Source organism: Evansella halocellulosilytica (assembly GCF_002335745.1).
Lineage (GTDB): Bacteria > Bacillota > Bacilli > Bacillales > Salisediminibacteriaceae > Bacillus_CA > Bacillus_CA halocellulosilytica.
The window spans coordinates 5348867-5464209 of record NZ_NIST01000001.1; the positions used below are offsets into that span (position 1 = coordinate 5348867).

A 115343-nucleotide genomic window follows, 5' to 3' on the forward strand; every position below is an offset into this window, starting at 1 on the left:
CGTAATTTCTGAGAGTTTATTTAATTTCATAACTTGATTTATCCAAGACAAACGGTCTTCTAATGATGTTTCAAGGTTTGCCGCAGCAAGATAGACATCAGCGTGTGCCTCTTCTTTACTTAATTTTGCTAGTTCCTTTTTAGCCTTATCTATCTCACCTAAAATGTCATAACATTCTGCTCGCATAATCGCTGCTTGCTTTAATCGTATCGGACTTTTTTCCCCTTCAATAGACCTGGAGATTAATTGAAGACATTGTTGTGCTCCACTTTCGTTATACTGGTTGGCATGCCATAATGCTAATTCCCAAATTGCTAAGCGCTGCAGATAAGGTTCATTATTATTATTTGAAAGTCTCTCTAGTTCATCTAACCCTTTCTTAGTAAAACCAAGGTTATATAAACGTTGTTTAATTTCTGCTACCTCTTGTCTTTGCCACTTTCCAGCAAATAAAAATTTCTTTATAAAACGTTTTTGCCTATTTGTTAATAATCCTTTAATTGATTCTATTTGCTTATCACTCAGTACCTTATAAACAGACCTTTCTATCATTTGGACAGCCTTTTTCACAGCCTTCTTTATCATGGATCACTCAACACCTATTCGTTACTTTTCTTCTTCGTTTTCTTCTTCGTCTTCTTTTTTACTTTCTTCTCTTCCAAATTCCCTCTATACAAGTTAACGGCTTCTTCAGGATTGCCATCAAAACGTATTTCGCCTTTTTCCATTAAAATAGCTCTCGTACATACTTTTTCAACAAAATTCATACTGTGTGAAACAATGATGACCGCTTTTGCTTCTTCAATCATATCTTGAATTTTTTCACTTGCTTTTTGTTTAAATGCCATATCCCCAGTAGAAAGAGCTTCATCGATAATAAAAATATCAGGTTTTAAGGTCGCTGCTATGCTAAAGCCTAACCGTGCTTGCATGCCGCTTGAATAATTTTTTACTGGTCTATCAATATTCTTTTTGAGCTCAGAAAAGTCGACAATATCTTGGTAATCATCATCAATTTGATTTTTCGGTATTCCAAGCAGCATACCATTAAGGTATATATTGTCCCTGCCCGTTAATTGCGGGTTAAAGCCTGTACCGTATCCTAATAGTGAAGAAGTTTCACCATTTAAAATAATTTCACCTTGATCAGGGGTTAATATTTTGGTCATTAATTTACACAACGTACTCTTCCCAGCTCCGTTATGCCCTATTATACCAACAACTTCCCCTTCTTTAATTTCAAAGTTGACATTCTTTAGTGCCCAAAATATATCATTCTTCATTCGATAAGAAACACTTAGGTTATCTGCTTTGACGATCGTTTGATCTTTAATATCGAGTTTTGTTTTTTCAATGTCCAGCCTTTTTTTCCGTTTTCTTTTTTGTGGTGGTACAGACTCTTTATACATATCTACAATCTTCTTAGGTTCACCAACCGCTCTTATAGTTCCTTTATCTAACCATATTAAACGATCACAATTTTTCGAAGCGTAGCGCAGACTATGTGTAACGAGCACGACCATTTTTGCCTTTTCTACTAGTTCTCTCATTTTTTCTGCTGCTCTTTTACCAAACTCAATATCGCCAGTATTCAATGCCTCATCAAGTATAAGGATCTCTGGCTCAAGAAATGCTGCCACGCTGAAGCCTAGACGTGCCTTCATTCCACTAGAATATTTTTTCATCGGCTGGTCAATAAAGGCACCTAAGCCTGAAAACTCATGGATATCATCAATAAATTGGTTAATTTTTTCTTTCTCAATTCCTAACATCATACCATTTAAATAGACATTTTCTCTGCCCGATAATTCTTTGTTAAAGCCCATCCCTAATGAAAAAAGGGCTGATACTTTCCCATCAACATGGATTGAACCTTCATCAGGCTCTAAAATGCCAGAAATAAGTTTACATAGTGTCGTCTTACCTGAACCATTCGAACCAATAATCCCAAGAATTTCTCCTTTATAACCTGTAAAGTCTATACCTTTTAATGGCCAAGTAACCTTACTTTCTTCTTTATTCGACTTTTTCTTAAAAAGATTTATGACATGAGACTTATAATCATCTTTATTTAATCCAGTATTAAAGAAGACACCCAGGTTTTCTGCGCGAATAACAACTTCTTCGGTTTCATCTATATAATTACTTGTGGTCTTATTATTTTTCAATGACATTAAAATACCCTCATTTATAATGCTTTAATAATCTTATGTTCATTTTTACTGTAGTAAAAAATTAAAGCAACAATTGATATGATAGATATTACTCCAATTACTAACAATCCAATAAAATGCGGATTTGATTGAAACATTAATACGGCACGATAAGAATCTAAAATGATTGCAACTGGATTCACAGCTACTACATAACTTGCCCAAACATACTCTTCTGGTATGCGACTACCAACCCAAATAATAGGTGAAGCATAGAAAAATACACGTAAAACATGTGCAAGAATGTTATCTATATCACGAACAAACACACAAATATAAGCGACAAATAAACTGATGGCTAGTAAAAACAATAATTGAACTAAAATAATTAATGGTAAGTACACTACTTGCCATCCAGGTACAACACCTGACACCGCTAAAAATATTGCAATAACGACAAATCCAAAAAAGAAATTAAGCCCTTGAGTAAACGTTATTGATAAAGGGAAAATTGATTTTGGTAAGTAAACTTGATTAATAATGGAAGACTGTTTTACTATTGCACGGGCTGAACTATTAACTGTAGTGTTCATCCATCTCCATGCAACAAGCCCAATCACAAGGTATACAGCATAGTTCTCAACATCATCACCACGCCCAAGAATAATAGCAACAAGGAAATAGTAAACAAGAACATTGAGAAGTGGGTCCAATAGCCACCAAAAATATCCTAAATAACTATTACGATGCTCTGCTTTTAGCCCCGATTTCACAAGATATATTAATAAATCTTTCCTTTTTAACATTTCATTTATATACTCTCGCATAGTTCTCCAACACCGCCATTCTCTTCATAAGCAACTATCTATTTTTCTATAAAGAATCGTAATGTATTCATTTATATAAGCATTGCTTTTTTTCACAAGTATAATAAGTATAATTGCATATTTAATAATGTTATTTTTTCAAACTTAAATAAACATAATTACCAAAATACCAAGCACTTTTAAAAAAACCTAGCTTTTCAATTTTTCGATAGACTTTCCAATTTTGTTTCGCCATTTTTATTTTGTTTCTCGATACTGAATTTTCGACGATTCGGTATTTCGATAAGCACTCTTGCAGCCCATATGCAGGAAATCCTTTCTTACATAAAGAAAGCCACAGTACATAGTCTTGCCTCGATCGAATATTGACCATTTCTACTTCACCGACAACATCGGTATCGATCATGACTGTTAAACAGCCGATGACATTTCGTTTCAATAACTTTTCATAATCAACTTTTTCAGGGATTTGAACAGGATTCCCGATCAGTTTGCCATCATCACTCATTTTGACATATTCCGTAAATGAAAATCCATAATTGTTCTTACTCATAAAAGCAAGTTGTTTTTCTAACTTTTCTGGAAGCCACATGTCATCACTGTCGAGAAATGCCAAATATCTACCTTTCGCATGTTTTATTGCTGTATTTCTTGCAACAGCTGGACCACTGTTTTTTTCCAATTTAAATAATGAAATTCTATTATCTTCCACGATCAATTGTTTAACGATTTCTCTCGTCGCATCGGTCGAACAGTCATCAACAATAATCATTTCCCAATTCATATATGTTTGTGCTTGAACCGATTGAACCGTCTCACGTATATACGCTTCAGAGTTATAAGCAGGAGTGATAATCGATATTAATGGATAACCATGATTGTGAATGTCCTGCATTATTATCACCACCATTTTGGATGAGGTCAAGAAGCAAATTTAACTATAATTTGTTTATATACATCTCTTCATACCAGTCAATTAGCTTCTTTTCCTCGTTTCCCCAGTTTAATTTTTCAAGAACAGCTTTTCTTCCATTCTCGCCCATTCTTTTTGCTTCATTCACATTTGACCTTAAAAAGTCGATTGCTTGTTTTATTTCCTGATCATTTCTTGGGTTAACAGCAATCCCGCATGAATACGTTTTGATAAATTCTTTCCATGCCGGGAAGTCAGAGCAAATAACCGGGAGCCCCGCTGTCATATACTCAAAGAATTTTGTTAGTTCTTTTTTCATATAATGCTCTGTCGGTGGAAACAGCGCGATTCCCGCCAACCATTGATGGCTTACATAGTTTCGATCGATTTCATCTTTAGGGACATATTGATCAATTCCTTCAATATATAATCGATCACTCTGTTCTCCTGCCAAAGCATACATTTCCTCTGCTAACGGCCGCGGACATTTGCCGTATAAATGAACAGAAATATCTTTATCCAATTTCGGAAGCTGAGCATGAATCTCAGCACCACGGTCTTCTGAAACATTTCCCGTATAAATGAGTTTATTTTCAGCTTTCCCTTCATGGATTGTCCGACCTAATACAGCTTCATTTAAGACAGGGTAATTTAAAATACACGTTCCTCTAGAATATTTTTCTTGATAATATTTTTCAGCCAAACAAAGCTCTAATCTTCGTGACAGAGCTTTTTCAATCACGCTATATGTTCCAGCTATCAAACGTCGCAAAGGCTTCGGAATGTATTCCTTTTGCATAATACTAGTCACGTAATCTTCATGAATATCATAGACGACAATGTTCGTTTTCTTCTTCAGCAACCAAGCTACCGGCAATAATTCTGGATCGTGGATATGATAGTAATCTGCTTTTTGCTTACGCGCTTTTTTATATGCTTCTATAGTTGAAAATACCATTCGTTTCAGCTTGTTTTTTTGCTTTTTAATCGATATGACGTTAATGTCATTCTCTTCAATGACCCTCTCAGCATCCGGAGCTAACAATGATACTCGGAACCCTGCATTTTGCAGCGATTTGCATTGTTTATAATAAATTCTCGGATCTAACGGGTGATGGACAGTCGTCATGTGTACGACTGTTTTTTTATGATGCTTCATATGCCAAAACCTCCCTGACTGTTAAGAGGCAACTACTTCTTTTCTACAGTATCTATAAATACTTTTTCGTACTGTTGAACGATTTTTGTCGCATCAAAATTTCTCGCTCTTTCAAACCCTCTATTTTGTCGTTCTTTTCGTTCATTTTCGTTTAAATTCAGCACGTTGAGCATTTTTTGGGCAAGTTCGTTAGCATTCCCGACTTCACAAAGATCTCCAAATTCACCTTTATTCAATACTTCTTCAGGTCCAGATTTACAATTCGTTGATACTACTGGAGTTCTAGTTGCTAATGCTTCCGCGATGACATGACTAAATCCTTCATGTTTGGACGTTAACACAAATAAATCAGCCTGCTTAAAGTAAATATACGGGTTGCTTTTAAAACCAATAAAATGAACACGATCTCGAATCCCTAACTGCTCTGCCTGTTCGGTAAGTTCAGCTTTTAAAGGACCTTCTCCTAATATGACTAAACTGCTGTTCACCTGCTTGTTCACATCATTAAATGCTTTTAACAATGTTTGATGATCCTTTTGTTCAACAAGTCTCCCTGCTGTAATGATCACCTTTTCATCATTGTTAAATAGTCGCTGATCTTGTGGATCAATCGTTCCTTTTGTCATTTTTTGTTCAATACTCTCTAAGTCTACAGGATTATAGATGACTTTAATATCCTTCGGACGGATTTTATATTTTTTTACTAAATTCGCTTTCACACCTTCAGACAATGAAACAATTTGGCTTGACCATTTATAGACGACTCCAAATGCTAACAATTGCATATCCTCTTTAAAGCTGCCGCCTAAATTATCCGCTTCCCTTATCACATTCTTAGCTTTTGAAAATGAAAGAATATTCGCCAAAATCGCGATCGTGTTTACTCGTGGAATCGTACTAAAAACGATATCGATTTGTTCTTGTTTAATAATCGTTGCTAATCGAGAAACAGACCTGCTTAACCGTTTCGTTTCTAATTTAATAAATGTTACATCCGATTTAAGTTCCTTCTCATAAGCCCCATCAAAATTAAGTGTAACTAATACAGGAGAGAATTTATCTCGATCTAAGTTGTTAATAATATTCAGCAAAGTACGAGCTGCACCGCCCGCACCCATTTCGTATATAAAAAATAGCACTTTTAATTTTTTCATCTTATACAGCCTTTCTTAACCTATATGCTCAGTAAAGTTTTAAAAGATTAGCAAGTAAAGCATTCGACTTATTATATCATATGGCCTTAAACATTCATAAACATGATAAAAACTAAAAACATACAAAAATTCCCATTCTTAAAAGGTGGCAATATTTTAAAAGAAGTAAAAAGTCCTTATATGATTTCGTCTAAATTTGTAATATAATTTTACAAGTATGCTATAGGGGCATTTACTCACAGTACTTTGTGCTTATAATTGTCTCAGCTGATTTTGTTTCATTTACTGACTTTTTTCAATTTTATGGAGACAAATATACCTTAAAGGAGTTGATAAATTTTGCTCAATAATTTAATGCCCCGACGTCTATTTTTAACAGTACTTCTTTTTATTGCTTTAATTTTTGGAGGATTTACATTTAGTAAAGCAGAGGCAAATTACGTTTTACAAGATGGAGATACTGGAGTAGAAGTAGTTGATCTAAAGCAAACTCTAACGAAATTAGGATTTGGGAACTTCCCAAGTAGCCCATCTCAAGTATTTGGATCAGTTACAGCGGGTGTCGTTAAGGAATTTCAACAATATTATGGCCTAAATGTGACCGGAAATGTAGATGAAGAAACTTTCTCCGAAATAATAAAGTCTATATATTCACCTTATCAAGCAGGAAACAATGGTGTCCATATTATCATCCTAAAACATTACTTAACTAGTCTAGGTTATGGAAACTTTCCAAACAACCCATCAAATGCTTACGGCTCTGTCACCGCTAAAGTTGTTAAAGATTTCCAAGAAAGTCAAAATCTCATTATCAATGGAATTGCTGATAAAGTAACATTAGAAAGAATTTCTAGCTTGCTAAGTAATGATGACATTCTCTTACCTTTTAATAATGGAGATAACAGCACACCAATTATCCAACTAAAAAAAGACCTTACTAAACTAGGATTTGGGAACTTCCCAAGTAACCCATCTAGTGCCTACGGGAATGTCACAGAAAATGTTGTAGTAGATTTCCAAAGGTATTATGGGCTTACTGATCATGGAGAGACAGATGAAACGACTTTAACTAGTCTTGCTATAAATCTCTCTTCTCCCTATCAATCAGGTAATAGTGGCAATTATATCGTTGAACTTAAAGAAAACTTGACTTTATTAGGATATGGAAATTTTCCACAAAAACCTTCAAGTGTTTATGGTAGTGTTACCACAAATGTGGTTAAAAATTTTCAAGAAAGTCAAAGTCTCGTTATCAATGGAATCGCTGACGAAGTTACGTTAGCTAAAATTGATGAACTACTAACTAATAATGAGCTGACACTTCCATATAAAGATGGAGATTCAGGTCTCCCTATTATTCAACTAAAAAATGACCTTACTAAACTAGGGTTTGGAAATTTCCCTAGTAATCCATCTGATAAATATGGCCCTGTCACTTCTGGCGTTATAGCAGATTTCCAAGAATATTACGGCCTCCATACTGATGGGATTACAGACGAAAGTACTTTAGCTAAGATTGAGGAGATCCTTTCTTCTCCTTATCGTGACGGGCAACGTGGTCCACACATTGTCGAACTTAAAGAAAACTTAACTCTTCTTGGCTTTGGCAACTTCCCTGACAGTCCTTCTCAAGCATATGGATCTGTCACCTCTAGTATTGTAAGAGAATTTCAAAAAAGTGAAAACTTAGTCGTCAACGGAATTGCTGATGAAGTTACTCTAAATCGAATAAATGATTTATTAGCTAAGTATGAATTATCTATTCCATACGAAGATGGCGACCAAGGGCCGCCTATTATTCAATTGAAAAAAGATTTGACTAAACTAGGGTTTGGAAATTTTCCTAGTAATCCATCTGATAAATATGGCCCTGTGACTTCTACTGTTGTAGCAGATTTCCAAGAGTATTACGGCCTTCATGCTGATGGGATCACAGACGAAAGTACTTTAGCTAAGGTTGAGGAGGTTCTTTCTTCTCCTTATCGTGATGGACAACGTGGTTCCCACATCGTCGAACTTAAAGAAAACTTAACTCTTCTTGGCTTTGGCAACTTCCCTGACAATCCATCTAATGCTTATGGTTCTGTTACTGCGGGAGTTGTAAAGGACTTTCAAAGTTATTATAAGCTTACAGTAAATGGGATTGCTGATGAAGTTACCCTATCTAAAATCGAAGAGATTCTTTCTTCTCCTTATCGTGATGGACAACGTGGTTCCCACATCGTTGAACTTAAAGAAAACTTAGCTCTCCTTGGCTTTGGCAACTTCCCTGACAATCCATCTAATGCTTATGGTTCTGTTACTACGGGAGTTGTAAAGGACTTTCAAAGTTATTATAAGCTTACAGTAAATGGGATTGCTGATGAAGTTACCCTATCTAAAATCGAAGAGATTCTTTCTTCTCCTTATCGTGACGGACAACGCGGTTCTCACATCGTCGAACTTAAAGAAAACTTAACTCTTCTTGGTTTTGGCAACTTCCCTGATAATCCGTCTAATGCATATGGTTCTGTAACTGCAGGGGTTGTGAGTGATTTCCAAAGAAATTATGGCTTAGCTGTTAGTGGGATTGCTGAAGAAGTAACCTTATCTCAATTGAATGTCATTTTGTCTCTTGATACACATGGATTTACTACAGCCAATAGCTTAAATGTAAGAAGTGGTCCATCAACTAATTATGATACTGTTGGTTCTTTAAATGCTGGATCTAAAGTAGCGATTATTGAGTCATCCGGTGATTGGCTGAAGATTGTTTTTGGAAATTCTTATGCATATGTACATAGTGACTATGTTAGGAATGACAGTGATAGAAAAACAATTGTCATAGATGCAGGACATGGAGGCAGTGACCCAGGTGCGACAGCTTTTGGATGGAGAGAAAAGGATATTGTATTGGATGTAGCCCTTTTAGTAGAGGAAAAAATGAGAGGAACTGACATCGATATCGTATTAACTCGATCAGGAGATTACTTCCTTGAATTAGAAGAACGAGTTGATGTTGCACATAGTGCTCATGCGGATGCATTTGTAAGTATTCATGCAAATGCTGCAGGACAGGAATCTGTACACGGTACTGAAACGTATTGGAACAGAAACAACCATAGTGCTGATAGTCAAAGGTTAGCTACATCTATCCAAAACCAATTGATTAGTAAATTAAATACTAGAGATCGTGGTGTAAAAGAAGCTAATTTCTATGTTATTAGACATACTGAAATGCCAAGTGTTCTCGTCGAATTAGGCTTCGTAACAAATCGTCAAGAAGCTGAACGAATGCAGACATCTAGTTTTAAAAATGATGCTGCAGACGCGATAAAAGAAGGTATTATAGAGTTTTATAGATAACTAGCTCCTAACAGCTATCGAGAAGAAATTCTCGATAGTTTTTTTACAAAAACAACCGCTCTAATCATTCATGAGCGGTTGTTTAAATTTCATATTATATTCTTATTCAAACACTGGTTCAAGAACAATATCTCTATCTAAAATGATTTCAATTGAATCAGAATCAGCATCAATTTCTTCTCCCCATCCTGCAAACGAAAAACCTTCATTTGGTACTGCTGTTACCATTATAGGCACCCCTTGAAAATACCGTCCAGTCCACTCCTCTGCACTTTCAATCCCTGGTGTATCTTCTGTTATTTCTAGAGAGTTTATGATTACTTTTCCCTTTTCTGTATCAGAGATTACCCTTACATCTGATGTCCCGGTTAATCCAAAGTGCTCTACTACATGTTCACGAACAATATTTGGTCGATTAGTCGCAAATATCCTCATTACTTCTACTTCTTCATTCCATGCTTCTACACTTTCCGGTATTCCCCAACGGTCAATATGTTTTTCTATCTCCGGTTCATATAATGAATGGAATTCATTAACCGTTTGAATGACCCTCTCTTCATGAAACGTCGTATTTAAATGATCTGCCAGTTCAGTCATAAATTTGTTCTTAAAGTGATCATTATCAAGCAGAGCTCTAAATAGAATATTTGGCCACTCTTCATTATGTCTCGGATTCAGTGTCGATGTGACCATTTCAATCGTATTATGGTCATATGATTCATACCCTAATGAGCGGTCTACATCATAGAGAAACCAACGCCATCGGCCGTCTAATGGCTCAGTTAAGTTTGACTCATTATGAATATTTTCATAGCGCCAAAAATCGATGTTATTGTGTGGCCAATCAGAATTAGCATTATAAATTTGTGTCACATAGTATTGAATATAGTTATCAATATCCATTAACGTTTCTACATGATGATAATGCTCTTCTTCTGCCAAATCATGCGAATTAACATAGTCAATCATATTTTCATAATCTTCTTGCCCTTTTTCTAGCCCATCAGAAAGTTGGCCTTCTCTTTCTAAAATCGTAAACTGATCTCGGTCTGCCCCGTAATGGGTTTCAAGGTAATGCTTATCTAATCGATCTCTTACGTTATGAATACCCCAATATTCCCCATTCAAAAAAACAATTGACGGTTGATAACTTTGCCTATCCAAATCGAGATGCCCAACTAAGCTTTGCATGGCTGCATCTCTAAACATCGTCATCCCCCAATCATTCCCAGAATTACGTAAAAGCAATCGATTAAAATCCTCTATCTCTTTATCATCAAAAAATTGATAAGTAAATCTACTCTCCCCGTAATCACTTCTAGAATATAAACGAAGTGATTTTTGGGCAAACCTTCTAGTAAATCCTCCATGAATGCGGACACCAGCACCTTGGGAAAAAGCTAAGTTCCCGTCTGCTTCAAAATATTCTATGTGAATCGGTCTCTCCCACTCACGTCCTCTTTGATAATAGTTTCCGGTATCATCAGCTTCGCTACTAACGCTGTCGTAATTGACTCCGGGAACATAAATCCCTGTATCTTCATCAAAAAGGTGATTTGGATTGGTCGATAGAGAAATAACTGGAAAGGTCGATGAAAATTGAATAAAGTACGAATGAGTCGCCACATCACTAATATATTGCTCATTGTCAACAATCACTGCTCTAACGACTACTCCTTTATCAATCAAACTGGTCGGTTCCTTCCAGCCACGTACACCCGAAATAAAATTTGTTTGAATCGTTGAAAGATTATTCTCTTCATTCGTTTTATTATCAATTTCAATCGATTCTTCATATTCATATGTATGTTCAGCGTTATTTTCCGGATCTGGAACAGAGCCGTCCAACGTATAATAAATCGTGCTATCTTCTATAGGACTTGTAAGTTCAAGATGAAAGCTTTCATCATAAAATCCTCCTTCGTGGGAGAAGATAGGGTTAAAATTTTCTGAGTCTTCGTAAGCTTCTTGACTAATATCATGATCGTCAATTTCATCTATATAATTCATTATTGGTGAATAATTTGTTATTGGATTTCCTTCAAGATACAAGCGCTCCCGCAAATAATCAAGATTTTCTAATGCTTCTATGTTCGTCACCTCATTGTAACGAATGTTTAAATCTCGAAGTTCATTCAATTCACTTAATGCAGAAATATCGTGGATGTGGTTTTCTCTTAAGTTTAAATCTCGTATATTCACTAAATTCGAAAGTACTTCAATGTCGCTTACTTGATTTCCTCGTAAATTAAGGTCAATAAGTTCGGTTAGGTTGGCTAGTAGCGAAATGTCTTCAATATGATTATCACGTAAATCAAGTGAAACTAATGAGGTTAAATGTTCAATACCTTCTAAATTTTCTATATTACGATCACGAATTCTCAATTCTTGTATTTCTACTAACTGATCAGGACGTATTTCCCCTTTTTCATAGTTAAGCTCCTGTCGAATTGCCTCCTCAAGTTGTTCATCAGAAAATATAGGTCCAGATGCTAATGAGTAAGCTGCTATCCAAGCACCGATTAACAATGGACACGAAAGAACTAACATAATAATCTTCGATTTCTTCTTCATATAAAGCCTCCGATAGTAATTTTCACCTAGTTTTTCATTTACACTTTCTTCTAAAATCTATATAATATAGGACGATTATCGTTTACAATATTTACAATAATAACATATTTGTAATATCAAAATAACAATATTTACATATTTCAATGTATTTGCTTCTTATATTTTATGGAGGGATGATATGGCGGGGGAATTTTTTAGTCGGTACGAAATAAAATATTTGATTCCATTTGACACGTACGAAAAGTTGGCTGAGCTCCTGGAGAAGAGAATGGTTTTTGATAAATACGGTAATTCAGAGGGCAAATACAACATCATTAGCTTATATTTCGATTCACCTGACAAGAAAATCTATTACGAGACTCGTAATAAAAATCGTTTTCGGCAAAAACTAAGACTACGAATTTATAATTCAGCAACAGTTCATGATCAAGCCTTTTTTGAAATAAAAAAGAAATACAAAAAGAGAGTAAACAAACGAAGAACGAGTATAAAACTAAGGGATGCTTATGCCTACATATACGATCAAGTTAAGACCGATCAAAAGATTGATGTTTCGAATGAACAAATCTTTCATGAGATTGATTCCTTTCGTTCATTGTACAATCTAAAACCTGAAAACATTGTCAGTTATGATCGCCAAGCTTTTGTCGGTGTTGCGGATGCCGATTTAAGGATTACCTTCGATTATAATTTAAAATGCCGAAATGAAGATTTACGAATTGAAAACGGACCAGAGGGCACCCACTTTGTTGATCCGAACCTTGTCGTTCTTGAAGTAAAGGTGAACCATAGTGTACCTTTGTGGCTTTCAAAATTATTAAGTGAATTAAACTGCCCTAAAAAGAGCGTTTCTAAATTTTGTACGAGTGCAGACTTACTCGAAGATGAATATAACCATACCTAAATCAGCGAAAGTATCTAATATTTTATGAAGGAGCAAATTAATGGATAGTATAGTAGACTTTCTTAGAAATCAAGACTTTACAACACAAATGACATTAATAGATGGATTTATCGCCATTTTCCTAAGCTTTTTTCTAACACTTATCATTACAAAAATATATAAACTAACATACAAAGGGAACAAGTATTCACAATCCTTTGTTCATACGATTATTATTATGGGTGTTGTTGTCTCCTTAATTATGATCGTCATTGGCAACAATATAGCAGTTGCCTTCGGACTTGTAGGAGCATTCTCTATTATCCGTTTTCGTAGTGCGATGAGCGACCCAAAAGATATTGCCTTTATTTTCTTCGGAATGGCAGCGGGTATCGCTTGCGGATTAGGTTTTTATTTACTAGCAATCATTTTCACTCTAACGTTGTCACTACTAATCTATGTTTTATATGTTGTAGATTACGGAAAAAGTGAAGGCGAACCGCGGACTTTAAAGATTACTGTTCCCGAGAACTTACAATATGATGGAGCATTTGACGATATATTTGAAAAATATATGACTTATCAATCATTGACACGAGTGCAAACAACGAACCTCGGAACGATGATCCAGTTAGATTATGAAATTATCATAAAAGAAGGTACGAAAGACCAAGAAATTCTTGATGCAATACGAGCAAGAAACTCTAACTTAAATGTTGCGATTAACTATGCGAGTACTACATATTAAAAGCAATTATGTATGATGAATGAAAGCCGGGATATCCCCCGGCTTTCGGGTTTTTATACGTAGATAACTGATACGTAATTTGGATTCGTTGTAATGTATAGACCACTTAACAGTCTATACATGTCTGTGGAGCTGCCTGGCACATTGACACGCTCTACGACTGTGAACGCTTCTCCTCGTGTCACTTGCCCAGCAATAGCACTGTCATCCCATGACGGTTCAGAGCGAACATTCAATACGTCTACTTCAACCCTTACCATCATTGTTCCTCCATTACTTTTTCTTTGTAATCCTAAATGTTCTGCGACTCCTTCAACAACTGCTCTGCAATAATCTTCACGAAAATTACTTTGACGCATCAAGTTGTTATCCGTAATGTTATCGATAAACGCTTCCTCTAGAAGCAATGCTGACATATTTGTATTACGAAGAACACTAAAGTTCGCTTCTTTCGTTCCGCGGTTCGGAAGGCCGTATCCACTTAATACATTGACAACTTTATTATGCACCGCATTTTGTAAGTTTCTCGTTCCCTGACTTACTCCTCCATTATAAATATAACTTTCAAACCCCCGCGCTTGTCCATTAAAAGCATTTTTATGATCACTGATAAACACAGCTGCCGCTGCATTATTGGCAATATTAGCACGGTCGATTAGCTCAACAAAGACATCGGTACTTCGAGTTAAAATAACCGAAACGTCTTCATATTCATCCATTAACATTTGCCTCATACGTAAAACCCGATCTAAACAAAGGTCTTTTTCAAGTAAACCATGGCCGGTTGCCCCACTGTCATGTCCTCCGTGACCAGCATCTAAACAAATAATTGTACTCATGAACGATCCTCACCTTTCAATTGGTATTTTCCTAATTCGAATAATCCAACTGCAGCTAATCCAGATAAAACACCAGCCCACAGCCTTAACACTAGCTCAAGATCTGTAAATGGGTACGCTACTCCCCCAACAATTCCCCCTATGAAAACTGATAAGAGAGGTAACCGTTTTTTCTTTATATTTAAAGTAATTTTCCATAACTCAACCAACGCCAGTACAACAGGAGTAATTGTCGTTGCCAACACTAATACACTATTCATTCTTAATACCTCCTTTCTTTCATTCAATGCTATAAATCTACTAATCGAAACGGCTTGTATCATAGAAAAGGAAGAATAAAAAGGATGTCTTTTCCGTGTGATAACGTAAAGGAAAAAAATCAAACCAAAAAAGCCGCAGCTAAAGCTGTGGCTTTCCCGAATCTATTCTTTAATCAAATGAAGTAATACACCTATCTATAGGTGTAATGACGACAATCTTAAAACTTTTAATCAACTTCATATGCTTCTTTAACGATCTCTTCAAATTCATCTTCTGTAATTTCCCCGATTTGTACTGCTCTTTGCATATCCTCTTTCGTTGCCCAACTGTTGTTATACGCTAAAGTCCAAAAGTTCATCCTATTCACCACCTAATTTCATTCGTACTAATTCAGTGCCTAAAAACTGGGTATCATTCTCAAGTTTCCGGCGTTTAAGTTTTTCTTGGACTAATTCCTTCCCTAAGTTTGTGACTGAGTATGGAGTTTGTTTAAGTGCTTTCAACTCTTTCTTATTTTGTTCATTTTCTTTTTGCTCTTTTTCTTTTTCTATTCTAGTTAAAATACCAGTGATTTTTGCGGTCATTCTATACTTCCTCCCACTCTATAGAAGGTTCATCATTATCCGAAAGAAGATGATACCTTAACTCTACATACAAAGTTCCATTATCGTCTTTTTCGGCAGATTTTATCGGGTTAAATGGTAATGATGTTTCAATCATTAATTCATCAGTCCTTTCATCCATCACCACACTGTCCCCCGCTTTTAAGATTGAAAAGTCAAAATATTCTTCTAAGTCCTGAAAAAAAACGTGAATAGACTCACCATCAAATTCATACTTAATTTCAGAATTGTTTCTAGGTAATGGTTTGATTGGAATATATCTAACTTTCATGACCTTCTCTCCCTTCTCCATCTTCCTTTTACATATAACCTAACCCCTATTGAAGTAGAAGATTCAACTGTTGAATAATGACGTACGTTTGATGAACTAGTCGTTCCTAATCCTGTAACATCCGCCCATCTAAGTGTCCCAGTTGCTGATACTGCTCTTGATTCTATAAACATATCTTCAAATTCTGCTGGGTAATGAACAGTTACTGTTTCTGACCTGAAAATATTTCCACTACTTACATCCGCTATTACTCCACCAACATAGCAAAAACACTCCATAATACCATCAGAGTACATGATGTAATCACCATTTGAATTTGACCCTTTGTTAAATACAAATACTTCTTCATGCCACTTTCCCCAAGGTGTAGTTTCTCCTGCAATTGTATTAGAGGATCGATGAAGGATCGCATATGTTTCATAATTGTTAGGGTTTGCGTCCCATGCAAATAAAACAGCTTTTTGATAGCCTGTATTTCCTGCACTTGCATCAATAAACCCCGGAGCAAAAGTGGTAACTGTTAGACGTAGGCTTTCGATATCTCTCCCAAAATCACTTGCCTCAAACCCCATATTTTCAAGCCACTCTGCTAATAATGGTGTGCTCACACTACCTGAGACTCTTGTAACCGTTACTCCTCTTCCGATCATCTCTGCGTCCGCATTAGGACCATAATTGGGTACAATATTCACTTGCTCACTATCAACCGCATCAGCTTTCTCTTGTGCTCCTTCGACCGTCTCTACTTCTTTCCATTCAGAAAAAGTGCCGCCTTGCTTCGTTCGAAAATAAGTTCTGTCCCCTCTTCCTGCTTGTTGGAGAGCTTCCGTTTCAGATCGTTGAACATGAACGCCATAAACAGTTGCTGAGTTAGGACCATTCGTATCTCCTGAATAAAACCCTGTCTTATTGACCGTGTTCCAGTCGACATTTTCTACGTCTGATCCAAGCCCGAACGCTTTTCCCCAGTCTAATGCTTCTTTATACTGCGTCTGAATATGGTTTGCCCATTCTGCAGTGATGACTTCACCTGACTCCACAGGTCTCTTTTCAAAAGCCATTCTTTCATTCCCCCTTACCTACGTATTTGCAATTCGAAATTCCCAACTTGTTGATATTGTGACGTTATCATTTTTTGGTTCATCAACTAACACTCGGGCAATTAAACGTCCAGAGCCTTGATCACTTGAACCTCCTGCAAATAATCCAAGCTCTTTCCATTGAAAATTCGCTTCCGATTCAGTAAAAAATGTTTCAAATACAGGATTTACGTTGTTTAAATAACTAATCGTAAATTCCTTTCTAAATCGTTCATTGCCCATAGTTGCAGTCCCGAGACGGTTCGGTTCATCAGAGTCTCCAACAGCAATATAATTGATTGGATTTACAGACTGACCGTTGATCAATTGTGCCAAATAGTATATCCCATCTTGCAACACCCGGTTTTTATATGTTTTTCTGTTCTCGTTATGAATAATCTCGACATTATGAGTAAGTGCTAAAGTCGAATCGTGACTGGTCAAACGCATTCACCCCCGCTCGTTCCGTAATTACCGATAAATCATCTGTGAAAGAGAGCGTTTCGAAAATGTTATTAAACCGTTGTACGATAATATCGTCACGCTCATTTGCTTCTAAATTGCCGATCCTCTTTGACAACTCTTTCATTTTTGAAACGAACTTCTCCGCAGAGCGAGTCATTCGATTAAGATCTAACCGATTAAATAGCATATTATTTTCAAAATATACTTCAGCTTGATTTACTTTGAATATTCCCATTGCGTTATACTTAGGTAGATCGACTTCTACGTACATCCCAGCACGTATGTCAGGATCTAATACGGTTAAACTTCCGCCTAATTTAGGTTTCGAATGTTCAATAAGCTGTTTCTCCGCTTTTTTTCGTCCTTGGGCAGGCGTGTTTATTTTATTATCGTCAATCCGTTCAATGACTTTGCCATACTGACTGATGCTTTCTGCATCTTCCATATAGACGACAATCGGGTACAGATATTTATATTCAAAGCGAATAAGGGATCCACTTTCCGGTTTATTTTCTTCTGAAAACTCTACCGTCTTTTCGCTATAGTTTAATAAAACATCGTATTCATTATGATCATCAACATTTTTCACACCAACAGACAACTGGATATCATCGACGTAAAACTTCAAATGTTCAGGTTTGTAGTACGTATAGTAAATCGTTTTTTCCCCATCTGCTACTTCCGTTTGTGTGATTTCATCACTTATCCCTTCTCCCCCAAACAAATAAAGGGCATTAAATAGCTCATCACTATAACTGAAACTAGGAGAATCAGCAAGTGGCTGCAGCATCCCTTGTCCTACAGGTGTAGGATATATTTCTGACTCCGGAGGGAAAATTTTGAGAATTCGCTCTGCCCCATCATAATCGATAAACCATATCCATCCGAGCTGCTCGACAATATATTCAGTTGCATCAAATAACGTTTCATAATTGAACGAAACATCGATCGTTTCCTCTGAAGGTGCAATATCTAATTGAATCGGCTTTTCGTAAAATTGCTGCCAGATCTGTGTCAATACGTCATCTACTTTACCGTTGTAAGTCCCGACAACTAAATAGTCACTACTCTCTGCAGTATAATCCTCAGCCTTAATGGAAAGCCTCTTTGAAGATCCTTGAGCTGTTAATGAATGATCAACAATTCTTCCGCCAAAATAGTGTGTTTTTTGATGACCAATAATCGTGACTTGAATATCAGACCTCATTTGACATGCGTGAATGACATCATCATTCGGGTCATTTATATCAAATGAACAAGTCGAGACTCGATCATTCGTCGTATCTGAGATTTTCAACTTATGCTGTAATATTCTCAGTCCATTAACCCCTACTGTTGCAAAAGCTTTTTTCTCGGTCTTTTCAATCGTAAAATTTTCTTTGACATACAATTCGCTGCACCGTTTTGCAACTAAGTCTTTTAAAAATTGCTCTTGAAAATAGAAGCGCTCCTTCGCATCTGGACTAGACGTAATAACATGATAGTCTTCTAACGTCACCTTTTCTTTCGGTAGACTCGATAGCTTGATTGTTTTAGCAACGATTTCAGAAAACGCCCCCGCATCCGCGATCATTTTCCCAACATCATTCTGTTGCGAATCAGCTATCGTTACTACATCTTCTATCGTTTTATATACTTCACGTATGACCTCTGTATTTAAGCCGATTTTTTCATCGACTAACTTTTGCAGTGATTGATAATAAACCTCTTCAATACTCGAAAGGTCTTCTAAACTCCGAAACACATCTTGTTGATCAAATTTATGAATATCAAATTTATATGAATCAAACCCATAATTCAGCATGGAGGCACCGTCCTATTGTGCATTGCTAATAACCCACGTCCAAGTTATGTCGAAAGTATCTTCAGGTTCTTTCGTCACAACACCGAACGTAATTCTCGCCCACATACTGCCGCCAGTCGCTGCATTAAATAAACCTGCTTCGCGAATCTCGATTGATTCAGAAACAGGTTCATTAGGTCCAAAAACTGCTGAAAATTCCACTTCATTTAAATTTCTTTGTTTACTAACTGACTGCCGGCTTCCCTCTTGTTCTAGTAAATCAGTATCTGATAATACTGGAGCTGTTCCATCTGTTCCAATGCCGATATGAGACGGGACTGAAACCGCCGGGCTATTTAGCAGCTGTTCAGCTAATCCATCTTTCCCGCCGTTAACAATAAGATTTTCCTCCTCAAACTGCTGTTTTACATTCCCCTCTTTATCTCTTAACGTTGCGTTTATTTTTCCTGCTAATTTTAAACCGTCATGCATACATAAGCCTCCTAAAATTTTAATCTAGCTAATTCATCGACTAAGTAATCGATATCGTTCCGATCATTAAATGTGTTCCCTGAAAGGTTTACATGGATCACCTTTTGTTGAGTCCCTTTAGACGTAATGAATGAGCTTGAAAGATGGCCAAAATCCGGTGAATCGATATCAGGCATTTTTAACATGTGATCCATTTTTGCCCTTATGTCGTTTTCAGATCGGTCAATTGCTTCACCAATCGTTCCTGCAAAATCGATTCGTGTAATTCCGCGCATCGGTCCTTCTTTCGGCTCAGAAAAAGGAAAGAAACCTCGAATCGTTTCGGCAACGTTGCCAATTGCGTCTTTCACCTTTCCGATTGAGCCTGTAATACCAGAAATAATCGAATCGATAATATTTCGTCCAGCTTGTAAAAAGTTACTACCTAAATTAGAAAGAAAAGATAAGGCATCATCAAAAGGCTTCTTAACTGCATTTAGAATTCGGCTTCCTGCATTACTGATGTTCGTCCGCAAATTCGTAAAAATGTTCGTGACACGAGATAATAGATTCGACACCGTGCTCACGACGCTGTTCAACATATTTTGAAAAACACTAGTTATATTTGAACCTAAGTTACGAATTAAGTTTAAACCCGAAGTGACAAAGCTGCGAATAAGAGAGACTACTCTTCCTACCAATGTGAGGTTGATTAAATTCCATACAAATTCGAGCGCACCGCTTAACAGTTGTTTAATGCCTTCCCACATCGCAGACCAGTCACCTGTCAACAGTCCCGAAAAGGTGTTAATCAAACCCATGATCATGTTAAGTGCGCCATTAATAATTCCTTCAATCATCCCCCAAACTGTTTCTATAATGACTTTAATGGCTGGCATCACAAATTCAATGATTGACTGAATAAACGAAAAGGCATTTTGGACAGCTTCCATTATCCGTTCACCATTTTCAGCCCAAAATTGTTGAATCATTTCGAGCTTTTCTACAATAAACGGAACGACTAAATCTAATATATGCTCAATGATTTCCCCAACTGCACTCATAGCTGTAAATACCGTTTCACGAATCGACTCGAAAACTGTAATCGCATTTTCTAATATGGCAGAACCATTTTCCTGCCAAAACTCTTTTATTGCGAGAAGGATCTCCTGAATATAAGGCACTAGGAATTCTAATACTTCAGAAATGACAAGACGAATGTCTTCAAACACTTGACCGATAAACTCACGAATCACCCCTAAATATTCTTGGAATGATTCCCAAATCATTAAAAGTGTCTCTTCATTATTAGAACCCCATTCACTGAGCCATGTTGTTAATGTTTGAATCCAGTCCACAAGGTGACTGACCCCTTCACTAATCGCATCGAATACAACATCAAAAACTTGTTGGACCGTCGGCATATTCTCAATAATCCAATCAGCGAATTCTTGAAAGATTGGCATAACACGACCACCTAACTCAGCAAAAAGGAAGTCAAATGATCGTTTTAACTGATCCATTGTATTCGTAAACATGACACCGGCTTCTACAGCTTCATCGGACATTTCAAGGCCTAGTTCATTAAATGATTGTTTTAATTCATCAATCGAACCGCGGCTATTGTTTAGAAGTGGTAATAACTCTTGACCGCTTTGTCCAAAGAGCTGTTGAGCTAACTCAGCTTTTTCAATACCATGTTCCATATCCTGCAACGAACGTACGGTTTGCTCGAATGCTTCTTCTTGACTCATCGATTCATCAATACTAATGCCTAGTCTCGCAAACGCCTCTGCTCCTGTACCAGTTCCGCTTATCGCTTCTGCCATTCGTTGTGATAAAGTACCCATTCCACCATTCATTGAATCAATACTTACCCCAGATTGAGAAAGAATAAAATCCCATGTTTGAAAAGCAGATTGTGACAGCCCTAATTGTTGACTCATTTTATTTATTCGATTAGCAGATTGACCTGATTGGCTTGAAACTTGAAACAGAGCATTGGTCACATTGGCTGCTCCTGCTACAATCGCTTCGCCCCACTTTGCTGCTGATTGAATACCGTTTCTAAAACTGTCTCCAATCTTTTTTGCTTTTTCTTCTATGTTTGCTAATGATTGCTGAGCATCTTTATCCTCGATTAGTATAGATCCTAGCATACTAATGACTTTCAACGATTCTACCTCCTTTCCGTTCGTTTTTTAAGTGGCGCTTAAAGCGAGTGAATCGATCTTGTACAGATTCATTTGCATGCTCCACTCTCCGATAAGGCTTCTTGATTTGTTCTTTAAAATCGTGAAAACTTTGGAAATTGTCTTTCGTCATATGCGGATATTTCGCTAGCCACAGTTCCCAAGCTTTCCGATCATTTTCTTTTTCCTTTGCTTTTAAAATACACTTCGACAACCTTTTAATTGGTTGTTTTACGATAAAACGAAAATCAAAATGGCTATGCAGCAGAATGAGTGTTTCTTCATATCCCACTACATAGCCTATTTGAAAAGCTCTAATAACTCCGGATCAGAAAAGATCTCTTTCAATGATTTTAAAGTTTTACCGAAGGATTGACTCTTTACTTCTTCGATTTCGATACCTTCTGCAATCGAAACAATTTGAAAAATCTCCTCTTTGATTTTCCCAGCATTTCGAACAATATGTTTCAGACTGTCTAAAACGGGGTCTACTGGATCAACATTCTTTTTCCCTTTATATTTCTCTTTAATTTTCCCTTTCATGCTCTCAAAGCCAACTTTTTCGTAAATGTCAGCAGCTAATGGTAACATTTCAATTGCTTTTTCCGTGTCTAAAATACGTTGTTTATCAGTCATCAGATCCCTCCAAATTTAAGGCTTTTCGTTAAAGAGATTCACAGCAAGCGAATGACGCTTGCCTAGAAACTCTTATCATTTTGCATGTACACGATCACCGTCGTAATTCTTTTTAGATTGCTCTTTATTCTTCGATTTCACTTTGCTCTTTTTCATAGTACACAACATACGTCGGCACACTATTCATTTTGTTCGGATCAAAGTGTGCAGTAAATGTGACTTCTGATGTTAATTCATCCTGCTCTGCAAATGCTGCAGTTAAAGTACCATCGCCAAGCACATTCTCAATGACATATGCCACTAATCGACCGTCTTTTGTTTCGGTAATATACGCCATGTTATCAATGTAATCTTCTTCTGTGAATTCAACGTTTGGTCGATACAATTTATAATTAGGAACATCTGATGCTTCATCAACTTCATTAATTTTCCCCGGCATAATTTTAGCGATATTTTCTAAGTCGAGTTCGAGAGCCGTCGTTTCAATCGTAATGTTCCATTCCATCCGACGCTTCATTCCCTTTGTATTTTCCCCTCGGTCCCCGTCAAAACGAATTGGGTGGTTTGTTGGCTCTACAGTATAGCTACCTCCGCCTCGAGTCGCCCCAAATGGAACGGTGTTGTTATCGTCCCAGTTATTTGGATTAAAATTAAATACAACGACACCTTCTCCTAATTGTACTTTCTCTGCTTTTGGTACTGCTGGTCTTTGAATTGCCATAAATCGTTTCCCTCCATGTTTATGATAAATTTTTTCCATTACAACGTAGTTGGAGCTTAGATTGGACGTTTTTTTACAATAGAGCTGATTGATCCAAGTCCAAACAGACTTTTAAAATAAGTAAAAGTTCACCACCTTGTCCCCGTCTCACTATTAAATGGCAATCGTATGACAAAAACATAAGCACAAGGAACTTGTCTCTTCCTCTGCTAGTAAAGCTTTGTAGAAATTTGTCAACCGGACAACACGTCACGTCCTATGGCATGTCCAACATTAGGACGTCCTGTTCGTTGAGACAACCCGATAGATCAGATCTCCAGCTAAACTCCCACGTCCTGCGGGAACACCGAAGTCACCACATCCGTGTGGAAGCTCGTGATGTAATCGCTCATTGCTGAAACTTTTTCAACAGTTAGCTGTCTATCATATATTTTTCAAATGAAAAAAGGTACCACGCGATTGACGTGATACCTTCAAAACGATTATTCAACTTTTCCGACAAATTCATTTACGAGATCCACAGCATAGCCACTACCGCCATGCTCCTGTGAGTCTTCAATCATCACTGCAATTAGAAGGTCCTTCTCTTCATAATCAAAAGCAACGTACCAGCCTAATTCTTCACCGGATTCATCTTCTAATGAATCTTTCAATTCTGCTGTACCCGTTTTCCCGGCTAGCGCTCGGTTATGACCTGGATTTTCGCGGGATGCTGTACCATTTGAGTCTTCTACTACTGCGATAAGGCTATCGAGCACAATGTTTGCTGTTTCAGGTGAGATCGTGTCTTCCTTCCACATTTCCGGCTCGCTTCCCTCAAACAATTGCGGTTGAATCACGCTTCCATCATGAATAAACATCGTATATAAAGAAGCCAGGTGGAGCGGATTCATTAGGACTTGACCTTGACCGTAGCCTGTGTCTGCTAAAAGTGGCTCAGAAGAAAGACCATCATTAGAAATGGACGAAGCATTCATAGGAAAACCAAACGGAAATGGTTCCCCAAATCCAAATGTTTCTGCCCATGACTCCATCTTTTCTTCCCCTAAAGCTAAAGCTTGCATCGCAAAATAAATGTTATCTGAATACATCATACCTGTTTTTAGATCAATATCACTTACTTGTTCATTCACACGTGTAATCCGATAGTCTCCCCAGCTGCCATCATCTGGCTGCCACTGTTTTCCTTCAATTTCAAACACCTCATCTGGATCTAACGTACCTTCTTCCAATCCTGCAGCTGCTGTAAATGGTTTAAAAGCTGAACCTGGTGAATAAACATTTTGAAATCTTCGTGTTATGAGTGTATTCGGATCATCTATCGATTCTGCACGCGGATCAGTCAACTGTAAATAACGCAAGTTTGAATCATAGGATGGTAAACTGACTAGTGCTAACACTTCACCCGATGTCGGGTCCATCACGACACCTGCCCCGGTATCGTCACCAAACGTATCAACTAATTTCTCTTGGATCGACACATCAATCGTTAAGGTAATATTGTCACCATGAACAGGATCAGATTTCATTAACACATCACGTGTATTCCCTTCTTCATCGGCGACTGAAATGGTCACACCCGGCTCCCCACGCAGATCATTTTCAAGAGCGGCTTCTAACCCACGTTTTCCGATGATCGAATTCATATGATAGCCTTCTCCTTCACGCTCCTCCAGTTCTTCCGCTGTAATTTGGCCGACATAACCGATGAGATGGGCAAGTTCTCCCCCAAAATGGTATTCCCTTCCTTCCTCACGGTTTAAAAGGACCCCAGGAATATTAAGTAAATCATCTACTCTTTCATCCGATAATGATATATGTTGTACTGGTGCAAACCAATCCGGGTTATCTGGATATCGGTTCGCTAAATCACGAACCGTCTCAACATCAATATTCAAAATATCTGCAAAGCGATTTGTCGCATCATCAAAATCTTCCATTCTTTCTGGTACAAAACCAACTTCATACACTTCTCCGTTTGTTGCTAAAGGTGTTCCGTAACGATCAAAGATTTCTCCGCGATTTGACGGTTCTGTCGAAACTTGTATTTGATCATCGTTCGTTTTCAGACCCATAAATAAATGAGAAGGGTGCCAATCGACACTCCAAACTTCAACTTCCTCGTCTTCGATCATGTCTATTTCCTTAGTCAAAAGAACATTGGTCGTATAAGAAATATCTCCGGTAATCGTATTCATTCCAACGTGCACTTGGTAATCAAGCTCTTCTGTCTCTTCGAGATCTATTTCCTCTTCGGCAAAATCACGTGATTCATATGTAATTTCAATTGAATTCACACCTAAATCTTCATGGACTTTTTCAAAACGTTCTGAAAGATTCCATTCGTAGCCATTTAGCTCTTCTTCTGAGCTCGTATTTAATGTGTGAAACATTTCATCGTAGTTCTGCCCTTCCCAAGCAGTAATATAATGATCAAGTGTATCTTCAGGATTTACTGCTTCATCACTAGAACAAGCAGAAACAAAGAAAATGAAAAGAAATAACATGCCTATTTTTTTCACATTGTCAACCTCCTCTTCCCCTTCTTCAACAACTACACCTATTATACCAAAACACTAGAACCTATGTTCCATCTTTTGGATTTAATATAAGAAAAATATATTGGCATTTTTATATGAGGACGATTCCCTTTTTCAAAATTTCTCATATTTCCGACACAAAATTTGACTTTTGTATTATAATGATTCATAGAATAGTACTATGTATTTTTTATGCACCATTGTCGATAATAAAAGTATGACTTTTTTACACAGCTAGTTTAATAAATATAAGACTTTTGCAAGGTGGTTAAAATTCATGGTTTTAAAATTTTTACGCAAGAAAAAATTAATGAATACGACTCACATTAGTTGTCCGAGCTGCGAAGAAGAAACTGACATTGAAATGTGGAATAGTATTGCAAAAGAAGTTTATGGCGTTCAATCTCCAGATGTACGTGAAGCAGCATCAAATAAAGGGAATTCTTTCCCTTACCAATGTCCTAAATGTCATACTGGCTTCTCCGCACATAAACTAACCTTCATTGATAAAGAAGAAAAAGAAGATCTAATCAAGGTTAAGCATCAAGAGGAATTTTAATGACTACATACATAATTAAATGATCGAAAAAGCTAGTACATAACCTACTAAAAACACCTCACATAAAAGAGGTGTTTTTTCGAGTTATTCCTTTAATTTTCACTTTCACCAATGAAAAAGGTAGAAAGATAATCACTCCATAGTTCATGACCTTCTTCAGTCGGCATTTGCGTCTCCGCATCAACATATACGAGCAACTCTTCATCATTAATTCCCGGCCACGCTTCCCAATGATCAATATAAAAATAACCTTGATTCTGTGTATACTGGCGCAATCGCTCAACTTGCAATGGATAATTAGTTGTATTATAAACTGGGTGTGGCGGCTGAATAGCAACAACTGTATCTTCATTTTCATTAAGAACCGTTTCCATAACTGTTTCAATATTTTCAATTGTTGTTTCCTCTTGAGTTCCTGTAACGTTATTATTCCAGCTAAACGATTCGATGATGACAATATCTGGTCTTGATTCAGCCATTGAAACATGTCCGTTCTCAAACATAACATCTACACTTGTATCGATACCAAAAGAATATGTATTTACTTGGAACAAATCATTACCATAAACCTCATTCAAATTATCTTCCAATAATTCTGGCCATGGTGTTAGCCCTACACCAACCCAATCTTCAATTGCCCGAGAACCGAATGCAGCAATTTCTACTTGTTCGTTATCATTTACTTTTTGCGTAATCACTTCGGCAATATCCTCAGGAATCCTGTCGGTTAAACCATCTACATCAATATCAATATTACGATCACTTTCATTTTCATTTTCTCCGTCATCAGATTCTACTGATTCTGCACTCGAATCATCCGTATCCACCACTTGAGTTAACGTTTGAGAATTAGCTTCTGCTGCAATATCGCCTAGTTTATTTTGGTAGTGAATCCTTCCGAATATAACCAATATGATCGAAACAAAAACAATGCTTACAATTAACCATTTAGGCATAAGTGAAACTCCTCTTATGTCAATTTTTCTTTTTTACTTTGGCTTGTTAAAACACATTGTTATTTAACAGACCCTTACTCTTAAATATGTATGCCTTTTTTTCTACCGACTGTTGTCACAAAAATTTACTTTTATGATACTACATCATTTTACATAATCATAGGTTTTTTTCCAAATGTTTCTTCAATTACTCCCACTATTCAGCGCATTTTTTTCTTTAGTTTTACGACCTAAACGATTTCTTATTAATAAAAAAGCGGCAATTCCGAGTGCACCGCCAATTGAATCTAAAACAACATCTTCAACCATTCCAGAACGGTTCGGATGTAACAGTTGCCGGTATTCATCGACAGCTGCATAAACGACGACAAATCCCCAAGCTAACAGTGCTGCATAATACATGTTTTTTCGGATGTACAGATGAAGGAGTCGTAGTGCAAAAATTCCGAGGACAGCAAACACAAAAAGGTGTGCTCCTTTACGTAAAAAAAACTCGACAAAAGCTTCGGGTGTTCGAGTTTCTAAGCTGACAACTGATTCACCGTATCGAAAAGATACCCAAGAAAACCAGTTGTACATCCAATCTAAGTTTACCCCTTTTAAAATCGGCTGAACGTTTTGATCTTCATATGACTGCGAGGACGAGAAATGAATCATCCCTAGCCATACGATGAAAGGTAAATAATAATATAAAGCTATTTTCACTTTTGACATTCATACACCTCAATCAAATCACAAATCAGTATATCTCTTTCTAAGGATGCTAATACTGTTTTTTGAACCCGTAGATGAGGAAGGAGTTCTTTCATGAAAAAATATATATTTCTTGCGTTGGCAATTGGTATTTTTACCGTAGTTTTCATTAACATTTCTCAGCACTTAATTGAAAATCAAGTAAAAACAAATGATCACGAAGAACAACGCTTCCAAGCCCAGCAGTCTAAAGAAGCAATCATTTCATCATATAATCAAGAATTCGCTCAACTAAAAAAAGAAGCTGAACATGAACAGAATCAACTATTTGAAGTGGCTTATCAAGATTATCAAAATAAAACAAAGAGCGGTGAGGCGATTTCGTACGCATACTTTTATCGTACATATTATGTAAAAGCTAAATCAATCGAAGAAGAAATGGATGCACGATTTGATGAAAAATATCATGCCTTTGTTGAACACTTGACCGCTAATGGGTATGATACAGAGGCTGCTGATTCAGCAAAGGAGTCATATGAAAAAGCAAAGAATGATCTCTACAATCAACTGTCTAAAAAATTATATTAACAGCTCCCGGCTACAATGGCTTCGCTTGTAGAATGTATCTTTCAGGAGCATTTCCGACAAAAGAGAACGGATAGCATGTAGAGACCGTTAGTAGCTCTTCATCAATGGAGTAGTCAATAACCGATGTATCATCAGCGTCGACAATAAATGATTCTTCGATTTCATACTGAAAAGTACCATAACTCATTGTCACTTCAAAAATATCGCCAACTTCTAATTCACCTAAGCTACGAAAAACCGTGTCTCGGTGCCCCGAAAGGAGGATCTGTCTGTTTTGTGAAGGATATCCCGTACCTTCAAAATGGCCGACACCACGTGCCAACTCATCTTCATGTGTCCCTTCAATGATTGGCAATTCAGCGTCCAGGGCTGGAATCGTTAATATACCGATGACTTCCCCCTGCTCCGGAGTAAACTCTAAACCATCCTCTTCCCATACGACCTCTTCTACTTCTTCAACAACAAGTTCCTTCGCAGATTGGAGCGCTTGTTCTTGCTGGACGTTTGTCATGTACATTTCGTAACCAGCGTATCCGACTAATATAAACCCAGCCAATACTAATAACGATGCAATCATTTTTTGCATAGAGGAACTCCCCTTCATTCATTGTTCTAAACAACATTATACATAAAAAACAGCTTTTCGCCGACGATCTGAGGTTCTTTTTGGCGGACAACAGATCCCTTATTTGACTAAAAATCAGCTTTTTCGCCGCCTTCGAGGACACCTGTTCCGTTATCTCCTCCAAAACACGAGTCATCAGCGACTTTTTCTTTCAATAAAAGATCGTGTGGCCGCAAAGACCCAATAATCAGCATTTTTGTCACAAATAGCGGATCCTATGGCCGCTCAATATCGCAGGCGATCTAAGGTTCTCTTTGGCGGACAACATATCCCTTATTTGACTAAAAATCAGCTTTCTCGCTGCCTTCGAGGACACCTGTTCCGTTATCTCCTCCAAAACACGAGTCAGCAGCGACTTTTTCTTTCAATAGAGGATCGTGTGGCCGCAAAGACCCAAAAATCAGCGTTTTTGTCACAAATAGCGGATCCTATGGCCGCTCAATATCGCAGGCGATCTAAGGTTCTCTTTCGTGGACAACAGATCCCTTATAAAAAAATCGCAAGGCGCCCGCCTATCGGTGAAGCGACCTCGAGCCGAAAACGGCTGTCTCTTCCTCTTCTAGTATCACTTTGAAGCTAGATCCGTCAACCGGGCAATACGCCACGTCCTGTGGCATGCCTGGCATTAGGACGTCCTGTCCGTCGAGACAACTCGTAAGATAAGATCTTCGGCTAAAACCCCCGCGTCCTGCGGGAACGTCGAAGTCACCCCATCCGTGTGGAAGCTCGTGTAGTAAACGCTCGTGCCTGAAGTCTAGAAAGCAATCAAGAATTAAATTTTATGCTTTCTTATCTTTCAATTCGCCACTTTTAAATCCACTTTCAGCTGTAACTGCTTTAACAAATTGTAATAAGCTCCGAACATTTGCTTGATTTACCGGGCTGAAATAATCAGAATAAAGCGATATTTCAATCGTGTCATAATTCGCTATACCGTCCTCAGATTCCTGCAAAAACATTCCCGTATACCTTGATCCTTTTTTCCTTATCGGGATATGAAGCAACTGAACGAGTTCACCTAGTGAATATTTTTGTGGTATCAAATGTAAGATGACTCTGAGTCTCGTCTCTGTCAGCTCAACTTTGCCAAATTTAATATCTTGGCCATTAAATATTGTAAAAGCCTCTCCTTTTTTCTTGCTTGTATTTGTATAAGAGTACAAATCATTTTCGACAACTTCTTTGATTTTCTGAGCTAACTCTTCCTTTTTCAATCGTATCTCCTCCCGTTTTTTTACATCTCCCTTCATAGATTATAATCCGTAAGAACTAGATAATCAAAATAAAAGTTACTATTTTTTGATAAAATTTGGAATAATAAAAACCCTGAATCATTTCAGGGCTCATGTAAACTCTCAAAATTGTTAATTCATGCCATGCTTTTCCTTCAAATTTCTTATTCCGGCTTTGCATACACCGTATGATAACCAGCTGCAACCTTTACAAAGTGTATCTAAATCGTCAGGCTCGACCATTTTTGCTGTCCATTTTACTAATTTACTCTTCCTATAATGTTTACCTTCCTCTAACTGAAGGTGATCAATGACTTTTCGATCCATTGATTTCACATGCTTATCGGCTCCATCACTAGCAGCACAAAAGCTGTCTCCATTATGAGGGCATGCGCTGCACGCATCATCCAAATCTACGATCGCTCTAATTGGAAAGTCTAATTCTTCATTACGAATATCCTCAACGATCTCGTTCATTCTTTTCACAAAACGAGGACTATATCCCATTCCTTGAAACCCGTGAACACATAATAAATGATGACCACGTAATGACTTCTCCATCGTTAACCACCCCTACCATTATGTTAACGATATTTTATCATAATTCGTTTACACAGAGGCTTGGTTCATTTAAAAAATGATTAAATGTCCCCATTCGTCAGAATACCTAGTTCATCATCGCCTCGGTATGGTTGATGATTTTTTCATCCGACTTGTCGATATAGCCTTCTCCATAAGCTTCTTCTAATAAGATCACACGCCGGTTCCTTTGATTCTCATGGTGAACAAATGTCGGCAAGATATCCGGTGAGTCGAGTTCGATTTTCGTGTCACCGTTCTCGACCACCTTTTTTACATTGACTCTCCCAATCCCGCCAATATCAGTATATTCAAAGTCCTGTCCTGACAAGAAATTACCTAAAGAGTAAAAGACAATTCCTTTTCTCCCTTGTTCACCTTCAATCCATTCAATCGGCTGAAGAACATGAGGGTGATGTCCAAATATAACATCAGCACCGGCTTCTACTAATTCCCGGGCAAGAGTTGTTTGTTGTTGATTCGGAGTTCGCGCATACTCGTCCCCCCAATGAGCATGAACAACGACGACATCGGTTTCATTCTTCAACTCTTGTACATCTTTAATCATCTTGTCTTTCTCTAATAACGCAACAGAATATTCATGGCCAGGCGGAATCGGGATTCCGTTCGTACCGTATGTATAAGATAAAACACCAAAGTCAATTCCATTCACATCAAATATTCTTTGTTCATTTCTGTCATCTTCACTTTCGTATACACCAACATATGGCATATCGATGTCATTCAGGTGCTCTATCGCACTATAAATCCCTTCCAGTCCAGCATCGAGTGAATGATTGTTTGCCATACTCAATAAATTAAAACCTACTGCTTGCAGGTCATCCGCGATCTCTGTCGGACTATTAAATAAAGGATAAGTTGACAGGCCAATCTGTGATCCTCCAGGGATTGACTCTTGATTCGCCATCGCAAAATCAAGCTCAGATATATAGGACTCAACCGGCTCAAGCATCGGGAGAAAATCGTAGCCTTCGTCTGTTTCAGCATCAACATAAACTCTCGAATGCAGCAAGACGTCTCCGACAGCACCTATTTCCGCCTCATATATCATTTTCCGGTTCGGCGTACCGTTTCTTTCTTCACTTGAAAACTCCCGATTGTCTAAATAATCATTTACATTCGTTTCAGAAGCTAATACATAATAAATTCCTTTAAAGGACGACCAATTCAATGAGATGAAAACAAGAAGTGTAATAAAAAACATTCCAACAATGAATTTGAATACACGCTTCGATTTCAAAGTATCCCCCTCCTTTATTCCTAGTTTATCTTACCATTGTCGAAAACTGACTACAATTGTAAATGGAAAATCCATGTAAATACTTTTAACGTTTCCAAGATCACATGAAAGTATGACATTGACAGTAAATGGTTGCATTATCGGACGAGGAGGAGTATAAACTTTTCTACGTAAAAAAAACTGCTGGTTAGCCTATCCCAGCAGGTTTTACTTCTCTTTATTAAAGCTTCAGTTTTTTGCGGAAACTGAGTGAATTATTTAGCCCCAAAAGCTTCTATATGATGTAATATTGGTGTACTTTTTTCACCTTTTTATCAAGTAAGGAATCCTATGTTCGTAAAGAGTGCTTTTTATGACAATAACGAATTCTATGCCTTATAGAGTATCGGTGCCATCATCAACTTGAATATGAAGAACATATCCCGCACGTGTGACCAGCAACCCTCTTTATAGTCGAGTTAATGACCTCTTTGAAGTTCAAGAGCAAATAAATCAGCTAAAATTAACGTAATCGCTCCGATCGCTGTGCCGTGTTCACCAAGCTTTGAGGCAACGATTTGCGTATCCTTTGCTCCATCAGTTAATCCTCTTTGCTTCACTAAATTACGGACAGGGTCTAACAATAAGTTTCCAGCTTTCGATACGCCTCCTCCTATTACAATTAATGAAGGATTCATAAAATGGATTAAGTTTGCAACCCCGATACCGAGGTAGCGTCCATTCTTTTCAAAAGCTTCCAGGGCGAGAGAATCCTTTTTTAAAGCTGCTTCATAAATGATTTCACCATTTATTTTTTCTAATTCTCCTTCTGCTTCATCTAATATCGTTGTTTTTCTCCCTAAGGCAATCTCTTTTAAGACGTACTCAGTTAATGCCGTACCGCCTGCCAACGTTTGAAGGCAACCATAATTTCCGCACGAGCACTTCGGTCCATCAATATCAATGACGATATGTCCGATCTCGCCAGCGATATGATCATCTCCGTGATAAATTTGATTGTTTAAAATAATTCCCGCTCCGATGCCCCTGCCAACATTAATGCTGACAAGGTTTTCAGTATCAAAGCCTTGCCCAAACCATTTTTCACCTAATGCTAACGTTTTTGCATCATTTTCTACCTTTACCGGCAAATGAAACTCTTCTTGCAGTTCAGCTTTGAGAGGAATATTTTTTAAGTTTAATGTCGGTGCATACAAAGAAACCCCTTTTTCCGAATCGACGATTCCGTGCATCCCGATCCCAATGCCAATCATTTTTGAAACCGGTATATTCGATTGCTTCATCATCTCGCTAATATTCTCCTTCAGAATACGAACAAGCTCTGTTTCAGTTAGGCGAGAAGGCAATTTGACATACGCTTTTTCGACAATATCAGCTTTCAGGTCTGTCAAAACGAATCTTATTTTATGGACACCAATATCAATCCCAATTACGTAGTGACTCGTCCAATTAATCGTTAAGAGAATCGGACGTCTACCGCCTTTTGATACACCTGTCTCACTTTCTTTAATCAGATTCGTTTCAAGAAGTTCATTGACAATATTCGTAATGCTTGGCGGGGTAAGTTTCGTTTGTTTTGCTATATCCGCTCTAGAAATCGGCCCTTTAGACCGGATCGTATTTAAAATAAGTGAGCGGTTAAGCGACTTCATAAGCTGAAAGCTACCAGCTGTCTCCGATCTAATCAACTCATTTCCCTACCTTTCATCTTTCACCTTATACACCATGATTGAAGCTCTCCTCTTACAGCGAATGAGCGAAATCCCTAAATGCTTTTCTTCCGGCAGCATCTCTTTTATAAACGCCAGCATGTTTTAAAATTTCTAAAAAAATCAACCCGACTTCTTCTTGAAGAATAGATAGCGTGTTGTCATCATTTAAGGTCGTATATTTCTTTCCTACTTTTAATGCCCATTCAGAATGCTTTGCAATTTTTTCATTTTCTAGTATGACCTTTTCCGGACTTGCACTGCACAATGCGTCAGCGAGTTCTTGTAGCTCCTCTTGTAAACGTCCTGGCAGAACAGCAAGCCCCATCACTTCGATTAACCCGATATTTTCTTTTTTTATATGATGGACGTCTTTATGTGGATGAAAAATCCCGTCAGGATGTTCTTCATTTGTCCGGTTATTTCTAAGAACAAGGTCTAATTCAAACTTTCCATCACGTTTTCTCGCGATCGGGGTAATCGTGTTATGCGGAGTATCGTTAGAAAACGCATGAATCCCCACTGAATCATCAGAATATCCAGTCCAGCGTTGAAAAATATAATAAGCTGCCTCTGTCATTTCTGTCACACTTTCTCCCTGAAGGCGAATAACGGACATCGGCCATTTCACAATTCCTGCTTTTACACTAGGATAACGATCAATCGTAAATGTCGTCTCATAATCTGCCTTTGCCATCGGAAATTCATGCTTTCCACCTTGGAAATGGTCGTGACTTAAAATTGATCCCCCTACAATCGGTAAATCCGCATTAGAGCCAAGAAAATAGTGAGGAAATTTTTTAACAAACTTCAATAGTCTTTCAAACGTATTTTTCGTTATTTTCATCGGTTCATGCTTTTCTTTAAAAACGATCGCATGTTCATTGTAATAAACGTACGGTGAAAATTGCAGATGCCAATTCTCATCTCCTAATTGGAGAGGAATTGTTCGTAAATTTTGCCTTGCAGGATGATTGACTCTTCCTGCAAAGCCGACATTTTCCTTACAAAGTAAACATTTAGGATAGTTCGCCTGTTTCACTTGTTTAGCAGCTGCGATTTCTTTTGGGTCCTTTTCAGGCTTAGATAAATTGATCGTTATTTCTAAGTCGCCGTACTCTGTTTCGGTAAACCAGCTTTCATTTTTCGCAATTCGATCAGTTCGAATATAATGGACAGCTTTACTGAAGTCATAAAAGCTCTTTGTTGCTGCTTCTATCCCTTCCCGCTCCATTTGCTGCTGAAATTGATTGTACACTTCTGACGGTCGACCTGTAAGACACCCCATTAAAGCCGTGTCTAACAAATCTCTCTCAGTAACAGTACTACTGTTTGACAAGCGTCCATTTTGTTCCGCCCAATTTAACAGATCGTTTAAAATTGGAACCGGGCTTTCATATACCTCTTCGTCAACGATTGATTCTTCATAATCATCCAAGTTCAGCACATGTAATAGTTGATTTCTTACGTAATCTTTGTCCATCTCTTTAAATAATTGTTTATTTAAACCATATTGTAAAAGCCGTTCAATTGATTGGTAAACGTTCATGAGATCACTTCCTTATCCATTAAAGTCACGTCCCATTGTTAGACACACTTCACACAGTGCCGATTCATTAATCAAAATCACTTGATCCAGCTGTCTTCATAGCCGTTTGGCTTTCGTTGATGCCATTTCCATGCACTTTCAATGATTTCAGCTAATGATGTAAATTTTGGTTCCCACCCAAGCTCCTGCTTTGCCTTTTCAGATGAAGCAATTAATTGTGCAGGATCGCCGCCACGTCGCGGTGCAACCTCAGCTGTAATTTCTTGATAAGTTACTTTTCTTGCCGTTTCAATCACTTCTTTCACACTAAAGCCGTTGCCGTTACCAAGATTATACACATCACTTTTTCCACCATCCCGTAGATGATCTAATGCTAATAAGTGAGCAGAAATTAAATCAATTACATGAATATAGTCGCGAATACACGTACCATCAGGCGTATCGTAATCATCACCGAAAATCATGATTTTCTCCCTTTGACCTTGTGCTGCTTGCAGGACAATCGGAATTAAATGTGTTTCCGGTTGATGATCCTCGCCTATATGGCCGTTCATATGGGCACCTGCAACATTAAAATAGCGGAGTGATACTGAACGAATTCCGTATGCTTGCTCACTCCATTTAAGCATCTTTTCAATAGCCAGTTTCGTCTCCCCGTAAGGGTTCGTCGGAACAGTCGGGTCTGTCTCCATGATCGGGATATTTGTCGGCTCTCCATATGTTGCTGCTGTAGAAGAAAAAACGATTTGCTTCACATCGTGATTTTTCATCGCTTCTAACAGACACATTGCCCCGTACACATTATTTTCGTAATATTGAAGAGGCTCCGTTACACTTACACCTACAAGTGAATCAGCAGCAAAATGAATCACTGCATCAATCTCGTTTTCTTTAAAAACACGAGCTAATAAATCCTTATTTCGTAAATCACCAATATACAAATCAGCACCTTGTGCGACTGCATCGAGGTGACCTGTTTGCAAATTATCGATCACAACAACTTTTTCACCTTTTTCAATTAAATCAGCGACAGCATGGCTGCCAATATAACCCGCTCCTCCACAAACTAAAACGGCCATGTTCTTTTCTCCCCTTCCAAAATTTAATAAATCCGATATGCCCTCTAATTCATTTCGTGTGCACCTTTACCACTGTGGGCGATATAAAAATCCGCCTCTAACCCTGTTTGATCTTTATATTTCTTGCCAATCCGTGATAAAACTTCTTCTAATTGATCTTGATGAATGAGGTTTACTGTACATCCGCCAAACCCTGCCCCTGTCATCCTTGCTCCAATCACAGACTCTTCCTCCCATGCAGCCGAAACGAGTGCATCGAGCTCTTTACCTGTCACTTCATAATCATCGCGCAATGAGCGATGAGATTCATTCATCATCTTGCCGAAATTGAGTAAATCACCATTCCGTAAAAATGCTGCTGCTTTTACCGTCCGTTCATTTTCAAATACCGCATGTTTCGCACGTTTTCTTACAACATCATTTGTAACCAACGACTCATCGTTTTCAAACGTTTTACCGTCTAGTTCACAAAGCTTTTGGATATGATGGTTTTTCTGCAGCTGAGCGAGTGCCTGTTCACACTCATTCCGCCGTTCATTATATTTGGAATCCGTTAATCCACGCCGTTTATTTGTATTTGCAATAACGAAAACATAATCTCCCAGCATTAACGGGCTGTATTCATATTTAAGCGTATCGCAATCGAGTAAAACGGCATGATCCTTCTTTCCAAGCCCAACTGAAAATTGATCCATAATGCCACAATTGACACCGATAAATTCATTTTCTGCCTGTTGACACATTTTAACGAGCTCCACTTCGTCGACCTGAAAACCGTTAATCTTATTCCAAAGGACAGCAGTCACTACTTCAATAGAAGCTGATGAAGATAGTCCAGCACCGTTTGGTAAGTTGCCATCATACACAGCATCAAAACCTCGCTGTCCAACATACCCATGCTCTTGAAAAACAGATAAGACTCCTTTCGGATAATTCGCCCAATCATGTTCCTTCTCATACTGTAATTCATCGAGGCTAAAGCTAATCATTCCCTTCTCAGGAAAGTTCACCGAAAACAACTTAATTTTATTATCCGTTCTCGGTTTAACGGCGACATATGTTCCGAAACTTAATGTCGCAGGAAGCACATATCCTCCGTTGTAATCAATATGTTCACCAATTAAATTAACTCTTCCTGGAGCAAAGAAGAAACGTACAGCTTCTTCGTCGCGGTGCTCCTCGTAACGAAAAACTTCTTTAAAATGGGATAATAATGTCTCTTTCATCTAACGTCATCCTTTGCGTTAAAAATATGAAACTACTTTATTCAATATTTTAATTAAGTGGTTAAAAAAGATAAAAGTTTACCTGTTATTAATCATTGTAACTCCTTTTTGCTCATTTAGTAAAGGTTACTTTGTTAATTATTTTAATATTGTTTTTTGATCAGTCTGAGATTGTGACGAAACTAATTTAAAAGAGTAGCCCTCACCGTAGGAGAGCCACTTTTTCATTTTTTTCTATTTATGTTATTTGTTCAATAACACACTTTCTTGCACTCTAGAGCACAAGTGCGACATCTAATCGTGCTGCTCTTCGTTTTCATTCGTAATGTCTCTTTGCCACGGGCATGGCTTCAGCTAATCGGGGAAAATCGCAGCGAAGGACTCATTCCAACGAGGTTTGATAAAATATATCACTACATATTATGATATTCCCCTAAATTGAAATATAAGAAAAACCTAAATCATGATGCGATTTAGGCTTTATTTGTTCAATTCATTTTTTCCAATACTATCGACTTCATACTATTCCAGGGCACGTTTTAACGAGCTTTTAATCTTCTCCATACATTGTTCGATCGCACGTATTGTGTAAATAGTAAGATCATGATAGTTTGCTAATGATGTGTCATTTTTTACCGCACTTGTAAACACTTCAACTTGCTGTTTATATTGATCTCCGACTATCGATTCAGTTCGAGATTGACCATCGACCAAATTAACAAAAATCTTCCCTTGACCGCCATCCTCTTTGTCAGGACGGTAAGCGGCTGGTACTGTTATTTTTCCTTTATCTCCAATAATTTCATAAGCATTTTTAGGCGGTTGTTGAATGCTGCAATCAACTTGAGCAAGGATACCACTTTCTAGTTTTAGAGTGACAGCCGAAGTCAAATCGACTCCGCTATTTTCATCTACACTTGCAACACTGTGGATTTCCTGTGGATAACTGCCAAGCACGTTAAATATAGAGTGCAAGCCATAACACCCAACATCAAACAAACTGCCTCCACCTTTCGAAGCGTCAAGCCGGATATTTGTAGAATGAGGATCGAGGTAAAAAGAAAAGCTCGTCTTCATTAACGTAATGTTCCCGATTTCACCTGAAGCAATGATTTCTTTCACCCGGTCATGTTGCGGATGAAATTGATACATAAACGCTTCTAAAAACATGACTCGATTGTCTTCGCAAGCTGTTATCATTTCTTGTGTATCTCGTTCAGTTAATGAAGCTGGTTTTTCACAGAGAACATGCTTCCCATGCTTTGCTGCTTCAATCGTCCATTTTTTATGTAAATGATTCGGGACAGAAATGTAAACAGCGTCGATCTCTTCATCAGTTAACAATTGTTCATAAGAATCATAGACTTTTCGAATGTCACAGCTTAACGATTCGACGAAAGCCCTTCCTTTCCCACTGCTGCTTGCAACAGCTACAACCTCTGTATCCTCTGCACGCTGCATCGCTGGAATTAATGCTTTCGCCGCTATGTTCGACGCACCTAATATTCCCCATCTCATACTCCTCACAACCTTTCATTCGACAAGTGCCTGGCACTTGTCGAATCATCTTTTCATCTATTTTATCCTTTTACGGACCCTGCTAACAAGCCTCGCACAAAATACTTCCCGACTAAAATATAAATTAATAGTGTCGGTAACGCAGCTAGCAAAGCACCAGCCATTTGAACATTCCAATGAACAATTTGGCTCCCTGAAAGGTTTTGTAAGGCGACCATAACTGGCTGCGATCCTGAGCTCGTAATACTGACGGCAAATAAAAATTCGTTCCATATGTTCGTAAACTGCCAAATACAAACGACAACAAATCCAGAAATCGAAAGCGGAAACATAACATAACGATAGATTCCAAGAAACCCTGCCCCATCAATTTTACAAGCTTCTAAAAGCTCATTTGGAATGTTCGCATAAAAATTCCTGAAAATCAGTGTCGTAATCGGAATCCCATATACGACATGGACAAGAATGAGTCCAGGGATTGAATTATACAATCCAATGTTTTGCAAAAATTGAATTAATGGAATTAAGATACTTTGGTAAGGGATAAACATTCCAAACAAAATCGCCGTAAAAATCCAATCAGATCCTTTAAACTTCCATTTCGATAAAACGTAACCGTTCAAGGAACCTAGCAATGCTGACAGCAGTGTTGCAGGAATGACTAAATACAGTGTATTAACAAAGTTAGGATACAACCGCTCAAATGCATATTGGTAAGCCTCAAATGAAATCGTTGACGGCAGCTCCCACATTCTATCCAATGACACTTCATCTAACGGTTTAATACTCGTAATGATCATGACATAAATAGGCATCAAGAAAAATAAAGCCATGACCCCAAGCAACAAATATAACAACAATCGGTTAAATCGGAAACCTTGTTTCATCATGCTTCCCCCTTCCTGTTCACAAGCAAGTACGGCACAATGACAATTGCAACTAATAGCAGCATAATGATTGCAATCGCTGCACCATTGGCAAAGAAGTTGCCTCGGAAGGTCGTTTCAAACATATAAACACCGGGAACATCTGTCACAAAGTTAGCTCCGGAACCAGTCATAGCATAAATTAAATCAAAAATCTTTAATGAAATATGCCCCATAATAATGACAATACTCACTGTGATCGGCATAAGCATCGGAAAAATCACTTTCCGATAAATTTGGAACTCTGTCGCCCCATCTACTCTTGCCGCTTCTTTAATCTCTTCAGAAATCCCTCTTAATCCTGCTAAATACATCGCTAAAGAAAAGCCTGTCATTTGCCAGACCGCAGCAATGACGACAGCAATCAGTGCCAACGGAATACCAAACTCAATATTCCCTAACGGAAAGCTGAGAGCAATTCGGGTATCAATATACCATTGTGGAAGATTTTCGAAACCGAGCCTTTCTAAAAGGAGGTTAACACCTGTACTCGGGTTTAATAACCACTGCCAGACAACACCTGTCACAACGAATGATAAGGCCATTGGAAAAAGAAAAATATTCCTGAACAGTGATTCCCCTTTAATTTTAGAATCAATAAAGATCGCTAAGAAAAAACCTAACCCTAAAACACCGATAATGAAAAATAACGTAAAAAAGAGTGTATTACGCATCCCTGACTGAAATCTGTAATCATTAAATAAAAAAAGATAGTTTTTTAAACCAGCAAATGAAAAATCCGGAGTTAACGTGTTCCAATTTGTTAGAGAAACAAAACCGGTCCAACTAATAAAGCCATATACAAAAATACCGATTGCAATAATCGTCGGCATGATAAATAAAATAGGTAGCAGTTTATCAGATGATAACACCTTTCTTTTCATCGTTGACCCTCCCTTGCATCCAATACATCTGCTTTTTCGCACGAACAGAAGTAAATATTCATTCTTATAAGAAAAGCGCAAGGCGCCCACCTATCGGCGACAAGCGCTGGAGTCCCGACAGGAAGAAGTCCGAACTTATACTTCAAGTGTCGGGGCGAAGCGACCTCGAGCCGAAAACGGCTGTCTCTTCCTCTTCTAGTATCACTTTGAAGCTAGATACGTCGAGACAACTCGTAGCCTACTCGTGTTGTAAACGCTCGTGCCTGAAGTCTAGACATCAATCGAGAGATTGATATTTTAGATATTTTATAAATTTTTATCTTTTAAGAGAGAAGGTGGTAGGCATCCTACCACCTTTTCCGTTATTACATTTCTGTGTATATACGAAACGACAAATTACTCAATATTTTCATCTGCGGCTTGTTGCAACGTTTGAATGAGTTGTTCCGCATTTCTAGAAGATACAAAAACATTTACAGCTTGATCTGCTTGTGACACAAAGCCAGCAGGTGCGGCAGAGTTATGAGCAAGACTTGGTGTAAGTGCACTTTCACCGAACTCTTCAATCGTCTGCTGTCCGTAAGCATTATATTCGTCTGCATCCGCATCAACACGGGCTGGAATCGAACCTTTTAACGGGTTAAATGTGTCTTGTCCTTCAACAGAACCTAGAACGCGTAAAAAGTCCTTTACAACTTCAGGATTATCGACACCACTAGGTAATCCGAAGTTATCAGTAACAACCATAAACGAACCTTCAGAACCAGGAGTTGCTGTCCAGCCAAAGTCTTCATGAGGCTCTAACTCTAAGTCTGTTGCAAAATAGCCAGCTGCCCAGTCCCCCATAATGTTCATAGCAGCATCACCGTTTGCAACTAATTGAGACGCATCTTGCCAGTTACGCGCAGCGTGATCATCATTCACATAGTCTAAAAATCTGTCAAAGTGCTCGACAACTTCTTCAAACTCAGGAGAGTCGAACGCTAAATCTTTCGTCCATAAATCGTTATATCCATCAGGACCTAATACACCAAGCATGATCGTCTCTAATAAATGGAGTGCTGTCCAGCTTTCCCGGTCTCCAAGAGCGAGCGGTGTTACCCCTGCCTCTTGCAATTGGTCAGCTACATTATAGAATTCATCAAATGTTGAAGGAGCGGTTAACCCATGCTCTTCAAAAATTTCAGCATTATAGAATAAAACATTACTTCGGTGAATATTTACGGGTACGGAATAGATTTCACCATCGTTTGTCACCATGTCAAGTAAGTCTTGTGGGAATTTATCAAGCCACTCTTCTTCTTCATATAAATCGGTAATTGGCTCCATTCTTCCTGCAGCTACCCAGCCAGTGTTTAATGCTGCACCACCGTGGATCTGGAACGTTCCCGGAGGATCGTCACCTTGCATCCGACTTGCTAACACTGCTTGAGCATTCGTTCCAGCTCCACCTGCGACTGCAGCATTGACAACTTCGATATCTGGATGCTTCTCCTCAAATAAATCAATTAATGCGAGAAGCCCCGCTTCTTCACCTGCTCCTGTCCACCAGCTGAAGATTTCGAGTTCGCCATCAGCATCACCACTTGCTTCCTCTTCTCCATCATCTGTTTCTTCTTGACCACTTTCATTGTCATCTGTCTCATCTTCGTCCTGATCGCCTGTAGTATTTTCACTACTACATGCAGCGAACAGCAACAAAACTAACGTTAATATCATAAATAAAAAGAACGGTTTTAATTTCACATTACTTCCCCCTTCGAAATGATTGTAATCGCTTACATCTATGATCCTATCAAAACGAAGAAGATGACGAGCGACGTAAATCCTTACATTTTTTACGAAAACCTAGATAAAATTATGATTTGTGAGAAAATTCTCAAACTTATGTGTTAGAACAGGACTTTTTTGTGCTTATGATGGATTATTTTTATCCTTTACTTTTTCTTTTCGAAACTGGGTTGGTGATAACGACTCATACTTTTTAAATACACGGCTAAAATAATTCGGATCCCGGTAACCAACTTCATAACAAATTTCTTTCAAACTTAAACTCGATGTTATGATTAGTTCTTTTGCTTTTTCAACTCTTATTTCTGTCAAATAATCAATAAAATTGATACCTGTTTGTTCTTTAAATAATTTACTAAAATAGGCCGGACTTAAATTGATTTTCTCCGCGACATCTTCTAGCGATAAATCATCCGCATAATGCTGATAAATAAATGACTTCGCACGTTTTAAAATTCCATCATTGTTATCCATGCTCGAATAATCTAATTTTTTCAAAACCATTTTAAAATCGGAAAAAAATCGTTCCTTTACTTGTTCAACTGTTGTCGCATCGTCTAACGTAAAATTAGCTGAATGATAGATTTCAGTACCTCTCGTAATAAATGCAAATAACTCAGTTAAGTAGCGTTTAAGTCGATCGACCCTACTATGGTATGCCATGACGACATCAGTAAAAATATCTTCAAGTATTTTTTCTGCGTGAATCGTGTCACCAATCTGCAATGCTTGTAACAGCCATTTCTCTTTCTCGTAAGGGAGTAACTGATGTTCCGGATTAAGGTGCAAATCGTCATAAAACCGTACAGCCCCTTTATACTCCTTGTCTCGTGAGGCAACGAGTGCTTCATTGTATGATTTTTTTAACTCTTCAAGTGAATGAGAGACACTTCCTGCACCAGCAAAAAACTGAACATCCTTCCATTCACGGACATTTGCTAGCGTTGAAAGCACGTTTTTGACAAGTAACGCAGCATAATTCCGCAAGCTAACTGTCTTTTCCGGTTCTGCTAAAACAAAGGTTGGAATATAGTCATTGATCATCGATCCTACAAGACAGTGACCTTGTTTTTTCATCGAGTTTTTAATGGAACGATAAAGCGTTTGCTTCTCCTCTTCCTGAAAACTTTTCTCTTTTTTTACGGATAAAACGAGAGCCATCCCTGAGTCGAAGTCAATATCCATCAATTGATTCAAATCTTCTAGCGACAAATCTTGTGTCTGATTATGAATTAATGTTGAGACCCATTCCGTTTCTGCAAGGCTGCTCACATGACCTACACGATTTTTTATTTTCAGCTTCTCGATCCGGTCAATCTTTTCTTTCTGTTTTTGGTTAAACACTTCATGGATCGTTTCTTTCAACTCATTGCGATTGTAAGGCTTCAATAAATAATGATTTACGTTTAATTTCATCGCCTTTTGCGCATATTGAAATGAATCAAACGCAGACAAGATAACAAAACTAGCAGCTGGATGGTTTAGTTTTATTTCTTCGATTGTTTCGAGGCCATTTAAGCCAGGCATTTTAATATCCATCGTAATAATATCCGGGTGATAGCGATCCGCTAACTCGATCGCTTCTCTGCCGTTTCTCGCTTCGCCTACCACTTCTATTTCATGAAACATTCTCATTAGCATCGTTCTTAATGATTGACGCTCTAGATCTTCATCATCAACGATTAGCAATTTGTACATACGCTTTTCCTCCATTATTGTTCTGGGCAATTTTTTGGTAATGTTAACGTAACCTTCGTCCCTTCTCCTAATCTGGATTGGATGGTCATGACATCTTTTTTTCCATAAAACAACACTGCACGTTGATACACATTCGACAAACCAATCCCCGTTGTATGTCCATCAGCTTTTGTTTCACCTTCACCAGTTGTTATATCACTTAATTGCTTTAATGTTTCATTGTTCATGCCGACGCCGTTATCTTTTACTTCCACGATGACATTCGAACTCGTGTCTGTGACCGTAATTGTAATCTCACCGCCGTTTTCTAACGGGCCAATTCCATGAATATAAGCATTCTCTACTAAAGGTTGTAAGGTTAACAATGGAATTGGCAGATCAAGATGAATGGAGTCGTTCGTAATATCAAAAATAACGCGATCCCCAAATCTGCTTTGTTGAATCATAATATAATCTTTTACATGGTTCATTTCATCTTCTAATGTGACTGGCTTATCAATGCTCTGTAAGTTATATCGTAAAAGACTCGATATCGATACAATCAAGTCGCTCGATTTTTCCGCTCCTTCGATGTAAGCCATCTTTGATACGGTATTAAGCGTATTAAATAAGAAATGAGGATTCATCTGATTTTGCAGCGACCTTAATTCCATCTCCTTTAATAGCCGTTCTGTTTCAATATTTTTGATCGTCTGTTCCTTCAACTTCGTTTCTAGTGCTGAGCGATGCTTCATTTCAATAATGAGTTGATGAATGTTCTCTTTCATTTGATTAAATGTGCGGGCTAAAACACCGACTTCATCATTTGTTACAGGTGCGTCATGAATTTCGAAGTTCCCTGCTGATAGTTCCTCAGCCTGTCCTACTAAAACTCTGATCGGATCGGTAATCCTCTTATAAAATAAGAAAGCAAATACGAGACTTCCAATTAAAATAAAAATAGCTGACATTAAGGCAATCGACAAGTTGTATTGGCTTTGTAAGAGCATTTCATGATTAAATTCATGATAGTCTTCGAGTTCATTATGTATAAACTTTAACGTTGTCTCGTTAATCCACAATGATAGCTTTTCGACTTCTTCACGGTGTCGGAAGTGCTCATGTCCAGCATTTTCCTCGTACGTATCAATGGCCAGCTCCATTGTATACACTAAATATGCCATCATATGATAATAGTTTTTACTCATCGACACATCATTCTCAGGAGCTATCACATCAGCAAACTCTTCCTGATAAAGGTACATTTCCTTTTTGTCATCCTCGAACTGCTGCAAGTTCTCAGCTGATGGGACTAATAAGTAATTCGTAAAGCTCGCATTTAACTCATTATTTAATTGAGAGATTTCATTCATAATTAAAAACTTCTGTAAGATCTCATCATATTGATTGAGTGACTTTTGACTGCTTTGATAAATAAAAACCGTTATCCCACTCATAAAAATAATAAGAATAAAGAAAAATAACGTTAGTTTTTTGCGAATTTTCACGTTGCCAACACCCTCTTCCGACAAGTGTCGACAAGTGCCAGGCACTTGTCGAATTTTTTGTTGCTTATTTGTTTCGACTTATACCATTCGAAGTCCTTTAACCTTGTTTTAGCAGCATTGTTTGGAAACTTGTAAGCTTGTCTTTCCTTTTACCTATTAAGCTAATCTTACGCTTCTCCTATATTTGAAGTCATATCATTCTAGTATTTCTATAAATTGCCTTATTATAAAAACTATGTTAGTATTCAAAAGTTACTATATTACTAGCTGAGGTGGAGACATGAAAAATTACGTGTTGCTATTATCATTGTTTACTATTCTTATTCTTACAGGTTGTGCGAAACAGGACATGGTCCTTACATTGCATGATGACGACTCTGCAGACTTTACGATGTCTGTCACAATTGAGACGGGGGATCTGCCATTTGGTGAATCAGACCTTCGAGGAGATTTAGCTGAAGCGCGTGATGAAGCGGAAGCAGAAGGCTTTGAAGCAACAATCATTGATGAAGACGACTTGATTGGTCTTGAAGTGAATTATTCGATGGATGACATTTCTGACCTATCCGATGAACTCTTTGATGGAGAAGTCCCTGCGTTTATCATCGAAAAAGTTGATGAGAATGTTCGTGAATTGACGTTCTTTCTTGAAGGTGATGGCGATGAAATGACGGCTTCAATGCTTGATTCACAGCTAACAATCGAATTCCCTTCTGTGCCTGTCGAACATAATGCTCATGACGAAGATGGAAACTCACTAACTTGGTACATCGATTTATCTGAAGATACTGAAGGCTATGCTGAGTACGACATTTCACAGTCTTCTGGGTCTTTGAACTGGCTTTACATCATAGTCGGGGCTGTCATTGTCGTTGTGATTGCTGGCGCTGTAATTGCAAAACGTGGCAAAAAAACGGAATAAGGTGAATGATAAAACCCACAGGCTTTATTCTGGCCATGTGGGTTTTATCTTTTGCTTTCGGGGAGATTGATCGCGCCGCTCTATTTAGAATGATTCTAGTTAGCGGATAAAATTGGATTTTTCGCAAATAAACTGAATGTTTTACAGGATAAACCTGGATTTTTCACGAATAAATTAAAATTTTTACAGGATAAACCGAATGTTTCGCGGATAAGCGGATATTCCCACGATAAAAACCCTATATAATCTAAAGAAAAGACTCTCTACCCAAATATAATTAAGTTAATAGCGGCAACCGCTACGACTACTCCGGCAAGTTTTTTCATATTCTCTTGTGAAATATACGTAAAGCAAAGAATTCCGAGCCTTGAGCCAATTAATACACTAACAATACCTATGAGAAAATAAACGAGGTATTCTGTTGTGAAATCACCACTGATCCCGTGCAGGACAATCGTCGTTAAGTTCGTAAACAAGAAGGTAACTTGTAAATTCGCACTATATGCATACTTATTTTGACTGAAAATAAGCATGAAATAAAAGACAAAAAATGGTCCACCTACTGCAAATATTCCACCGATAAGCCCACCAGAAACCCCGAGCAATATCGGAAGCCAAGTTTGGTTTGTTGTAGCTGATTTCTCAGGGGAGTTGCTCCGGAATAAGTAGATCACTACGCCGATAAGAAACACACCGAGAATATTTTTCAAAACATCCATCTCACCATAAAAATGTAAAATGAAAAACGCTCCAATCCGACCGATGAATGCAGCGCTTAATAACACAATAAGTTGTTTCCACTGAATATGACGGTATAATTGGAGCACGATGCTAATGCACGTAACTAACGCTAAAGACACAACGAGTAGCGTACTCTCTTTAATTGTAAAGAAAAATGGTAGAAAGCTCATGGCAATTAAACCGAAGCCAAAACCACTAACCCCTTGTACGAAACTGCCTATTAGTAAAACGAAAAAAATGATCGCTAGTTCTAAAATCATCTGATCTAAGACCTTTCTATCAAAACCGAAGTTCATTTTTTACAAAAATTAAATGCCCCGTCTATTTGCGAAGCGTCCTCAAGACAACGACGAGCAACTCACATGTACAAATAGAAGTATACAAAAGCATCTGAAAAATTAGCTAAAACTGCAATTCATACACTTTTCTTGGACGACCTGCATGACCTGGTTGTTCCATTCCACGAACTTTCGCAAACCCTAGCCGTTCCATTTCTGTTAGTATGCGTCTTGCATTCCGGTCAGTCCCTTTCAACCATTTTGCGACTTCCTTAACTGTAACGACATTTGTTTTGTAGTGGTATGAAAGAGACTGGATTTTTGAAATGACTGCCGGACTTATGCGAGCATCCTTCAATTTCCCATCCCAGTTCGCTCCCAAATTTCTCGGTTGAAAGCATATCGCTGAATTGACGTCTTGCTGGGTGTACTGATGTACTTCTTTTTCCTCATTAACACTTACTAATATCGCTTCGTTATCCTGGCGGGCATATTGCAAAGCGAGGCGTAAATTCTGTTCAGCTCCGAACGCTGTTATACCGTATCCAATTCCAACTCGTACTTTCAGCTCGCTCTTCGCATGAATTTCAGACAGTTTGTGAAAAATCGATTTATCTTCAAAGTGTGTGTCAACCTCACCACGAGTCGTATAAATGAAAAATAAACCGTCACCAATTTGCACGAATGAACCTTGGAGCTCTTCTGCCTGATCTAAAATAAGGTGCTTTAACCTTAAACCTTGTCGTTTAATTTCATAAGAGTAATACTGACCTTCTTCACTCGATTGGGAGTGGTTCACTTCGATTCCGAGAACAGCAATTTGCGATTGACGATACCAAGTCGATTCGCCTCTTTCTTTCAAGTAACGAAGGACGAGCTTAATCGCAAGCTGTGATGGAATAATCCGGTAACACGGAATTTGTTTTTCCTTTAACTTATGGTATACGGCCTTCAAACAAGTAAGAGCAACTTCCGTTTTTCCCTCTTCATAAAGTTTTTCGTGATAAGCGACTATTTCATCTGCTGCTAAATATTCTTCATAAGAAAATGTATGGAAGGTGAAGTCAGCAAGGGAATGTGCTTTATTAATAAACGCAACTTCAGATTCCTTAATCGTATCTAAACTAATATGTTGATAATGACGTCCTTCCTTCATAGCCATTTCAAGTAAAGTACCGAGTAAACTTGAGCCATATAAAGGGGGATAACTGCTGTTCGCTTCGCCAATCAACCCTTTAGACTTTGCAAAATAATACGGCGCCTGTCCAGAGAAAAACCATTGGTCCACCCTGTGACGATTTTCACGGATGATCAGCTCTGTTTCTTCCGTTTTTTCATAGGCAAAAGGAGTAATATTAAGGCTTGCATATTCTGCAAAACTGTTTGCAACTTCTAAAATGCGTTCAACTGAATCAGCTGGGCCGACAACGCCAATTCTTACTTTCACCGTTCCTTCACCTTCTCTTTTATTAAGTAAATATGAATGTTCACCTTATCTCTAAAGTGACTTTAACTGAACTTCTGCCAATTGTTCGCGAGTTAGCAGGTTTAAGCGTACCTCCCCCTATTTAATCGCGAATTTCCTGTATGTTCGTAACTTCCTCACTTCGATGATGCTTTGCCTCTAAAAGCACTCTGTTACGATCATACTGCCTCATTTTTTATATAAGCCACTAATAGTTTAACACCCATGTGCAAATCTTCAAGTGTTGCCTGTTCCTCAGGGTGATGACTCAAACCATCCTTACATGGAATAAAGATTAATCCGGACGGCCATTTTTCCGCCATATTCATGACGTCATGACCAGCTCCACTGATCATCTTATGACCACGGTAGCCTTCAGACTCACCAATATGGAACAACGTATCCATTAGGTCGTTATCCAATGCTACAGAAGGATTGTTGACAAGCGTTTCGATCTGAATGGAAACGGCAAATTCACTTTCAATTCCCTTACATTTTTCAACAATAAGCCGTGCCATTTCTTCTTTAAGGCTGTCATCTACACTTCGAATGTCGATGCCTATCTCAACGAGACCGGGAATGACATTCATTGCATTAGGCTCAGCATGGATTGTACTAGCTGTTGCAACAATCGCATGATCAGAAATACTAGTCAACTCTTCCCCCTTTTCGGAAATATATGAAATGAGCGGTGCAGTGGCAACTAGTGCATCTTGACGCATCCCCATCGGGGTCGTACCAGTGTGGCCAGTTTTTCCACGAATCGAAACATTCAACCGGATTGGACAAGCGACTGCTGAAACGACGCCAAATTGAGCTTTCGCATGCTCGATCACAGTCCCTTGCTCGATATGAAGCTCAACAAAACTTTTTATCTCTTCTCTTGGGCGTTCTGCATATTGAAGCAAATGCCATGTCAATCCACACTGTTCAACAGCCTCTTTAATTGTCATACCATCTTCATCTTCCACTTCTGCGAGCTGATTTTGCTGAAGGTTTCCAGCCATAGCTTTACTGCCGACAGTAGAGATCCCAAAGCGAGAAGACTCTTCAGATGCAAAACAGATGATTTCAATCGGAAAATGCGGTATGAACTCCTCATCTTTGAGCAATTTAATCGCACCTAGAGCACATAGTACGCCAGCCACACCATCATATCCTCCGCCCTGTTTGACTGTGTCCACATGTGAACCGAATGTGACAGCAGGAAGTGCTTCCCCTTCAGCTTTAGCTTCCCATCGGGCAATCATGTTGCCAGCTTCGTCCCTCCTCACGGTTAACCCTAGATCATCAGCAATTTCCTTAAACACTTCCATTGACTGAAGTTCTTCCTCACTATATCCAAGACGGGTGAACCCTTCTGACTGTTCCATCGTATCGACGAGGTTCAATGCTTTAAGTTGTTTATCTAACCACTGTTCCATGTTCTTGCCCCCTTTATTTTTGCGAAAAATGTAGTAATGTTCTTGCAAATGTTTCAACACCGACAATAAGCACGTCTTCATCATAGTCAAACTTCGGATGATGATGCCCATATGGAAGAGGCGTTCCGAAGAGCATATACGTCGCTTGACCACCATTCTCCTGAACTCGTCTCATCATATACGTCGCGTCCTCTGAACCACCGAGGCTCGCTTCAGGAATAACACGTTTCATGAACGAACTCTTGCTGCTTAGTTCATTTAGGACATCAATCCAAGATCGGTCACATTCTGCGCTAATTCCCTCGCCTACTCTCTCAATTTCAACTTCGACATCATACATCGCTGCGACCGAATTCAAAGTGCGGACAGCTTCTTTCACCATATACTCATTTAATTCCGTCGTTTCACCACGTGTCTCAAGCTCTAGCCTGCCATAATCTGCGATGATGTTTCGACCGCTCCCCGCATCAATTTTCCCTACATTAATACGAGTAGCTCCGCTAGAATGACGAGGAATGCTATGCAAGTGTACTGCTGCTGCAGAGGCAGCTAATAATGCATTTTTCCCTTCTTGCGGTTCGACACCTGCATGAGCCGACTTCCCATGAAAACGGACATTGATTTTTGTCGTTGCTAAAAATCCGGATGTTGTCGCAGCAACATCACCAACTTCAAGTTGGTGAATTCCAATATGTCCAGTTAGGAAATAATCGACATCATCTACCCATCCTTTCTCTACCATCGAAACTGCTCCCCGGCTTCCTTCCTCTGCAGGTTGGAACAAAAGTGTCACTTTGCCTGTCAGTTCTTCCTTTATTTCCGATATCCATTTCGCAAGCCCGATTCCGATCGTCGTATGCCCGTCGTGAGCACAAGCATGCATTTCGTTACGATGAATAGACTTGAATTTTTCATTGGCTGGAACATGGTCTATCTCATCCGCTTCCTTAATTGGCAAAGCATCGATATCGAATCGAAAGGCGACGTGTGGTCCAGCTTTTTCTGTGTCTAACTGTGCAACTAAGCCAGTATGACCCCCAGACATTTTTTCGATCATACTATCTGGAACCCCTAATTGTTTAGCGCGCTCTTCTGCTGCAGAAATAACGTCATCTTCAGGCACTCCCATTCGTTTTTCCGAAACGAGGGCATCCTTTCCGATCAAAAGCGTAAAGCCGAGGTCAGCGAGCTCCTCGGCAATCGTATAGGTCGTATAATATTCCGTCCAGCCAACTTCTGGGCGTTGATGGAGCTTTCTTCTTAATGTCGATAACTGTGGCTTTACTTTTAATAAAAATGTACTGAGATCTCGTTCACTCATGACATCTACTCTCCTTCTTGTAATTGAAACAATGCGTTAATTGCCACTTGAGCCATAAATTCTGTTCCATAAATAAGGGCTTCTTCGTCAATGTCAAACTCTGGATCATGAAGCGGCTTTTGTTTTTCGACACCTGGAAGGGCTGTTCCAAGCCAAAAATATGCTCCTGGATACTGAAGTAAAAATCGGCTGAAGTCCTCTCCACCTAGCGAAGGCGCGACTTCAGGTGCAGAATCGATTCCATACATATGAATAGCCGTCTCTTTAATATGCTTTGCCCATATCGGGTCGTTCACGGTTGCAGGGTAACCATCGTAGTACTCGATCTCTGCCTTCGCATCCATCGATTGTACGACACCGTTTACGATCGAATGGAATCTCTTTTTCACCATTTCTTTCGTCTTCGGTTTGTACGTTCGAATCGTTCCTTCAATCACAGCTTTATCTGCGATCACATTGTAACGGCTTCCACCTTCAATTTTCCCGATCGTTAATACAGCTGAATCAACTGGATCGACATTTCGACTGACAATCGTTTGCAAATTCGTCATAAGTGCATTCGCAACAATGATCGCATCTACTGTTTGATGCGGCATGCTCGCATGACCCCCAGCTCCTTCAATCGTAACCTTAAAACGATCTGACGCTCCCATTATTGGCCCCGGCAAGACCCCCATCTGTCCGACAGGCAAATCTGGCCAAACGTGCTGAGCGAAAATCGCATCAGGTTCATGCTCGTCAAACAGCCCATCTTCCATCATCGGCTGTGCACCACCAACAGGGGTAATTTCCTCGGATGGCTGAAAAACGAGAAGGATTTTGCCCGGAAGCTCATCCTTCATTTCATTGAGGATTTTACCCACACCGAGAAGCATCGCCGTATGTGCATCATGTCCGCACGCATGCATGTTCCCTTTTATTTTAGAAATAAAATCATGCGTATTTTCTTCGGTAATTGGCAAGGCGTCCATATCTGCCCGAAGTGCAACTGTCTTTCCAGGTTTCCTGCCTTCGATCACCCCGAGTACACCTGTTTTCGCATAGCCAGTTTTGAACGGAATTCCGTAACTGTCTAGAGTTTCCTGTACTTTGTTCGACGTTTCAAATTCTTCGCCGCTAAGTTCCGGATGCTCGTGAAAATGTCTTCGTAATTCGACAACTTCACGGAACACCTTTTCTCCTTCGCCTTTTACTGATACGTTCATCTGTTATCACTCCAAGATGTTATTAGAAGATGTTCAAAAAGCCAAAGAAAAATAGCTTTCGTATTTCTTCGTTGACTCGTTTCTCTGTTACTCACGTATAACAACACATACGTTCCGCTACTCAAAACTTCGTCGCCTTGATCTACTTGCCACTATATGTCCTCCTTTTTGAACACGTATGATTCGTAAACAAGTTCATATTACTCACAATGAAAGATTGGTTAGAAAGATTCGTTTATCGATCCTTTCTTTGGTCTAGACAACAACCAAAAGATTAACATCTAATCTTGAAAAACAAAGGAAGCAGCCTAAGAACCACTCCCTTTTATTGTAACTCTATTATGCGATGACTGTTCTCTATTTTTCTAGCAATCCGTTAGTTCAGATACATTTCGACTCCTGGCCCGATTGGAAGACCAATCAATGTCCAAACGACAAAGATGATGATCCAGAAGCCAAGGAAGAAGATTGTATATGGGAGCATGATCGAAAACAGTGTTCCGAAGCCAGCTTTTTTATCATATTCACGCATAAATGCAAGAACGACAAGCATATACGGGTTTAAAGGGGTAATAATATTCGTCGATGAATCGCCGAGACGATATGCAAGCTGTACGATCGCCGGATCATAGTTTAAGAGCATAAACATCGGAATAAAAATCGGTGCCATTAATGCCCATTGCGCAGAGCCACTGAAAATGAATAAATTTAGAACCGCTGTTAATAGAGTGAATCCTACGATTACACCAATTCCTGTTAAATTAGCACTTTGTAAAAATTCAGCACTGTTGACGGCAATCCAAATACCAAGGTTACTCCAATTGAAATAGGCGATAAACTGTGCTGCTGCAAAAATTAGGACGATGTATGCTGACATATCCTTCATTGATTCAGCCATATAATTAGGAATATCTTTCGTTCCTTGAATTTTTCCAACCGTTAGACCGTAAGCAATCGCGATCGTAATAAAGAAAAAGAGAATGATCGGAATAATCCCGTCTAAAAAGGGTGACGGTACGATTCCACCGTCTTCACCTCGTAAAGGTGCTCCTGAAGGCAATACAACGAGAGCTACTAAACCTAAGTAAACAAGTCCAGCAATCATCGCATTTCGGAGTCCACGATTTTCTACGTCTGTCACTTCTTCAAGCTCATTTTCATTACTTCCTTTGTATTTGCCAAGCTTTGGTTCAATAATTTTTTCAGTAACTAATGCCCCAACAATCATTAACATTGCGACAGAGAAAATCATAAAGAACCAGTTATCAACCGGGGTAACAACAATATTTGGATCAATCGTTTGCGCAACCTCTGTCGATATACCGGATAATAGCGCATCGGTTCCAGCAATGAAAATATTTGCCGTAAAACCAGCACCAGCACCGGCAAATCCAGCTGCAAGACCAGCTAATGGGTGTCTTCCAAGCCCGTAAAACACCATCGCTGCAAGCGGCGGAACGATAATGAATGCTGCATCTGACGCTAAGTTACCGATTACCCCAGCAAATAACACTGCATATGTAACCAGTGCAGGAGGGGCGTTAAGAATCGACTTTCTCATAAATGCTTGAATTAATCCGACCTTTTGAGCAAGGCCAATACCTAACATCATGACGAGAACGAGCCCTAGCGGTGCAAATCCAACAAAGTTATCGAGCATCGAATCAATGATATAGCGCAGGCCATCTGCTGAGATTAAACTTTGAATCGCCATTTCCTCTTCCGTACCTGGATGAACAACTGTTACTCCAAACAAGCTAACGATGGAAGATAATACGATTACGAAAAGAGCTAAATAAACGAATAACATAAATGGATGAGGCAATTTGTTCCCTACTTTTTCCACTCCATCCAAAAACCGCATAAACTGCCCTTTCTTTCCAGTTTCATTTGGCTGTAATCCTGGATCAGTCATACAAACACCTTCCTTCTAAAAAATAATTTCGCCAATTAAGGAATATTTCCTTAATTATTCCGTTATTAAATAAACTATCATAATCTGATGAAAATGTCTCTATAAAATGCTTAAAAAAATACAAAAGTACAAATTTTCCAAAAACTAGTATGGGCAATACCTTATGCTGAAGCGAATTTATACTTATACATTGTCTATTCGTACCTGAATCCGTGATGAATTAATTTATTCTTTGTATGAATCCTAAAAATCTTTCTATTTAACTATAATGGATTATTACTCGAAGAAGTGAACAGAAGATTCTACATAAATAAGTCTTCAAACCTTGTTATAATTAGAATAGGAACGATTATTTTATTCAAATTCTTATTCACCAGGAAAGGTGTTATGATGAAATTTATTTTAGAAGCCTCTGATGAAACATTATCCACTTATTCTGGATTAGGTCTAATTGAAAAGTGTTCCATCGAGTGTCACTTTACGACAAAGAATGAATCAAATATCTAAAGTAGATGGTTGGAAAGAGGTCCTCTTAGAAGAGTCGACTCATCTCATTAGGCAAATCGATTGCCCTGACAAGAAAGCCTGAAAGAAGAAGATGCCCCACTGAAGAAAACAGTGTTACTTAGACGAGTGAAAACTGTGATCCATAATTTAATAACTCTACAGTAATATATAAGAGTACCGTTGATATGACAGGAATCTACGAGACTGTCTCTTCCTCTACTAGTATGGCTCTGTCGTATATCCGTCGAGACAAATCGATGTATTTTCGAAGAAGCAATCCTCTTTCCTGCGGGAAAAGCGAGCCTGGCGAGACCCCGCAGAACGAAACGAAGTGGAGTTTGAGGAGGCTTGCGGTTCGCCCGCGGCAAAGAAGACACTGTGAATGCAAAAGAAGTGATGCATGAACAGATGTCGCACTTGTGCCTAGAGGTGAAAGCGAGTAGGTGGATGGCATATCAACACCTGTTATCACGGATTCAGGTAAGTACTTAAATATCCAAATATTAGATATAACAACATACACCTGGCACATTTTATACAGTTTTTTGTATAAAGTACCAGGTGTATTGATCTCTTCTGTAAAGGAATAATGACGTGTTATCCTGCAAATGCCTGTGAATTCACGCAATCTTTGTAGTGAATATCGTAGCTTCCTTCCTGTTCTTTTTTCACTCCATGAAACTCAAAATAACCAAATTCGTCTGCCTCGGTCGTATAAGTCTTTACCTGATTTCCGTACGAATCTTTTAACGTTAAGGTTAACACTTGATCCAACTTGTCATCATACACGAACCCAAGAATGAGGACCGTACTGTTTTCCTGATCGTAAACATACGATTTTATATTCAAATCCAAACTAATTGTTTGCATCTTCTTCTTCCTTTCAATTTAACTGATTCATCTTATAGCTAGGGTTAGACAGCTAAAAGCCATATTATTCACTTTGTTGGAGAAAAGTTCCTGTTTTACTCATTCCTTAATATATGTAGCCTTAACGGACGGACATCGTTACCTTCACAAAAAACAATCTTTTTACTGCAGTTCCGTTATCAGTGCAAAACACGGAAACTAGTCTACTTGATTGCCTAATGACGAAATGTTAGTTAGGTTAATTCCTACCCTGTCACACTTTAGCATGATTAGATGCTTGATTGTCCGCTCGTCCGCCTAACAAGTGCTTCGCCAACAATTTCTATCATATCATAGACCTGAATCCGTGATGAATATTTTATTTTTTGTATGAATCCTAAAACTCTTTCGATTTAGCTTGGTGGAGTAAATACTCGAATCCGTTACTGGCGGACTCTTTCACTCCAAAGCACAAGTGGTGAAAGCGAGTAGATGGATGGCATATCAACACCTGTTATCACGGATTTAGGATAGAAATATTTATGAAAAAATCCTTAAAAATAGCAAATTTAACCAAATGAATATACCCGGCCTCTTTATTGATTGCTACATAAAGAGACCGGGTACGTTCACTTTAAAAATTCGCTGATCGAATGATTCATATGTCGGTTGTTATGAAAAACCATCGTGTAATGATTACAAGCTGACTTTATTGTCTGCAGATCGCATATATATTTTTTTGTTAAGTAAAAGTCTTTTTCCAAAAATAATGGTGGATGTTCTCCGATACTTCCTGTAGCTTCGACTAATAACGTTTTACAATCTATCGTCTCGCAAACTTTTTTTATATCAAAACGGTAAAAGCTTTCAAAGTCTTTTCGAACTAGTTCCACTTCAGATTTATGCTGCCAGCGGTTATTTTTTTTCTCAATTTCATATGAGGCTATGCTCTCCATAACCTCACTCCATTCGACTCCTAATGTTGAATAAATATTCTTTAGTTCAATCGTATAGCTTTCAGGTGATTCATAGCTTTTACTCAGTCTGCTCAATGATGGCAAGACGATGTTCCGTTGGTGATTGGATGCCTCAGCAACACCATCAAGCAGGATAAGCGCTTTTACATCCGAGCGTTCTCCAGCAACGATCGCGGCTATATACGCTCCCATTGAATGTCCGAGTAGTATTGGAGATTCAATATCCATAACTTCGAGTAATGCAAGAAGGTCTTCTGCATGTCTTTCAATGGATGTGTCTTCATCGAGATCACTACTATTTCCTCTCCCCCTTAGATCATAACTAATAAATCGATATTCCGGTGAAAAAGCGTGTTGAAAATAATACATGTTTTTATGATTGCCAGTCAGTCCATGAATACTTACGATTGTTCCTTTTCTGCCGGGACTGTCAGCAATCTGAAACGTTTTGTCATTTACACTTAGTTTATATTCTTCCATCTTTGACCTGAACCTCCCATGGTCATAATACGCGATATAAGGAATAAACCGCTTTTCCTGGTAATCGTTTTCCTGTTGAGATAATGACCGTTTTATTTAGCCAGTCATATTTTTCAGAGGCTGTTTCAAAAACCGGAGAAGATCTAAAATAGTATTCTGATGGATCGACGATCTCGTTTTGATCGAGACGTTTAATAACGGCTTCTGGACCATGGCGAATCCCTTTATATGTCATCAATATCATTTGCTCATCATCCGTTTGCAGCATAATTCGGACATCTTGGATGACGGTTCCATCTTCTCTTTGTGTAATCCAGTCATCCCCTCCAGGTATGACAACGCCTTTTAATTGCGGACCCTCGAATGCACCGCCGGTTACTTGAATGATTCTCCTGTTTCCTACAGGGGTTTTCCCTGCAAAAAAAGGGGGACCTATTTCCACATACAAATCACATAAAAAAGCCAATTCAGGCTGGTGTAAACGTTCAAAACTCATCGCATCTCTCCCCCTAACAGTTTTTTCGTTTATGATGGAGCTTACATCGCGGTGTACGATTTTATTAAGTCAGCCGGTTGAATTGTGTACTTCAAGAAGCTGCATGTATCATAAAAATGTCAATAGATGGTATTATGCATTTCAGTTGCTCTACATGTTCATAAAACAATGTTACATTGCCTCAATACATATACTGATCCCTTGCCCGACACCAATACACATCGTCGCTAGACCTTTAGATGCTTCTCTTCTTTTTATTTCATGCACTAACGTCGTGACGATTCTTGCTCCGCTGCAGCCTAACGGATGACCGATTGCAATTGCTCCCCCGTTGACATTGACAGTTTTTCGATCTAGTTGGAGCTCTTGTATTGAGGCGACAGCTTGTGATGCGAAAGCCTCATTTACCTCTACTAAATCAAGGTCGCTAACTGTCCATCCGGCCCTTTTTAACGCTTTTTCTGTTGCGGGAACTGGGCCGATCCCCATAAATCTCGGGCTAACTCCTGCAACAGCACCTGTAATGATTTTCGCGATCGGTTCCAGACCGAGCTCATCTGCTTTCGTCTCTGACATGATCATTAACGCAGACGCACCATCATTAATTCCAGATGAGTTTCCTGCTGTAACTGTCCCCCCTTTACGGAAAGCCGACTTAAGCTTAGATAACTTCTCAACTGTCACACCAGGCCTCGGGTGCTCATCCTCGACAACATCATTTTCCATATTAACCCAGGTGCCAGGCACCTGGATGATTTCTTCCAGCCAGTGGCCTTTTTCGTGGGCTGCTGCATATTTCCGTTGACTTTCATAAGCAAATTCGTCTTGCTGCTGCCTTGAAATATTGTATTTATTTGCGACATTTTCCGCTGTTTCACCGAGGGATTCAATCGGGAAAACGTCATTCATTTTCGGGTTAATGAACCGCCAGCCGAGGGTTGTATCATACATCTCCATATGCCCCCGAGGATAAGCCTTTTCAGGCTTCCCCATTACCCAAGGTGCCCGACTCATACTTTCAACGCCACCAACGACAAAAACATCTCCCTCGTCTGTTTTAATAGAGCGAGCAGCTTGCAATATTGCCTCCATCCCTGAGCCGCATAGACGATTGACCGTTACCCCTCCAACCGATTCTGGCAAACCTGCTAACAAAAGCCCCATCCTTGCTACATTTCGATTATCCTCACCAGCCTGATTCGCACACCCAAAAATGACATCTTCAATAAGACTAGGATCGATACCCGCTTTTTTCACAGATTCTCGGATAACGAGTGATGCTAAATCATCTGGACGGACGGAAGCCAACACCCCGCCATGTCTTCCTATCGGCGTTCTTACCGCTGATACAATGACCGCATTTGTCATGACTGTCCACCAGCTGCTATTACATGGTCACGCCGATACTTTTCCAACTTCGATTGATCGAGCGTTACACCGAGTCCTGGACCTTCAGGGAGGAAAATCGAACCGTCACCGAACTTTAACGGCTGTTCAACGATGTCATCAGCGAGCCAAATTGGTCCGAATAACTCACAACCTTCTGTTAAGTTCGGGAGCGTACTATACACGTGTAATGCCGCCGCTGTCCCGATTGAACTTTCGAGAGATGTCCCGCCAAAACACGGAACACCGGCTGCTTCCGCCATTGCAGCAATTTTTTTCACACGGCTCATTCCGCCAGACTTGTGAATTTTCAAAGAAATAATGTCTGCTGCATTTTGCTTTAACAGACTATCAACCTCTTGAAGTGTACTTGCGCTTTCATCTGCCATAATCGGAACCATCGCCATCTCTTTCAGTCGTGCAAGCCCTTCAATGTTTGCTTTCGGAAGCGGCTGTTCTAAAAATTCAATCCCCGCTTCATAAAGGCGCTCCATCCATTTTCGTGTCGTCAGTTCATCCCACGATCCATTCGGGTCAATACCGACTGTCGTAAACCCTCTTAACTTTTCTGCTACTTCGATTGCTCGTTCAGCATCCTTTGCTGCAGGTAATTTTCCCGCTTTCATTTTAAAATGAAAATGCACATTTTGTTCGATTTTCTCATGCGCCTCTTTTACATCGGCATCAACTTTTCCGACAGCTAAAGCCCAGCGAGTCGAAATAGATTCAGAATATTTCCCTCCAAACAGTTGATGAACCGGAACGTTTACTAGTTTGCCGATAATATCATACAAAGCCATTTCAACCGTTGCTTTCGCGAACTCATTTCCAAAAACTTGCCGGTCCATGATCGTCAAAAGTCTCTCAACATCATACGGGTTTTCATGTAGTAAAAGAGGGGTAAAATATTGGTCGATGACAATTTTCATCGTCTCTACACTTTCACCACCCCACCAAATACCAGGTGTCGTTCCCTCTCCAACACCGGTTATTCCTTCACTCGTTTCAATTTGTAGAATAAGAAAAGGCTTCGCATCGATTTTCGCAGCAGAAAATTGATGTGAGCGCTTTAAAGGAATATCCACTATATCCGTTAAAATACGAGTCATTTTTACATCCACTGAAGATCTTCTCTCCTCTCCTCCGTATCAGTCCCCTGACACTCGATTCTTCTCATTTGTTATTTCCTTTAAACGGCGCAAATGGGCTAGTTCAGTTGCAGTAGGCGGACTAGTTTCAATGACATGATCGGCAACTTTTAAATCCCACCCGCAGTTCGACTTCACATCCTCAATAGAAATCCCAGGGTAAACTTCTGATAATACGAGCTCTTTCGTCTCAGGGTCCGGACGTAACAAGCCTAAATCTGTGATAACTTTTGTCGGCCCTCTACCCGAAAATCCTAATTCATTTCGTGACCGACCGCCCTTAAAGTAACCGACAGAAGTAATAAACTCGAGTTTTTCAACAAACGCCCGTTTTTTTAGTGACATGACAATAAACACTTCATTTGCAAGTGCTGCAATTTCTGGAGCTCCTCCTGCTCCAGGAAGCCTTACTTTCGGTTCATCATAGCTGCCTATGGCAGTTGTGTTTAAATTTGCGAATTTATCGATTTGTGCTCCACCTAAAAATCCAATGTCGACTCTCCCGCCTTGCAGCCAATAATTAAATATTTCAGGTAACGGAACAATCGTATCCGCTGTTACAGCAAGCTCATCATCTCCAATTGACAATGGTAACGTACGCGGTTTTGCCCCAATCGTTCCCGATTCATAAATCAATGTCGCGTTCGGTGCATGTGTCTGCCTCGCAAGATTTGCAGCTGCACTCGGAAGTCCGATCCCAACAAAACAAGTGATTCGGTCGGTTAATTGTCGTGCCGCAACAATCGTCATCATTTCACTTGGCGTATAGTCATTCATGAGACTACCCCCTTAAGCTTATGAAGGAACTCGGAAAAATCAGCTGAGTCTAGCACGTACTGTTCCATCCACTGTTTATATGTGTCACGGTCTCGACTTATTCCGTCCCACTCTTTATAAAATTCATTGTCTCGATTCGAATAATCAAGAGCATATGACGGATATGTTCCATTTGGCACGACTGATACAGCATGAACGATCGATGCTGGAATAAATACTGAATGTGGCTTCGGAATGAGTTCATCTACGACTTCCTCAACGGTGACGATCACTCGATTTGCCGCAAATGCGGCTTCTTTTTGAATTCCGACGATCCCCCACATTTGAACGTTCCCTTGCCGGTCAGCTTGTTGAGCGTGGATAATCGTAACATCTGGATGAATCGCTTTTACCGCAGTCACTCGTTCACCTGTAAATGGACATTCGATCAATGCTACATTTTCAGTACGGTGCAGAAGATCTGTACCTCTGTATCCTTTTAACACGGCAAAAGGCAAGTTTTGTGCGCCTGCAATATAACGGTTTGCAAGTCCTGCATGAGTATGTTCTTCAATGTCGAGCGCTCTAGGCCAACTTTTTTCTACAGCATCCCGAAAACGATGCAACGATCCAACACCTGGGTTGCCTCCCCATGAAAACACGAGTTTTTTAACAACACCCATTCCAATCATCTGGTCATAAATAATATCTGGCGTTAAACGAATCAGAGTTAAATCTTGCTTTTGCTGACGGATAATCTCTTGTGCTGCCCCATGGGGAATAAGGTGAGTAAATCCTTCTAAGGCGATAGAGTCCCCATCTTGAATAATTGTTCGAACTGCTTCACGTATTGTCATGATTTCACCCATACGTATGACCACCTATCTATGTCAAAAATGAATTTTTAAGTCGCCCTCCTATCGGCGACACTCTTTACCTGCGACGAGTAACGCGCAAAATTTCACCTTTTTAGAAAAGGGAAAGAAGAACCGCATTGGTCGATCATCGCATTCGTTAGCGTTTGACCACACAAGTTCTTCTTTCTGAAACGGATAGTTAAAAACAACTATTTATTTTTAGCCGTTACATGTACTGGACGCATTTCAAACTCAAGAGCTGCTGTCGTGTGGTCATCATGCTTTTGTAAATGACAAATGAGTGTATTACGAACACCATCAGCAACATCTGACTCAAGCCATTTATCTCCTTCGAAGAATACTTGAGTAATGAGCTCATCATGTCCTTCAGCACGGAAAATGAAGTGAAGATGTGCTGGACGGTAAGGATGAGAATCAATGTGATCAAGGAACTCCCCTGTTGGTCCATCTGTTGGAATTTTATATGGTGCAGGAACAATCGTTTTTACCGTAAATCGTCCTTCTGCATCGGTTTTAAATTTTCCGCGTAAATTGTACTCTGGAATTCCTTCAGCAAAGTGTGAGTATTCACCGTCTGCATCCGCTTGCCACATGAATACATCTGTATTCCCTAGCGTCTTCCCTTCAGTCGATTTAACAACGCCTGTGAAATAAAAGACTTCGCCTTTCTCATCCGGCCGCATTGGCAGTTCGTACGGTTCGCTTAATTCAGGTTCGTTTTCAATGTAATACGGTCCTAAAAGTGACGGTTCAGTTCCAGGAAGATCTCCATACATTCCTTTTAATACGTGTGACTCAAAAAACACATCAGAATAAAGCGGGATCTCCCCTGATAATCCTAGTCGATTAAACCAATCACAGAACTGGCGGTACTCTTCATGTGTAATCTTTTCCTCATCAATCAATTCGACCACTTTTTGCGAAAACGCCTCGAAAATTTGTACGACTCTTTCGTTTGCCATGTGTAAGTCCTCCCCTTTATGAATAAATATTTTAAAAATGTTTATCGGTCGTGATCACGTTAATGATTTTTAAAGAAGTTCACATCATCCGGGTTTATCCACGTTGAATTCGTCCACCCGTCTAGGTCATAGTCATCCATACACTGTTGCGCAAAGTCTTCGAAGTACTTTGCCTCGCCGCTCATATTTGCAACGACTAAGTTTTCAATTCGTGTATTTTCGTGGTTTCCTGAATAGTTCCTTTCGTACAATTCGTGTCTGCCGCCATAGTCGGTACCAACTGCATCCCAAAGTAATTTAATGACTTTGATTTTCTCCAATGCCTCAATATCATTTGACCCTCGGTAAAGTTGATCAATATAATGTCTCAGCTCAGGATTTTTAAAGTCACTTGCACTTGAAGGCTGCACAATTAAACTTCCGGCAACGACCGTTTCAATGATCTCTTTTACACGCGACCATCCTTGTGCCATAAATACTCTGTACGAAAGACCATAATTAATATTTGGGAGCACCGTACCATTTGCACCCGGATTCGGATTTAATGCCATCGCATCACTCATCGACCAGAACATGTTACGCCAAGCGACGACCTCTCCAATGTTTGCCTGGACTCCACGGAACTGATCTGTACCATTTGCTTTCAACGCTTTTAATAACAACCCAGTCATAAAGTCTAATTTAACCGCTAACCGAGTGACTCCGTGAAATGTAAAACGGTGAAGAAAGCCGCTCTCTGGGAAAAATCCATTTGCTTTTTCTAAATCTCTATAAATCAACACATTTTCCCAAGGAATTAATGCCTTATCAAAAATGAGGACAGCGTCATTTTCATCAAAACGGCTGCTTAATGGATAATCAAACGGACTGCCCATAACTGCAGCATTCATTTCATAAGAAGGTCTTGAAACCAGTTTCACCCCAGGCGTATCCATTTTGGCTACAAAAACGAGGGCGAATTCTTCTTTTTGAATTGGCATCGGGCCGTAATGGGCGACGAAGTTATAATTCGTTAGTGCAGATCCTGTCGCGACCATTTTTGCTCCGCTAACTAATATTCCTTCATCAGTCTCACCGACGACTTTCACAAAAACATCAGAAACTTCATCAATCGGCTTGTTTCGATCTACAGGTGGATTAATAATCGCATGGTTAAAATACCAGTTACGCTCTTGCGCTTCTTTGTACCATTTTTTTGCATTTTCTTCATAAGGAGCATAATATCCCGGGTTTGCTCCTAAAGTAGCGAGAAATGCTGCTTTATAATCTGGGGAACGCCCCATCTGGCCATATGTCATTTTCGACCATTCTGCAATGGCATCACGCGTTTTCAACAATTCTTCGGGACTCGTATCGTTTTGGAAAAATCGTTGTGTGAATCCTCCATTTCCAGTATCTGTTTCACGTGTCAACGTATCTTTCGTCTCTGGGTCATGCAAGGCATCATAAAGCCTCGCGATTGAACGTGCTGAATTCCGGAATGCCGGGTGTGTCGTAACGTCTTCAACGCGTTCCCCATTCAACCAAATTTCCCGTCCATCCTTTAAACTTGCTAAATACTCCTCACCCGTTAATGGCCTTTTCAACTTCTGCTTTTCCTCTGTAGACATGTTCTTCCCTCCCCTTAAAATCACCAGCCTAAATGTAAGCGCTTTCTATTTACAATGATAGTAACTGGGCTCAATATTTTGAACCGCAAAAATGTAAGGAAATCATCCGAAAGACTAGCAGTTTTTTAAACATCGTGAGCGTCTGAATAAGGCATACGTGACTACTTAATAGGAAATGTTGTGATCGGTCGAGGTGAAAATGGAGGTGGAGATCGAGGTGGGTTTACTTACAATGATCCTAGTTAAGAGATAAATCCTGATTTTCGCGGACAAATCACTATTTTCAATTGACAAACCAAAATCCAATCAAGCCCGACTCAACTACAAAAGGCTTTGCGTCGAATAGCCACGCAAAGCCTTTTAACGAATCAAAATTTGAGTTCTTCATTATTGATGATTTTTAATGTAAAATAGATTTTTGTCGCGAGCTGGCAATTAAAGCGCCCCGCCCCCGTTTTCAGATCAATATCACATAAAGACTCTATTTTATCGATGCGATACCGCAGTCCAGCAATGGAGAGGTGAAGGTCATTTGCCGTTTGCTGCAAATTTCCATTATGATCTAAGTATGATTTTAACGTAATCAGAAAGTTGCCGCCGTTGTCTTGATCGTATTCGACAAGCTTTCCAATCGTTTGCTTGTAGAACATAATTAACTCTTCCTGGTCTCCACTTTTTAGAAATAAAATGATCGGCTCAAGTTCCTCATATTTCGCATATTTACTCGCAATCGGATACGTTAATTGGACAAAATCACAGATCCGAACCGCATCACGGTAGCTTTTTCCTAACATAGAAATACAGTCAATTTTTCGGCCAGACCCTAAGTACACTTTCACATCGTTCAGCTTGTCGCTCACTACTTTCATCATTTCTTCATATAACAAATCCGTCCCGTTCATTTCGTTTGCGAGAAAAATAATATACCCCTCTTTTAAGAAAATATCTGTCTTTGGATATTTAGCTAAAAGTACATTCATCACATCGTTGATAGCACCCTTCGGAGATACTTTCAGCGTCATAACACGAAGCGGCTCGCTTGGATTAAAGTCAAAAATATGGGCCATTCTCCTTAACGAAACTTCATCTAAATCTCTGCTCTTTATCATTTCATCGAAAAAATCTTCTTTCTTTTTCCAAATCGATTCAGTTAACTTGCGTTGATGAAACATCTGAATCGTACAAACCATTAATGCTCGTTTCACAATCATTTCTTCCCGTTGACTCAATGAATGATTACCGATCACGATCAGCCTTCCAAGTTTTAGCTGGTGACCCGTAATGTGAAAAGACTGTACGTGCTTCTCATCTGTCCAAGGACTCTCTTCACTCTTTTTACACCAATGATCATAGACGGCTTTATCTTCTTGATCGTGAAAAAATGAAGCATGCACCTCGCCTAAATGGTCAATAATGACCGTACGTTTTAGTACATTTGCAATCAACTTCGTCGTATCATTAATATCCAGATCTTTTAATAGTAAGTCTGTTAATTGATCTTGAATTTGTTCTGAAGCAAGAATATCCTCATTTAATTGTTTAATTTCTAAATATGCATGGTCGAGAACGGATTGTAACGATTGTGTTTTATAATACGTTAAGTCCTGTAAATATTCACCTGAACAGTCATTAACCGTTTCTGCAACGAAATAACAGTAAGGGTCCCCTTTCCCTTTACAATATTTTTCGTGGACTACCACTTCTTTACCGAATGTTTTTGTCAAAAAACCACTCGCATAACCGACAAGAATCCAGCAAACTGATTCTTCGTTTGTGCCAAAATGAGAAAGGTGCTCAGCAGCTTCAAACGAGTTTCTCCAGTAGCCAGTAAAGTATAGTCGTTCGTCATCACTCTCAAGTATATCCGGCTCTACAGTTACGATCCCTTCTAACGTATGAAGCGATGGGCCAGACAAAAGTAGTTCTTCCTTCGATTCCCACTGATACTTTTCTAACATGATTTCTCCGTCTCTATATCCGCACGCCCAGCCATATCTCAGAAGGAATCCTTTTGCCCGTTCAACGCTTAACGTATTAATCAGATCACGTCTCAAAATCCCAAGAGCTTCTACAGACATCAAAACCATTCTTTTATCATGAAGCATAATTGTCCCTGTCCGAGGGTTTATATCAATTAAGTCATGAAATAACAATTGATGGCCTTTGACTGTCACACTCTCTCCTCCCCCCACCATCTCGTACGCTCTTTTTTTATTTTTATGAGTTTGATCGTCCTGAAAAGGATGACCCCGCCGTCCATTTTACCCCTTTTATATATTCAATAAACGATTTCTTCTCTTCTATTTCCTCGTAAATTTCACAATAAATTTTTTCGCTAACGTTTTTTCATTTTCTAGAGTCGATGTCATTTTTCCCCCGTAAAATATAACGTCTTCAACCTTCTCAACATCAACAGTCACGAACTTAAATTTGACGTATTTGACACCCTTCCTTTTCCAGTAAGATGGTAACAATTCTCAGGTCCAATAACATGCACCATGATATACTCATTTGCCTCAGCATTTTTCACATTTCCCACACGATCACCAATCGTAAATCTGAGTCCCTGTTATCTGTAAGCGCTTTCAACTAAAAAATGCAAGTAACATTATCATTGTTTAATTCAGCATCGAACGTAATGAATGACACAAGCCTTTCCTCTTGTAAAAAATGCATCGTATCATCCGTTAAATGAGCTTTCACTTTCACCATATACCCCCTCCTCCGTTTTCAACAACCTAATCAAATAAAGTCCTAGAAATTAAGTTTAATTTATAGTTCTTTTCACTATTTCAACATCCAATATAAATTGTACCAATTTTCTGTCATTAGATAAACCTTAAATTCATACAGTAAATTCAATATCAACGATCTTTTTTTGCTGGAGGTGTTGAGAGAGTAAGAGAGAATAGTATATACATAAATTTATTGACATTTTTCGAAAAAGTGAAGGAGGCAGTTACATGAAAATTGTTCAAGCTACAACGAAAGATGCCGAGAAAATACTTGAAATTCAAAAACAAGCTTACGTACGAGAAGCGATTACATATAACAATTATGAAATTGCTCCACTCATTGAAACGTTGGATGAAGTTCTCGAAGACTTTCAAACAAAAGTTATTTTCAAAGCGGTTATTGACTGGAACATCGTTGGTTCTGTAAGAGGATTTGTCGAAGATGACGTCTGCTATGTCGAAAGGCTAATGGTCTCTCCCTCATACCAAGGAAGAGGCTTCGGTAAATCGTTAATGAAACAGTTAGAATCATATTTCATTGAAGACTGCATTCGTTTTGATTTATATACAGGATCTAAAAGCATAACGAATCTCCGTTTTTACGAATCAATTGGCTATAAGCCATACAAAACGGAAATGATTCGCGAAAATATTGATTTTGTCTTTATGGAAAAGGAAAATATAAAAAATATCGAGTAATAGTTGAAAAGCCAGAAATCGATCGAATAAGGTTTCTGGCTTTTCTTTAACCGACGTAACATCAATCATTTCCCGAGAAATAATGTTGATTCGACACGTTCATCTTATTAGGACTACGAATTATGAGTGTTAAAATAGATGACGTTCGTTTATTTATCTTTCGTCATTTAACGGTAAACTGATTTTAAAGGTTGTTCCTTCATGAGAGGTTGACAAAAGTTCGATTTTCCCGCAATGGTTTGCAATAATTCTCTGAACAATCGTTAAGCCGAGACCTGTCCCGGCCTCTTTAGAAGTTAAAAATGGTTCAAACAATGATTGCTGAATTTTTTTAGGAACTCCCGGACCTGTATCATGGAAATAAATATCATAATTTTTTTGATTTACTTTCGTATGAACCGATATCGTACCTTCTCCGTCCATCGCTTCTACACTATTTCGAATTAAGTTATGGAACACTTGCTTCATTTGTTTTACATCAATGAAAAGTGGCACACAGTCAAATTGTATATCAAACTCTACCTCTTCACTTCCAATCGCTTGAGTAATTAAAGGAAGAATATCATCAATTAAGTCTTCCAAATACGCTTCCTTTGTCACCGGTGCACTTGGTTTCGTTAATAATAGCATCTCTTCAATGATTGAATTAATCCGATCAAGCTCCTTCATTAGCAATGGCAAGTAGTATTTTTCTTGTTCGCTTTCAGAAAGTGATTGTTTCATTAATTCGAGGAACCCATCAATTACCGCTAAAGGATTACGAATTTCATGGGCTGCACCAGCAGCAAGCTCACCGACTAAAGCTAACTTCTCTGTCTGATGCATTTTCTTCTCAAGCTCCTCTGTTTCGGTAATGTCAACAAAGTAAAAAATTCTTCCAATTACTTCGTTTGTTTGGTCCATCAGCTCCGATTGAGAGACAAGTAAAGATTGCTTCGATTCCTCGGTTTCAAATGAAACCTTTACGTTTTGGACAATGCTTTTAGACGCAACAATATTCCAAAAATCTTCATTTTCACTTTTATCGGGATGTCTAATTTTTTCTTTTACTGAATCCGGTGCATTCCCTAACATTTTTTTCGCTGTATTGTTAAGGGTAAAATCAGATGTTTCTGTCCCAATCGTCATTATGCCAATCGGTAAAGAGTTTAAAATTTGTTCACGGTAAATCTTATCGTTTAAAATTGTGTTAAACGATTCCTTTAGACGTGAGGACATTTTGTTTATAGAAGTCGTTAAAAGCTGCAGTTCTAATTGTTCTGCCTCTGGAATTGACAATCCATACTGTCCATCAGCAATGTCCCCGACTTTTTCCACCATATTTTCTACCGGATGTGTCAATTTATTACTAATACGGTAAGCAAAAATAAACGATAAAATAATCGCTAATGCCGTTAAAAAGATTAATAAAACTAATGATTTTTCTATTATGGAAGAAAATTGATCTGTATGGTCATCTAGCGTATGAAATACTTCTAGTCTTTCATCAGCTAAGCTGCTTTGTAAATCAATGATGTCTGGCAAATACTGGTCAACAATATAATCAGCTGCAGCTTCATGGTCATTCATTTCAATTAAGCCGGCAACATTGTTCGTCACCTTAAAATCTAGTAAATCGATTTCCCTTTGATAATCTTTTAAACTGTCTGGCACTGTTCCGTATTCATTTTTTATCGTATCTTCATGCGAACTTATCCCATATGAATTATAGGTTGTAACAAACTCACAGCAAAAATCATTACTAATTGCTGTTTCCACCATGTATTCTTTTACCTTCAATTCCTCTTCCCAATGAGAGAGCCAAACGAGCTCAGGTATGTTTGTTTCTTTTACTTCAGTGCTAACTTCGTTAATATCATTAATCGACTGTGTGAGAATTAAAGAAAAGCTGCTTAATAACAACGTAATGAATAGGAGAACAAACAATATTTTACTGCGAAAAGACATATTTTTTACGACGTTTTTCATAATTTTTCTCCTTTAAAACGATAGTTCACCACGCTGGTATTTGAGGAACTCAGACTCAAATGCCTCCTTTTCCTCATTTGAAAACATCGGACCAAGCGGAGCAATATCAAAGACACCGTGCCTTTGATCGAGTGTGACGACTCCAGGTGGAATTCCTTCATCACTAAAATAATCATGCATGATTGAAACATACGCATTTGAAATATCATTAAGGACACTCGTTAACACGACATTTTCCCCCATATAAGATTGGTCATCGATAAATCCAATCACATACACATTATGATTTTTAGCATGCTCAATGACATCACGATTAAATGCGTTCCCTCTTGAAAAAATAACATCGACACCTTGTTCAATCATTTCCTCCATTAGCTGAACGGCTCTTTTTCCATCATCACGACTTTCTACAACACCGTAATAAAATTGAGCATCCGGCTGGAAATGGATGATCCCTTGCTGAAAGTCCCGGTTCTCCTCTTCATAATGAATGGCATCTAATAGCCCGATTTTATTACTCTCTGATTTCATCGATGCAGCTAATGCTGCAAAATATTCGATATTGCCTTTATCAAAAGTGTATACTGTTTGATTATCGTGGATAGCTGAACCGTGTAACGTTACAAAATGAACATCTTCATACGTTGGGGAAAGCTTTGCAAACACATCAGAAAACTCACGCCCTTGCCCAATAATAATTGTTGGATCGGCGGACATAGCTTCTAAAATAGCATCCTCCTTTCGTTCATCCGTATCTAATTCACTATATAAAGTCGTTGAAATATTAAACTCTTCTTCGATTTTTAGTTGACCTTTATAAGCCATGCTGCCCCAGCTTTGATCAACAATCTCATCAGAAGTAAGAATAACGACATGCGGTTGGTCCTCTTGAGCATCGATCACCGGTGGACCATGGAGGATTCCATTTGTCCTAAACAAAATCACTAGAATGATAACTGCAGCAATAATAATGGAAGAAAATAGGATAATATGAAATTGATTTGTTTGCTGCATAGATATCTCTCCTTTATCTTAACTACCTTTTATTCTAGCGAAAAAACGAAGAAAGGTCTACAAAACATTAGATAATTCTACTTAATTCGACACGATTCTTCACATTTGAATACCTATTTATCATTCCTTAAAAACTAGACTATTCAAATATAAATAATCCTAAAAAATTTGACTTATTAGTAAAGAGGTTCTCAGCAGGTGAATTATACAAGTCTTTCGTGCAAGTCTAAATGGCAAAAGCGCCTACCTTTATGTTATACGATCGAAGATAAGTTTGGTTTTGTACGAATGAACAAAAGCGCAAGCGCCTTGCACACGAGCGACACTCTTTACCTGCGACGAGTAATCGCAGGAGCAAGCACTGGAGGCCTGGCAAGAAGAAGTCCGATCTTAGACTTCAATTGACAGGGCGAAGTGACCTCGAGCGAGTAGGCGCTGAGCTAGACGTAACAACTATTTCGAGAACTTATCCACAAGATCTAAATCTATAGTTTCCTCACTAGCGTTGCATTAAAATTTTCTTATAATGTCAACCATAAAACGGCTGGTTAAGCCATCCATAATATTCCTTTTTATGGTTATTCTGAATATTCAGTTTATAGTATTTTGGAGGTAAAGAGTCAAAAGGATAAGGGGGGCTTACGAAGGTAGTCCTTATCCACTTTTTACCAAATGTTTTTAGATGATAGGGTCATATGTTAAATCATTCAAATGTTCAATCTCTTCTTGTTCGAATTGTTTCACGGTTTCTTGAAAAACTTTCTCATGATCAAGCTTCTGTCTACCAGCTGTCGTTCGATCTGGTTTTCGAAATAGCTCCTTTATGAATACGGAGAAGCTTCTCCACCAGTACTCACCTATGAATTCAATCATTTCTAGGAGAGTACCTTTAAACGACACGCTTTTCTTCATTAACAAAGTTAAGCAGAAAGTGATTATTGCTATAAAGATTTGGTTGTACACAGCATTTCTGCTCTTCCCATAACACTTTTTCAATACGAGGTGTTGCTTCATCCATTTGAAGAACAATTCAATTTGCCATCTATTTCGATAAAGGTCACTAACTTCCTGTGCAATCATTTTTGCATCATTAATAATGATTTCAATAGGATTCCCTTGGCTATCTTTTGTTTCAATTAACCTGAGTGGGTACTTCATATTTCCTAGTTTGACCACAGCTTCACGATCAATATCAGAAGATGGATCAACGGGAAGCTCTTCAATCACTTTAATGACTGTGTTGTCCTTTATTCGTGTACAAAATCGAATGTTCTTACTACAGTAGTAGTCAAATTTTGAGTAGCTAAAGTAACCTCGGTCAAAGACGTGGAGTGCATCTTTTTCTATCACCATTAAGTTATCCAATTGCGTGAGATCTGCCGGTCTTGCAGAGGTGACAATGATCTCACCTGGAGCGGTTTCTCCATCATAAAAAACCACACGAGAATGAATTTTTACGCCAGCTTTGGTTTCTCGGAAATCTGCCCATCGATATTGGCTGATTGTTAAAGAGAGGGTCGAAGAATCAATGAGATGAATTTTTTTTAATAATTGATCTCCTTTTTTCTTCCCATATTCCTGGTGAATCTGTTGAACGAGATGGTGCATAACAGCCTGGAAGATTTCTGGTGGGAGGTCTGAAAGTTTTCTCGAAAGTTGTGATTTACTAATACTTTTTAACCCTAGTTCTCGTTGCAATCTTTTTTTATGCTTTACCTTGAAACTAATTTTTTTAAGGCTATCTATTTGAAGCAATTGGGCATAGATAAATACCTTTGTGAATGTGAGACAATCGAGCTTTTTCGTATATTTATCTAATTCCATTTGATCCACCATTGCCGAAAAAACTTTTTCATTAATCGGGTGGATGTATTCCTTTAAAACTGTTTTTATGGTATTCTTGTCCATGATTGAGCTCCTTATTATTAGGATTTGGACAGGACTACCTATCTTCGTTGTCCACCTAATTATAAGGAGTTTTTTTGCATCCATAAAGACTTGAAATTGCCATAAATCCCATTTAATTACATGGCGCTAATAACTTGACAAATTGAATTTTATTTTATGCAACGCTAGTGTAGTTTCCTAAACGATAAAAAAATGCCTGCACCTCCAACATAATGAATAGTATCATTCCATTATGTAAGAGAATAGCAGGCACCCGTAAAAAATCATTCATTTATGCATTTCTACTTTTTATTTCGTAAGTGCTTGTCCTTGTTTCTGATACTGTATGATAAGTTCATCTAATTCTTGGCTGCACTTAATGACAAAATCAGACCCGACACCATAAGTTGACACCAATCTTTCTAGTTCCTCCTGTTTTTCTACAATTGCTTTTTCCATAACGTGATCCCCCACTTTTAGGAATTAGTGTCATTATACTACATTTTTTATTCTAAATGTCATTTTTAGTAAAAGAGCTCTAGAATTTGTCAAAAATAGTATAATGGACCACCCTATTATGTGGGATACTGCGATTTTTAGCGGTATTTCACTGAAACGAAACCCTCATTGATAGAACACCATGACAATAAAAACACTCCATTTGTTATTTTTTAGAGCCCCTAAATCGATACAAAGGAGCGTTTTCTAATAAAATATATCCCTATTTATTTCCAAAACAATAACATAAATCAGCCTTTATTTACTAATGGATTTTGAAGTGGAGGTCCCTGAACATCATGGTTGCTCTATTGTAAATAAAGTCATGAAGCAGTTGGATGAAAATCTTCTCTATCAGTGTAACGATGACGGTGGACAGCCCCTTCCTCATACTCATAAAAGGTTATTTTTTTAATGTCTCTTCTCAGATTCCCTTTTTGAAGCTTTTACAATATAATAATGGATACCTTTTGTATGTTGACCTTGAAGCATATCTACTACGACATACCCCTCATTAAACAGTTCAATAAAAGCATCACGCAGTGTATACCTCCACTTCAAAGCTACCTCAATATCGGTTTTCTTTATTTCCTGAATATTTGTAGGTACTGCAATTTTATAATACATTTGTTCAATTTGATGTTTATTTTTCACAGGATAAATTATTGAATTTTTCACCTTACAATCTACTAAATGAATAGCACCTAGATCACTATAATCTTGTCTTTTAAGTGGTGCCGTTGTGAGGTCTAACTCGACTAAAAATCGATCCGTTGGCATACCATGATTTAAATGATCTTCCATATTCTCTCCATAATACGAAGGATAATAATGTTGAACATATCCTCCTAGCTTCGCTATATTTAAATAACCATTTCTCGCTTCTAATGGATCGTAGGTCCAAATAACTTTTTCATAACCGTATTTATAAGCCCACTCTTTCTGGTACAATTTTAAGCTCTTACCTATTCCTTGATTCCGATAAGCGGGATAAACTCCCATCATATGCGAGACGAGGACGTTTCTATTGTTTCTAAACCCCGGAAAACCGTAACAAAAACCAACTAAATTATTCTTATCATATGCACCAATGACATGACCTCCATTATTAACGGAAGCAATTAATTGATGAAGGGAGGTCACGCTATTCCATATTGTTTCCTGAAAAGCCACCACTTCTGAAATCCTCGATACATCGTCTATAAATTGAAAATCAATCTTCTGCTCCATCTTTCTCCGCCTTCCCAATTTATTTGTTAGATAATTACTTACTAGATATTCCTTTGAAGTAACAGACACAGTGAATTAATTGTTTGGCGATTAACAATAAAACAAAAGACAATTAGCATAAAAGACACTTTATAAAGAATATTTCATATATAAAAGAGTCCTAGCTATTAAATCTACTAAATAGCTAAGACAAATAAGTAACTAGGTTCTTTTTTATATAACTCTCTTTGTATAACTATATCTATCTTTCTTTCGGAAATTGGCGATAATGATAAGCGACTCTCTCAACCTCTCCATTCTCATCACGAATGAATCGAACGACTTCCTTTTGGTCATTTACATTAGCTAAGAATAAGTCTTCTCCAACGCCATGTAAATAGAATGAAACCTCTCTTGCTGTGCAATCAAGATTACCATTTTTTACTTGAATCGTTAAATTCATCCCTTCATTTGATGTATATTTTCCTGCGTACTCTGCTAACTTTTCATTAGACATGGAGTACTTTTTGTAATGCAAATGTCCTGGTTCAGCATTTGGAGCTCTATCTTCAATTTGATTGATTGCTGCATTCATGATCGTCGTCGCCGGTACACCCGCTAAATTCGTTAAAATCATTCCTGAAAGGCCTCTTTCCGGAATAATACATAATTGAGAAGCAATTGCTTTCAAGTTGCCTCCATGTTCGACTAATGTGGCACCGTGGAAATCTGGTGTAATCATAAATCCATATCCGTAATACTTCCCAGGTACAACTTCGATATGTGGCGTGATCATTGCTTGAACACTTTCAGAAGAAAGAATCTGTTTTTCTCCAACTTTCCCGTTGTTTTTGAAAATCTCTGCGTATTTCAGCATGTCGTTGACTGTCGATTTTAAATACCCAGCTGGTCTCATTGCAGGAGAGTCCCACCAAACAGGAGCTTCATATATTTCCTTTCCGTCCGCTGATTTTCTTGCTGCATAAAGAGATGTTACATCATGATAATGATCCAACTCCGTGACTAACGAACAAGAATGAGTCATTCCCAATGGATCTAAAATATATTCTTTGACATATGTTTCGAAGCTCATACCAGTTACACGCTCCACAATTGCTCCTAATAAGGCATAACAATCATTAGAATAACTGAATTCCGATCCTGGGTAACCTAACAATTCAAAATCGAGTTCACTAATAAACGCCATTAATTGCTCATACGTATCAATCGGCTCTCGATCAGGATTTTTTATTTTTAATCCCGGATAATCTTTAACAGAAGGATCTTTATCTAAACTTCTTTTATTTGCATACACCAATGACGGAAGAGGAGGAATTCCTGAAGTATGAGTCATAAAGTGATGAATCGTCATCATCTTTGTCAATTTTGAAGGAGTGGAAAATTCAGGTAAATACTTCACTACAGGGTCATGGACATTTATTTTACCATCCTCTTGTAATTGCATGATTGCAACACATGTAAATGACTTTGTGACGGAAGCAATTCCAAAAACTGTATCCATTGTGACAGGTAGCTTATTATCAATGTCCCGATAGCCAAATCCTTTTTCGTAAATAATAGATCCATTTCGAGAAAAGCCAATTGCAACACCTGGAATCTGATGCTTATCAACTAATTCATCCGCGTACTTTTCAAATACACTCATTTCAACTTGATTCTTCATTTAAAGTCCTCCCTTTGGTTAATTTTCATTTCGATAATAGCTGTAGTAAAACTCATTCGTATGATTATATTGCTCTATGCGCGCTTCAACTTTTTCATTATCAATTGACATAACTCCGGTTATTAATGCGTTTAATATAGAGAATATTGTCGGCATCCCTTTTAAACTCGTAGGCTTTGGTGTAATTGCTTTTATTGTTATATCTGCTATCAATCCAATTGGTGAAAGCTCATCGTCGGTAATACATAAAATCTTCGCACCTTTTTCCTTTGCTGCTTTTGAAAATGAAATCGTTTGTTGTGAGTATCTTTGAAATGAAAGAGAAATAATTAAATCCTCGTCATTTATATCAGTTAATAAATAATTCGCATCGTCAATGTCACCTTTAAACAAAACAGTCTTTCCCCTAATAATATTTAAACTGTAGGAGATCCATTGTGCTGGAGCATGGGATGTCCTTAGACCAACTACAATAATTTTGTTCGCATTGACGATTTCGTTCACTGCTTCTTTAAAGCGTTTATCACCAAGTTCTTCAAATGTTTGTCGGATATGATAGACATCCTGATTCATTGTTTGATAAAATACACCATTATCGGACTTTATCCCTTCCGTTAATTCTTTCAGTGGATCATTTTCAGGCATGAGCAATGCTTTACGAATTTCTTCTTGAACCGCTGTATATCCTGAATACCCTAAACTATTGCAACAACGAATGACTGTTGTTTCACTAGTCTCTGTTAAATTGCCAATCTCCTTTGCTGGATACAAAGCAATTAATTTTGGGTTTTCTATAATAAAGTTGGCTATTTTTTGCAATCTTTTCGTTAAATTGTGATAATTGTTTTTAATTTGTAACTTAATTTTATCCATTTATTTCTCCTTAATATGCTTGGTACTTGTGGCTAACTACGGTGTATATTTTCGTCATATAAGTGACATGAAACAACATGACCCGAGCTTATTTCAATTTCCTTTGGTCTTTCCTTTTTACACACTTCCATACAGGCATGGCAGCGAGTATGAAATGCACAACCACTAGGAGGATTTGACGGGTTCGGAACATCTCCAGATAATATAATTCTTTCCTTTTTTACAGATGGATTTGGTGCCGGAACTGCAGACATTAAAGCTTGAGTATAAGGATGGGCTGGATTATTAAATAACTCATCATTTGAAGCGACTTCTACCATTCTCCCTAAATACATCACACCTATTTGATTGCTAATATGTTTAACAACACTTAAATCATGTGCAATAAAGATATATGTGAGACTTAGTTGATCTTGTAAGTCATCGAATAAGTTAAGAATTTGCGCTTGGATAGAAACGTCTAATGCCGAAACCGACTCATCTGCAACAATGATTGATGGATTCACTGCAATTGCTCGTGCAATTCCAATGCGTTGGCGCTGACCGCCACTGAATTCATGTGGATACCGGTCAACAAAACGTCTGTTTAAACCAACTTTTTCTAACAGTTCGCCAACCAATGCCTTCCTTTCCCTCGCGTTTTTTCCAATATGATGTGTCGATAGTGCTTCTTCAAGTATAGAACCAATTGTTAAACGAGGATTTAATGAAGCATAGGGATCTTGAAAGACGATTTGCATATCTTTTCGAATTTTTCTTAATTCTTTATTTGAAAGTGTCGTTACTTCTTTTCCTTTGAATTTCACTGATCCACTAGTTGGTTCAATTAAACGTAATATACTTCTGCCTGTTGTAGATTTTCCACAGCCACTTTCACCTACAATCCCTAGCGTTTCTCCATTTTGTAAAGAAAAGGAAACACCATCTACAGCTTTTATAAAGCCAGTATTTCTTTTTAAAATGCCAGTTTTAATTGGAAAATGTGTTTTTAAATTCTCTACCTCAAGTAAAGGAGTATTCATGACCTTCCTCCTTCCTCTTCATAGAGCCAACATCTAACACTTTGTTTTCCCGTATTAATGAGAGGTGGGTTTTCCTCTATGCATTTTTCTCGTGCATCATTACACCTAGATCGAAATGGACACCCTTTTGTAATTTCTCCTACATTTGGGACATTCCCTTCAATCGGATGTAATCTATTTATTTTTTCATTGATATTTGGAACAGACCTTAATAACCCGATTGTGTAAGGGTGTTTTGGTGAATCAAACAATGTATGAACATCAGCCTCCTCAACGATTTGACCATAATACATGACCATGACTCTCTCAGCCACTTCAGCTACGACTCCCAGATCATGAGTAATTAATAAAATCGTAGTTTTAACGCTCTTTTTCAAACCAATCATCAAATCTAAAATTTGCGCCTGAATGGTTACATCAAGTGCTGTCGTTGGTTCATCTGCAACTAATAGTGAAGGGTTGCAAACCATCGCCATAGCAATCATCACCCTTTGACGCATACCGCCAGAAAGTTGATGGGGGTACTCGTGAATAATTTTATCAGCACGAGGAATCCCTACTTTTTGTAACATTTCAATTGTACGTTTTCTAATTTCTTTCGCCGATGCATTTGAGTGCAGCTCCAAAACCTCACTAATTTGTTTACCAATTTTATGGACGGGGTTTAATGATGTCATTGGCTCTTGAAAAATCATTGAAATGTCTTTCCCTCGAATATTTCTCATTTTTTTCGCAGGTAAACCATTAATCTCTTTGCCATTTAATCGGATACTTCCTTCTACATGTCCGGAATGCTTTTGTATTAACCCCATAAGTGAGAGAGAGGTTATACTTTTTCCGCAACCAGATTCTCCAACTAAAGCAACTGTTTCGCTTTTATTCAGACTAAAGTTAACATCATGAACAGCAGTGATCACCTTATTATTCTCTGTTTTAAAATGGATGTAGAGGTTTTTCACTTCTAATAACCGGTCAGTCTCCACTATTCCATCGTTAACATCGTTAGGACGAACATTCAAATTAGTATCCACGTTCAACTCAACTCCCCTCTCTTTATGTAATAAGAGTGATTTTAAGTTCGTTTCTCAATGCTAATACTTATTTTAATCTCGGATCCAACGCATCTCTTAGACCGTCACCAAGTAAATTAAAACCTAATACGACGAGCATAATAGCTAATCCAGGAAAGAGGGACATCCACCATGCATCTAATAGAAATGACTTTCCGACGTAAGCCATAGCGCCCCATTCTGGTGTCGGTGGTTGAGCTCCTAAACCTAAAAAGCTTAAAGAGGCTGCAGCTAAAATACTTGTCCCGAACTGTAAGGTAGATAAAACAATAACTGGAGACAAAAAGTTTGGAATAATGTGTTTCATAATAATTTTTACATCACTAACACCTAAGGCTTTTACAGCTTCAATGTATTCCTTTTCTCTAATTGATAAAACTGTTCCTCTAACCACCCTGACATAAGAAGGGATAACTGCAATTGCGACAGCTATCATCGCATTTGTTAACCCGACCCCAAGTACTGCAATAATGGCTATTGCTAATAATAAGGAAGGAAAAGCAAGTAATATATCCATTAATTGCATGATATAAATATCAATTTTACGGTAATAACCTGAAATGACACCTAAAATAACACCTACTGTTCCCGCAATGGATACCGCCACAAGTCCCATCATTAAAGAGACCCGCCCACCATACATAATTCTTGATAATATGTCTCTTCCAAACTCATCCGTCCCTAACCAATGGTCATTTGACGGACTTTGAAACCTGTTTTCCATTTCCATAACATCAATTGAATATGGTGCTAAAATAGGCGCGAAAAGAGACATCATAATAAAAAACAATAGAATACAACCGCCGACCAATGCAATTTTATTTCTTTTTAGTCTCCTAAAAGCAACTACCCAATACGATCGTGATTTTGATAAGTCATCGTCTTTTTCAACCGGGGGTTCGATAATCGGTCCTTTTTCAGGTTTTGTAGCTGTTTGGCTCAAAATGATGCCTCCTTTCTAGTCATATTTAATCCTCGGATCAAGTGCACTATAAATGATATCAACGAGCAGATTCACTAGAATAAACATAAATGCCATAAACAAAACGAGTCCTTGTACCGTCAGCATATCCCGCGTAGCAATCGCCTCTATTGCCATACTCCCTATCCCAGGTAAACCAAAGACTGTTTCTATAACGACCGCTCCAGCGAGTAAATGACCAAATTGCAAGCCGATTAATGTAATTACTGGTATTAAAGCGTTTTGCAACCCGTGCCCTTTAATTAAACGAATCGCATTAACTCCTTTGGCTTCCGCAGTACGCATATAATCTTGTTTAATAACTTCAAGCATACTGGACCTCGTCATCCTGGCGATGTTACCTGTAGTACTTAGTCCTAAAGTGATGGATGGCAATATTAAAGAGTAAAACCCTTCATATCCCGAGATTGGAAAAATCGGAATAAGATACGAAAACATTAAAATGAGAAACAGAGCGATCCAAAAACCTGGCGCTGAAATTCCTATGAGCGACACTAACATTGCCAATTGGTCAAATATTGTATTTTGCTTTACTGCGGCAATCACCCCAAGGAAAATTCCGAAAATGGATCCAATTATTAAACTGTACACTGCCAACTGGAAAGTTACCGGAAATCTGTGGATAATTTGTTCCAAAACACTTAGACCTGTAATATAAGATGTTCCTAAATCACCTTGAAGCACCCCAGCCATGAAAGCGAAGTACTGAATCGGCAAAGGTTGATCCAGACCGAGATTAGCATTCAATCTATTTACAGCTTCATCCGTTGCAAATTCTCCTAAAATATACGTTACCGGATCACCTGGAATTAGATGCACCATCAAAAACACTAGGATTGAAACGCCCAGTAAAGTAATCAACATTGTAAAAGATCGTTTTAACAAATATCTGGACACAACTTTTCCCTCCTCATATAAAGTAGAGACTGACTCGTCTGAACAATTGAAGATGATCACGCTTTTCTCTTTCTTGTTCATAACGAATCAGTCATGTTGGAAAAAGTGAGGTTCATCTGCCCCTACTACACTTATTTCATCCTTACCTCAAAGTAACGTCAGACCATATAATAGAGCCTGTTATCGGGTGCACATTAAATCCCTCAATATCACGATAAGCAACAACATTTTGACGAACAAATAACGGGACCCAAGGTGACTCTTCAACAATAACCATTTGCGCTTCTTCATAAATATTCATTCTTTCATCGTGATCAACAGTCACTCTAGCTTTTTCTAGCAAATCAATTAATTCATCATTTTGGTAGTGAACACGTGTAGAAATATCCCGACCAAACATGGAGTGTAAAATGTCTGCATCATACCAGCCATAGTTCCACAACAGCATTTCATGCGCTCCTTCTGGGGATTGTGAGCGAATAGTTGCGTCTTCTTGTACAGAAATACTCATGTCTATTCCCGCTTCTTTCAACTGATTTTGCAGCAATTGTGCTATTCGCTGCATCGTCGGTTCTGAAGTAACCCATAGATCAACCGTTAAAGGTTCCCCGTCCTTCATAACGATTCCATCACTATTCACTTCATCATATCCTGCTTCGGCAAGTAATCTTTTTGCTTCATCAAGATTTCGAGAATACATCTCCTCAGCTGCATCTTCCACTTCTTGATTATAGCCAGGGATAGTTGGTGGTAATGGTCCAAACAACGGTTCAGCTGCTCCTTCTAATGCATACTCAACGATAGGGGCACGATCAATAGCTAATGCAATAGCCTGCCTTACTTTTACATCTTGAAAAACTGGTTTTTGATTGTTCATCCCGAGATACGTATGCCCATTTGCTAACGTTCTGGATATTTCTACTTCAGGATCATTTTCTAATTCAGCAATGAGATTAGGAGGAACTGACAACATCACTTGTGAATTGCCACCTTTAAATTCCAAAATTCTCGTATCGTCATCTGAAATGAACCGAAAAACGACTTCATCAATTTTTGCTGCTTCTTTATTATCTGAGTAATCTTGTCCAAGATGAAACTCAGGAAACGCTTCATAAGTAATCGATGAACCACGATTGATATCTTTTAATTTTAAAATTCCTGCTGCACTTGCCTCTGTTCCAAAATCTTCACCAAGCTCTTCAATGACTGTTGGGTCTAATGGAGCTAAATAAGCAGTTGTCGCATTACTTAAAAATGGGGAAAAAGGTTCACTGAAATGCATTTCAAATGTAAGCTCATCAATAACGACTACTTCTTCTAATGGGCCGACCATATAGTTTGTTGGTGCAGATTCAATAAAACGTTCAAAAGACAATTTAACTGCTTCCGAAGTTACCGGTGTGCCTGAATGAAAAGTTGCCCCTTCCTTTAATTCAAAAGTAATTGTTAGCCCATCTGACGCTACCTCAAAACTCTCTGCCAAAGCAGGGACAATGTTCCCCTCAAAATCAAATCGAACGAGTGGTTCGTAAAGGTGATTATTTGCATCATCCACCCATGTTGTCCTTTGGACATCTACTGTATCTGGCTCCCTTACAGAAGTAACTGTAATTGTCCCTCCACCTGGTGAACTCTCTTCTGCGATATCATCACCATTGTCTCCTACTTCACCAACGGCATTATCTCCAGAATCATCATCACCTTGTGTAGGATCTGCTTCACTACACGCCACTAAGACGAACAAACAGAACAATAGAACGATGAAAAATTTTGACATGAACATTTTCTTAATCATTTGGATTACACCCCTTTATTTTTTGATTCATAAAAATCTGGAACTGTAATAAATGAATCCCCTCTCACAAAACTTTGTCATAATTCTTCATCTACGTTCGTATTCTCAATATTCAGAAATATAGGACCGTTCTTTCACTATAAACTTTTCAATTACCTTGTCATTGACCTCAAACCCTATTCCTGCCTTTGTCGGAACAGAAATGACTCCTGGCTTTGACATTGTCACTTCCGGTAGAATAATATCTTCTTCCCAATACCTGTTTGATGCTGAAGTATCTCCAGGTATTAAAAAGTTATTTAATGAAGCAATTGCAAGATTATGTGCTCTGCCAATACCCGCTTCTAACATGCCTCCGCACCATATGGGAATGTTTTTTTCATCACAATAATCGTGAATTCTTTTTGCTTCAGTTAATCCTCCAACTCTGCCAATTTTTATATTAATAATTTTACAGCTTCCTAATTCAATCGCTTTTTTAGCATCTTCTAAGGAATGAATACTTTCATCAAGACATACCGGCGTTGTTATTTGCGCTTGTAATTTTGCATGATAGACAATATCGTCATGGGCTAAAGGTTGTTCGATCATTAATAGGTTATATCGATCTAACTGTTTTAGAAGAGGCAAATCGTTTAATGTAAATGCCGAGTTAGCATCAGCCATCAACGGAATTTCCATCCCAAATCTTTCTCTAATTGCACGAATTGGCTCAATATCCCATCCCGGTTTAATCTTCACTTTTACCTTTTTATAGCCCTGCTCCAGAAAGTGGTCGACTTTTCTTAAAAGGCTGTTTACATTATCCTCGATTCCTATACTTACTCCGACTTCGATTTCCTTTAATTCTCCTCCTAATGCTTTTGATAATGACAATCCTTGTTGTTTGCTGTAAAGGTCCCAAACTGCACCTTCAATCGCAGCTTTCGCCATATTATTTCTTCTCATAAATGAAAACAACTGAGACACTTCATCTGGATGGCTTAACCTTCGTGAAAATAATTTCGGAATTAAAAAATCTTCCATCATCCCCCAAGCTGTTCTGTTTGTCTCTTCGTTATAGATTGGAAAAGGCATAGCAACACATTCTGCATAACCAATATGTTCTTCTCCGAATACTGATACAATAATCATCTCTTTATATGTCATTTTCCCAAAGCTCGTTTCAAAAGATGACTTTAATGGCATTTTTATTTGCTTTAAATCAACTCGGCGAATAATCACATCTATTTCCCCTTCTCTTCACGTATAATAATGACCATCTATATGTTCGTCTTTGTTTCTTCAAATGAGACTTCCTTTGATAATGGGTACATCGGTTTTTTTAACCTCGTATGATTAAATGAGGTTAACTGAAAACTACTTAATCCTGGAGAATCGACGGTTATAATCGACTTCGTTATTGGCTCAAACCCTGCTCGGAAATGTTGACTTGATTTTAACGCAACAATCTTGTAATTATTCACTTCAATTCCATGAAGTAAAAAGATTTGTTCATCAAGCACTTGAGATTGTTTAGAACATACAATGACATCGACTCCATCAATAACCAGCCTTGCGGATTTACCATAATTTACTTTCGAACCTCTACCCATTGGAGAAGATTGAATAAATTTTCCATCAGAAAGCGTTTTGATATATGCTGTTACTTGTAATGGTTCTCCATGAAGATCGTCTGTTTTACCTCCTAACAAAACTTTAATAGATTCTCCTACTCCTTCAGAGTGTGCAGTTTCAACCACTTCTTTATCACAAATAAAACCAAAACAAGCATTTGTTACTTTATGCTCCAGTAACGCCCTTAATAGATGAGTTCCATCTCCCGGCGTCCCTCCTCCTGGATTATCGGACGTTTCATTAATTACAACTGGTACTTCTTGTAGTTGAAGAGCATGTTGAACACCTTCTGCTGGTGAGAAAATATCTGGAAAAAACGACTCTTTTTTCTTCCAAATTTCTTCACAAACATCATGACTAGTTTTTTCCGCTAAAGCTAAGTTATCATTCGTAACTGTTAAGACGGAAACACCTAATTGTGGAATGTCAGTATAAGGGAACCCATGAAAAAAAGTACAATCTACAATTTCTTCTTCTTGTTCTTTTTTCCAGCATATCTCATTTATTTCATTTGCAGGAGAATGGTTCGTAGTTGAAGTCGGAATCATAAGTGGAAGTGTTTTTAAGGCCATTGAAGGTTTCAATTCTCCAGATAGAATTTTCATTATGACATCGACAGCCTCAACTCCTCGATCGTAACAATCAATATGTGGATAATAATTTACTCCTAATAGGACAGAAGCATGTTCAACCATTTTATTTGATAGATTCCCGTGTAAATCTAAAGTTACAACAATAGGTATTTCATTTCCGATCACCTGTCTTACTTCTTCTAAAATATCTCCTTCTAAATCATCGGTATCCTCTGCAACACCAGCCCCATGTAAAGCTAAACAAACGGCATCAAATGAATCATATTCCTCAATTTTCGTTATTAATTCCCTTTTCATTCTTTCGTTCGCTTCGCTTGTAATAATTCCAGAAGGCATTGCAAACGCTGAAAATGTCGGCAATACTTCAATCTTTAATTCATTTGCACGGTCAATCATCCCTCCAAGGTAATCCTTTACGTTTTTATGATTCTCAATAACCTCCGTCCCTTCCGACCATTCCCACTTTTGAAAAGCTGCTACATCTGTCTTCACACTTGAAAAAGTATTTGTTTCATGTGCAATTTGCCCAATTAGTATTTTCACATAATCGCATCCTCTCAAATTTTGAAGTTTACACTTCCTAATTAGATAATTATGAAGTTTAAACATCAATAATATTGTTACAAGAATATATGTACGAATTTGAAAATACAATGACTTTTTAGTGACATATATAGACAAACCTTAGACTTGTTCCCATCTATCTCTAAAAATATCTTGAAAATTGACAATAAAATTAGTTGAAATATTTCTATTTATTAAAGAAACTGTCGATAACTTCTTAATATATTTAAAATAGACACTCTTTTTTCAAAGTGATTCCTCCATAAACCTAGACGAGTTTAAAATGGCAAGCTATCGTGTGGACACTCAATTACAGTGTTGATTAAGGCATCTCTCGTAAAAAACTTAATATCACAAAACATCCACAGCAAAAATCTTCCAGGTGCTAGGCACCTGGAAGATTACGGTATATTTTTACTGTACGTGTAGGGGGGGGGATTTTGATACTAACTATTTCTTTAATTTATATATATGAATGAATTTTATAAATCTCGGCCCTTATGGGCCAAGGGTTTCAGAGCATGAAAAAAGGAGTACCTCCCCAAATGTCGAATTTAGTAAGTAACGAGCAAACCAATTCGAAAGGGGAAAGACTCCTATGTCTACTATTGTACGACAAGAGAGCCTACTTAGTATAGAGGCTTTATATGAATTAGAACCTACCCAGCGTTATATCGAGCTGTTTTCAGAAATCAACATTGCTCCTGTAGTGAATGTAGTCGCCAAGAAATCACGTTTTGGGCGACCAGTGGACTTAAATTATCCTGCAATGGTCCAATCACTAATCATTAGAATTGTCGAGAGAATTCCTGAAGTGAAGCTGTTAATCACACGTCTAAAGCATGACCTTAAATTTAAACTGGATTGTGGGTTCCTCGTTTCGGATCCTGTTCCTTCCGAAGCTTCTTATTCTAGAATAATTGCAAAAGTTCAAGAATCGAACGTACTTGCAAAAGTCAATGACCAAATCCTTGTCGATGCCATGTATGAAGGTGTCATTGATGATCCGAATGTCGCAATAGATGCTGGACATATTGAAGCAAGAGATCAAGCGCCTTCTAAAAAGGAAGAACCAAAACAAAAGACTACTCCTAAAAAACGTGGTCGTAAATCAAAAGCAGAATATAACCAATGGCTAAAGGAACAACAGGACCTGGAAGCATCACTTACCATCTTCGAGAAAAAGATTGAAGACCAGTTAGACGTGTCATACGATGAACTTCATGATCACATGCCCCTCGAACCAAAATGGGGCATAAAGAAAAATAGTGAAGGTAGAAATGTCTACTGGTTTGGCTATAAAGGACATTTTGCCGTTGATACAAAAAGTCAGTTTATTCTACATTCGCTGATGTCTTCAGGTAGTCTTAATGATGGAAAAGCAGCCATTCCATTATTAAAAGGAATCGAGAAAAACCTTCCTTCTTTGAACTGGATCTATGCCATCATGGATGCTGGTTACGACTATGAACCAATCTACGAGCAGGTCCACCGCATGAATGGGTACTCGATTATTGCATATAACAAAAGAAATGAACCTGAGCCGATAGGGTTTGACTCGAACTTCGCACCAACTTGTGTGAGGGAGCACTCTTATCGATATGATAGCTTCGATAAGAAGTACCAAACCTTGAAATACACACGTCCAAAAGAATGCGTTGATTGTCCATTAGCTAACGATTCTCTTTGCCAAAAGGTTTTCAAAGTCAAAATTGACACAGATATTCGCCGTTATAGCACTCCTGCACGCGGGTCTCAAGCTTGGAAGAATCGTTACAATGAACGTAGTTCAGTTGAACGAGTGATTGGGTACTTAAAAGAATTCTTTCAGTTAAACAATGTAAGGTACCGAACAGGTAAACGAGCAAAAGTCCATTTTGACCTCGTTACGATGGTTTATAACGGAATGAAACTGGCAAGTGCAAGATTAACTAGGCAATCGAATATGGATGCAGTAGCTTAATTTTTGATACAAATGAACACTATATTAGCTGATAGAAGCAGTAGAAATACACGTAGACTCCTGCGGGAACAGCGCGAGCTGAAGATCCACTTTGGAAAGAAAGGAGTTTTCTTTCCAAAGTTAGCTGAAGCCGTGCCCGCGGAAAGCGAAGTGTATTTCAGCTGTGCCCTAAGTAAAAAGTGTACAAATTAAAAAATCAAAATAAACAAATTCTGAGACTGTAATTATTTTTAAAAAGATGAATTATGAAATTGGCTCATATATGAACGAAAACTCATTATTTCTCCATCTCGGATTGCACGTAGTGATAAAGCAGCTTTGATGTATTTTCAATTGAATGAGCATGTGTTCGCTCAAATGCATGTGACGAATCGATACCAGGTCCAACTAACCCGTGGATGATATCGTTACCTGAACGGATCGCTGCTGATGCATCTGACCCATAGTAAGGATAAATGTCAATTTTATAGCTAACGTCATTTTGCTTTGCAAGTTCTACTAATTTTTTTCGAAGCCCATAGTGGTAAGGTCCGCTTGCATCTTTTGCGCAAATCGAAACAGTATACTCATCGGTCGACTGACCATCCCCTATTGCTCCCATATCTACTGCCAAATATTCAACCGTTTCAGGTGTAATATTCGAATTCCCTCCATAGCCAATTTCTTCATTATTAGAGATGAGAAAATGAGTTGTATACGGAAGCTGCAAATTCTCATTTTTAATTTGTTTAATGAGCTGCAATAAAATACCGACACTCGCTTTATCATCTAAGTGACGAGATTTAATAAATCCATTCGGTAAAACTTGAACTCTCGGGTCAAAGGAAACAAAATCACCAACTTCAATGCCAAGCGCACGTACATCATCCGCATTATGTACTTTCTCATCAACACGAACTTCCATGTTTGATTGATTTCTGTCTGCTTTACCAGCATCTTTATAAACGTGAACCGATGTCTGGTGCATTAATATCGTTCCGCTAAACTTATCACCGGCCGATGTTTCAATCTCACAATACTCACCTTCAATTGAGTTGTATCGAAATCCCCCGATTAAGTCTAACTTTAACCGCCCGCTAGATTTGATTTCTTTTACGATAGCACCAAGAGTGTCAACATGTGCTGTCAGCATCCGATGCTGTGTTTGGTCTTGTCCTGGTAGTGTTGCGATCAAGCCGCCTTTGCGGTTTCGTCTCGTTTCAACGTTTAACCCTGTTAAAAACTTTTCCACGTAATGAATAACTTCATTCGTATTTCCTGAAGGGCTCGGAATTGAAACTAAGTCTTTAATTAATACAATCGTTTCGTTTGTTTTTGGATAAGTCAAACCCATACCTCCTTAACATTTTCAAAATATTTTTACTCCTCCTTATTATAACAGTTCTCCCTCATAAAGAAGAACGGGCTGGTTTTTAATTTGTTGTTGTTCATTTCAAACATCAAAAAAAAACAATAATAATCACCTTTCCTTATTTTGTAACTTCTAACCGAACTATCGAATGTGTTATCGATTAACCCCTACAAAAAATTGATAAATCCCTATTACAGAATTAACAATAATTAACACAAATCTTCCATATTTTGTTTACAATGCACAATAATCCAACAAAATCTAGGGAATTTTTAAAATATTTGTGAATTTTCATTGACATTACCGTTCGAATATAACATAATGAACATACAATATGTTAAAAATGAACAAAGTGGTGTTTATTATGTTACCTCTAGAGAGAAGAAATTGGATTGAAAAGTATATTCAGGAGCACGGTAAAGTCGATATTGAAAGCGCTTCAAAAGCCCTGCGGGTATCTCCAATGACAATTCGGAGGGATTTAACCGAGCTGGAAAACGATCAAAAGGTGATAAGGACACATGGCGGAGCGATCTCACCTAAATCATTAACGGAAGAAGTTCCTTACTCTTCAAAAGAGTCTAGAAATATATTACAAAAGAGATCTATTGCTCTTAAGGCTGTGAATTTAGTAAAAGATCACTCTACGATCATCTTAGATTCCGGAACAACAACATTAGAACTTGCCAGACTATTAAAAGAAAAAGAAGGATTAACCATTGTAACAAATGATATAAACATAGCAAACGAGCTTATGAACAGTTCGAATAAAGTCATTGTTACCGGGGGAGAAATGCAACAAGGAATTGGAGCGATTTTCGGGACAGCTACTCAAGAAATGTTGAAGATTATTCATGCAGACCTTTTCTTTTTAGGTGCTCATGCGATCGATTATGAAAGCGGTGTCACCGCCCCGACCTTTGAAAAATCTGTTACGAAACAAATGATGACGAATAGTTCGAATGAGACTTGGTTATTAGCAGACAACAGTAAATTCGATAAAAGAGCTTTTTCAAAGGTTTGTTTACTGAGTGAAATCGATGGGATCATTACTGATTATGATATAGCCGACTCAATTAAATCCGCCTATAAGAGTAAAGTTGAAGTTTTAATTGGAGGAGAACAAAAAGAAAATGGGAGTGATTCCAGCTAACTTCAAGTGTATGATAACCACCTTAACACAAAAGGATATTAAGGTTTATACTAAACACTATTTCATCGCAGCAATTACTTGATGACAAGTTATATCAAAACGTTTCAAGTAATATTTTCTGAAGATTTCGTTAGCCGACTGTCCAACAATTTAAAAATTGGATACGAAAATTTCAATACAAAAACGTGTTCCATAGTTAAAGAGAAATCTGTTTTAGGAGTGTTTCGTAATGAAGAACATCATCGTTATTCCAATGGGAGATCCAGCTGGTATAGGTCCTGAAATTACAGTGAAGTCACTTGCAAAGAGAGAAGTTTACGAAAGCTGTTCTCCTCTTGTAGTAGGAAATAAGGAAGTACTTGAAAATGCTATGACTTTCACAAATACAAATTTAGATATTCATGTTATTTCTAACCCTTATGAAGGTAAATACGAATTCGGTACGATTGATCTTATTTCATTAAACAATATTCAAATTGACACTTTAAAAATTGGCGAGGTGCAGGCACAAGCTGGGCAGGCGGCCTTCGATTATATTAAAAAGTCAATTGACCTTGCATTAGAAGGGGAAGTTTCAGCTCTTGCCACTACACCAATAAATAAAGAATCCCTTCAAGCTGCAAATGTACCACATATCGGTCATACGGAAATGCTAGAATCACTAACGAACTCAAAAGATCCATTAACAATGTTTGAAGTTTTGAATATGAGAATTTTCTTCCTAACACGTCATTTGTCGCTTAAAGATGCAATTGGACAAATGAGTAAAGAACGTGTTCACGATTATTTACTCCGGTGTGACGAAGCTTTGCAGCGTTTAGGTGTTGAGAACCGGGTCATTGCAGTTGCTGGATTAAATCCACACTCTGGTGAAAACGGCTTGTTCGGAAGAGAAGAAATCGATGACATCACTCCTGGAATTGAAGCAGCTCTAAAAGGTGGTATTAAAGCTGCAGGCCCTGTACCTGCGGACTCTGTTTTCCATCATGCATTAAATGGGAAATATGCAGCAGTCTTATCTCTTTATCATGATCAAGGCCATATCGCAGCGAAGATGGCCGACTTTGAGAGAACCATTTCTATAACAAATGGCTTGCCTTTTCTGCGTACTTCCGTTGATCACGGAACTGCATTTGATATCGCAGGCAAAGGCATTGCAAGTAGTGTAAGTATGGAAGAATGTATAAAACTAGCAGCAAAATATAGCGAGACATTTTATCAAGTGAAAAATGATAGATAAATAGGGGGAGATTCAATTGAGTAAAAAAGAGTATCCAATTATTGCTGTAACGTTAGGTGATGCAACCGGTATCGGACCAGAACTTATTGTGAAATCATTTCAGGAGGAACGCGTCCGAAACCAAGCAACTTGGGTCATAGTCGGAGACAAACGTGTTTTTTCCCAAGGCCAGTCTATAGCTGGATTAGAGTTGGATGTAGTTGATATCGAACAGATCAATCAAGTTGAATCTAAAAAAGGAGCTGTCTACTTCATTGATTTAAAAAACTTAAATCCAGAAGACTATGAGCTCGGTCAACTATCAGCCCATTCCGGTAAAGTAACGGGTGAAACATTAAAATACGTTCTCGGTTTATCAACAGAAAATAAAATTGACGGAGTTATGTATGGACCATTAAATAAAGAAGCTCTTCATCGCGGAGGACACCATTTCCAAGATGAGCTCCACTTTTTCGCAGACCTGTTAAATTGTAAGGATGGGTTCAGTGAAATCAATGTCATGGATCAATTATGGGTCACACGTGTAACTTCACACATCCCGTTAAAAAATGTAAGCGGTAATATTTCTAAAGAAAAAGTAGAGCAGCGGATTAGATTTGCTCACAATACGTTGACAAAAGCAGGGATCGATAACCCAAAAATTGTCGTTTCAGCACTTAACCCACACGCAGGAGAAGGAGGTATGCTTGGAAACGAAGAAATCGAATCGATTGCTCCAGCAATTAAATCTGCGCAGGAAGAAGGAATTAATGTTGATGGGCCTTTTCCAGCTGACACATTGTTCTTACGACTGGAAAAAGATCCGTTTGATTGTTTGCTAGCTATGTACCATGACCAAGCTCAAACTGGAATGAAGCTTTTAGGATTCAACCGCGGAGTAACGATGAGTGGTGGTTTACCCATTACATTAACGACCCCCGCTCACGGAACTGCGTTTGATATTGCAGGTCAAGGTACTGCTGACCCAGGAGCGACGATTGCAGCGGTTAATATGGTCGTCAGAATGTCATCACATTAAGTACTCATATTTAAGGGGGAAGAAAAATGAAACAGTTATTTAATAAAAAAGTTGGAATGATCGGCGTCTTATCAGTTAGTACAATGCTTGTCATGTCTGCTTGCGGAAATGACTCTGAATCTGCGAGTGAAGTTGACTCTTATCCTGAAAGGGAAATTGAAGTATATGTCGGGCATGGTCCTGGTGGTGGTACTGATCAATTCGTCCGAACGATAACGAACGAAATGGCCGACATTATTGATGGTAATTTCAACATTATTAATCAAGAAGGTGGATCAGGTGTCGTCGCGATGCAAAATGCGATGCAGCAGCCTGAAGATGGTTATACACTTATAGGGGACTCGGCTTATGCGGTAACGACTGCTGCTGAAACGAACCAATTTGGCTTAGATCAAGTAGTTCCAATCGCTCGTGTTCAAAGCGACATCTATGCGATTCAAGTTAAATCTGGAACGTTTGAAAGTATCGATGAAGTTGTTGCTTATGCAGAGGAAAACCCAGGTGAATTACGCTTCGGTGCAGTCGGAACAATGGGAATTGATGAAATTACCGCACGCCGTTTCATGAACGAAGTCGGTATTGATATGAACTATATTCCGATGGAAGGTGCAGGTCAAATGCACTCGGGTCTATTAGGAGACCACATTGATTTAATACTTGAAGAAGTTGGTCCAACAATTTCTTATATTGAAGAAGGAGAGTTCGAACCACTCATCTTTTTCTCTGAAGAACGTTTAGATGACTTTGAAGATGTCCCGACTACTGTTGAAAAAGGATGGGACTTAACAGACGGTGTTGAGCGTTATTTAATGGCTCCAGCTGGTACACCACAAGAAATCATTGACCTTTTAGAAGACGCAGCAAAACAAGCAATGGAAACAGAGGAATATCAAGAGTATGCAGCAAATACGTTTCTTGACTTGCGTGACGGCTGGATGAGTGGTGAGGATTTCAAACAGAAATTAGAAGAAGACATTGAAGCATATAAAGAAATTATTGCAGAAATTGAACAATAAACCTGAATACAAATGGGAGGGTTTACTCCCTCCCCCTAAAGGGGTGAAGGCATTATGCGAGCAAATTTGATTCTTGCCATTATAACAATTATTTTTTCCATTTTCTTTTTGATCGTTGCCCTTCAACTGCCTGAGACAAGCTCAACCACAACAGTTGGTCCAGCTGGATGGCCAATCATCATTTTAGTGTTCATGCTCTCGATGGGTATTCTGTTACTAATTAATACCATTCTGAAACTCAAAAAAAATAATGGTACGGATGAAGATGAGCAGAGAAATGAATATACAGTTGAAGGTGCTCAAGACGCTGTTGAATCACCAGTACAATTATCAACAGACAATCCACATATAAAGTACAGGCATTTTTATATTTTAATCTCCATTGCAGTCTATATCCTGCTACTGCCAGTTATAGGCTTCATCATTATGACTCCTATCCTTTTCTTTTTCCTAGGATGGCTATTAGGAATCGGAAGTATCATCAAAGTAGCAGTCATTACTATCGCTAGTAATCTATTGATATTTACTGTTTTTATTTATTTATTAAATATTCCATTTCCTCGGGGAGTTGGAATTTTCCGTTCATTAAGCTTTTTTATCTATTAATATGTGACCGAAAGAGAGGTGACGTGAAAAATGTTAGAAGGATTGTTATTAGGAATCGAAAATATTTTGCAGCCGATGCATCTAATCATATTAATTTTGGCGATGATGATCGGTTTTCTAGGCGGTGCATTACCAGGTATAAGCGGAACAATGCTTGTCATTATTTTGTTGCCGATATCTTATGGCCTAGGAGCGATACCAGCTTTTATTCTTCTTACAACGATCTATGCTTCCTCTGTGTTCTCAGGACTTATTAGTGCTATTATGTTTCGTACACCTGGTACTCCTGAAGCTGTGGCGACTGTATTAGATGGCTATCCAATGGCACAGAAGAAGCCTGGTCAAGCATTAGGAATCGGAATATTTAGTTCTGCAGCTGGTGGAATAATTGGTACATTATTTCTCATTTTCCTTACACCATTACTCGCATCGATTGCGATTCAGTTTTCTTCACCAGAATATTTCGCTTTAGCTGTGTTAGGTTTAACTGTCGTTGTATCTCTGAGCGGAGGAAAATTAATCCAAGGATTTATCGGCGTTGCACTAGGGTTATTTATTGCCTCGATCGGTATGGACCCGCTTACCGGTGCAGAAAGATTCACATTCGGTTCTGTTAACTTGTTAAGTGGTATTGATTTTATTCCTATATTGATCGGACTCTTTGCCATTTCCGAAGTAATGAGAAAAAGTAAAGAAGACCATACAATTAAAAAGGAAATGAAGAAATTTAAGACAAAGGTTTTCGACGGACAAATGATCCGGAAAATTAAAAATACAATTTTCCGTTCTTCGTTACTCGGTATTTCAGTCGGTATTTTACCAGGGGTTGGTGCAACGACAGCAGCCATGTTAAGTTACAGTGAAGCTACACGTTGGTCGAAAAAACCGAAAGAGTTTGGTACTGGAATTCCTGAAGGGATTGCAGCTCCAGAATCAGCTAACAACTCTGCTGCAATGGGAGCAATGGTTCCTTTATTATCGTTAGGTATTCCAGGCAGTGCAACAACAGCTGTTATTCTAGGTGCATTTGTCCTTCATGGTCTGCAACCAGGACCTATGCTTATTTCTAACGAGCCAGGATTAGTATATACAATTTTTGTTGCACTTTTATTAGTTAATATTTTGATCATTGTATTTGCCAAACCATTTATTAAAGTATTTTCTAGCATTATGAAAGTCCCGTATACCGTGTTAGGACCCGCGATTATAATCTTCTGTATCATTGGCACATATGCTGTGCGAAACTCCGTATTTGATATATGGATTATGTTATTATTCGGTGTGATTGGTTACTATTTAGACAAAATGAAATTCCCACTTGCTGCTGTTATTCTCGGTGTCGTATTAGGTCCGATTGCAGAAGAAGAATTCAGACGAGGATTACAAATGGCAAATGGTGACTTGACAATCTTTTTAACACGCCCTATAAGTGCAACACTGTTAGGACTAGCACTTATTGCACTTCTCGTTCCAATTTATAAACGTTATGTGAAAAAGAAACAAACTGTAAACACGAATTAAAACTTCTCAATTATAAGTAAACCTTTACTTATTGATGAAAGCATTGCCTCTTTCATCAATAAGTTTTTTCTTTACAAAATGATTGATCGCTATTTTCATATAAGCAGAGGTGATTATTATTCAATTTTTATCAATATTACTACCTATTTTTTCGATATTTCTTATCGGTTATATCGTTGGCAAGGTTGCGAAAATTGACATTCATTCGTTATCGTTTTTAGCAATTAATGTCCTATATCCATTTTTAGCCTTTCATACTTTCTATGAAAATGAAATAACGACAGATTATATAAACATCTTTATCGTACTTGGAATTGTGACAGGGTTTGTATACGTCCTCATTATCGTATTAGCGAACATGCTCAAATACAGCCAAAAGAGAAAACATGCAATGCTTTTAGCTGGAGTCTTTATGAATGGTGGTAATTACGGTGTTCCTGTTGCTTTATTTGCACTTGGTGAAGAGGGGTTTATGTACGCTTTAATGATCATGGTTGTGATGTCCATTTTGATGAATTCATTAGGTTTGTATATTGCTGCAAGTGGTGCAAATGAATATACACCAAAGAAAGAGTCACTTATGAAAGTGTTAAAAATGCCTATTTTAATTAGTGTGATCATCGGAATTATCTTTCAAGCATTTTCAATAAAAATCCCCTATCAAATAGAAGAAACGATCGTTTTTTTAGCAGATGCAGCAATCCCGATTATTATGATTACGTTAGGTATCCAGCTTTCTACGATCATATTTAAAAGGATTCCAATTAAACCAGTGGGTGCGATCGTTTTTATTCGATTGGTCCTCTCCCCTATCATTACGTTAGGGCTTGTTCATGCCATTGGTATTAACGGGACCGTATTAGGGACAGTTCTTGTCATTATTGCAGCAATGCCAACTGCTGCCAATACAACGATGTTCTCCGTTCAATATGGGGTTGAACCTGATTTTGTCTCTTCTACGACATTTATTAGTACAGTCTTGAGCTTAATTACTCTACCCATTTGGTTTTATTTTCTTTAACCTCCCTTCCCATTAATACGAGGCCACTGAAAATGTAATGATGTCCTTTCATGAAGGTTATGAATACGAGGGGAATGATATAAAATCTTTTCTTTTTAAAAAAGGAAAGGTAGCTCGTGTATCGAAATAAAATTGTAATACGATTTTTTCACGAAAGACGGGCTATCGATATTTGGCGTGCTGCTCCTTCGCTTTCGAACATCACAGAAAGTGCATGTAAAACCCGTCATACCATTTTTGCAGGAGGTTGAATCATGGCTATAAATACAAACGTAAAAGTTCAAGGAGAACGGTGGTTTCCTTCAGAACAAACCTTTTCTGATGAAATGAAAAATTTATGGGGCGACTGGTATTGTGACTCAGAAGTCGGTAAACTGCATGCTGTTCTCATGCACCGACCCGGTGAAGAGATTGAGGGGATTACCGAAGATAATTTTCAAGATTATCGATTCAGAGCTCCAATCAACCCAGTCCGTGCTAGACAACAGCAAGATCTGTTAGCTGATGTTTACAGGGAACACGGTGTTCACGTTCATTACGTAGAAAACCAGCGTACAGATAGACCGAATGCGATGTTTATGAGAGACCTTTTATTTATGACGCCTGAAGGAGCAATTGTGTGTCGACCTGCCATTCCCGCTCGCCGTGGGGAAGAAAAGGCAGTCGCCAGTACGTTAGCTTCACTAGGAGTTCCCATCATCAAAACGATTAACGGAGACGGCTACTTTGAAGGAGCAAGTGCGATGTGGGTTAACCGTGATACCGTCATTATCGGGACTGGCAGCCGTACGAACGAATCCGGAGCAAATCAAGTCGAAGCAGAGCTTCGTAATATCGGGGTAAAAAACATTATTCGAACACAAATTCCATACGGATCCATCCACTTAGATGGCTATATGAATATGGTAGATAAAAATAAGCTGCTCATCTTCCCATGGCATGTAACGTATGATTGTGCTAAACAGCTAATCGATTTAGGAATTGAATTAATTGAGCTAACAAATATCGAAGAATTGAAGCAAGGAATGAGTATGAACTTCGTTGCGCTAGAACCGGGGAAAGTGGTTGCTCCTGCAGGCTGTCCTCATACAAAAGCAATACTTGAAGACCATCATATCGAAGTAGTTGAAGTAGAAATGGATGAAATTATGAATGGTTGGGGAGCAGTTCATTGTATGACTGCCTTTTTAAAACGGGAAACGGTACCAGGGTGGTAAACGATTTTAGAACAAAAGCGCAAGCGCCTTGTCTCTTCCTCTTCTAGTAGAGCTTTGTAGAGTATCCGTCGAGACAGCTCATAGCCTATTCGACGAGGCTTTGTTGGGTGCACACGAGCGACACTCTTTACCTGCGACGAGTAATCGCAGGAGCAACGAGCGACTCTCCGCTGAATTCTCTCCGAGCTGCTTCGACGCATTCTCTTCTTCGATTACACTTGCAGAGGAAGAAGCACGTAGTCTACGTCGAGTAATCGCAGCAGCACTGTTTATCTGCGACGAGTAACCGCAGGAGCAGCGAGCGACTCTCTGCTGAATTCTCTCCGAGCTGCTTCGACGCATTCTCCTCTCCCATAACACTTCCCGCGGACGAAGCACGTAGCCTGCGACGAGTAATCGCAGGAGCAACGAGCGACTCTCCGCTGAATTCTCTCCGAGCTGCTTCGACGCATTCTCTTCTTCGATTACACTTGCAGAGGAAGAAGCACGTAGTCTACGACGAGTAATCGCAGGAGCACTGTTTTTCTGCGACGAGTAACCGCAGGAGCAACGAGCGACTCTCCGCTGAATTCTCTCCGAGCTGCTTCGACGCATTCTCTTCTTCGATTACACTTGCAGAGGAAGAAGCACGTAGTCTGCGACGAGTAATCGCAGGAGCACTGTTTTTCTGCGACGAGTAACCGCAGGAGCACTGTTTTTCTGCGACGAGTAATCGCAGGAGCAAGCACTGCCTCTTCCTCTTCTAGCATCGCTCTGTGGTTATATCCGTCGAGGCAAATCGAAGCTTATTCGTGATGTAAATGCTCTTTGGGGCTACTGGAAAGAAGAAGTCCGATCTTAGACTTCAATTGACAGGGCGAAGTGACCTCGAGCGAAGAAATAGCTGTCTCTTCCTCTACTAGCAACGCTCCGAAGCATATCCGTCGAGACAACTCGCTAGATCTGATCTTCGGCTAAAACCCCCGCGTCCTGCGGGAACGCCGAAGTCACCACATCCGTGTGGAAGCTCGTGATGTAAACGCTCGTCGCTGAGCTAGACATAACAACTATTTCGAGAACTTATCCACAAGATCTAAATCTATAGTTCCTAAACGACGAGAAAACCGCTGATTGCTAGATTGATCAGCGGTTTTTTCATCATAATACCGAATGCAATCGTACCTTATTCTAACCGGTTTCGGATATGATCATAGATATCCTGGATATTCCGTCGTTCACCAAATGCTTCCGTCACACCGTAAATCGTCTCATCTCCTCTTGCACCATTAATACTATTATCTAAGTCATGAATAATTCTGTGAGCATAACGCATTGCTCTCATATCATTCGCTTCATCCCAATGGGCAAGATCATATAAAGTAACTAGGTTGCGAATATCGTGTAATGCCCTTGATTCTGCGAGCATTTCGTTCTCAAGCTCGTACGTCAACTCTCTGAACAATTCAATATTAAAGCTCGAATCTCCACTTCTATGACTCTCCCAGTTGATCGCCTCCAATGCTCCCCATCCGGTTAAATCATTAAATTTATCATGCAAGACCATAATAATTTCATTTGCTTTTTCTTCTTGACCGCTTTGATAATTAATTGCTTCTTCATGATCACTAAATGAGAGAATCACTTCCCGATCCGGCCCCATTGAAAGTGTTTCGATTTCTGGATCTTCCTTGTTATCTACTTCTTCCTCTTGCAATTGTTCATCTGTCTCATTACCATTTTCGTCAACTTCTATTTCTTCGCCCATGCTACCTGTCTCTCCAATACTATCGCCGCTCATCGATAGAAACCACCCTACACCGATCATAACGACGATGAGACAGCTATATATAATCACCTTCAAACGATATCACTCCCCAAAATCTAATTAAATCTTGCTGTATTATCGTTCTAGTTTTTTACTTGCTTTATACAAATCTCATTCTTTTTATTCCACAAAAACAGCTAAAATACCTTTTCTTAACGGTATGGATCTTTCGATAATTCTCCCTATAAATTTCGAAACTCGCACGATTTCCTGCTTGTCTAGATGGTTAAGTGCACTTCGGAGGTCGACACGATCCACCATCATTGAAAAAAAGGGTGATTTTTTATTCTTTATGTAGAATTATCTGTTGATTTTTTATAGTAAACAGGATAAAATCGTTATAATCGAGTTCTTAATAACGAACAAATGGAGGTGTAGGAGATTGGGTGCATTAGTTCTAAGTTGCCATTTAGAGGAACGACTTGATCTGTTAATTGAGAAAGAAAAAGCATTACTTCACGAAATATCAGAATTAAAAAAAGAGGAAGAAGAGATCCAAACTTTATTTAGTGAAAGAATCTTAGAATTAGAATACAAGAATATCATTCTTAAGAGGAACTTAGCTATGTTTGATAATTAAATTCACTAGGTTTAGTCAACTATTCTTCCTCAACCATTTTCTTCAGTTTGATTAACGCTTGTTTTCTCCAATATTTTACGGTTGTCATCTGGACACCGTATTTTTCTGAGATTTCCTTCGGTTTGAGTCCATAGAGGAGTGCTTCTCGTGCCCAGATTCGTTCCCGCTCCGTCAATCTCGAGCGTTCAAGCCAGTCTTTAAACGCGATTTGGCGCTCATCGATACCTGGAACTGAATCCGTCACATTCACTATCTCTGCTTGTTCAGTTGGCAAATGTCGATCTTGCCATTTCTTTCTTCTTGTAATCTCACTTTTCATTCGCCCATACACATAACTCTTAGCGTAAGCTGCGAAAACACCTTGTTTCGGATCGAATTTTGACCACGCTTCGAATAATGCGATCCGACCTATTTGTTCAAATTCCTCACGATCACGATTTAAATTCCACTTTCGAATGATTGAGTTGACAAGTGGCATGTACGCCTTGCAAATGTTCTCAAATTCAATTTCTTTTAAATGATCCAAGGGGATCTCTCCAACTTGGAAGCGCGCTTCCGCTTATTCCGCGGTAATCCAACTGTAGCGCACGTAAAAAGGAGAGACGAATCGCTTTGATTCAAACTTCAGCAACGTAAACGTAAGCAAAATTGAAGTTTCGTCTAGGTGAAAATTTAATTTTTATCAGTTACACGGGTAGAAATGTTTATGTTTCGATAAAGAAAGCTATATGCATAAACCACTAAGCCTTTCAGCAGCTTAGTGGTTTTTCGACATTATTCGGGAAGTGACTGGCACTTAGCAATTAACTTTTCAACGGTGAGTCCGTGGTAGTCAAGGAGGTCATGGTCTTTTCCACATTGACTATACTCATGCTCAACACCTATTCGTGTCAGTCGAACTGGAAAGGTGGATGAGGTAACTTCATTGACGAGGCTGCCAAAGCCATTTGTGACGAAATGCTCCTCAACCGTTATAAAGTGTTCATGCGTTTTTGCAAGATCCATAATCATCTCCTTATCAAGCGGCTTTACTGTTGGAAAATGAACATGTGTGATCTCAATATTTTGCTTCTTTAACTGTTGAACAGCTTGATACACCCTTGAGCTCATCGCCCCTGTAGATAAACAAGCAATCTTTTTCCCTCTATTCAGCAGTAGGCTTTTTCCAATCGTAAACTCTCTGTCAGTTCCAGAGATCAGATTCAATGTTTCATCCCTTGACAACCTCAAATACACGGGGCCATTATATGACTGCATAGCTACCATCGCTTTACGAGCTTCCCTAGCATCCCCTGGAGACAAAACTACCATATTCGGGAGGGTTGCCATTAAGGCGATATCTTCTAACGAGTGATGGGTTTTACCGGTATTACTTGTCAGCAAACCACTATAAGCTCCTACAAGCTTTACATTCATTGACGGCTGGTCTACACTGACGACAATTTGGTCATACGCTCTCCGGGTAATAAATGCCCCAAAACTACAAACCCAAGGGATCAATCCACAAGTAGACAGACCTGCTGCAACACCAACCATATTTTGCTCTGCAATTCCCATTTGTAAAAAATGATCAGGATTCGCTTTTTCAACATGTGCTAAGCGCGTTGAATTACCTAAGTCACCATCTAAAACAACAGTCTGCTTATCCTTTAATGTCATTTCAGTTAACGTATCGCCAAATACATTTCGCATACTTTTTGGTTCAACTGTCACCTTGTTTCCCTCCTTCCTAGCTCATCCATCGCTCGTTCAAACTCTTCATCAGTCGGAACTTTCGAATGCCAATTAAAATCCCCTTCCATAAAGCTGACCCCCTTGCCCTTTACTGTATTAGCAATGATCGCTATCGGTCGTTCGACTTGATTATTTTTTGCAGAATCAAGCGATGAGACGATTTCCTTCATGCTATGTCCATCTATACTGATTGCCTTCCATCCAAAAGCTTTCCATTTTTCAACATGGTTGTATTCTGGTCTTTCCCTCGATAATGCACTTTCTTCTCTCCAGCCATATTGCTGAAGTCCGTTATTATCTACGATCACAATCAAGTTATTTAGGCGATATCTGCTTGCAACGTGTGCTGCTTCCCACACTTGACCTTCTTGGGATTCTCCATCACCGATCATAACAAACGTTCGGAAATCAGCTTTTTTTAACTTTGCAGCTAATGCCATTCCAACACCGGCAGAAATGCCTTGTCCTAACGATCCTGTCGACATATCAATACCTGGAAGCTTCGTCATATCCGGGTGAGCTTGCAGTCGGGAATGGAGCTGATCAAAAGTAAATAATTCTTCATATGAAAAATATCCTTTAAGGGCTAGTGTTACATAAAGAGCAATTCCGGAGTGACCTTTGGATAATATAAAGCGATCACGTTCCTCCCAATTAGGCTCACTTGGACGGACATCCATCACATGAAAATAAAGGGCAGCTAATAAATCAGCTGCCGATAGTGGTCCTCCAACATGTCCTTGTTGCTTCGTATAAACGACTTCGATTACACCTTCACGTATATGATCTGCTTGTTGCTTGAGCTGTTCTACCATCAGGGTTCCTCCTCTATTAGCTAAACAAATTTGCTAACAAACCGATTAAAATACCAATGATGCCAAAGTCAGAATCGCCAAAAGTCGTATTTTCAAAACCTAAATTTCCGAGTACCGGTAATAAAAATGCTGGTATAAAGCTAATAAGCACTCCATTCGTAAAGCCGCCTACCGCTGCCCCGATTCTCCCGCCAGCTGCATTACCGAATACACCTGCACCAGCTCCTGTAAAGAAGTGTGGGACAAGTCCTGGGATAATAAGAGCTAAACTAAATATTCCTAAGAAAAACATGCTTATAAGTCCACCAACGAAGCTGCAGAGGAAGCCAATTAGAACGGCTGTCGGTGCATAAGGATAAATAACAGGAACATCCAAGGCCGGTTTTGCCCCTGGAACAAGCTTTTCAGCAATACCACGGAATGCCGGGACGATTTCTGCTAAAATCATCCGTACACCAACCATGATAATGCTAAACCCTGCAGCAAATGTTATCCCTTGCATGATTCCAAACATGATGAAATTTTGTTCTCCAGCATACGTTGAAACGACATCTGGTCCGGCAACCAACACTAGAATGACGAACATCACGATCATTGTTAACGCTGTAGCCAATAACGAATCTCTTAAAAAGGACCACCGTTCCGGAATTTTAATATCTTCCGTTGATTTTTTGTCATCACCGACAGCTTTACCTACTAAACCAGCTGAGACGTAACCGATTGTTCCAAAGTGCCCCATTGCAATATCGTTTCCACCTGTAATTTTACGCATAAACGGTTGAGCGAGAGCTGGCATCAATACCATGACAAAGCCGAGAATAAGAGAACCGACGATGACTAAAGGTGCTCCTGTCATCCCTGCCGTTCCAAGGACAGCAGATAAAAGTGCTGCCATGAAAAATGTATGATGGCCTGTAAGGAAAATATATTTTAATGGTGTAAACCTAGCAAATAAGATATTTGCAACAAAGCCAAATCCCATAATTAATGCCGTTTCTGCTCCTAACGTTTGTTGGGCTAAGGCAACAATAGCTTCGTTATTTGGGATAACGCCTTGAACTTCAAACCTATCAAATATAATGCCTCCTAGTGAATCGAGTGAGCCTATAATAACGGTCGCTCCAGCTCCTAAAATGACAAATCCAATTATACTTTTAGAAGTACCTGAAAATACTTTTGCAAACTTGGCACGCTGCAGAATTAACCCGATCATGACGATTAGACCGACTAACACTTCTGGTAAACTAAGAATTTCATTCATCAAAAACTCGAACAATTCCATTTTTGATCACTCCCTTAGTTTTATTTTTGAGCGTTTAAGTACTCATCAATTGCTTTTTCCACTTCCCCTTCACTCGCCACATTTATAATCGCCTTCACAACAGCAGTGCCGCCCGACAATTGAGAAGCAAACTCATTATTCGTTAAAATTAGATCTGCTTTCATACCTGATGCTGTCCCAATATCTGCGGCTTCAACCTCTGCTTGAATCCCTTTCTTTTCGATGACCCGATCCGCAGTCATTTTTAACATAAGACTTGAACCAAACCCCATCCCACATACAGCTAATATTTTCATTGAATCTCCTCCTCAAAAGTAATAGGGTGCGAACAATTGTAGTAACTCATTTTTACCATCAGCACTTGCAACGGTTGTCATCAGATCTTTATTTTCAATCCATGAAGATATCGTTTTTAATAGACTTAGATGAGTTTCTGAGGTTGTTGCAGCTAAACAAATAAATATTTGTGCATGGTATTCTTGCTTTTTTTTAAATTGAACTGGTGTCTCAAAAACTGTCAGTGACACCCCCGCCTCTTTAACACCGGATTCCGGACGTGAATGCGGAAGTGCAACATTCGGTGCAATTAAAATATATGGTCCTAACTCCATTACATTTTCAATCATAGAATCTATATAGTTGTTCATAATTCGATTTTGTTCAAGAAGTGGCTGAGTACTTTTTCTTATCGCATCTTGCCAATGATAGGTATCGCCCACCCATTGTATAAATTGTTCGTTGAAAATTCGGTTGTTCATCCATTTTCACCTCTCGACAACAAAAACTAAGAAATAGACCATTGTTTAATCGTCTGAACATATTCGTTATTCATTAAAATTTTGTGAAGATATTGTAGTTGCGGGATATGTGAGCTTTTATCTGGAGTAGACATGATTAATACTGCATTTGAATGGAGTTTATTTTTTCTAATATAGGCATGTTTAAGTTTAATAAGACTGAATCCCGGTTTATGAACATGAGTCGAATCAGTATGCAAAAATAATATTCCGGGTACAACTTCGTATACATATTTTTCTTCAAAAATTGTTTTCTTAAGATCGAGCTTGAATTTACTCGTCACATATCCCTCTTTCTCTAAATTTTCAACACCCATATCGATGACTTCATCCAATACGACGTGCTCCTTTTCATAAAAACCAATTCTGCTAGAAGGAATAATCGGATGAAGCGCTTCTTGCAAATGCTGAATTGGAGATTGTTCAGATTTTTGTTCAGATTTTTGTTCAAAATTTGTTAAATAATTTTCTATCTTGCGTATTTCCTCTTTTGTCAGCACTGGTTTGACTCTGACAGTCGGGTAAGGACTATCCGGTAACGAAATCGATGAAATAATAAAATCAGGTTCATCCCAACCTTCTACTTCGTATAAATCTGTTACTGCAATCGTTCTTACGACTTCGATTTGTGGGAGATGTTTTTTTAACGTAACCGTTAATAAACGACTAGTTGCAATGCCACGGGTGCATACAACCCACGCCTGAAATCTCTTATTATGGTAAGAAGCCGTTTCATAAATCGCAGCCATCTGGATGATCAGCGACATCACTTGGTCGATATTGAAATTTGTAGATTTTTCATGATGCCCCATCAATGCTTGCCACACGTGATAGACAAGAAATGGATACTGTTCTTGTATTTGAGTTTTCAATGGATGGGAGAAGATAATGTCGTTTTCTATAATGAATGACAGCTTACACCACTCTTCATAAAGTTCACTTAAATGATTTTCATCGATAATGTTCAGTCCTAGCCGGTTATTTATCTCCGTAATAAAAGCTAAAAAGGGCTGGTCGTTAAAACGATTTTTTTCGTTATTATTAAAGCTTTTTTCAATAGCCTGTAAATAGAAATAGGCAAAACATTTCTCTTCATTACTAAATGGAACTGAAAAGTAGCGAGAAACCTTATTCGTTACGTCATCAAACCAAGATTTCATCTTTATGTTGACACCTTCACATTTGCCAAGGAAATGCCTGGAGCGATGTCTTTCAATTGTTAATGCAAAAGCTTTAAATATTGTATGGATAAAAGCTTCTCTTTCTGGCTGCAAATCATTACGTAATAAGACCTTTAAGGAATCGAGATCTTTGAGTGATAAATGAGACCAATTTAAATGTACGATAGGGTTAACTGTATACCATGACTCCTCTAATTCAAACATGATTGAGAGAAGTGCAAGCCGTTTCCTCCTTTCACTCCCGATAATTCTAAAGCCTTTTTTTCCTCTTTCTAATTGTAAAGAGAATCCATGAATCCACTTTTCAACATCTGACATTTGTTGGAGGATCGTTGCTTTCGATACATCTAGCTCCAAAGCTAATTGTCTTAAAGGCTGCCATTCTTCTTTCATGATCAATTCGTGTGTAATTAATAGCTGTCGTTCGATTACTGATATTGACCTGCTAAGGAGGTTGAGGGAATCATAGACATGCTTAACCTTTGATGGTGAAGGTGCTTCTTTCAGTTGCCACACCCCGTGTCCTGAAACATGCTCCAATAAGATGTCATAATCTTTTAACCAAGATCGAATTTGTTCCATATCATATCTAAGGGTACGTTCACTAACTTGGAACATTGGCTGGATTTCCTTTAAGCGGAAATTGTCGCGCCCATCCAATAGAAGCTGTAATATTTGCCTTCTCCGTGCATTCACCCTATTCACCTCCTCCTTAGTACAAAGTATAGCTTCAATTACAAATATAATGAATGCGCTTACATAACAAATCCATTCAAACTTAGTTGCAATAAAATAAGTGCCAGTCACTTCCCGAAATTTGTCGAAAGAATGCCTACGAAAAAGCAGCCTTTACGTTCACAAGCAACAGGCTGCCAGGAATTCTTTCATTTAAACAGACAATAATTATTTTTCTTACAATTTTCTAGAAGGTTAACTTATTCACCATCGTTACAATCATAAGACAACTTTTTGAAGTCATAATTTATAAAAAGGACAGGAGGGAAAATACATTGAAACTTATTGATTGGCAAATGCTCTCGTTCGTTAGTGTGACTATCCTTCACGATTACTGGATTTATAGTAAGCTCCCGAGAATTTACTTTTGGGATCATCGGGGAAATCGCAAACCGCCAGATGAGAAAATAAATCGTTCGATCGCATAGCGACCTGCTGCCAAGGGTTGGAATGAGTCTACCCGCGGCACTATTTGGATCAAAGTTGGACATGCAACAAAAATGTTTGATGCTTATCTTTGACTGCGAATGGTTGATTGGCCAACATTCTTGATAACATCATCTGATCCTAAACACCATTCTTGATATTGCCCTCTCTTTTCATCTTCTGTACCTGGAAAAATATTAAGGATGTATTGATTATTGAAGAAAACAGGAGGAACTGCATAGGGGAACAAATAATAATCAAAGCTGCTCCAGCGATAACCTCCAGGGTAGTTAACGATCCCCGCTCTCACTGGGTTGTTATGAATATACTTGCTTACTTCCAAAATGCCGAGTTCATCGTTGACTGGACTTGAAAAAAATCGACTTTCAAACACACAACCTGAATAACAATATTTGTTGTTGAAATAATCAGCAAATCGCTTATTAAAATAGGACATGATCTTTGTAATCGAATGTTCGAAGGACCTCAACAAGAAGTGGTAATGGTTTGTCATAAAACAGTACGAAACCATTTCAAACGGAGCTTTTTTGTAAACATCACTGAGAATATAAAAGGCTTCGATGTGGTCATTCTCATCAACAAATAACGGAACTCTTTGCACACCACGACTAACGATATGAACAAACTGACCAGGAACCCATATTCTTTTCTTTCTTGCCACATGTATCAACCACCTTTTCTAAATAATTACCGATTCAAATAAAATTGGAAAAAATGAGAAAATTATTAAGGAAATGATGAAGAAGGGGCTTTGAGGTGTTCATGAGGGATATACATATGTTTAATTATACCATAATTCCCCCATGTACATGCACGATCGTTCGACATTTTTCGGGAAGTGCCAGGCACCTTGAGCTTTTGCGATTAGGAATATTTACACATTATATCTTCATTGGTCTTTTGCATATGTATGAACGAGGTTAGTAAGGAAAATTTACTAACTCGCTGACGTGTGGAAAATGGAGGTGAATTTTCAGCTTTAAAATTTTAAAGCTTGACTATCCTAAGGAATAGACAGGGGAGGTTTTATTTTGAGGAAACAGTTAATGGTGGTGTTGGCGGTACTTCTTACGTTCTCTCTCTTTCATCCGACGCTGAATAGCCCATCAGCTGAATCGAGCGATCATGACGAAGAATTATGGAAAGTTGTCAAACCATTGAGTACGACGACAAGCTTTTTAAACACTGGTGCACACCCTGATGATGAACGAAGTCACGTCGTTGCAAAAATGTCATTGAAAGATGGCGTTCGGTCTGGCCTCGTATCGGCTAACCGAGGTGAAGGCGGACAAAATGTCATTGGCCAAGAACTCGGAAACGGTCTCGGTATTATCAGGTCAGAAGAACTAATTGAAGCATCGAAAGTACTAAATACCGATCTATTTATTTTAAGTGAAGATATCGATGACGACATTTACGACTTCGGTTTTTCAAAATCAATTGAAGAAACACTCGAAGAATGGGGCGAAGAAGTCGTATACGAACGATTCATCCGGGTCATCCGTCAATATAGACCCGAAATTGTCTTTACATCCTTTCGTAATGTAGAAAGTCAGCATGGTCATCACCGGGCAATGACGGTCTTGACAGAGAGAGCCTTTGAAGATGCAGCAGATCCATCTGTTTTCCCTGAACACCTTGAAGAAGGAATCGAGCCTTGGCAAATCAAGAAATACTACCAGCCAGCGGCATCTCAAGAAGAAGCACACATATCCCTTGAAGTCGGCAATGAAATTGATCCTGTATACGGAATGACTTATGCGCAGCTTGGCGAGGAGTCGCGTTACCTTCATAAAAGCCAAGGAATGGGTAATGACTTGCCAGTTGAAGAAAACTACTTTCACTTTGAGCTCGTCAAATCAGTCAATGCAATTCCAGATGCTGAGGAATCGATTTATGATGGCATTGATCGAAACTTTGCAGACACAGCACGACGTCTCAACAAATCTGATAATCAAATTCGCGGTGCTTTAAAAAGCGTCCAACGAGCACTCGATCAAGTAATTGATAAGTACCCTTCTCGTGAACAAGTTCTTGTTTCAGCTCATGAAGCAATTGATGAAGTTGAGCGAACGAAAGACCGAATCGAATCGAAAAACATAGATCCAGAATTAAAAGACGACCTCTTATTTAAACTTGCTATGAAAAATGAACAATTATATGAAGTATCAAAAGTTGCTTCTTCACTTGAAGTGGAAGTCGAAGTTGACAACAATCAGCTCGTACGCGGTGCTGACACGACGGTAGCCGTCCAAGCGACAAATGACGGTTCAACAACTTTGACAGATGTTAACCTTCAATTAAACATTCCCGATGACTGGGCATTGACGAGCGAAGAAAACAACCAAATCGAGCTCAAACCTGGAGAATCGATAACAGCAACATTTGACGTTGAAGTCGGTTATGATGCTGAATTTTTCCACCCCTATCACCCAGCGCAATTGACCGCTAGTGTGGGTTATCAAGTTGAAGACACAGAAGCTGCATTTGTGATCGAGCCGACAGAAACCGTTGCCGTCCTCCCTGACGTATCCATTGAAGTAACACCTGATCAAGTATCAATTAATGACCTAGACATCCCGGAAGAAATCGAACTCGAAGTCCATTTAACTAACTATGTAAACGGTCCATCCACCGCCCTCCCATCACTGCAAGTTCCAGAATCTTGGGAGGTTGACGCTTCTGAAAATGAAGTAAACTTTACTGAACAAGGTGAAACAAAAACTGTAACATTCACCATTTCTCCGGATGACGATGCTCTTGAAACGTTTACTGTCGAAGGGTCGGTTGACGTCAATGGTCATACATTTGAACAGACTGTGCAAAAAATTGACTATGATCATATCAACACATCCTATTACCTATTTGACGCTGAATCATCTGGAAAAAGCTTTCCACTTCAGTTTTCAGAACAATTGAAGGTTGGTTATATTGAAAGCGGTTTTGATCAAATTCCAGACTATCTTCAAAACATGGAGATCAATGTTGAGAAGGTTGAAGATGAACAGTTTACTGACGGTGATCTTTCAGAGTACGATACGATTGTCCTTGGTATTCGTGCATATCGAGGTAGGGAAAATCTCGTTGAGCATAATGACCGACTTCTGGATTATGTTGAGCAAGGCGGACACCTCGTTGTTCAGTATCATAACCCGAATGACTTTTGGGATAAGGACGGATCAGCGCCTTACATGTTAGAAATTGGCTGGCCGTCGATAGAATGGCGAGTGACCGATCGCAATGCGGAAGTGACTGTCGAGCAGCCAGATCACGCGCTATTTAACTATCCAAATGAAATTGGTGAATCAGATTGGGACGACTGGGTACAAGAGCGCGGCCTCTACTTCCCAATGAATTGGGATGATCGCTATGAAACGTTCGTCAGCATGGCTGACCCAGGCGAAGACCCTTTTACTGGCGGTATTTTAATGACTGAGTATGGTGAAGGAACCTATATGTTTACAAACTTAGTCTGGTATCGGCAAATCCAAGGTCAAGTACCAGGCGGTTACCGAATCTTTACGAATATAATCAGCTACCCACTGTATGAAGAATAAATGTACCGTGTCCGGGAGAAGCGTTGTTTATCAGCGCTTCTCTTTTTTGTTCGACATCATTCGGGAAGTGCCTGGCACTACGCGGGATTCGACAAAACTCGGGAAGTGCCTGGCACTTGTAAAAAAGTCGGTATATTTGCTTTGTGGCGTTAATATACCGTTAGTAAGGAAGGTTTACAAACTAACGTCCGACCAATTTTCAACCGAGGGGCATCGTTTATGAAACGACCGAAAACGAGTACACCGAATTACTTGAAATACTTAAACAAGAAAAAAGTGCTTCATTATTTGAAACAGCACGCCAACATTTCAAGAAGTGAAATTGCATCAGCCTTGTCGATCAGCAAACCGACGGTCTCCTCGCTTGTAGACGAATTAATCGAAGAGCAATGGGTAGTCGAAAAAGAGAGCGACGTATCGACATCGTTAGGCGGGCGAAAACCAATTCACTTATCGTTTAACCGAGATGCCCGTTATATCGTAGGTGTCGATATTGGCGGAACAACTGTCGAAATCGGCATTGTTAACATTAACGGAGATGTGCTCGCAACTGACAGCTTTGAAACACAAGCAGCTTTAAAAGACAGCCTTGTCCGAACCATTTGCACCGTTTTCAAAAAGTTAATGAAAAGACTCCACATAGATGAAAAAAAATTTCTCGCCATCGGAGTCGGCGCACCAGGGATGACAGATGCTGACAACGGCATTGTCATTGACGCCCCCAGCCTCAGCTGGATCAATTTTCCTCTCAAACAAAAATTAGAGGATGCGCTCAACATCCCCGTATACGTCGATAACGACGTCAACGTTGGCGTACTCGGCGAACAATGGAAAGGCAAAGCAAAAAACAGCAAACACGTCATTTTAATTACGTTAGGAACTGGTGTTGGCTGCGGCATTATTATGAATGGCATGCTCTACCGCGGCTCAGCTTTTGCTGCTGGTGAAATTGGCTATATGGTCACAGACAAAGAAAGAGCTAAAGAAGACTATGACGACATTTATCTCGGCTATGGCTTTCTTGACAGCCATGTCGGGGGGCCAGCGATCGCTAAACGAATGAAAAAGAAACTTACAGATATCCAACATCATTCACTTAAAAACAGCGTTTTTACCGCTAAACAAGTATTCGAATACGCCAAAGCAAATGACCCAGCTGCAATAGAAGTCATCCAAGAAGCACTTGAACATCTAGCCTTCGCCCTCTTAAATGTCATTTGTATTTTTAATCCACAATACGTCATTTTAGCAGGTGGAATCTCAAAATCAGGGCACTGGTTTCTCCCGAAAATACAAGAAATCTTGGCAAACCACCTCCCTGTTCAAACTGAAATATTCATAACCGAAACAGAGCACGTAACAATCATTGGGGCTGCAGCATTATGTTTACGCGAACACGAATCGATACTTCAAGTGGAAGGAGGAAGATAAATGACTGGACCTAGATCCAAAACATACATCGATATCCAGCTCGAACCGACTTATATGTTTACAAACGACCATTTCTACACGCATATGATGGAAATTAATTTAGCGCATGTTTTAATGCTAAAAAAACAGTCAATCCTCTCCAGCCAAGATGCTGCAACAATTCTTGAAGCAACATATCGCCTAATGGAGAACGACTACGAAAAACCGTATGACGAAAACGTTGAAGATTTATTTTTCATGATCGAAGATGACCTGACGAAAGAAATTGGCGCTGAACTCGTTGGCAACATGCATATTGCCTTTAGTCGAAATGATATGGATACGACGATGTTCCGCATGCTTTGGCGGAAAAAAATCGTCCAATGGCTCGACCTCATCAGTCAGCTTCGTACGACGATTTTGCACCTCGTCGATCAACATAAATATACGGTCATGCCCGCCCATACTCATGGTCAACAAGCCCAGCCGACAACGCTCGCCCATTATTTATTAGCTATTGAAAACAACTTGCACAGGGACATGGACCGAGGCATTTCATTATACAGCCGGATCAATGAATCACCGATGGGAGCAGCTGCACTAGCAACGACGGGCTTCCGTGTCGACCGTGATGACATTTGCGAGAGGTTAGGCTTTGATACCCCGATGAAAAATTCATATGACGCTGTTTCGACGTCCGATTTTCTTATAGAAGTCGCAAATGTATTAACAATCTCATTAACAACGCTTTCTCGTTTCGTACATGACCTTATTTTTATGGCTACAAATGAAGTGGATTCACTCCGATTACATGACATGCACGTACAAACGTCGAGTATTATGCCACAAAAAAGAAACCCTTCTGCTCTCGAACATTCGCGGGCTATCATTAGTAAAGCACTAGGGAAACTGCAAGGAGCTGTGATCGTAGCGCACAGTGTCCCATTTGGCGACATCGTTGACATTGGCGATGATATTCAACCTACGCTCGTTGACGGATATGAGCATACGTCACAATGTCTCGAGTTAGTTCAAGAAATACTCGAACACGCAACTTTCAATAAACAACTTATGTACGAGAGAGCCGAGCAAGGTTTTTCAACTGTCACAGAGCTTGCCGATCTGCTCGTTCGGAACTATAACATGTCGTTTCGGAAATCCCATTCACTCGTCAGCAAGTTTGTGAAAGAGTTGTTTCGTAATCAAAAAACACTTAAAGACGGTGGTGCCCAACAAATCAATGATCTGGCAAAAAAAGAGTACTGCCTCACACTAGAAGTAACTGAAAAAGATTATGTTAAAGCAGTAAATGTTATGGACTTTATTAATGTTCGAACTGTATATGGCGGTCCATCTCCTCAAGAGGTGGAGCGGCAGCGACAAGAAGCTGAACGTGATTTAACTGACAAAATCGAATGGATTCAAGTTACATTACATAAGCTCAGCGATTATTCAGCTCGCTTAAAACGAGACGTTGAGCTATGTGTCAACCAAAAGTAAACACACACAAGGGGGATGAACATGAAACGTAATTGGCTAGGAGTTGGATTTCTCGCACTCATCTTCGCACTCGCTGCTTGCGGAGGCGATGAAGATAGTGCGAGTGACGGACAATCAGATGGTGGTGACGAAACCGACAGTACTGGTGAGGCAAGTGAAGAATCTGATGAAGTGATTGAACTTGAATATTGGCAATATCATTTTGATACGAAAGTTGACTTAATGGATGAATTAATCGAGGAGTTTGAAAGTGAAAATCCCGGCATTACTGTCTCACAAACGACATTTCCTTATGATCAGTTTAATGAACGAGTCGCAGCACAAGTACCTGCCGGACGCGGTCCGGATGTAATCAACTTATTTTATGGCTGGGTTCCACGTTATGTTGATTCACAATATTTGCAACCGTTGCCGCAAGATGCTTTCCCGCACGATGAAATTGAAAGTGAATTCTTCCCGATGGTAGAAGCAACGAAAATTGATGATGAATATTGGACGATCCCTACTGCAGTCAGAACGATTGCTTTATTTTACAACAAAGATTTGTTTGAAGAAGCGGGTTTAGACCCAGAGCAGCCTCCAACAACGTGGGATGAACTCGTTGATTATTCAATTCAGCTGACAGAACGAGATGACAACGACCGACTCGTGCAATCTGGAATGGCATGGGAGCCAAGCCAGCAAGGACACCATTGGTTTAGAGACGCACTCGTTTACCAAGCTGGCGGTGAAGGATTAAGTGATGACCGCAAAGAGATTCAATGGGGCAACTCCTCTGAAGCATTTGAGGCGTTTGAGTATTATTTAGACTTCCCGCAAACACACGAGACGTCTGAACGTGATTTTTACACGGATGATGTAACCGCATTTATGACCGGGCATGCAGCTATGAACATTGATGGGTCTTTCCGGATCGGCACGTTGCAAGCTGATGCTCCGGACTTAAATTACGGAATTGCTCCCCTTCCTGC

General features: G+C 38.8%; 103 protein-coding genes (2 of these 103 running past the window's edge). 22 read left to right on the forward strand and 81 right to left on the reverse strand.

Features of this window, described 5'->3' with window-relative positions; translation table 11 throughout:
• From CD001_RS25145 to CD001_RS25170, 6 genes are all read right to left on the reverse strand, one after another.
• A protein-coding gene (locus tag CD001_RS25145) for a glycosyltransferase family 2 protein (RefSeq protein ID WP_096190304.1) crosses the window boundary here: on the reverse strand, positions 1-585 show its beginning. 1407 nt of this gene lie to the left of the window's left edge; the window shows 585 of its 1992 coding nt (coding positions 1-585); the start codon lies at positions 583-585; the stop codon falls past the left edge of the window.
• A gap of 14 nt (positions 586-599) precedes the next feature.
• Positions 600-2174, reverse strand: a complete 1575-nt coding sequence (locus CD001_RS25150) for an ABC transporter ATP-binding protein (protein ID WP_096190305.1) — start codon at positions 2172-2174, stop codon at positions 600-602.
• 14 nt (positions 2175-2188) lie between these two features.
• On the reverse strand, positions 2189-2980 hold the full coding sequence (locus CD001_RS25155; protein ID WP_096190306.1) for an ABC transporter permease: 792 nt from the start codon (positions 2978-2980) through the stop codon (positions 2189-2191).
• A gap of 130 nt (positions 2981-3110) precedes the next feature.
• A complete protein-coding gene (locus tag CD001_RS25160) occupies positions 3111-3875 on the reverse strand; it encodes a glycosyltransferase family 2 protein (RefSeq protein WP_096190307.1) in 765 nt (254 codons plus the stop codon).
• Between the two features lie 43 nt (positions 3876-3918).
• Positions 3919-5052 (reverse strand): glycosyltransferase, encoded by a 1134-nt coding sequence (locus CD001_RS25165; RefSeq protein WP_096190308.1) that lies wholly within the window; start codon positions 5050-5052, stop codon positions 3919-3921.
• 32 nt (positions 5053-5084) lie between these two features.
• Positions 5085-6206 carry a glycosyltransferase gene (locus CD001_RS25170; protein WP_096190309.1) on the reverse strand — a complete coding sequence of 374 codons (1122 nt, stop codon included), beginning with the start codon at positions 6204-6206 and terminating at the stop codon, positions 5085-5087.
• A gap of 339 nt (positions 6207-6545) precedes the next feature.
• On the opposite strand from CD001_RS25170, the gene CD001_RS25175 reads away from it, so the two are divergent.
• Complete coding sequence (locus tag CD001_RS25175) at positions 6546-9551, forward strand: peptidoglycan-binding protein (RefSeq protein ID WP_096190310.1); 3006 nt, start codon at positions 6546-6548, stop codon at positions 9549-9551.
• A gap of 102 nt (positions 9552-9653) precedes the next feature.
• Here the strand turns inward: CD001_RS25175 and CD001_RS25180 are convergent, their stop codons facing one another.
• Positions 9654-12125, reverse strand: a complete 2472-nt coding sequence (locus CD001_RS25180) for a CotH kinase family protein (RefSeq protein ID WP_096190311.1) — start codon at positions 12123-12125, stop codon at positions 9654-9656.
• Positions 12126-12303: 178 nt separating this feature from the next.
• On the opposite strand from CD001_RS25180, the gene CD001_RS25185 reads away from it, so the two are divergent.
• Positions 12304-13029: a polyphosphate polymerase domain-containing protein gene (locus CD001_RS25185; RefSeq protein WP_096190312.1), complete on the forward strand. Its 726-nt coding sequence runs from the start codon at positions 12304-12306 to the stop codon at positions 13027-13029.
• Between the two features lie 40 nt (positions 13030-13069).
• Positions 13070-13756 carry a DUF4956 domain-containing protein gene (locus CD001_RS25190; protein ID WP_096190313.1) on the forward strand — a complete coding sequence of 229 codons (687 nt, stop codon included), beginning with the start codon at positions 13070-13072 and terminating at the stop codon, positions 13754-13756.
• A gap of 53 nt (positions 13757-13809) precedes the next feature.
• Here CD001_RS25190 and CD001_RS25195 read toward each other — a convergent pair whose 3' ends face one another.
• From CD001_RS25195 to CD001_RS25260, 14 genes are all read right to left on the reverse strand, one after another.
• A complete protein-coding gene (locus CD001_RS25195) occupies positions 13810-14595 on the reverse strand; it encodes an N-acetylmuramoyl-L-alanine amidase (protein WP_096190314.1) in 786 nt (261 codons plus the stop codon).
• On the reverse strand, positions 14592-14855 hold the full coding sequence (locus tag CD001_RS25200; RefSeq protein WP_096190315.1) for a holin: 264 nt from the start codon (positions 14853-14855) through the stop codon (positions 14592-14594). Before CD001_RS25200 ends, CD001_RS25195 begins: the two co-directional genes overlap by 4 nt.
• Before the next feature lie 227 nt (positions 14856-15082).
• The gene (locus CD001_RS25205) at positions 15083-15214 is read right to left on the reverse strand and encodes an XkdX family protein (protein ID WP_096190316.1); all 132 of its coding nucleotides are present in this window, start codon (positions 15212-15214) and stop codon (positions 15083-15085) included.
• A 1-nt stretch (position 15215) separates the two neighbouring features.
• Complete coding sequence (locus CD001_RS25210) at positions 15216-15440, reverse strand: XkdW family protein (protein ID WP_096190317.1); 225 nt, start codon at positions 15438-15440, stop codon at positions 15216-15218.
• Between the two features lies 1 nt (position 15441).
• On the reverse strand, positions 15442-15750 hold the full coding sequence (locus CD001_RS25215) for a hypothetical protein (RefSeq protein WP_096190318.1): 309 nt from the start codon (positions 15748-15750) through the stop codon (positions 15442-15444).
• Complete coding sequence (locus CD001_RS25220; RefSeq protein ID WP_096190319.1) at positions 15747-16811, reverse strand: pyocin knob domain-containing protein; 1065 nt, start codon at positions 16809-16811, stop codon at positions 15747-15749. Before CD001_RS25220 ends, CD001_RS25215 begins: the two co-directional genes overlap by 4 nt.
• An 18-nt stretch (positions 16812-16829) precedes the next feature.
• A complete protein-coding gene (locus tag CD001_RS25225) occupies positions 16830-17273 on the reverse strand; it encodes a hypothetical protein (RefSeq protein WP_096190320.1) in 444 nt (147 codons plus the stop codon).
• Positions 17236-19098, reverse strand: a complete 1863-nt coding sequence (locus tag CD001_RS25230; RefSeq protein ID WP_096190321.1) for an XkdQ/YqbQ family protein — start codon at positions 19096-19098, stop codon at positions 17236-17238. The genes CD001_RS25225 and CD001_RS25230 overlap by 38 nt, the downstream gene beginning before the upstream one ends.
• Before the next feature lie 12 nt (positions 19099-19110).
• Positions 19111-19569, reverse strand: coding sequence for a hypothetical protein (locus CD001_RS25235; protein WP_096190322.1), 459 nt, complete (start codon positions 19567-19569; stop codon positions 19111-19113).
• Positions 19570-19580: 11 nt separating this feature from the next.
• On the reverse strand, positions 19581-21722 hold the full coding sequence (locus CD001_RS25240) for a phage tail tape measure protein (RefSeq protein WP_096190323.1): 2142 nt from the start codon (positions 21720-21722) through the stop codon (positions 19581-19583).
• The gene (locus tag CD001_RS25245; protein ID WP_096190324.1) at positions 21709-22032 is read right to left on the reverse strand and encodes a hypothetical protein; all 324 of its coding nucleotides are present in this window, start codon (positions 22030-22032) and stop codon (positions 21709-21711) included. Before CD001_RS25245 ends, CD001_RS25240 begins: the two co-directional genes overlap by 14 nt.
• 8 nt (positions 22033-22040) lie before the next feature.
• Positions 22041-22376, reverse strand: a complete 336-nt coding sequence (locus tag CD001_RS25250) for a hypothetical protein (RefSeq protein ID WP_096190325.1) — start codon at positions 22374-22376, stop codon at positions 22041-22043.
• A 124-nt stretch (positions 22377-22500) separates the two neighbouring features.
• Positions 22501-23097 (reverse strand): hypothetical protein, encoded by a 597-nt coding sequence (locus CD001_RS25255; RefSeq protein WP_096190326.1) that lies wholly within the window; start codon positions 23095-23097, stop codon positions 22501-22503.
• A 482-nt stretch (positions 23098-23579) separates the two neighbouring features.
• Positions 23580-25619, reverse strand: coding sequence for a penicillin-binding transpeptidase domain-containing protein (locus tag CD001_RS25260; protein WP_096190327.1), 2040 nt, complete (start codon positions 25617-25619; stop codon positions 23580-23582).
• Positions 25620-25914: 295 nt separating this feature from the next.
• Between CD001_RS25260 and CD001_RS25265 the strand changes: the two genes are divergently transcribed.
• Entirely contained in the window at positions 25915-26196 is a 282-nt protein-coding gene (locus CD001_RS25265; protein WP_096190328.1) for a CpXC domain-containing protein, read from the forward strand.
• 92 nt (positions 26197-26288) lie between these two features.
• Here CD001_RS25265 and CD001_RS25270 read toward each other — a convergent pair whose 3' ends face one another.
• Both CD001_RS25270 and CD001_RS25275 read right to left on the reverse strand, forming a co-directional pair.
• Positions 26289-27152: an SGNH/GDSL hydrolase family protein gene (locus CD001_RS25270; RefSeq protein WP_096190329.1), complete on the reverse strand. Its 864-nt coding sequence runs from the start codon at positions 27150-27152 to the stop codon at positions 26289-26291.
• 183 nt (positions 27153-27335) lie between these two features.
• Entirely contained in the window at positions 27336-27866 is a 531-nt protein-coding gene (locus tag CD001_RS25275; protein WP_096190330.1) for a VanZ family protein, read from the reverse strand.
• Positions 27867-27959: 93 nt separating this feature from the next.
• Between CD001_RS25275 and CD001_RS25280 the strand changes: the two genes are divergently transcribed.
• The gene (locus CD001_RS25280) at positions 27960-28433 is read left to right on the forward strand and encodes a hypothetical protein (protein WP_096190331.1); all 474 of its coding nucleotides are present in this window, start codon (positions 27960-27962) and stop codon (positions 28431-28433) included.
• A gap of 10 nt (positions 28434-28443) precedes the next feature.
• Here the strand turns inward: CD001_RS25280 and CD001_RS25285 are convergent, their stop codons facing one another.
• From CD001_RS25285 to CD001_RS25350, 15 genes are all read right to left on the reverse strand, one after another.
• On the reverse strand, positions 28444-29019 hold the full coding sequence (locus CD001_RS25285; protein ID WP_096190332.1) for a class D sortase: 576 nt from the start codon (positions 29017-29019) through the stop codon (positions 28444-28446).
• Between the two features lie 107 nt (positions 29020-29126).
• Positions 29127-29261 (reverse strand): hypothetical protein, encoded by a 135-nt coding sequence (locus CD001_RS27105; RefSeq protein ID WP_257009938.1) that lies wholly within the window; start codon positions 29259-29261, stop codon positions 29127-29129.
• Between the two features lie 576 nt (positions 29262-29837).
• Positions 29838-30272: a hypothetical protein gene (locus CD001_RS25290; protein WP_096190333.1), complete on the reverse strand. Its 435-nt coding sequence runs from the start codon at positions 30270-30272 to the stop codon at positions 29838-29840.
• A gap of 150 nt (positions 30273-30422) precedes the next feature.
• Positions 30423-30851 (reverse strand): DUF1284 domain-containing protein, encoded by a 429-nt coding sequence (locus CD001_RS25295; protein ID WP_096190334.1) that lies wholly within the window; start codon positions 30849-30851, stop codon positions 30423-30425.
• Between the two features lie 106 nt (positions 30852-30957).
• Positions 30958-32130 (reverse strand): CapA family protein, encoded by a 1173-nt coding sequence (locus tag CD001_RS25300; RefSeq protein WP_096190335.1) that lies wholly within the window; start codon positions 32128-32130, stop codon positions 30958-30960.
• Positions 32131-32588: 458 nt separating this feature from the next.
• Positions 32589-33818, reverse strand: a complete 1230-nt coding sequence (locus tag CD001_RS25305; protein ID WP_257009939.1) for an ROK family transcriptional regulator — start codon at positions 33816-33818, stop codon at positions 32589-32591.
• 55 nt (positions 33819-33873) lie between these two features.
• Positions 33874-35388, reverse strand: a complete 1515-nt coding sequence (gene galT / locus CD001_RS25310; RefSeq protein ID WP_096190336.1) for a UDP-glucose--hexose-1-phosphate uridylyltransferase — start codon at positions 35386-35388, stop codon at positions 33874-33876.
• A gap of 77 nt (positions 35389-35465) precedes the next feature.
• Positions 35466-36467 (reverse strand): UDP-glucose 4-epimerase GalE, encoded by a 1002-nt coding sequence (galE, locus tag CD001_RS25315; RefSeq protein WP_096190337.1) that lies wholly within the window; start codon positions 36465-36467, stop codon positions 35466-35468.
• Positions 36468-36511: 44 nt separating this feature from the next.
• The gene (locus CD001_RS25320) at positions 36512-37693 is read right to left on the reverse strand and encodes a galactokinase (RefSeq protein WP_096190338.1); all 1182 of its coding nucleotides are present in this window, start codon (positions 37691-37693) and stop codon (positions 36512-36514) included.
• A 522-nt stretch (positions 37694-38215) separates the two neighbouring features.
• On the reverse strand, positions 38216-39211 hold the full coding sequence (locus CD001_RS25325) for a Gfo/Idh/MocA family protein (RefSeq protein WP_096190339.1): 996 nt from the start codon (positions 39209-39211) through the stop codon (positions 38216-38218).
• A 62-nt stretch (positions 39212-39273) separates the two neighbouring features.
• Positions 39274-40101 carry a carbohydrate ABC transporter permease gene (locus CD001_RS25330; protein ID WP_096190340.1) on the reverse strand — a complete coding sequence of 276 codons (828 nt, stop codon included), beginning with the start codon at positions 40099-40101 and terminating at the stop codon, positions 39274-39276.
• Entirely contained in the window at positions 40098-40970 is an 873-nt protein-coding gene (locus CD001_RS25335; protein ID WP_407081156.1) for a carbohydrate ABC transporter permease, read from the reverse strand. Before CD001_RS25335 ends, CD001_RS25330 begins: the two co-directional genes overlap by 4 nt.
• A 447-nt stretch (positions 40971-41417) precedes the next feature.
• Positions 41418-42767, reverse strand: a complete 1350-nt coding sequence (locus tag CD001_RS25340; RefSeq protein WP_407081126.1) for an ABC transporter substrate-binding protein — start codon at positions 42765-42767, stop codon at positions 41418-41420.
• A gap of 168 nt (positions 42768-42935) precedes the next feature.
• Positions 42936-44510, reverse strand: a complete 1575-nt coding sequence (locus CD001_RS25345; RefSeq protein ID WP_179298899.1) for a response regulator — start codon at positions 44508-44510, stop codon at positions 42936-42938.
• A gap of 14 nt (positions 44511-44524) precedes the next feature.
• On the reverse strand, positions 44525-45997 hold the full coding sequence (locus tag CD001_RS25350; RefSeq protein ID WP_096190343.1) for a sensor histidine kinase: 1473 nt from the start codon (positions 45995-45997) through the stop codon (positions 44525-44527).
• A gap of 280 nt (positions 45998-46277) precedes the next feature.
• Here CD001_RS25350 and CD001_RS25355 point away from each other — a divergent pair, with 280 nt between their 5' ends.
• On the forward strand, positions 46278-46919 hold the full coding sequence (locus CD001_RS25355; protein WP_096190344.1) for an LppM family (lipo)protein: 642 nt from the start codon (positions 46278-46280) through the stop codon (positions 46917-46919).
• A gap of 263 nt (positions 46920-47182) precedes the next feature.
• On the opposite strand, the gene CD001_RS25360 is transcribed toward CD001_RS25355, so the two are convergent.
• The 17 genes from CD001_RS25360 to CD001_RS27110 form a co-directional block, all read right to left on the reverse strand.
• On the reverse strand, positions 47183-47920 hold the full coding sequence (locus CD001_RS25360) for a sulfite exporter TauE/SafE family protein (protein WP_096190764.1): 738 nt from the start codon (positions 47918-47920) through the stop codon (positions 47183-47185).
• Positions 47921-48062: 142 nt separating this feature from the next.
• Entirely contained in the window at positions 48063-49385 is a 1323-nt protein-coding gene (locus CD001_RS25365) for a helix-turn-helix domain-containing protein (RefSeq protein ID WP_096190345.1), read from the reverse strand.
• Positions 49386-49582: 197 nt separating this feature from the next.
• On the reverse strand, positions 49583-50827 hold the full coding sequence (locus CD001_RS25370; protein WP_096190346.1) for a M20 family metallo-hydrolase: 1245 nt from the start codon (positions 50825-50827) through the stop codon (positions 49583-49585).
• Between the two features lie 13 nt (positions 50828-50840).
• On the reverse strand, positions 50841-52148 hold the full coding sequence (locus tag CD001_RS25375; protein WP_096190347.1) for an amidohydrolase: 1308 nt from the start codon (positions 52146-52148) through the stop codon (positions 50841-50843).
• Between the two features lie 5 nt (positions 52149-52153).
• Complete coding sequence (locus tag CD001_RS25380; RefSeq protein ID WP_096190348.1) at positions 52154-53353, reverse strand: M20 metallopeptidase family protein; 1200 nt, start codon at positions 53351-53353, stop codon at positions 52154-52156.
• A 376-nt stretch (positions 53354-53729) separates the two neighbouring features.
• Complete coding sequence (locus tag CD001_RS25385) at positions 53730-55268, reverse strand: AbgT family transporter (RefSeq protein ID WP_096190349.1); 1539 nt, start codon at positions 55266-55268, stop codon at positions 53730-53732.
• Between the two features lie 1104 nt (positions 55269-56372).
• On the reverse strand, positions 56373-56645 hold the full coding sequence (locus CD001_RS25390) for a hypothetical protein (protein WP_096190350.1): 273 nt from the start codon (positions 56643-56645) through the stop codon (positions 56373-56375).
• 608 nt (positions 56646-57253) lie between these two features.
• Entirely contained in the window at positions 57254-58081 is an 828-nt protein-coding gene (locus CD001_RS25395) for an alpha/beta fold hydrolase (protein ID WP_096190351.1), read from the reverse strand.
• A gap of 22 nt (positions 58082-58103) precedes the next feature.
• Entirely contained in the window at positions 58104-58577 is a 474-nt protein-coding gene (locus CD001_RS25400) for a DUF3237 domain-containing protein (protein ID WP_096190352.1), read from the reverse strand.
• 171 nt (positions 58578-58748) lie between these two features.
• A complete protein-coding gene (locus CD001_RS25405) occupies positions 58749-59945 on the reverse strand; it encodes a thiolase family protein (RefSeq protein ID WP_096190353.1) in 1197 nt (398 codons plus the stop codon).
• A complete protein-coding gene (locus CD001_RS25410) occupies positions 59942-61084 on the reverse strand; it encodes a muconate/chloromuconate family cycloisomerase (protein WP_096190354.1) in 1143 nt (380 codons plus the stop codon). The genes CD001_RS25405 and CD001_RS25410 overlap by 4 nt, the downstream gene beginning before the upstream one ends.
• Positions 61085-61111: 27 nt before the next feature.
• Positions 61112-61888, reverse strand: a complete 777-nt coding sequence (locus CD001_RS25415) for a CoA-transferase subunit beta (RefSeq protein WP_096190355.1) — start codon at positions 61886-61888, stop codon at positions 61112-61114.
• Entirely contained in the window at positions 61885-62736 is an 852-nt protein-coding gene (locus CD001_RS25420) for a CoA transferase subunit A (protein WP_096190356.1), read from the reverse strand. Before CD001_RS25420 ends, CD001_RS25415 begins: the two co-directional genes overlap by 4 nt.
• 197 nt (positions 62737-62933) lie before the next feature.
• Positions 62934-63707, reverse strand: coding sequence for a dioxygenase family protein (locus CD001_RS25425; protein WP_096190357.1), 774 nt, complete (start codon positions 63705-63707; stop codon positions 62934-62936).
• Between the two features lie 59 nt (positions 63708-63766).
• On the reverse strand, positions 63767-65317 hold the full coding sequence (locus CD001_RS25430) for a 4-hydroxyphenylacetate 3-hydroxylase N-terminal domain-containing protein (protein WP_096190358.1): 1551 nt from the start codon (positions 65315-65317) through the stop codon (positions 63767-63769).
• 368 nt (positions 65318-65685) lie between these two features.
• The gene (locus CD001_RS25435) at positions 65686-67491 is read right to left on the reverse strand and encodes a XylR N-terminal domain-containing protein (protein ID WP_257009940.1); all 1806 of its coding nucleotides are present in this window, start codon (positions 67489-67491) and stop codon (positions 65686-65688) included.
• Between the two features lie 415 nt (positions 67492-67906).
• On the reverse strand, positions 67907-68029 hold the full coding sequence (locus CD001_RS27110; protein WP_257009941.1) for a PNPOx family protein: 123 nt from the start codon (positions 68027-68029) through the stop codon (positions 67907-67909).
• Positions 68030-68280: 251 nt separating this feature from the next.
• Here CD001_RS27110 and CD001_RS25440 point away from each other — a divergent pair, with 251 nt between their 5' ends.
• Positions 68281-68751, forward strand: coding sequence for a GNAT family N-acetyltransferase (locus CD001_RS25440; RefSeq protein WP_096190360.1), 471 nt, complete (start codon positions 68281-68283; stop codon positions 68749-68751).
• A gap of 153 nt (positions 68752-68904) precedes the next feature.
• On the opposite strand, the gene CD001_RS25445 is transcribed toward CD001_RS25440, so the two are convergent.
• From CD001_RS25445 to CD001_RS25510, 14 genes are all read right to left on the reverse strand, one after another.
• Positions 68905-70719: a sensor histidine kinase gene (locus CD001_RS25445; protein ID WP_096190361.1), complete on the reverse strand. Its 1815-nt coding sequence runs from the start codon at positions 70717-70719 to the stop codon at positions 68905-68907.
• A gap of 12 nt (positions 70720-70731) precedes the next feature.
• Positions 70732-71733 (reverse strand): BMP family ABC transporter substrate-binding protein, encoded by a 1002-nt coding sequence (locus CD001_RS25450; RefSeq protein ID WP_096190362.1) that lies wholly within the window; start codon positions 71731-71733, stop codon positions 70732-70734.
• Between the two features lie 678 nt (positions 71734-72411).
• Entirely contained in the window at positions 72412-73641 is a 1230-nt protein-coding gene (locus tag CD001_RS25455; RefSeq protein WP_096188825.1) for an IS4 family transposase, read from the reverse strand.
• A 288-nt stretch (positions 73642-73929) separates the two neighbouring features.
• Entirely contained in the window at positions 73930-74079 is a 150-nt protein-coding gene (locus tag CD001_RS25460; RefSeq protein ID WP_096190363.1) for an aspartyl-phosphate phosphatase Spo0E family protein, read from the reverse strand.
• A gap of 450 nt (positions 74080-74529) precedes the next feature.
• Positions 74530-75348, reverse strand: a complete 819-nt coding sequence (locus CD001_RS25465; RefSeq protein WP_096190364.1) for a GNAT family N-acetyltransferase — start codon at positions 75346-75348, stop codon at positions 74530-74532.
• 241 nt (positions 75349-75589) lie between these two features.
• Entirely contained in the window at positions 75590-77011 is a 1422-nt protein-coding gene (locus tag CD001_RS25470) for a serine hydrolase (RefSeq protein WP_096190365.1), read from the reverse strand.
• Positions 77012-77029: 18 nt separating this feature from the next.
• Complete coding sequence (locus CD001_RS25475; RefSeq protein WP_096190366.1) at positions 77030-77884, reverse strand: MurR/RpiR family transcriptional regulator; 855 nt, start codon at positions 77882-77884, stop codon at positions 77030-77032.
• Between the two features lie 32 nt (positions 77885-77916).
• Complete coding sequence (locus CD001_RS25480; RefSeq protein WP_096190367.1) at positions 77917-78906, reverse strand: ABC transporter ATP-binding protein; 990 nt, start codon at positions 78904-78906, stop codon at positions 77917-77919.
• Entirely contained in the window at positions 78903-79889 is a 987-nt protein-coding gene (locus tag CD001_RS25485; RefSeq protein WP_096190765.1) for an ABC transporter ATP-binding protein, read from the reverse strand. Before CD001_RS25485 ends, CD001_RS25480 begins: the two co-directional genes overlap by 4 nt.
• A gap of 115 nt (positions 79890-80004) precedes the next feature.
• Complete coding sequence (locus tag CD001_RS25490) at positions 80005-80880, reverse strand: ABC transporter permease (protein WP_142303676.1); 876 nt, start codon at positions 80878-80880, stop codon at positions 80005-80007.
• Positions 80881-80934: 54 nt separating this feature from the next.
• Positions 80935-81855 (reverse strand): ABC transporter permease, encoded by a 921-nt coding sequence (locus CD001_RS25495; protein WP_096190368.1) that lies wholly within the window; start codon positions 81853-81855, stop codon positions 80935-80937.
• Between the two features lie 142 nt (positions 81856-81997).
• Positions 81998-83650 (reverse strand): ABC transporter substrate-binding protein, encoded by a 1653-nt coding sequence (locus CD001_RS25500; protein WP_096190369.1) that lies wholly within the window; start codon positions 83648-83650, stop codon positions 81998-82000.
• 105 nt (positions 83651-83755) lie between these two features.
• Complete coding sequence (menC, locus tag CD001_RS25505) at positions 83756-84874, reverse strand: o-succinylbenzoate synthase (protein ID WP_096190370.1); 1119 nt, start codon at positions 84872-84874, stop codon at positions 83756-83758.
• 38 nt (positions 84875-84912) lie between these two features.
• Positions 84913-86403 carry a M81 family metallopeptidase gene (locus tag CD001_RS25510; protein WP_096190371.1) on the reverse strand — a complete coding sequence of 497 codons (1491 nt, stop codon included), beginning with the start codon at positions 86401-86403 and terminating at the stop codon, positions 84913-84915.
• Between the two features lie 619 nt (positions 86404-87022).
• Here CD001_RS25510 and CD001_RS25515 point away from each other — a divergent pair.
• Positions 87023-88387, forward strand: coding sequence for a transposase (locus tag CD001_RS25515; RefSeq protein WP_096190372.1), 1365 nt, complete (start codon positions 87023-87025; stop codon positions 88385-88387).
• A gap of 277 nt (positions 88388-88664) precedes the next feature.
• Here CD001_RS25515 and CD001_RS25520 read toward each other — a convergent pair whose 3' ends face one another.
• Positions 88665-89714 (reverse strand): M42 family metallopeptidase, encoded by a 1050-nt coding sequence (locus CD001_RS25520; protein WP_096190373.1) that lies wholly within the window; start codon positions 89712-89714, stop codon positions 88665-88667.
• Positions 89715-90102: 388 nt separating this feature from the next.
• Here CD001_RS25520 and CD001_RS25525 point away from each other — a divergent pair, with 388 nt between their 5' ends.
• From CD001_RS25525 to CD001_RS25560, 8 genes are all read left to right on the forward strand, one after another.
• Positions 90103-90891, forward strand: coding sequence for a DeoR/GlpR family DNA-binding transcription regulator (locus tag CD001_RS25525; protein WP_096190374.1), 789 nt, complete (start codon positions 90103-90105; stop codon positions 90889-90891).
• A 229-nt stretch (positions 90892-91120) separates the two neighbouring features.
• The gene (gene pdxA, locus CD001_RS25530) at positions 91121-92131 is read left to right on the forward strand and encodes a 4-hydroxythreonine-4-phosphate dehydrogenase PdxA (protein ID WP_096190375.1); all 1011 of its coding nucleotides are present in this window, start codon (positions 91121-91123) and stop codon (positions 92129-92131) included.
• A gap of 16 nt (positions 92132-92147) precedes the next feature.
• Positions 92148-93149: a 4-hydroxythreonine-4-phosphate dehydrogenase PdxA gene (locus tag CD001_RS25535; RefSeq protein WP_179298901.1), complete on the forward strand. Its 1002-nt coding sequence runs from the start codon at positions 92148-92150 to the stop codon at positions 93147-93149.
• A 26-nt stretch (positions 93150-93175) separates the two neighbouring features.
• Positions 93176-94165, forward strand: coding sequence for a Bug family tripartite tricarboxylate transporter substrate binding protein (locus tag CD001_RS25540; protein ID WP_096190377.1), 990 nt, complete (start codon positions 93176-93178; stop codon positions 94163-94165).
• Positions 94166-94219: 54 nt separating this feature from the next.
• The gene (locus tag CD001_RS25545) at positions 94220-94771 is read left to right on the forward strand and encodes a tripartite tricarboxylate transporter TctB family protein (protein WP_096190378.1); all 552 of its coding nucleotides are present in this window, start codon (positions 94220-94222) and stop codon (positions 94769-94771) included.
• Positions 94772-94801: 30 nt separating this feature from the next.
• Positions 94802-96292 carry a tripartite tricarboxylate transporter permease gene (locus CD001_RS25550; protein ID WP_096190379.1) on the forward strand — a complete coding sequence of 497 codons (1491 nt, stop codon included), beginning with the start codon at positions 94802-94804 and terminating at the stop codon, positions 96290-96292.
• A gap of 109 nt (positions 96293-96401) precedes the next feature.
• Entirely contained in the window at positions 96402-97313 is a 912-nt protein-coding gene (locus CD001_RS25555; RefSeq protein ID WP_096190380.1) for an AEC family transporter, read from the forward strand.
• Between the two features lie 254 nt (positions 97314-97567).
• A complete protein-coding gene (locus CD001_RS25560; RefSeq protein WP_096190381.1) occupies positions 97568-98530 on the forward strand; it encodes a dimethylarginine dimethylaminohydrolase family protein in 963 nt (320 codons plus the stop codon).
• A 78-nt stretch (positions 98531-98608) separates the two neighbouring features.
• Here the strand turns inward: CD001_RS25560 and CD001_RS26155 are convergent, their stop codons facing one another.
• From CD001_RS26155 to CD001_RS25565, 3 genes are all read right to left on the reverse strand, one after another.
• Complete coding sequence (locus CD001_RS26155; RefSeq protein WP_142303647.1) at positions 98609-98938, reverse strand: hypothetical protein; 330 nt, start codon at positions 98936-98938, stop codon at positions 98609-98611.
• An 85-nt stretch (positions 98939-99023) separates the two neighbouring features.
• On the reverse strand, positions 99024-99254 hold the full coding sequence (locus tag CD001_RS26160) for a hypothetical protein (RefSeq protein WP_142303648.1): 231 nt from the start codon (positions 99252-99254) through the stop codon (positions 99024-99026).
• A gap of 438 nt (positions 99255-99692) precedes the next feature.
• Positions 99693-100370 (reverse strand): hypothetical protein, encoded by a 678-nt coding sequence (locus tag CD001_RS25565; RefSeq protein WP_142303649.1) that lies wholly within the window; start codon positions 100368-100370, stop codon positions 99693-99695.
• A 346-nt stretch (positions 100371-100716) separates the two neighbouring features.
• Between CD001_RS25565 and CD001_RS25570 the strand changes: the two genes are divergently transcribed.
• On the forward strand, positions 100717-100914 hold the full coding sequence (locus CD001_RS25570) for a hypothetical protein (protein ID WP_096190383.1): 198 nt from the start codon (positions 100717-100719) through the stop codon (positions 100912-100914).
• A gap of 19 nt (positions 100915-100933) precedes the next feature.
• Here CD001_RS25570 and CD001_RS25575 read toward each other — a convergent pair whose 3' ends face one another.
• The 7 genes from CD001_RS25575 to CD001_RS25605 all read right to left on the reverse strand — a co-directional run bounded on the left by CD001_RS25575 (position 100934) and on the right by CD001_RS25605 (position 107419).
• Entirely contained in the window at positions 100934-101440 is a 507-nt protein-coding gene (locus CD001_RS25575; RefSeq protein ID WP_096190384.1) for a sigma-70 family RNA polymerase sigma factor, read from the reverse strand.
• 248 nt (positions 101441-101688) lie between these two features.
• Positions 101689-102627 (reverse strand): transketolase family protein, encoded by a 939-nt coding sequence (locus tag CD001_RS25580; RefSeq protein WP_096190385.1) that lies wholly within the window; start codon positions 102625-102627, stop codon positions 101689-101691.
• Positions 102624-103463 (reverse strand): transketolase, encoded by an 840-nt coding sequence (locus CD001_RS25585; RefSeq protein WP_096190386.1) that lies wholly within the window; start codon positions 103461-103463, stop codon positions 102624-102626. The genes CD001_RS25580 and CD001_RS25585 overlap by 4 nt, the downstream gene beginning before the upstream one ends.
• Positions 103464-103479: 16 nt before the next feature.
• Entirely contained in the window at positions 103480-104739 is a 1260-nt protein-coding gene (locus tag CD001_RS25590) for a PTS ascorbate transporter subunit IIC (protein ID WP_096190767.1), read from the reverse strand.
• A gap of 26 nt (positions 104740-104765) precedes the next feature.
• The gene (locus tag CD001_RS25595) at positions 104766-105041 is read right to left on the reverse strand and encodes a PTS sugar transporter subunit IIB (protein ID WP_096190387.1); all 276 of its coding nucleotides are present in this window, start codon (positions 105039-105041) and stop codon (positions 104766-104768) included.
• 12 nt (positions 105042-105053) lie between these two features.
• Positions 105054-105503 carry a PTS sugar transporter subunit IIA gene (locus CD001_RS25600; protein ID WP_096190388.1) on the reverse strand — a complete coding sequence of 150 codons (450 nt, stop codon included), beginning with the start codon at positions 105501-105503 and terminating at the stop codon, positions 105054-105056.
• A 26-nt stretch (positions 105504-105529) separates the two neighbouring features.
• A complete protein-coding gene (locus tag CD001_RS25605) occupies positions 105530-107419 on the reverse strand; it encodes a BglG family transcription antiterminator (protein WP_142303650.1) in 1890 nt (629 codons plus the stop codon).
• Between the two features lie 314 nt (positions 107420-107733).
• Between CD001_RS25605 and CD001_RS26650 the strand changes: the two genes are divergently transcribed.
• Positions 107734-107886: a hypothetical protein gene (locus CD001_RS26650; protein ID WP_179298903.1), complete on the forward strand. Its 153-nt coding sequence runs from the start codon at positions 107734-107736 to the stop codon at positions 107884-107886.
• A gap of 83 nt (positions 107887-107969) precedes the next feature.
• Here CD001_RS26650 and CD001_RS25610 read toward each other — a convergent pair whose 3' ends face one another.
• A complete protein-coding gene (locus tag CD001_RS25610) occupies positions 107970-108566 on the reverse strand; it encodes a transposase (protein WP_257009944.1) in 597 nt (198 codons plus the stop codon).
• A 370-nt stretch (positions 108567-108936) separates the two neighbouring features.
• Here CD001_RS25610 and CD001_RS25615 point away from each other — a divergent pair, with 370 nt between their 5' ends.
• From CD001_RS25615 to CD001_RS25630, 4 genes are all read left to right on the forward strand, one after another.
• Positions 108937-111462, forward strand: coding sequence for an NEW3 domain-containing protein (locus CD001_RS25615; RefSeq protein ID WP_257009945.1), 2526 nt, complete (start codon positions 108937-108939; stop codon positions 111460-111462).
• Positions 111463-111681: 219 nt separating this feature from the next.
• Positions 111682-112893: an ROK family transcriptional regulator gene (locus tag CD001_RS25620; RefSeq protein WP_096190391.1), complete on the forward strand. Its 1212-nt coding sequence runs from the start codon at positions 111682-111684 to the stop codon at positions 112891-112893.
• Positions 112894-114372 (forward strand): argininosuccinate lyase, encoded by a 1479-nt coding sequence (argH, locus tag CD001_RS25625; protein WP_096190392.1) that lies wholly within the window; start codon positions 112894-112896, stop codon positions 114370-114372.
• Positions 114373-114393: 21 nt separating this feature from the next.
• On the forward strand, positions 114394-115343 hold the 5' portion of the coding sequence (locus tag CD001_RS25630) for an extracellular solute-binding protein (RefSeq protein ID WP_257009946.1). 391 nt of this gene lie beyond the right edge of the window; 950 of the gene's 1341 nt are visible here — the first part of the coding sequence; its start codon is at positions 114394-114396; the stop codon falls past the right edge of the window.

What these genes read in the sequence shown, in the direction of transcription:
- CD001_RS25375 (WP_096190347.1), bottom strand. Translation starts at nt 52,148, where the DNA reads ATGAGTGAACGAGATCTCAGTACATTTTTATTAAAAGTAAAGCCACAG.
- CD001_RS25265 (WP_096190328.1), top strand. Translation starts at nt 25,915, where the DNA reads ATGGTTTTAAAATTTTTACGCAAGAAAAAATTAATGAATACGACTCAC.
- CD001_RS25165 (WP_096190308.1), bottom strand. Translation starts at nt 5,052, where the DNA reads ATGAAGCATCATAAAAAAACAGTCGTACACATGACGACTGTCCATCAC.
- CD001_RS25385 (WP_096190349.1), bottom strand. Translation starts at nt 55,268, where the DNA reads ATGACTGATCCAGGATTACAGCCAAATGAAACTGGAAAGAAAGGGCAG.
- CD001_RS25320 (WP_096190338.1), bottom strand. Translation starts at nt 37,693, where the DNA reads ATGAAAGAGACATTATTATCCCATTTTAAAGAAGTTTTTCGTTACGAG.
- CD001_RS25195 (WP_096190314.1), bottom strand. Translation starts at nt 14,595, where the DNA reads ATGAGTACAATTATTTGTTTAGATGCTGGTCACGGAGGACATGACAGT.
- CD001_RS25415 (WP_096190355.1), bottom strand. Translation starts at nt 61,888, where the DNA reads ATGAATGACTATACGCCAAGTGAAATGATGACGATTGTTGCGGCACGA.
- CD001_RS25180 (WP_096190311.1), bottom strand. Translation starts at nt 12,125, where the DNA reads ATGAAGAAGAAATCGAAGATTATTATGTTAGTTCTTTCGTGTCCATTG.
- CD001_RS25230 (WP_096190321.1), bottom strand. Translation starts at nt 19,098, where the DNA reads ATGCTGAATTATGGGTTTGATTCATATAAATTTGATATTCATAAATTT.
- pdxA (WP_096190375.1), top strand. Translation starts at nt 91,121, where the DNA reads ATGAAGAACATCATCGTTATTCCAATGGGAGATCCAGCTGGTATAGGT.
- CD001_RS25250 (WP_096190325.1), bottom strand. Translation starts at nt 22,376, where the DNA reads ATGACTGATAAACAACGTATTTTAGACACGGAAAAAGCAATTGAAATG.
- CD001_RS25550 (WP_096190379.1), top strand. Translation starts at nt 94,802, where the DNA reads ATGTTAGAAGGATTGTTATTAGGAATCGAAAATATTTTGCAGCCGATG.
- CD001_RS25425 (WP_096190357.1), bottom strand. Translation starts at nt 63,707, where the DNA reads ATGGCAAACGAAAGAGTCGTACAAATTTTCGAGGCGTTTTCGCAAAAA.
- CD001_RS25405 (WP_096190353.1), bottom strand. Translation starts at nt 59,945, where the DNA reads ATGACAAATGCGGTCATTGTATCAGCGGTAAGAACGCCGATAGGAAGA.
- CD001_RS25515 (WP_096190372.1), top strand. Translation starts at nt 87,023, where the DNA reads ATGTCTACTATTGTACGACAAGAGAGCCTACTTAGTATAGAGGCTTTA.
- CD001_RS25585 (WP_096190386.1), bottom strand. Translation starts at nt 103,463, where the DNA reads ATGGTAGAACAGCTCAAGCAACAAGCAGATCATATACGTGAAGGTGTA.
- CD001_RS25335 (WP_407081156.1), bottom strand. Translation starts at nt 40,970, where the DNA reads ATGCCGACGATTATTGCAATCGGTATTTTTGTATATGGCTTTATTAGT.
- CD001_RS25210 (WP_096190317.1), bottom strand. Translation starts at nt 15,440, where the DNA reads ATGACCGCAAAAATCACTGGTATTTTAACTAGAATAGAAAAAGAAAAA.
- CD001_RS25200 (WP_096190315.1), bottom strand. Translation starts at nt 14,855, where the DNA reads ATGAATAGTGTATTAGTGTTGGCAACGACAATTACTCCTGTTGTACTG.
- CD001_RS25440 (WP_096190360.1), top strand. Translation starts at nt 68,281, where the DNA reads ATGAAAATTGTTCAAGCTACAACGAAAGATGCCGAGAAAATACTTGAA.
- CD001_RS25220 (WP_096190319.1), bottom strand. Translation starts at nt 16,811, where the DNA reads ATGGCTTTTGAAAAGAGACCTGTGGAGTCAGGTGAAGTCATCACTGCA.
- CD001_RS25235 (WP_096190322.1), bottom strand. Translation starts at nt 19,569, where the DNA reads ATGCATGACGGTTTAAAATTAGCAGGAAAAATAAACGCAACGTTAAGA.
- CD001_RS25560 (WP_096190381.1), top strand. Translation starts at nt 97,568, where the DNA reads ATGGCTATAAATACAAACGTAAAAGTTCAAGGAGAACGGTGGTTTCCT.
- CD001_RS25295 (WP_096190334.1), bottom strand. Translation starts at nt 30,851, where the DNA reads ATGGAGAAGTCATTACGTGGTCATCATTTATTATGTGTTCACGGGTTT.
- CD001_RS25355 (WP_096190344.1), top strand. Translation starts at nt 46,278, where the DNA reads ATGAAAAATTACGTGTTGCTATTATCATTGTTTACTATTCTTATTCTT.
- CD001_RS25280 (WP_096190331.1), top strand. Translation starts at nt 27,960, where the DNA reads ATGAAAAAATATATATTTCTTGCGTTGGCAATTGGTATTTTTACCGTA.
- CD001_RS25155 (WP_096190306.1), bottom strand. Translation starts at nt 2,980, where the DNA reads ATGCGAGAGTATATAAATGAAATGTTAAAAAGGAAAGATTTATTAATA.
- CD001_RS25390 (WP_096190350.1), bottom strand. Translation starts at nt 56,645, where the DNA reads ATGCAAACAATTAGTTTGGATTTGAATATAAAATCGTATGTTTACGAT.
- CD001_RS25215 (WP_096190318.1), bottom strand. Translation starts at nt 15,750, where the DNA reads ATGAAAGTTAGATATATTCCAATCAAACCATTACCTAGAAACAATTCT.
- CD001_RS25400 (WP_096190352.1), bottom strand. Translation starts at nt 58,577, where the DNA reads ATGAGTTTTGAACGTTTACACCAGCCTGAATTGGCTTTTTTATGTGAT.
- CD001_RS25545 (WP_096190378.1), top strand. Translation starts at nt 94,220, where the DNA reads ATGCGAGCAAATTTGATTCTTGCCATTATAACAATTATTTTTTCCATT.
- CD001_RS25525 (WP_096190374.1), top strand. Translation starts at nt 90,103, where the DNA reads ATGTTACCTCTAGAGAGAAGAAATTGGATTGAAAAGTATATTCAGGAG.
- argH (WP_096190392.1), top strand. Translation starts at nt 112,894, where the DNA reads ATGACTGGACCTAGATCCAAAACATACATCGATATCCAGCTCGAACCG.
- galE (WP_096190337.1), bottom strand. Translation starts at nt 36,467, where the DNA reads ATGGCCGTTTTAGTTTGTGGAGGAGCGGGTTATATTGGCAGCCATGCT.
- CD001_RS25540 (WP_096190377.1), top strand. Translation starts at nt 93,176, where the DNA reads ATGAAACAGTTATTTAATAAAAAAGTTGGAATGATCGGCGTCTTATCA.
- CD001_RS25205 (WP_096190316.1), bottom strand. Translation starts at nt 15,214, where the DNA reads ATGAACTTTTGGACTTTAGCGTATAACAACAGTTGGGCAACGAAAGAG.
- CD001_RS25360 (WP_096190764.1), bottom strand. Translation starts at nt 47,920, where the DNA reads ATGATTTTAGAACTAGCGATCATTTTTTTCGTTTTACTAATAGGCAGT.
- CD001_RS25190 (WP_096190313.1), top strand. Translation starts at nt 13,070, where the DNA reads ATGGATAGTATAGTAGACTTTCTTAGAAATCAAGACTTTACAACACAA.
- CD001_RS25465 (WP_096190364.1), bottom strand. Translation starts at nt 75,348, where the DNA reads ATGGAGCAGAAGATTGATTTTCAATTTATAGACGATGTATCGAGGATT.
- CD001_RS25160 (WP_096190307.1), bottom strand. Translation starts at nt 3,875, where the DNA reads ATGCAGGACATTCACAATCATGGTTATCCATTAATATCGATTATCACT.
- CD001_RS25185 (WP_096190312.1), top strand. Translation starts at nt 12,304, where the DNA reads ATGGCGGGGGAATTTTTTAGTCGGTACGAAATAAAATATTTGATTCCA.
- CD001_RS25480 (WP_096190367.1), bottom strand. Translation starts at nt 78,906, where the DNA reads ATGAATACTCCTTTACTTGAGGTAGAGAATTTAAAAACACATTTTCCA.
- CD001_RS25450 (WP_096190362.1), bottom strand. Translation starts at nt 71,733, where the DNA reads ATGCAGCAAACAAATCAATTTCATATTATCCTATTTTCTTCCATTATT.
- galT (WP_096190336.1), bottom strand. Translation starts at nt 35,388, where the DNA reads ATGAACGTTTACCAATCAATTGAACGGCTTTTACAATATGGTTTAAAT.
- CD001_RS27110 (WP_257009941.1), bottom strand. Translation starts at nt 68,029, where the DNA reads ATGGTGAAAGTGAAAGCTCATTTAACGGATGATACGATGCATTTTTTA.
- CD001_RS25600 (WP_096190388.1), bottom strand. Translation starts at nt 105,503, where the DNA reads ATGAACAACCGAATTTTCAACGAACAATTTATACAATGGGTGGGCGAT.
- CD001_RS25255 (WP_096190326.1), bottom strand. Translation starts at nt 23,097, where the DNA reads ATGGCAATTCAAAGACCAGCAGTACCAAAAGCAGAGAAAGTACAATTA.
- CD001_RS25445 (WP_096190361.1), bottom strand. Translation starts at nt 70,719, where the DNA reads ATGAAAAACGTCGTAAAAAATATGTCTTTTCGCAGTAAAATATTGTTT.
- CD001_RS25285 (WP_096190332.1), bottom strand. Translation starts at nt 29,019, where the DNA reads ATGCAAAAAATGATTGCATCGTTATTAGTATTGGCTGGGTTTATATTA.
- CD001_RS25275 (WP_096190330.1), bottom strand. Translation starts at nt 27,866, where the DNA reads ATGTCAAAAGTGAAAATAGCTTTATATTATTATTTACCTTTCATCGTA.
- CD001_RS25475 (WP_096190366.1), bottom strand. Translation starts at nt 77,884, where the DNA reads ATGGATAAAATTAAGTTACAAATTAAAAACAATTATCACAATTTAACG.
- CD001_RS25325 (WP_096190339.1), bottom strand. Translation starts at nt 39,211, where the DNA reads ATGAGATGGGGAATATTAGGTGCGTCGAACATAGCGGCGAAAGCATTA.
- CD001_RS25330 (WP_096190340.1), bottom strand. Translation starts at nt 40,101, where the DNA reads ATGATGAAACAAGGTTTCCGATTTAACCGATTGTTGTTATATTTGTTG.
- CD001_RS25345 (WP_179298899.1), bottom strand. Translation starts at nt 44,510, where the DNA reads ATGTACAAATTGCTAATCGTTGATGATGAAGATCTAGAGCGTCAATCA.
- CD001_RS25270 (WP_096190329.1), bottom strand. Translation starts at nt 27,152, where the DNA reads ATGCCTAAATGGTTAATTGTAAGCATTGTTTTTGTTTCGATCATATTG.
- CD001_RS25500 (WP_096190369.1), bottom strand. Translation starts at nt 83,650, where the DNA reads ATGATTAAGAAAATGTTCATGTCAAAATTTTTCATCGTTCTATTGTTC.
- CD001_RS25455 (WP_096188825.1), bottom strand. Translation starts at nt 73,641, where the DNA reads ATGGACAAGAATACCATAAAAACAGTTTTAAAGGAATACATCCACCCG.
- CD001_RS25370 (WP_096190346.1), bottom strand. Translation starts at nt 50,827, where the DNA reads ATGGAACAGTGGTTAGATAAACAACTTAAAGCATTGAACCTCGTCGAT.
- CD001_RS25395 (WP_096190351.1), bottom strand. Translation starts at nt 58,081, where the DNA reads ATGGAAGAATATAAACTAAGTGTAAATGACAAAACGTTTCAGATTGCT.
- CD001_RS25430 (WP_096190358.1), bottom strand. Translation starts at nt 65,317, where the DNA reads ATGTCTACAGAGGAAAAGCAGAAGTTGAAAAGGCCATTAACGGGTGAG.
- CD001_RS25620 (WP_096190391.1), top strand. Translation starts at nt 111,682, where the DNA reads ATGAAACGACCGAAAACGAGTACACCGAATTACTTGAAATACTTAAAC.
- CD001_RS25460 (WP_096190363.1), bottom strand. Translation starts at nt 74,079, where the DNA reads ATGGAAAAAGCAATTGTAGAAAAACAGGAGGAACTAGAAAGATTGGTG.
- CD001_RS25170 (WP_096190309.1), bottom strand. Translation starts at nt 6,206, where the DNA reads ATGAAAAAATTAAAAGTGCTATTTTTTATATACGAAATGGGTGCGGGC.
- CD001_RS25595 (WP_096190387.1), bottom strand. Translation starts at nt 105,041, where the DNA reads ATGAAAATATTAGCTGTATGTGGGATGGGGTTTGGTTCAAGTCTTATG.
- CD001_RS25150 (WP_096190305.1), bottom strand. Translation starts at nt 2,174, where the DNA reads ATGTCATTGAAAAATAATAAGACCACAAGTAATTATATAGATGAAACC.
- CD001_RS25420 (WP_096190356.1), bottom strand. Translation starts at nt 62,736, where the DNA reads ATGGGTGAAATCATGACAATACGTGAAGCAGTTCGAACAATTATTCAA.
- CD001_RS25470 (WP_096190365.1), bottom strand. Translation starts at nt 77,011, where the DNA reads ATGAAGAATCAAGTTGAAATGAGTGTATTTGAAAAGTACGCGGATGAA.
- CD001_RS25380 (WP_096190348.1), bottom strand. Translation starts at nt 53,353, where the DNA reads ATGAACGTATCAGTAAAAGGCGAAGGAGAAAAGGTGTTCCGTGAAGTT.